This window comes from Jeotgalibacillus aurantiacus (genome assembly GCF_020595125.1).
In the GTDB taxonomy this organism is placed as follows: Bacteria; Bacillota; Bacilli; order Bacillales; family Jeotgalibacillaceae; genus Jeotgalibacillus; species Jeotgalibacillus aurantiacus.
Window position 1 is genome coordinate 1 of record NZ_JACNMS010000005.1, and the last position, 115,343, is coordinate 115,343.

Genomic DNA, 115,343 nt, shown 5'->3' on the forward strand with positions numbered 1-115,343 from the left:
CGGGATAAGTGCTGAAAGCATCTAAGCATGAAGCCCCCCTCAAGATGAGATTTCCCACACGCAAGTGGTAAGATCCCTGAAAGATGATCAGGTAGATAGGTTCGAGGTGGAAGCATGGCGACATGTGCAGCTGACGAATACTAATCGATCGAGGACTTAACCAAATAGGTGATTCTCGAAAAAACCTTGCGGTTGTTTGATGTTGTATCCAGTTTTGAAGGCGCGAGTCTTCAATAAATCAGTCTAGTGATGACAGCGAAGAGGTCACACCCGTTCCCATGCCGAACACGGAAGTTAAGCTCTTCAGCGCCGATGGTAGTTGGGGGTTTCCCCCTGTGAGAGTAGGACGTCGCTAGGCACTTAAAAAGCCTGTAACTCAATGGATGAGTTACAGGCTTTTTTGTGTTGTTTTTGCAGAGGTGTGCAGAATGTGGAGTAAAGTATATCAAATAAATGAAGAAGTGGATCGAATAAGAGCAGAAGTATGAAGAATAAAGGGGTAAAGGTATAGAATTTCGAGCTAGTTTAGAGAAAGGACAAAGACCTTCAGTTGCCTAAAGGCATTCAGTGCCCCCGAGCTTCGCCGGGATGTTTCCGGAGGTATGCAGAATAGAGAATGAAGTGTATCGAATAAACAGGAAAGTATACTGAATAAGAGCAGAAGTGTGTTGAATAAAGAGGGAAGTGTATAGAATCCGGTGCTTCTTTTAATGAAAGGCTGACCACTTCCAGTTAGCCAACTGCATTCAGTGCCCCCGAGCTTCACCGGGATGTTTCCGGAGGTATGCAGAATAGAGAATAAAGTGTATCGAATAAACGGGAAAGTATACTGAATAAGAGCAAAAGTGTGTTGAATAAAGAGGGAAGTGTATAGAATCCGGTGCTTCTTTTAATGAAAGGCTGACCAGCTCCAGTTACTCAACTGCATTCACAGGCCCCGAGCTTCGCCGGGATGTTTCCGGAGGTATGCAGAATAGAGAATAAAGTGTATCGAATAAACGGAAAAGTATACAGAATAAGAGCAAAATTGTGATGAATAAAGAAGAAAGTGTAAAGAATCAGGACCAATTTGTACCGAAGGGTATGGTCCTGAATGACTAAATTTCCAGCATGCCTGATCTTTTAAAAATTGTCCGTTTACCTATATGTCTAACGGGTAACATACTAAGGTGCAACAATTTAATCAAACCATAAAAAAGGTGGTATGCAGGATATGAGTAAACGAGTATTAATGGTATTAACGAATACGAGTGAGATTGATGCGGAACACCCGACTGGTTTGTGGCTTTCGGAATTTGCAGAGCCATATGTTGAATTTAAAAAACATGGTTATGATGTAACGGTAGTAAGTCCGAAGGGTGGAGGCATCCCGCTTGATCCGAACAGTCTGGATGATAATGAGAATCCGGCTGAGTGGAAGGAAGCGGAGGCTGAGCTTCAGAATACGGAGAAGCTTTCGAGTGTTGTATTTGAGAACTTTGATGGTATTTTCCTACCGGGTGGTCACGGTACGATGTTTGACCTTCCAAATGAACCGCAGCTGCAGGATGCGTTAGCGCACTTTGCTGAGAATGATAAGGTGATTGGGGCGGTATGTCATGGACCAGCCGGTTTTGTTGATGTACAGCTGAAGGATGGTTCGTACCTTGTGAAGGGTAAAAAGATGACTGGTTTTACGAACGAAGAGGAAAAAGAGACGGGATTGGATCCGCTGATGCCGTTTATGCTTCAGGCGAAGCTTGAGGAACAGGGTGCTCATTTTGTGGCTAAGGGCAATTGGGCTGAGCATGTTCTGACTGATGGGAAGTTCATTACTGGACAGAATCCTCAGTCAAGCCAGAAGGCTGCTGAGGCGTTTGTGAAGGTATTATAAAATAGAAATGCGTCTGCTTCTAAAAAGAAGCAGACGCATTTTTTATAGGAGCTGTTCGAATACGCGTTGTACATTGAGTCCTTCTTTGAAGGAGACAATATTTCCATCCCCAGTGGTAATAGCCTGATAAAATTCATCTAATATTGATGCAGATGCGGACTGAGCTCTTCTTTGAATAAGAGTCAGAGGTTGTTCAGGGGTTCCGTGTTTTAATTCTGCCCATTGATCAAGAGATAGAACGCCTTTTGTTCCGTAGATCCGGTAGGTGAGGTCATCTTTTAATCCGATCCCACTGTGTCCATTCAGTAAAAATGGGATATCGGTACCGACTGTTCCAAATGCGATGACGCTTGTTTCACTATCAGAATTGTTTGCAGGGTAATTCGTTGCATGGGAATTGATATCGATTTCCCCAAACAGTTCATGTGTGAGCTGAATGAAGTGCGGGGTGATTTCGCGTATGAATCCGCCTTGTTCACGTTTATTGATCCAGTCGTTGTGCTGCCAGAAGCGTGGCCATGTCTCAAAGCGCATCGTTAATTCGATCCGGTTTACTTCACCGATTTCCTTCAGCTTTTCTGTAAGCAGAGATTTTTCCTGGCTGTAGTGCAATGGAAAATGGATCGCGTCAATGACGTTGTACTTTTCTACTGCATCAGTCATTTGTTCTGCTTCTTCTATTGAATTAGCCAGTGGCTTTTCGCATAAAAGAGCCAGACCTTTTTCTGCTGCAGCCAGTGCGTATGCAGCGTGCCATTTTGGAGGGACGGCGATATAGATGGCGTCAAGTCCGTCATGCTGAATTAAATCGAAGCCATCAGCATATTTTACAGCAGATAGGGCGTGCTGTGTTTGTATTTGATCCATCAGCTCAGGATTCACATCGCTGATTGCTGAGATTTCATAATGGTCATGTTCGATAAATGCAGGAATTAAGCGCTGACCGATTGCACCGAGGCCGATGATGCCAATGGATAATGTGTTCATGATGTCACTCCTTCAATATGTATAACCACAGTATAGCACTTCGTTAGGCGAAATAATAAATTGTTCATATTTTAGGAATGAAAGATCTTTACAATTTGTATGGAGGCTAGTAGGATTGCATTTAGGCGTTAGAAATGCCGTAAATGAGGAGGGTGTTCGTTGTTTGAGAGTGGGTTGATGATGGTTGCAATTATTTTTGTGATCAACATCTTTTATGTATCGTTTTTTACAGTCAGAATGATTCTGACGTTAAAAGGATACCGTTATTATGCCGCGGCGGTCAGTATGGTGGAAGTCGTGATTTACGTTGTGGGACTTGGACTGGTACTCGATAATCTGAACGAAATCCAGAATCTGATTGCGTATGCAGTCGGTTATGGGATGGGTGTCATTATCGGGATGAAGATAGAAGAGAAGATGGCATTAGGGTATATTACGGTTAATGTTATTACAACAGATAATGGGCTGGAGCTTCCGAGTAAACTGCGTACTTTAGGATATGGCGTGACGGACTGGGAAGCGAATGGTCTTGAGGGCGGACGCTGGGCGATGCAGATCCTGACGCCGCGTAAATATGAGTTAAAGCTGTATGAGCGGATTAAGGAGATTGATCCGAAGGCATTTATTATATCGTATGAACCTAAAGCGATTCATGGCGGCTTCTGGGTGAAAAGTGTAAGGAGACGAATGACGCGGGAGGAACAGGCTTCATGAGTAAAAAATGGTTTGACGTTGAAGAGCATGAAACAATCGGTGACTGTCTGGACCGTATGGCGGCAGAGGGATATACGCCGGTGAGAAGAATGGAAGAGCCTGTGTTTCAGGAAGTGAAAGAAGGATCTTCTATAAAAAGGGAACCTGTCCGGCAGAAAATCCGGTTTCAAGGTCTTAAAAGCGAACAATGATATTTACAGAATTTTTAATGTTCGTTTATTGAGTTGACGTTCCGGTGTCAGCTTGTTATGATGAGTACGAGATTAATTGAATGAACGACCTCATATAAAGTCGGGAATATGGCCCGAAAGTTTCTACCCTGCACCGTAAATGACAGGACTATGAGGGAAAGCACCTGCAGAGGCAGAACTCTTTCTGCCCGTCTATTCTGCGGGTACAGGTCAGCCACTTTCCTTCATATAATAAAAGGAAAGTGGCTGATTTTTTTATATCAAACCCGGATGGAGTGAGACGATGTCAGCAGTGGTTAGCGTAATTATGGGCAGTACATCAGACTGGCCTACCATGAAGAAAGCTTGTGAACGTCTTGAGGAGCTTGAGATCCCGTTTGAAAAGCAGGTGGTGAGTGCACACCGCACGCCGGATCTGATGTTTTCATTTGCTGAGCAGGCGAGAGATCGCGGCATTAAGGTTATTATTGCCGGAGCTGGCGGAGCAGCGCATCTTCCAGGGATGGTTGCAGCGAAAACGACACTTCCTGTGATTGGGGTTCCGATTCAGTCTAAGGCACTGAAAGGACTCGATTCTTTGCTTTCCATTGTGCAGATGCCTGCCGGTGTTCCAGTCGCAACGGTTGCGATTGGTGAAGCTGGGGCTGCCAATGCCGGACTGCTTGCAGCACAGATTCTGTCCGCATTTGAACCGGACATTGCCAATCGTCTCGCAGACGTACGGAAGAAAAGTGAAGAAAAAGTACTCGAAAGCAGTGGTGACCTCGTATGACGATGATCAAACCTCCAGCGGTGATAGGGATTATAGGTGGTGGACAGCTTGGCCGGATGATGGCACTCGCTGCCAAGGAAGCCGGCTTTAAAATTGCCGTATTAGATCCTGCAGAGGACGGACCATGTGCACAGGTGGCCGATTACCCGATTATTGCAGCCTATGATGACCCTGCAGGCTTAGAAAAGCTTTCAAAATTGAGCGATATTGTTACGTATGAATTCGAAAATATAGATGCTGATTCACTCGATGAACTGCAAAAGCATGTGCCCGTTCCACAGGGTTCTGACCTGATCCGGATTACGCAGAACCGCCAGCTTGAAAAGGAAAATCTCACAGCAGCAGGGGTACCGGTAGCGGACTATAAAATCATTGAACACGAACAAGGATTATATGATATCATAGGAACGTTCGGTTTTCCGTCGATTTTAAAAACGGCAACAGGAGGCTATGACGGCAAGGGGCAGGTCAAGCTGATGAGCAATGATGATTTGGCAGAAGCTGCCGAGCTGATTCATCAGAACGGGACTTGTGTGCTTGAATCATTTGTTGATTTCGATCTTGAAATCTCAGTCATTATTCAGCGCAATGAACGGGGAGAAACGGTGCATCAGCCGGTTGCTGAGAATGTACATGTGAATCAGATCCTTCATGCTTCAATCGTACCTGCTCGCATCAGCCAGGCTGTTCGTGAAAATGCTGTAAAGCTGGCGAATCAGATCGCAGACCACCTTCAGCTCATTGGAACGCTGGCAGTTGAGATGTTTGTCGATAAAAACGGTGAGATTTATGTCAATGAGCTGGCACCGAGACCGCATAATTCGGGTCATTATTCCATTGAAGCGAGTACGTGCTCTCAGTTCCATCAGCATATCCGGTCCGTGTTAAACTGGCCGCTAGCGCCTGCTGAACTCGTAAAGCCGGTTGTGATGGTGAATGTGCTGGGTCAGCATATGGAAGGCACTCTTGACGCCATGGAAAAGTATCCTCACTGGTCGTTTCATTTATACGGAAAACACGAAGCGAAAACAAACCGCAAAATGGGTCATGTCACGATCCTGACGGACGATCTTGAAAATACACTTCAGGAGATTGATGAGTCCGGCATCTGGCAGACGCGTATAAAACAGGAGGCACAATCATGATTGAACGTTATACTCGTCCGGAAATGGGCGCAATATGGACTGAACAAAACCGTTTTGAAGCCTGGCTTGAGGTTGAAATTCTCGCTTGTGAGGCATGGGCAGAGCTTGGGGATATCCCGAAAGAAGACGTCAAAAAAATCCGTGAACATGCATCATTTGATGTGAAACGTATTTTAGAGATCGAACAGGAAACGAGACACGATGTCGTTGCCTTTACACGCGCCGTATCCGAAACGCTTGGAGACGAAAAAAAATGGGTGCACTACGGCTTAACGTCAACAGATGTTGTAGACACAGCCCTTTCTTATCTGCTGCGTCAGGCGAACGATATCCTGCTTGCTGATCTTGAGCGTTTCGTTGAGATTTTAGCGGAAAAGGCGAAGGAGCATAAGGATACAGTCATGATGGGTCGTACGCACGGTGTTCATGCCGAGCCGACGACATTCGGCCTGAAGCTCGCCCTCTGGTACGAAGAAATGAAGCGGAACCTTGAGCGCTTCAAGCAGTCGGCAGACGGAATTGCCTTCGGTAAAATGTCTGGAGCGGTTGGTACATATGCCAATATCGATCCTTTCGTAGAATCATACGTATGTGAAAAACTTGGCCTGAAGCCTGCACCGGTTTCAACGCAGACGCTTCAGCGCGACCGTCACGCTGATTATATGGCAACCCTTGCCTTAATTGCGACATCTATTGAAAAGTTTGCTGTTGAAATTCGCGGATTGCAAAAAAGTGAAACGCGTGAAGTGGAAGAGTTCTTTGCAAAAGGTCAAAAAGGATCTTCAGCGATGCCGCATAAACGCAATCCGATCGGCTCTGAAAATATGACAGGACTTGCCCGCCTGATCCGCGGCTATATGCAGACAGCTTACGAAAACGTGCCATTATGGCATGAGCGCGATATCTCACACTCATCTGCAGAGCGCGTGATCCTGCCGGATGCAACGATTGCCCTGAACTATATGCTGAATCGCTTTGGCAACATCGTTAAAAATCTGACGGTATTCCCTGACAACATGAAGCGCAACATGGACCGCACACTCGGCCTGATCTACTCACAGCGCGTCCTGCTTGCACTTATTGACAAAGGGCTGTCACGCGAAGAAGCATATGACACAGTTCAGCCAAAAGCCATGGAGGCATGGGAAAAGCAGGTGCATTTCCGTGAGCTGGTGGAAGCAGAAGAAAAAATCACATCGAAGCTGTCACCGGCTGAAATCGAAGACTGCTTCGACTACCGCTACCACCTCCAGCACGTAGATACGATTTTTAAGCGTATTGGACTACTTTAAAAACGAAATATGCCTTTATAAACTTCAAGAAACATATAGGACATTTTGAGTTGATTGGAGTGGAAGGCGGCGACTCCAGCGGGATAAAGCGGGACAGGTGAGACCAACGGCGAAGCCGTGGGGCTCACCGGAGCAAAACCCGCTCTCCCGCGGAAAGCGTCCGCCTGCAACGGAAATCAACGGTTCTTGAGATCAATTATTGAACCGTTCGCATAAAACGGAGACATTCACTTTATTGTTAATCAAACACACTTTACCCTGAATAGACCCAATATTCCGACATTCGAAAGAGGAGTGAACCTTGTGAACAAAGAGCAGCTGCTTTATGAAGGAAAGGCCAAAAGACTGTATCAGACCGATCAGGAGGGTGTCCTGTGGATCGAGTATAAGGATTCCGCCACCGCCTTTAACGGGGAGAAGAAGGAAGAGATCGCCGGTAAAGGAGTGCTTAATAACCTGATCACGAGCCTGCTTTTTGACAAGCTGAGAGCAGAAGGGATCGAATCACATTTTATCGAGAAGCTGTCTGATCACGAGCAGCTCGTAAAAGCAGTTGAGATCATTCCGATTGAAGTGGTGGTCAGAAGTACGGCTGCCGGTTCGCTGTCAAAGCGGCTTGGTCTTACTGAAGGGGAAAAGCTCCCGAAAACGATTGTGGAATGGTATTACAAGGATGATGACCTGGGTGATCCGCTCATCAATGAAGATCACATTGAAGTGCTCGGTCTTGCGTCACAGGATGAGCTTACTCTTTTAAAGGAAAAAGCGCTTCAGGTAAATGGCGTGTTAACCGGATTTTTTGAAGAGATCGGACTGGATCTGATCGATTTTAAACTGGAGTTTGGCCGTGACACGAATGGAGCCATTTTGTTAGCGGATGAAATTTCACCGGATACGTGCAGGCTTTGGGATATTAAAACGGGCGAGAAGATGGATAAGGATGTATTCAGAAGAAATCTTGGCAGTCTGACAGAAGCATATGAAAAGGTATTAAACCGACTGGGAGGCGTTCAATCATGATGAAGGTAAAGGTGCATGTAACATTAAGAGAAAGTGTATTAGATCCACAGGGGACAGCGGTGAAGAATTCACTGCATGCGATGAATTATCAGGAAGTGCAGGATGTACGGATCGGTAAATATCTGGAGCTGTTGATTGAGCTTTCTGACCGTCCGGTTGAAGACGTTGTAAAAGAAATGTGCGAGAAGCTGCTCGCTAATACAGTTATTGAGAACTATGAGTTTGAAGTGGAGGAGGCCGTTACACAATGAAGTTTGCGGTCATCGTTTTTCCGGGATCAAACTGTGACATCGACATGTACCATGCGATTAAGGATGAGTTAAAGGAAGAAGTGGAGTATGTCTGGCATGATGCAGACAACCTCGATCAATACGACGGTATTCTTTTACCGGGGGGATTTTCATACGGAGATTACCTGCGTTCAGGCTCGATTGCCCGCTTTTCAAAGGTGATGAATGAGGTTGTGAAAGCAGCTGAGGCAGGCAAGCCGGTGCTTGGTGTATGTAATGGATTCCAGATTCTTTTAGAGTCAGGTCTGTTACCAGGTGCGATGCTCAGAAACCAGGGGCTGAAATTTATCTGCCGCCCGGTCGAACTTGAAGTTGTCAATAACGAAACGATGTTTACAAAAGCCTACCAGCCAAACGAGCGGATTACCGTTCCGGTGGCACATGGTGAAGGCAATTATTTCTGCGATGAACAGACACTGCAGCAGCTTGAGACAAATGGACAGATCGTGTTCCGTTATGCGGGTGAAAACCCGAATGGCAGTCTGTCAGACATTGCAGGCATTACAAATGAACGCGGCAACGTGCTTGGTATGATGCCACACCCTGAACGTGCAGTGGATGAGCTGCTTGGAAGTGCAGATGGACTTAAATTATTTCAATCAATCGTAAAACACTGGAGGGACTCTCATGTCGTTACTGCTTGAACCGGCTGAACAGCAAATCAAGGATGAGAAAATCTACCGCGAAATGGGGCTGACAGATGAGGAGTTTGCCCTTGTCGAGAAGATCTTAGGCAGACTGCCAAATTATACAGAGCTTGGATTGTTTTCAGTTATGTGGTCTGAGCACTGCAGCTATAAAAATTCAAAGCCTCTTTTAAAGAAATTCCCTGTGACTGGTGAGCAGGTACTTCAGGGACCGGGAGAAGGAGCTGGAATTGTTGATATTGGAGACGGCCAGGCAGTGGCATTTAAAATCGAGAGCCATAACCACCCATCTGCGATCGAGCCTTATCAGGGAGCGGCAACGGGCGTGGGCGGCATTATCCGTGATGTATTTTCAATGGGAGCTAGACCCATCGCGATCCTCAACTCCCTACGCTTTGGAGAACTGGATTCTCCTCGTGTTCGGTACTTATTTGAGCAGGTCGTAGCCGGAATTGCAGGCTACGGAAACTGTATCGGTATCCCGACAGTCGGCGGAGAGGTGCAGTTTGACCGTTCCTATGACGGTAATCCGCTTGTCAACGCGATGTGTGTCGGGCTGATTAACCATGATGAGATTCAAAAAGGTCAGGCAAAGGGAGTCGGCAACACGGTAATGTACGTTGGGGCCAAAACGGGGCGTGACGGGATTCACGGCGCAACGTTTGCTTCTGAGGAATTAACAGAGGACTCGGATGAAAAACGTCCTGCGGTTCAGGTAGGCGATCCATTTATGGAGAAACTGCTTCTTGAAGCGTGTCTTGAGCTGATTAAAAGTGACGCACTGATCGGGATTCAGGATATGGGTGCAGCAGGACTGACAAGCTCTTCAGCTGAGATGGCAAGTAAGGCAGGCTCAGGTATTGAGATGAATCTTGATCTTGTACCACAGCGTGAAACAGGTATGTCCGCTTACGAAATGATGCTGTCAGAGTCTCAGGAACGTATGCTGATTGTCATTGAAAAAGGCAGAGAAGAAGAAATTCAAGCGCTATTCCATAAATATGATTTAGATGCAGTAGCGGTCGGTACGGTAACAGATGATAAGCGTCTGCGCCTGCTTCACCAGGGCGAAGTTGTGGCTGATGTACCGGTTGATGCCCTTGCTGAGGATGCACCGGTTTATCATAAGCCATCAGAGGAGCCTGCTTACTTCCGTAAGTTCCAGGCACTTGAGAACACAGAGCCAAAGGTTGAAAACCTCGAGGAAACACTGCACGCATTGTTAAAGCAGCCTACGATTGCGAGTAAAGAGTGGGTGTATGACCAATACGATTATCAGGTACGCACGAATACGGTCGTCACACCTGGATCTGATGCAGCGGTACTGCGTATTCGCGGCACGGAAAAAGCGCTGGCGATGACGACGGATTGTAACTCACGCTATTTGTACCTTGATCCTGAAACAGGCGGAAAGATTGCGGTAGCAGAAGCGGCCCGCAACATTGTCTGCTCAGGTGGACAGCCACTTGCGATTACAGACTGCCTGAACTTTGGCAGCCCGGATAAGCCGGAGATTTTCTGGCAGATGGAAAAAGCGGTGGACGGTATGAGTGAAGCCTGCCGCACACTGAATGCGCCAGTTATCGGCGGAAACGTCTCTTTATACAATGAAACGAATGGAACAGCTGTTTATCCGACACCGGTTGTCGGCATGGTTGGACTCATTGAAAAGCTTGATTACATCACAACACAGTCCTATAAACAGGCTGGAGATGCTGTCTATCTGATTGGTGAAACGAAAACGGAATTTGGCGGCAGTGAGCTTCAGAAGCTGACAGAAGGGAAAATCTCAGGCAAAGCACCTGAGCTTGACCTGAGAGTGGAGCAGGAGCGACAGCAGGCATTGCTGAAGGCGATCCGTGAAGGGCTTGTTCAATCAGCGCATGATCTTGCAGAAGGCGGCCTTGCGGTTGCTCTTGCAGAATCAGCTTTTAAAACAGGTCTTGGTGTGACGGCTGAAACAACAGGTTCTGCTGTAACAGAACTGTTCAGTGAAACACAGTCAAGGTTCCTTGTATCAGTAAAACCTGAGAATGCTGAAGCATTTGAACAATTAACAGGCGGCCGTAAAATCGGTGAAGTGACTGCACAGCCGATCTTCCGCATCGTACACAACGGAGAAAAAGTCATCGACCAGCCAGTGGACAAATTCGAAGAGAGCTGGAGAGGAGCGATCCCATGCTTGCTGAGCTGAAGGGATTAAACGAAGAATGCGGTGTATTTGGTATCTGGGGGCATGAACAGGCAGCACAGCTGACGTATTATGCCCTGCAGAGTCTGCAGCACCGCGGCCAGGAAGGAGCAGGAATCGCTGCTTCAGATGGCAAGGCCGTTACCTTTCATAAAGGAGAAGGTCTTGTAACAGAAGTATTTACCCAGGAAATGCTTGGTGAATTGTCAGGGCACGGCGCGATTGGTCACGTCCGATACGCAACGGCAGGAGGAGGCGGCTATGAAAATGTTCAGCCGCTCGTCTTCCGCTCACAGACGGGCACGCTGTCACTTGCCCATAATGGAAATCTTGTGAATGCAAACTCACTTAAGCACCAGCTTGAGCGTCAGGGCAGTATTCTGCAGACGACTTCTGATACAGAGGTACTGGCTCATTTAATTAAACGCAGTGGCTACGCAACGCTTGAAGAGCGCGTGAAAAATGCACTGACCATGCTGAAAGGTGCGTACGCATTTGTCATGATGACAGAAACCGAGCTGATGGTGGCACTGGACCCGCATGGTCTGCGTCCGCTGACACTCGCAAAAATCGGTGATGCGTATGCTGTTGCCTCTGAAACATGCGCCTTTGATATTATCGGGGCAGAAGTGATCCGGTCAGTTGAACCGGGTGAGCTGCTGATTATTAATGATGAAGGTATTCGTGCAGAGCGCTTTTCATATGCGACAAACCGGGCAATCTGTGCGATGGAATATATTTATTTTTCAAGACCGGACAGTGATATTGACGGCATCAATATTCACTCTGCCAGAAAACGTCTTGGCAAACAGCTTGCGCTTGAATTCCCGATTGAGGCAGACGTTGTAACGGGTGTGCCGGATTCGAGTATTTCCGCTGCCATTGGGTATGCGGAGGAAGCAGGTATCCCATATGAAATGGGACTCATTAAAAACCGCTATATTGGCCGTACCTTTATCCAGCCGTCACAGGAATTGAGGGAGCAGGGTGTCAAAATGAAGCTTTCCCCTGTTCGCGGTGTGGTAGAAGGCAAGCGGGTTGTGATGGTGGATGACTCGATTGTCCGCGGAACGACGAGCCGTCGCATTGTGACGATGCTGAAGGAAGCGGGAGCGAAGGAAGTGCATGTTGTCATCAGCTCACCACCGATTAAAAACCCGTGCTTCTATGGGATTGATACGAGTACACATGAAGAATTAATCGCATCAAGACTGTCAGTTGAAGAGATTCGCAAGCAGATAGGTGCGGATACTTTATCTTTCCTGAGTGTTGAAGGACTCGTTCAGGCGATTGGACGTCAGGATGAAGGTGAAAACAAAGGACACTGTCTTGCGTGTTTCACAGGGAAATATCCGACTGAAATTTATCTGGATACGCTGCATCCATACGAAAAAGAACTGGCTCACTAGGAGGAATCAACATGTCAGATGCATACAGGCAGGCCGGCGTTGATATTGAAGCCGGTTATGAAGCCGTTGAACGAATGAAAAAACACGTGAAGAGAACAGAACGTGCGGGAATCATGGGCGCATTTGGCAGCTTTGGCGGCATGTTTGATCTATCTTCACTGAATTATAAAGAGCCGGTACTGATTTCCGGAACAGACGGCGTCGGCACAAAGCTGAAGCTCGCTTTTGCCCTTGATAAGCACGATACGATCGGCATTGACTGCGTGGCGATGTGCGTCAATGACATTGCCGCACAGGGAGCGGAGCCATTGTACTTCCTTGATTACCTCGCAGTCGGAAAAGCTGACCCTGAAAAAATCGAACAGCTCGTAAAAGGAATAGCGGATGCCTGTGTGGAATCCGGCTGTGCTTTAATCGGCGGTGAAACAGCGGAGATGCCGGGGATGTATGAGGAAGACGAATATGATATGGCCGGCTTTGCGGTTGGTGCTGCTGAAAAGTCATCGATTATTACAGGTGAAGATATCAAGCCTGGTGATGTGCTCATCGGCCTTCCATCAAGCGGTATCCACAGTAACGGGTTTTCGCTCGTTCGAAAAGTGCTGCTTGAGCAGGCTGGTTATTCATTAACTGAAACAGCGGAAGGTTTTGATCAGTCGCTTGGTGAAATCCTGCTGACACCGACACGCCTGTATCCGAAAGCGGTCCTCGCTGCTTTAAAAGCAGGTGGCGTGACAGGGATGGCACACGTAACAGGTGGCGGTTTTTATGAAAACCTGCCCCGTATGCTGCCTGATGGAACGTCAGTTGAGATTCACCTTGGGAGCTGGCCGGTGCTGCCGGTGTTTGATCTGATTCAACGTGCCGGAGGGCTGACACAGGACGAGCTGTTCCATGTATTTAACATGGGCATCGGTTTTGTGTTTGCGGTTGACCAGGAGAAGGCTGCCGATGTTGTAAAAGCTTTGCAGGAAGCCGGAGAAACACCTTACCAGATTGGTTCAGTCACGGCTGAAGAAGGAAAGAAGGTCAGCTTTTATGAGCGCTAAGCCTGTGTTTGCGGTTTTCGCATCAGGGAGCGGTTCAAACTTTCAGGCGATTGCCGAAGCCGTGCAAAATGGGAAGCTGACTGGCAGTCTCGTTCTACTGGTGACGGACAAGCCTGAGGCCTATGCCATTAAAAGGGCTGAATCGCTTGGCATTGAGGTTTGTGCGCATAACCCGAAAACATTTGATTCAAAAGCAGACTATGAATCAGCTATTCTTGAAAGACTGCATGAAAAAGAAGTAGAATGGCTAGTATTAGCAGGGTATATGAGACTCATCGGAGAGGTCCTTCTTAAAGCTTATCCAAATCGCATTGTGAACATTCATCCTTCACTGCTGCCGGCTTTTCCGGGTAAGGATGCCGTCGGTCAGGCGCTTGCCTATGGTGTGAAAGTAACAGGTGTTACGGTTCATTTCGTAGATGAAGGAATGGATACGGGGCCGGTTATTTCACAGCAGGCATTTCATTTAGCAGAAGGAATGGACCGGGCGAAGGTTGAGCAGACGATTCACGACATTGAGCATCAGCTCTACCCTGACACACTAAACCAGCTATTTGCTGAATCATTGGAGGAAATACGATGTCAAAACGCGCGTTAATCAGTGTCTCGGATAAAGCAGGCATTGTTGAATTTGCAGAAGAACTTCAAAAGCTTGGTTATGAAATTCTGTCAACTGGCGGAACGAAGAATTTACTTGCGGATAACGGTGTAAACGTAACCGGAGTAGAGGATGTAACAGGGTTTCCGGAAATTCTGGAAGGGCGTGTTAAAACGCTTCACCCATCTATTCACGGCGGTCTTCTTGCCAAGCAGGATCAGCCTGAGCATCAGCGTCAGCTTGAGGAGCAGGGAATTGAAACGATTGATCTCGTTGTCGTGAATCTGTATCCGTTCCAGCAGACGATTGCGAAGCCGAATGTATCTTTTGATGATGCTGTTGAAAACATTGATATCGGCGGTCCGACGATGCTTCGTGCAGCCGCTAAAAATCATGCTTACGTAACAGTTGTCGTAGATGCGCTTGATTATGAGCGTGTGATTGGTGAATTGAAGGATAATGGTCACGTATCGCAGGATCTGAGATGTCGCCTTGCTGCAAAGGTATTTCGTCACACTGCTGCCTATGATGCTTACATTTCACAATATTTAACGCAGGAATCAGGTGAAGAAAACCCTGAGCGTATCACAATTACGTATGAGCGTAAGCAGGATCTGCGCTACGGGGAAAATCCTCACCAGAAAGCAGCTTTCTACCGCAATCCGCTCGGCTCGGAATTCTCCATCGCCCATGCGCGTCAGCATCATGGTAAGGAGCTTTCCTACAACAACATCAAGGATGCAGATGCAGCACTTCAGATCGTCAAGGATTTTGATGAAGCAGCAGCAGTCGCTGTTAAGCATATGAATCCATGTGGAGTCGGAACAGGCGCAAGCCCTGAAGAAGCATTCCAAAAAGCTTATGAAGCAGATTCAACGTCTATTTTTGGCGGGATCGTTGCGTTTAACCGTGCAGTCAATAAGGCAACAGCTGAGCAGCTGGCTGAGATCTTTCTTGAAATCGTCATTGCACCTGCCTTTTCAGAGGATGCACTTGAGATTTTAACGAAGAAAAAGAATATTCGTCTGCTCACTGTACCATTTGATCGCCATGTGAAGCATGAATACCTTTATACATCCGTTGAAGGCGGTCTCCTTGTACAGGACCAGGATCGCTACACGCTTGACGATGCTGAGCTCCGTGTCGTAACAGAACGCCAGCCTACTGAAGAGGAATGGGCAGCTATGAAGACTGCCTGGAAGGTGGTGAAACACGTTAAGTCGAATGCAATTGTTGTCGCAGATGCACAGATGACACTCGGAATTGGTGCCGGACAAATGAACCGCGTCGGTGCAGCTAACATCGCACTGGAACAGGCAGGAGACCGTGCAAAAGGAGCAAGTCTCGCATCCGATGCCTTCTTCCCAATGGATGACACGGTGGAAGCAGCAGCCAAAGCAGGCATCACAGCGATTATTCAAACAGGCGGATCCATCCGCGATGAGGATTCCATTAAGAAAGCCAACGAACACGGTATCACCATGGTCATGACCGGTGTCCGTCACTTCAAACACTAAGTCTTTCTTAAAAGAGCATAATCAACATTTAACGTATTTCATATTCAAGTTTTTCATCCATGTTTACTCTCATTGTAAGAGGTCCATGTCAAAACCACTTACAGCATATTTTCATACCTTGGCTGACTTCCCGGAAAGGAGTCAGCTCTTTTTTTACAATGCAGACTTAGTAGAGTCAGGGACAGGCTCTGACTCTACGCTGATCAAAAAAGGAGGCGTTTTGAATGAATGTACTCGTTGTAGGGCGCGGGGGAAGAGAGCACGCGATTTGTGATAAGTTCAGTAAGGATCCGTCTGTAGCGCGTGTGTTTTGTGCGCCTGGAAATGCAGGGATTGCAGCTATTGCTGAATGTGTGGATATTTCAGAGGGTGATCAGGAAGCACTTCTGCAGTTTGCGAAAGATCAAGTTGTCAATCTGACGGTGATCGGACCTGAACAGCCACTTTCAGAGGGACTGGCTGACACATTTAACCGCGAGGGCCTGCTTGTGTTTGGTCCATCGCAAAAGGCTTCAGCGATTGAGGGCAGCAAGGCATTTGCAAAAGAACTGATGAAAAAATACAGTATTCCGACAGCTGCTTATGAGACCTTTACAGATTTCAACGAAGCGAAGCGCTACATACATGAGCAAGGTGCCCCGATCGTCATTAAAGCAGACGGTCTGGCTGCCGGTAAAGGTGTGGTCGTGGCTCTGACAGAGGAAGAAGCACTGCAAGCCGCTGAGGACATGCTGGCGGGTGCTAAATTTGGTGCCTCATCTTCTAAAATTGTTGTCGAGGAATTCCTTGATGGAGAAGAATTCTCCTTTATGTGCCTCGTTCACCATGACCGCATTATTCCACTTGAGCTTGCCCAGGACCATAAAAGAGCCTACGATGGCGATGAAGGTCCGAATACAGGAGGAATGGGCGCATATTCACCGGTTGCCCACCTGCCTGAAGGAGTCTCGGATGTGGCGATGGACGCCATCATTAAACCTGTCGTTCAGGCGATGATTGAGGAAGACAGAAGCTTCACAGGCGTTCTATATGCGGGGTTAATTCTGACTGAAGACGGACCGAAAGTAATCGAATTCAATGCGCGCTTCGGTGATCCGGAAACACAGGTTGTCCTTCCAAGACTCAAGTCTGATTTAGCAGAGCTGCTCGTTAACCTTTTGACAGACCAGCCTGTAAATGCGGAATGGATTGAAGAAACCGTACTGGGAGTAGTTGTAGCAGCAGACGGATACCCGGGCAGTTATCAAAAAGAAATTTCTCTTGAAAGTGTGCTTACAGCTGAAGTGACCCTTTATCATGCCGGCACGAAAAAAGAAGGCGGATTGATCGTATCTGACGGAGGAAGAGTCCTGCTCGCTGCAGCGTCCGGTATGACCGCCCAGCAGGCCGGGGAGAAAGTCTATGCAGCATTAGGCGGTACTGACACAACCGGATTGTTTTACAGACGGGATATTGGCTGGAAAGCCGGATATAAAGGGAAATAGTTATATATCGACGATTGGAGGGCTCCAGGTGCAGGAGTCCTCTTTGTTTTTTGTTGTCCCGGGGAGAACGTCATGAAACTGGATGGACTGGATTTCATGTTTCAGGAGAGCTATTCAATCTTTTCGAATTCGGTTCCTTTGCTTTCTTATTTTCATTCGCTTCTATAAAAATATGATTTCTTCAAAAAAACCTATTACCGTGATTTTCTCTTCATGTAGGCCTATACATCACTTCATATACAAGCTTACAAAATCCACACCTTTCAAACTAATTAGAAAATAATAAGAATATGAAGAAAAAAGAGCATAAGAGAGATATGGAGAGTAAATAAGATATTTTATTTAACACAGGACCATATTTGCCTATTGTTGATTGTTCTTTATAGAGTATAATGAAAATATATTAATTCTTTATAAAGAACAAAAAGAAAGAGGGGCTGGCTATGGTAAGAAAGGAATGCACTCGCTGTCAACGCTCATCGTTCAGTTGTATGGAGGAAGGGACATGGCTGTGTCCTGTGTGTGGTGAGGATCTGACCGACAATCCTTTCTATCGGGCCAAGTCGTTTCAGGAAGTAAATCATCAAATTGTGAAGGCAGGAAGACAAGTTTATTTAAAAATCTACAAGAATAGAATTGTAACATAAATTTAATGTTGAAAAAGTCAGAATATTTAGGTCTATGGGACTATTTATCATTCAGGAGGGTAATGGTAATATAAGTTCATAAACTTTGAACTCTTGTACCATCAGAAGCATTATTGACACCTTTGAACACCAAGATGCTGTGATCATCTTTGCGATACAGAAAAAGGCAAACCTGCTGAAAAGCTGGGACGCAAAGCTAACGGGTCTAAGGCAAGTAGAGAGAGAAATTGCTACGACGGCTGAGCCGCCTGAAGTACTGTAATCAAGTATTTTAGGAGGGGAAGAGTATGGGTCAAAAACATGAGGTAGACATGGAATGGGTTGCTCTGATCAAGGAAGCAGTCGAAGCCGGAGTTTCTAAGGAAGAGATCGCACAGTTCTTAAAAAGCCAGGAGTCAGTTGTATGGAGTCAGCAGAACTTATTCGCCGGCTGAATGTGAGCATTTTCTTTAAATAGCCTTAACAGATCAAAGGTGATCTGTTAAGGCTATTTTTGATTAATGCGCCATTTATTAAATTCAATAAACTCTTTAAACTGTTCCTTCGATATGCCGGATTCCATCGCAGTTTTCGCAAGATCCACCCATTCATTATCAACAGGTGCACTATCACTGTCCGGATCCAGCAATGAATTGACGCTGACACCAAGTACAGGAGCGATTTTTTCAAGAAACTGAATAGAAGGGTTTTTTTGAAGATTCCGTTCAAGAGAACTGATATAGGATTTTGCAACGCCTGCCTGATCAGCAAGTTCTGTCAGCGACATTTTTTTCTCTTTTCGCAGCGCTTTTACACGATCACCTATCATTATCCATCACTCACCTTGCTCGAAATTATTCCTTAATTTCAATAGTATCATACTATTCGAAAAAGACTACTATAACGCACGAATTTCGACAGGTTTTTTTCGGGAAATAGAGGGAATGCTTGGTATCAATGGTTTTGTCCGTTCTTCTCAATGAATTATTTGTTGAAATAATGTGTTCATGAGTCAACTGAGTGTTATCTATAGTAAACTTATCTCTTTTAAATATTTTACAACTAAAATGTATTTTTTTACAATAAGAAAAATATAATGTGTTGAAAATTTTATTTCTTTTATGCGGTGACGTGTAAAATATGGTACGATTAAACCACTATTTTTCAAATGGGAAATGATCTGGAGTGATTCATAATGGAACAGCGATTTCCGTGGAAGATCAATCATTTGCGTTCACATACATCTGTCCTTGAAGGTAAAAAAGCGCCGGCCATTCTGATCCGGGATGCGCATTATTTAAATTCTTCTTTGCATCAATGGGTGAAGGGGAACATTTGGATTGATCAGGACCGGATTATCTATACAGGCAGTGCTTTGCCTGAAAATACAGCAGGCACTGAAATGGTTCATGCCGAAGGAAAATATGTGGTGCCCGGTTACATTGAGCCACACGTTCATCCGTTTCAACTATATAATCCGCATAGCTTTGCAGCGTTTGCAGCACAAAGAGGAACGACCTCGTTTATCCAGGATAATTTGATGCTGCTTTTATTAACAGGAAAAAAGAAAGCGCTTCCTTTTATGCAACAGTTTAAAAAATCCCCTCTTTCTTTTTACTGGTGGAGCCGCCTTGATTCGCAGACGGAACTGAACCGGGAAGAGGATTACTTTACTAATGGAGAGATCAGGGCATGGCTGGACGATCCAAGCGTGCTGCTTGCAGGTGAACTGACAGCATGGCCAAAGCTCGTGGAAGGAGATGACCTTCTATTGAGCTGGGTACAGGAGGCAAGACTGCGTTATAAGCGTGTGGAAGGTCATTTACCAGGTGCTTCGGAAAAGACCATTGCAAAAATGACGCTGCTTGGCATAACGGGTGATCATGAGGCGATGACTGGAGATGAAGCCTGGACGAGACTGGAACAGGGCCTTGCTGTTACGCTTAGACATTCCTCTATACGTCCTGATCTGCCGAAACTGATTCGTGAACTGAAGGAAAAAGGATTGCGCTCCTTCGATTCGCTGATGATGACGACCGACGGCTCCACACCTTCCTTTTATGCGGATGGCGTGATGGACAGGCTGATCAGCATCGCCATTGATGAAGGGATCGATCCGATCGAAGCGTATCATATGGCTTCCTATTCGATTGCAAAATATTACCGTCTTGAGTATATGCAGGGGATGATTGCAACGGGACGCCTTGCCACGCTGAATATATTGTCAGATCCGCGTGAGCCGAATCCGGAATCCGTCCTGTCAAAAGGAAAGTGGATCAAGCGTGATGGTGTTAAGGTTGACCAATCGTTTACACCGGACTGGTCGGAAATCGAAGCGCTGGAGCTGGATTGGACGTTAAGTGAGGATGATCTGCAGTTCTCCATGCCGTGTGGGATTGATATGGTCAATAACGTCATTACAAAACCGTATTCCATCACCATGGATGCGAGCGGTGAAGAGCTTCCGAGATCAAAGGATGAATCCTTTCTCATGCTTGTAGATCGTGATGGTAAATGGAAAATCTGTACGCTGATCAAAGGATTTGCAAAAGATCTTGGCGGACTGGCATCATCATTTTCAAGCTCAGGAGATATCCTGCTGATTGGTAAAAGTAAAAAGGGTATGCTACACGCATTCGAAAGGATGAAGGCGTTAAAAGGCGGAATCGTCATCACAAACGGCGGGGAAGTACAGCTTGAAATTCCGTTGTCCTTAGGTGGAGTCATGTCTGAAAAGCCGATGGACGAATTGATTCCTGAGGAAAGAAAGTTAAGGGAAGTGCTAAGGGACGCCGGATACCAATTCGACGATCCGGTTTATACACTGCTATTCCTATGCTCGACTCATTTACCGTACTTAAGGATTACCCAGCGCGGGATCTATGATGTGAAAAAGAAAACGGTACTCTTTCCAACGATAATGCGTTAAAATGTAAAAGAGATCATGATAGTTTGATTCTGCACTTTATAAAAAGGAGCTGTATCTGCCAGATGCAAATCGATAAATTAAGAGGAAAAGAACTGGATCAGCTTTGTGAAGCCGTTCTTTCACTAAAAGATATAGACGAAGCCTATCGTTTCTTTGACGACTTATGCACAATAAATGAAATTCAGTCATTGGCCCAGCGCCTCGAGGTAGCACGCATGCTGCGCGAAGGCAATACGTATCATAAAATAGAAACACAGACAGGTGCAAGTACCGCAACGATTTCCCGTGTGAAGCGCTGTCTTAATTATGGAAATGACACTTACGCCATGGTGCTTGAGCGTGTACACAGCGAGAAAAAAGAAGAAGAGTAAGACATGAGACCGGCTTAGGGCCGGTCTATTTTTATGGGTTTTGGGGATTGGGAAACTAACATTCCTTCATCGTTCCAGTCTGGGTCAAATGATACTGAACTCACAAACTTTCCGCGGACCTGACGAATTGTCTTTCTGACCTCACGAACTCGCGTCATAACCTGACGAACTCCGATGCTAAGCTCACAAACTTCATGGTTAACCTTACGAACCTCAGGTCACGTCAGTTCAGCATCCCAATCTTGGGTCGCGGACTAGTTCTAATTACACTCACCTCACAAACTTTCCGCGGACCTGACGAATTGTCTTTCTGACCTCACGAACTCGCGTCACAACCTGACGAACTCCGATGCTAAGCTCACAAACTTCATGGTTAACCTCACGAACTCCAGGTCACGTCAGTTCAGCCTCTCAATCTCGGGTCGCGGACTGGTTCTAATTACACTCACCTCACAAACTTTCCGCGGACCTGACGAATTGTTGTCGTCAGCTCACGAACTCGCGTCACAACCTGACGAACTCCAAGGCTAACCTCACAAACTCCACCCGCAACCTCACGAACTCGCCTATCCCAACCACATTCCTTCCCGCACTTTAAGACATCCACATTCGGTGCTATAATAGTACGGATAATGAAGGCTCGAATGGAGGATTTGGCATGTACGATGTCCGGGAGTGGAAGCATGTATTCAAACTGGACCCTAATAAAGAAATATCAGATGAGGCATTGGAAGCGATTTGTGAGTCAGGAACGGATGCTGTGATGGTGGGCGGTTCTGATGGTGTCACACTCGATAATGTGCTCGATCTGATGGCAAGAGTTCGCAGATATACAGTTCCTTGTGTGCTGGAGGTTTCAACGCTGGAGTCGATTACACCGGGATATGATTTATATTTTATTCCGACCGTTCTGAACACGCAGGATCCGAAGTGGATTACAGGGCTGCACCATGAGGCGATTAAGGAGCATGGTGACCTGATGAACTGGGAAGAACTTTTAGCTGAAGGATATGTGATTTTGAACCCGGATTGCAAAGCGGCACGCCTGACAAACGCAGAGGTACCGAAAAGTGACGATGATGTCATTGCCTATGCACGCATGGCCGAGCGCTTGTTTTCGCTTCCGGTTTTTTATATGGAATACAGCGGGATGTATGGTGATCCAAAGCTTGTTGAAAAGGTGAGCCGTGAGCTTGAATCTGCCGTGTTATTTTACGGCGGTGGGATCCGTTCGGTAAAAGAGGCAGAGGAAATGGCTGAACATGCTGATGTCATTGTCGTTGGTAACATTATTTATGAGAATCTGAATGAGGCACTGAAAACAGTTTTAAAATAAATGCCGCAAACAGACAAGTTACGATATAATAAGAACAAATGTTCGAGGTGGTGCGATTATGCAATTTTTAACTGACCGGCTTTTAAAGGGAATGAACCCTGAGCAGGCAAGAGCGATTAAGGCAACGGAGGGTCCGCTTTTAATTATGGCAGGTGCCGGATCCGGGAAGACTAGAGTACTGACACACAGGATTGCGTATTTGATGATTGAAAAAGGGGTTGCTCCTTACAATATTCTGGCGATCACTTTTACCAACAAAGCCGCCCGTGAAATGAAAAACCGTGTCGGCAGCATTCTTGGAGGTGCTTCTGAGGATGTCTGGATTTCCACTTTTCACTCCATGTGTGTGAGGATTTTACGAAGAGACATTGACCGAATCGGTTATAACCGCAATTTCACAATTCTCGATTCCACGGATCAGCAATCTGTTATTAAGGCAATCCTGAAGGATAAAAACCTGGATCCGAAAAAATTTGATCCAAGAGGCATTCTGGCTGCGATCAGTTCGGCAAAAAATGAACTCACGACGCCTGAACAGTTTGCCAAGGATGCAGGAAGCTATTATGACCAGACGATCAGCGAGGTGTTCACTGAATATCAGCGGCGTCTGAGAAAAAATTCTGCGCTTGATTTTGACGATCTGATTATGCAGACAATTCATTTATTTGAGCGTGTTCCTGAAGTGCTTGAGAACTATCAGCGGAAATTCCAGTACATTCACGTGGACGAGTATCAGGATACGAACCGCGCGCAGTATTTGCTTGTAAAGCTTTTAGCGTCACGCTTTAAAAATCTTTGTGTCGTAGGGGATTCCGACCAGTCGATCTACCGCTGGCGCGGGGCGGATATTACGAATATCCTTTCATTTGAAAAGGACTATCCGAATGCGACCGTTATTCTTCTTGAGCAGAATTACCGCTCAACTGAAAACATCCTCGATGCGGCAAACGCCGTCATAAAGAACAACCCGAACCGGAAGCCGAAAAATCTGTGGACGGATAAAAAGGGTGGTCAGAAAATCACCTATTACCGTTCCGACAGCGAGCAGGGGGAAGGTCAGTTTGTAGCCGGGAAAATCAATGAGCTCGTACGCTCCGGCGTCCGTAAGCCGTCTGACTTTGCCATTCTGTACCGTACGAACGCCCAGTCCCGTGTGATGGAGGAAGTACTCATGAAATCCAACATTGAGTACACGATCGTCGGCGGCACGAAGTTCTATGACAGAAAAGAAATCAAGGATCTGCTAGCCTACCTTCGTTTAATCGCGAATCCGGACGACGATATCAGTCTGACGCGTGTGATTAACGTACCGAAAAGAGGTGTCGGTTCAACGTCTGTTGATAAAATCGCGAACTATGCGCGTGATAACGATATGTCTATGATTGAGGCGCTTGGTCTCGCTGACTTCGTTGGTCTGAGCGGAAAGGCAGCGAAGGCTGTGCTTGAATTCAGGGAACTGATTCAGAATATGACGCAAATGCAGGAGTATTTGTCTGTCACTGAGCTTGTTGAGGATATTTTAGAGAAGTCAGGTTACCGTGACGCGCTGCAGGCTGAAAAAACAATTGAAGCACAAAGCCGTCTTGAGAACATTGATGAGTTTTTATCTGTTACAAAAGCGTTTGAGGAAGCCAATGATGATAAGAGTCTGATTGCGTTTCTGACGGACCTTGCACTCGTAGCGGACATCGACCAGCTCGACAAAGATGACGCACCACTCGATGCTGTCACGTTAATGACGCTTCACTCAGCCAAGGGACTTGAGTTTCCGGTTGTCTTTTTAATGGGACTTGAGGAAGGGGTTTTCCCTCACAGCCGTTCACTGATGGAGGAAGTGGAGATGGAGGAAGAGCGCCGTCTCGCCTACGTTGGGATTACGCGGGCTGAAGAAGAATTATTTATCACAAATGCCCAGATGAGAACATTGTTTGGACGCACGAATATGAACCCTGTGTCACGCTTCATTGCGGAGATCCCGTCTGAACTTCTTGAGGAACCGATGAAAAAGGAAGCCAACCCTTTTGGTCTCGGAGGATCACCGCGTCCAACCGCACAGCCGCGTAAAGCACCTGTGCGCCGTCCGGTTCAGCGGACAACAGGTGGCAGTGATATCGGCTGGAGCGTCGGAGATAAAGCGCAGCATGGTAAATGGGGAACAGGCACCGTCGTCAGTGTTAAAGGGGAAGGTGACTCCATGGAGCTTGATATTGCATTTCCAAGCCCAACCGGCATTAAACGTCTGCTGGCCAAGTTTGCACCGGTTACGAAGGTAAGCGGCTAATGAAAAGCGCCCGTTTATAACGGGTGTTTTTATTGAAAGCCGGATCATCCTGTCAATACAATGTAAACCATCCAATGAAATGAGAGGAATGACACTATGGACCCATCCATTCAAAAACGCGTTCAGGAACTTCATGACAAGCTGAATCAGTACAATTATGAATATCATGTCCTGGATCAGCCGTCGGTTCCTGATTCCGAGTACGATCAGCTTTTAAACGAGCTGAAGGAGATTGAACAGCAATATCCTGAACTGATCACAGAGGACTCCCCGACCCAGCGTGTTGGCGGAGCCGTACTGGAGCAGTTCTCAAAGGTTGAACACCGCACGCCAATGCTCAGTCTTGGAAATGCATTTAACGAAGCGGACCTGCGGGACTTTGACCGTAAAGTCAGACAGGCTGTAGGTGACAATATTGCTTACAGCTGTGAGTTGAAAATTGATGGTCTTGCGGTTTCACTCCGCTATGAAAATGGTGTGTTTATGCAGGGTGCGACAAGGGGAGACGGATCGGTTGGTGAGGATATTACAGCCAATCTGAAGACAATCAGGTCGATCCCTCTGCGCCTGAAGAATCCGTTATCCATTGAAGTGCGGGGAGAAGCCTTCATGCCGAAATCCTCATTTGTTAAATTGAATGAGGAAAAAGAAAAGCGTGAAGAAGCTGCCTTTGCCAATCCGCGTAATGCAGCAGCAGGCTCACTGCGTCAATTGGATCCGAGAATTGCCGCATCACGTAACCTGGATATTTTCCTTTACGGTATTGGTGATCCGGGTGAAACGGGGATCAATTCGCAAAGTGAAGGCATGCAGTTATTAAATGAAAATGGCCTGAAGACGAATCCTGAACGCAAAACGTGCGGGACGATTGAAGAGGTTATTGACTATGTCAACAGCTGGGTGGAAAAGCGTGCTGAACTGCAGTATGACATTGATGGCATTGTCATCAAGGTAGATTCTCTTTCTCAGCAGGAGGAGCTTGGTTTCACTGCAAAAAGTCCACGCTGGGCGATCGCCTACAAATTCCCGGCAGAAGAAGTCATCACGATTCTTCATGATATTGAGCTGAGTATTGGACGGACCGGTGTACTAACACCGACTGCCATTTTAGAGCCGGTGCGTGTAGCAGGAACAACGGTGCAAAGAGCATCACTTCATAACGAGGACCTGATCCGTGAAAAGGATATCCGTCTCGGTGATCATGTCATTGTGAAAAAAGCAGGCGATATCATTCCTGAGGTAGTCAGTGTGATCACGGATCGCAGAACAGGGGATGAAAAGGAATTTACGATGCCGACACATTGTCCTGCCTGTGACAGCGAGCTTGAGCGGCTGGAAGGGGAAGTAGCACTCCGCTGCCTCAACCCGAAATGTCCGGCACAAATTCAGGAGGGTCTGACTCATTTTGTATCCCGCAATGCTATGAACATAGATGGACTAGGGGAAAAGGTCATTGCCCAGCTATTTAAGGAAAATCTGATTGAAGATGTAGCAGACCTCTATCGTTTAACGAAGGAGCAGCTCATTCAACTAGAACGAATGGGTGAGAAATCTGTTGAGAATCTCCTGACTGCCATTGAGGCATCCAAGAAAAACTCTATGGAGAAGCTGCTGTTTGGACTCGGGATCCGCCATGTAGGAGCCAAAGCAGCCAAAACGATTTCAGAGCATTTCCGCTCTATTGACAAGCTGCGTGAAGCAACTGTGGACGATTTGTTACAAATCGATGAAATCGGAAACAAAATGGCTGATGCAATCGTCACATATTTTGAGAACGAAGAAGTACAGGAATTAATCGAAGAACTCCGTGAAAATGGTGTGAATCTTACTTATACAGGTCCTAAAAAAGAGCGGATGGAATCTGTTGAGTCTGCTTTCACAGGAAAAACGATAGTATTAACTGGGAAGTTAGCTCAATTGACACGTGATGAAGCGAAAGAGAAAATAGAACTGTTAGGTGGAAAAGTGACCGGTAGTGTTAGTAAAAAGACAGATCTTCTTGTTGCAGGAGAAGATGCCGGCTCTAAATTGACGAAAGCACAGGATTTAAATATTACGATCTGGGATGAGCAGCAGCTCATTGACGAAATAACCAAACAAGAGGTGTAGCATTTCATGAAAAAGTGGATAGCCGCAGTAACGGGTGCTTCCTTGCTGCTGGGAGGGTGTATGCCATCTTTTCAGCAGGAAGATGAGGTTATCCAGGAGAACGCGCCGGAAGAATCGGAAGAACAGACTGTCATCATTCCAAACTTCCAGATATCTGACGAATATTACCGGACCTTATTGCCATACGAACCATCCCCTTCACGCGGAATGGTCGTGAATAATCTGCAGACGAATTACGATATTGCAGAATTTGAAAGTGGACTGATGCGTGTTGCGCAGCAGAACTTTGATCCTGAAACGCACTTTTTCCAGGCAGGACAGTTCCTGGACAGTGATACGATAACAAGCTGGTTGAACCGTGAGTTTACCGATGCGCAGCTTCAGGAGTATGACATGGAGCCTGAAGAGAATGTAGGGTTGAACCCGGTTGATGCCGGTGGAGAAAACCGTGAGCAGCGGGCGAAGGAAAGTCCGATTTATTTAGCTCATATTCTTGAACATAACTACTTTGTGAAATCTGAAGAGGATGAATCGAAGGTAAGGCTCGGTGGTGTTGTGCTTGGGCTCGCGATGAATTCTGTTTACTACTATCAGAACGATAATGATCCATTCGGCCCAACATTTGAGGAGCCGATTCCTGATGCTGAGATTGAAGAGCAGGGAAGACAAATGGCGCAGGAAGTACTTCAGCGCCTTCGTCAAATGGCCGCAGATGATCCGGAAAAAGCAGCGCTGGCGGATGTTCCGGTCACCATTGCATTATTTAAGCAGGAGCCGAGAACGACTGTTATTCCTGGTAACTTCATTGGTTACGCGTCAGCGGACGGGGGAAGTAATGAGCTTGGTGATTGGAATGAGATGAATGAGAATTATGTATTATTCCCTTCAGCTGAAGCACAAGAGAATTACAGAGATGATGAAACTGCATTCCTGAATTTCAAACAGGATGTGGAAACGTACTTCCCTAATTTCAATAGTGTGATTGGAACAGGATTATACCGGGGAGATCAGCTGGAGAATCTGAAAATTGACATTCCAATTCAGTTTTATGGGAAATCAGAGATTATCGGATTTACCCAGTATGTAGCCGGACGTCTTGTTGATTTGTTCCCTGAGTATTTTGATATTGAGGTGAGCATTACGTCAATTAATGGTCCTGAGGCACTGATTATTAAGGAACCGAATGACACAGAGCCGTTTGTTCATATTTATGAGCAGTGATGTTTAAGTAGCTCTACAAATCCGGGCCGGTCTCATCCTTCGCTTTCCGTTGTCTAGCTCCGACGGGCAGGGACTAGCAAACTTCCCGTCCTCTCGTTCGATAAGTCAACATCAGCTCACTACGTTCGCTGTGTTTCCTTTATCTTCGTCGAGGCCAGTCCAGTTTGTACGTCCCTAAACGCCCGCCTCCGCTTTTCTAAGGCCGCGCGGTGAGCCAGCTAGTGCTTCGCACATCGGTTTCACCTGACTCTTTCCGCCGTAGGAGTCTACGGATGCCGCCGGACCTTTGTGAAGTATTCTGATCCAATGATTTTTGCGTGAAGGAACAATATTAAAAGACTGTTACTTGAGATCATCAAGTGCCCCTGCGGTTGCAGGGGTTTTTTGATGAGGCTTGTTAAATAAAGGAGATGAGTTGTTTTAAAATGAGGATATTAATGGCCTTGTGATTTCTGTTGTTAGCATAGTCACTTCTGTTGCTAGGAAGTCACTTTATGTCGCTAGGCTGTTGAAGATGACATGATATGTTGATAGCAGGAGAATTTCTGTTGATAGACACTTGAAATCTGTCGATAGACCGATTTGTTTTGTTAATAGGGTAACAATTTCTGTTGATGGCTTTCATAAGAGCATCTAAGATCCTAAAAGCATGCTCCTCCAAAACTAATGGTGTTTCGTTTTAATATCAAAAAGGCTGAGACAGCATCGCTGTCTCAGCCTTTTTAAGTGTTACAGCTTCCAAATATCCTCAGCATACTGCTTGATCGTCCGATCGCTTGAGAAGAAGCCGGAGCGGGCGATGTTGTGAATGCTTGAGGTTAGCCATTCTTTTCGCTTTTGATAGGCAGCGGTGATATCCTGCTGAGCGGTGACGTACGCATCAAAATCCTTTAAGAGGAAGTATTGATCATTTTCCATCAGCAGTGAGTCTGAGATCATATCAAAATCATAGTAGGAATCAGGGAAGAATCCTGATGTCAGCTGGTCAATGACTTTTTTGATGCGCGGATCCCCGTGATAGTAGTCATAGGAGTGATAACCGCCGTGCTTTTCGTAGCGCATGACTTCCTGAGCAGTCAGTCCGAAGATAAAGATATGTTCAGGACCTGTCAGTTCGCCAATTTCGACGTTGGCACCATCAAGCGTACCGAGTGTGAGGGCGCCATTCATCATGAATTTCATATTACCGGTTCCTGATGCTTCTTTACTTGCTGTTGAAATCTGTTCGCTGATATTTGTTGCGGGAATGATTTTTTCAGCGAGTGATACACGGTAGTTTTCAAGGAAGACCACAGTCAGGTAATCCTTTGAAAGCGGGTCGTTGTTCACCAGGTTCGCAACGGAATGAATCAGCTTGATGACCTTCTTGGCGTATTCATACCCAGGTGCTGCCTTTGCTCCGAATATAAACGTTTGCGGATAAGGCTTGAAGGAGGAATCCTCTTTCATCCGGTTATACAGGTGCATCACATGCAGAATGTTCAAAAGCTGTCGCTTGTAGGCGTGCAGACGTTTGATCTGCACATCAAAGATTGAATCAGGGTTTACGGTAATGCCATTGCGATCTTTGATAATGTCAGCGAGTGCCACTTTTTTATCGTATTTAATCTGATCAATTTTTTTCTGGAACGACGCATCCTCTGCAAACGGGATAAGGGCATCGAGCTTTTGTGTATCCTTGATCCAATCCGTTCCGATTGCGTCATTGATGGCAGAAGTCAGCTCAGGGTTCGCCTGAAGCAGCCATCTGCGGTGCGTAATACCATTTGTTTTGTTATTGAAACGGTGAGGATAAAACTCATGGAAGTTTTTCATCTCACGCATTTTCAGGATTTCGGTATGAAGTCTGGCTACGCCATTGACACTGTGACTTCCTACAATCGACAGGTGCGCCATTTTTACGAAGCCGTGTGCGATCACAGCCATTGACTCGATACGGTCCCAGTCACCCGGATAGGCTTCCCACAGCTCTTCACAAAAGCGGCGGTTGATTTCTTCGATGATCTGATAAATTCTCGGGAAGAGAGGACGGAAAAGGTCAACGGACCATTTCTCAAGTGCTTCTGACAAAATTGTGTGGTTAGTGTATGAGATCGTTTCCGTCACGATACTCCACGCTTCTTCCCAGCGCATCCCTTCGTCATCCATCAAAATCCGCATCAGCTCAGGTATGGCAAGAGCAGGATGAGTATCGTTAATGTGAATCGCAATGTGTTCATGCAGTTCGTACAGGTCGCAATGATTTTCCTTGTAATCACGCAGAATACTGGCAAGGCTTGCCCGGACGAGAAAATACTGCTGTTTCAGACGCAGTATTTTTCCTTCATCAGACATGTCATTTGGATAAAGGAATTCAGAAACCTGCTCCGTATCCCGTTTATATTGCATAAAGTCCTTATGTGACGGGAAATTCTTTGAGGGCTCTGCTCCCCAAAGACGTAATGTATTAACCCGGTCCGTATCATATCCGATCACGGGCATATCGAACGGAACAGCCAGAATGGTCTCGGCATTTTCGTGCTTAAAGATCATCCGGCCTTTTTCCTCTGTCCATGAAACGCTGCCCCAGTAAGGAACTTCTACTGCAAGGTCAGGCTTTCGGACTTCCCAGACGTTACCGTTACGTAACCATTGTTCAGGAAGTTCTACCTGATATCCGTCAATAATTTTTTGTTCAAACAGACCATGCTTATACCGGATCCCGTGACCATGACCGGCCATGGAAAGAGAAGCCATAGAATCTAAAAAGCAGGCGGCCAGACGTCCAAGACCGCCGTTACCCAGTCCTGCATCTGCCTCTGCTTCCTCAAGGTCACTCAGGCTGATATCAAGGTCTGCGAGGCCTTCTTCCACAATTTCTTTTACACCCAGGTTAACGAGTGAGCTCACCAGCAGTCTGCCAAGAAGAAACTCAATGGATAAATAGTACACCTCTTTATGGTCCCCTTTGCGGGTATGTTCATTAGAGGCGATCCAGTTGGTACTGACGTATTCCCGTACCATCATGCCAAGCGTCTGGTATTGGTGCTGCTTGGTTGATTGTTCAAATGACAGGCCGGATGATTGCTCCAGCCGCTGCAAGAAGGCGGTTTTGAACGCATTTTTATCACGGAACATTTGTGTTAGTTCCTCCCTTGAAGTCGCTGATATAGCGTCTGATATTCGCCTGCTGAACGTGCCCAGCTGTAATCACCGGACATGGCATTTTCCTGCAGCTTCGGCCAGACGTTCTGATCTTTATAGTAGGAGAGCGCCCGTTTAATCGTGTGCTTCATATCATGTGCATTGTAATTTGTAAATGTGAATCCGTTACCGGTCTCATCTGCTTCATTCCAAGAGTGAACGGTATCATTCAATCCACCCGTTTCGCGGACAATCGGAATGGTTCCATACTGCAGGGAAATGAGCTGACTCAGTCCACACGGTTCAAACAGCGACGGCATCAGGAAGTAATCGGCACCGGCATAAATCCGGTGGGCAAGTGCTTCTGAAAAACCGATATAAACCCCTGTTTTTTCAGGAAAAGCTGTTGCCAAATAATGAAAGTATCCTTCAAATTCAGGATCACCGCTGCCCAAAACTACAAGCTGGAACGCCTCTTCATTAATCAGTTCATGCATGACACGTTTGACGAGAGACAAGCCTTTTTGTTCAGTCAGTCTTGTGACCATGGCGATCACAGGAACAGAATCTGTAACAGGTAAATTAAATTCCTTTTGGAGTGCTTTTTTATTTTCTTTCTTATCAGCCACAGTTTTCAGGGAATAAGGTTTTGTAATATAAGAGTCAAGCTCCGGGTGATAGCTTTCTGTATCAATCCCGTTTAATATCCCTGAAAGCTTAAAGGACTGATCACGTAAAAGTCCGTCCAGCTTTTCACCGAAGAAATGGGTCTGGATTTCGTCTTTATAAGTCGGGCTCACGGTTGTAAGTGCATTAGAACTTAGGATTGCCCCCTTCATAAAACTTACCGCGCCGTTAAACTCAAGTTCACCGGAATGGAAATAGTGATCCTCAAGGTTTAACAGGTCGCCAAGAATACTTTGAGGGAAGAGACCCTGAAATTGCAGGTTATGAATCGTGAAAACGGTTTTCATGGATTTATAAAATGAGTCCTGCTTATATTTCCGGTCAAGCAGAAAAGGTACTATCCCTGTGTGCCAGTCGTGACAATGAATCACATCCGGCTTAAATGGGATAACAGGGAGTGAATCAAGAACTGCACGGCTGAAGAAGGCAAATCGTTCGGCGTCATCATAATGACCATATAGAGAATCCCTTTTGAAGTAGTATTCATTATCGATCAGATAATATGTAATACCTCCATGTTCGAGTGTCTCAATTCCGCAATATTGATTGCGCCAGCCGACCTGGACGGTAATTGACTTGATCTTTTTCGCTTTTGACAGCAGCTCATCTGAGATCAGAGAATACTTTGGGAGCATAACCCGGACATCAGTACCCAGTTTTTTTAATTCTTTAGGAAGGGCCCCGGCAACATCACCGAGGCCTCCTGATTTTACAAATGGCGCACATTCTGATACGGCAAAGAGGACTTTCATTGAGCCACCGCCGCTTCACGGATGCTTCCTTTTCGCAGAACGAGTGGTTTTTCGGCAGTTCCTCTAAGTGTCGTTCCGTCCAGCACCTTCACGTCTTTATCCAAAATCACATATTCAAGCGTACAGCCTTTTCCAATCTGGCTTTTTTGCATCACAATACAATTTTTCACGACAGAGTCTTTTCCGATTTTCACTGCACGTGAGACAATGCTGCTCTCAATTGTCCCTTCAATGCTTGCCCCATTGGCGATCATGGAGTCGGATACGTGTGCATTGGACGCATATTTTGTTGGCGGCTCATCCTTTACCTTCGTGTAGATCGGGCGGTCTGACGAGAATAACTGGCTCCATGCAGCATGTCCGAGGAGATCCATCGAATGTTTAAAATAGGCAGGAATTGAATCAATAATCGCAGTGTAGCTCTTATGTTCATACGACCCGATGTTAAAGCTGTGCAGAGGCTGTTTCACGACATCTGACACGCTGATAAATTGAGAGTTCCGTCGATTTTCAATCAAATCTACTAAAAGAGATTTACTTAATACATACATTTCAAGAGATTCACCGTTATGCTGAATTTCTGTAATATCATAATCATGAATCAAATGTTCAGCCAGCGCTTCTTCAAAATCCACATTGGTAATTACGTAGCTGTTTGCAATGACCACATAATCCTGGTGGCTGCGCTTGAAAAATTCAATGTGCTGCTCCAGGCGGGCAAATGAACCGATACTCGTCGTTTCGTTCGGTTCAAAATAAGGAGGGAAGAAGAACAGACCGTCGCGTTTACGGTCCAGATCCCAGTTCTTTCCTGATCCGATATGGTCCATCAATGAGCGGTACTGGTGCTTAGGGAAAATAGCCACACTGCTCACGCCTGAATTCACCATATTTGATAAAACAAAATCAATAAACCGGTAACGCCCGGCAAAGGGGATGGAAGCAACAGAACGGTTTAAGGTTAAATCCTGAAGTCCCCCCATAACAGTAGCTGCATCAATGACTCCTAATAAACGGCTCATGCTGTCACATCCTTTCGAAGTTTTTCAACCATCTCTTGAGTCACAAGAATAATTTCTCCAGATCCCGCTTCAGGTTCAATCGTTACATCATTTGGAACGGTAATATGCTCCGGTACAATAGCGCATCGGATTGTAGCACCTTTCCCAATCACTGCATCCGGCATAATCACGGAGTCTTCAATGATTGCATCTTCTTTAATCTGAACGCCCTGGAAAATAACAGAGTGGCGGACCGTTCCTTCGATGATACATCCTTCATTGATGAGTGAATCCTTTACATCAGATGTCTGTGATAAGTATTGAGGTGGCTGATTCGGGTTACGGGAATAGATTCTCCAGGAATGATCAAATAGATTCAGGCCCGGATTCTCCTCCAGCAAATCCATATTTGCTTCCCATAAGCTCTTAACCGTACCAACATCCTTCCAATAACCTTCAAACGGATAAGCCATCAGGCGCTTACCTTCATTGAGGAATAAAGGAATCAGATCTTTACCGAAATCATGTGAAGATTCTTCATTCGTATTATCCAGTTCAAGATAATTCTTTAATGACTTCCAGTTGAAAATATAGATCCCCATTGAAGCAAGGTTGCTTTTCGGCTCATCCGGCTTCTCGTCAAATTCTTCGATTTCAAAGTCCGCATTCGTATTCATGATGCCAAATCGGCTCGCTTCTTCCCAAGGCACTTCAATGACTGAAATCGTTGCTTCCGCTTCATTCTGGATATGATAATCAAGCATTTTTGAATAATCCATTTTATAAATGTGGTCACCGGACAGAATCAGGACGTATTCAGGATTATACTGCTCAATGTAATTCAGGTTCTGATAAATGGCATTTGCTGTACCGCTGTACCATTTCACACCGGATGCCTCTGTATAAGGTGGGAGGACGGTTACCCCGCCATTACGACGGTCAAGATCCCAGGCGCTGCCGATTCCGATATAGGAATTCAGAACAAGCGGCTGATACTGGGTTAACACGCCAACCGTATCAATACCTGAGTTTGTGCAGTTACTTAACGTAAAATCAATGATCCGGTACTTTCCGCCGAACGGCACGGCAGGCTTTGCGATATTTGTTGTAAGAGAGTGAAGACGGCTTCCCTGACCACCTGCTAACAACATAGCAACACACTTCTTTTTAACCATTATGTCACGCTCCTTGATTCTGTTATTTTTTTGCAGGTTTCCAAATCGTGATACCGAGTGGAGGTACCTTCATCGTTAAAGACTGCTTACGATGGTGCATAGGTTTTTCTTCTGTTTCAACGGCTTCAGTATTAAGATGATCCGTTCCACCGACATGTTTACTGTCACTCGAAAAAACTTCTTCCCATTTCCCTGAGAATGGAGCACCAAGCTGGAAAGCATCGTAGCTGACATTTGTGAAGTTACAAACGACGATGAGTGTGTCACTTTTCCTTTTTCCTCTGCGGATAAACGAATAAATACTTTGCTCTGCATTATCAGCATCAATCCATTCAAACCCCTGAGGATCGTGATCAAACTCATGAAGCGCTTTGTGGGACAGGTAAAAATCCATCAATTCTTTCGAGAACGTATCTGCCTGACGATGAGATTCATATTCCTTTAAAAACCAGTCCAATCCTTGTATATATTTCCATTCATCGAACTGGGCAAACTCAGAACCCATAAAAAGGAGCTTTTTACCCGGATGGGCCATCATAAAACTAAGCAATAGGCGCCACTGCGCAAACTTTTCCCAGTACTCACCAGGCATCTTATGAAGCAGAGAGCGCTTACCATGCACGACTTCATCATGAGAAAACGGTAAAATATAATTTTCGGAATAAGCATAGACCATAGAAAACGTCAGCTTGTGGTGGTGATGCCTCCGCTCAAATGGATGATAGGACATATAATCCAGTACATCGTTCATCCAGCCCATGTTCCATTTGTAATTAAATCCAAGTCCGCCTTCATGAACAGGCCCTGTAACATTTGGCCAGTCTGTTGAATCCTCAGCCATCATGAGAAAGCGCGGATTTTCCTGAAACACAGCTTTATTTAACTCCTGTAAAAACTCCACAGCATACGGATTTGATGTAAGAGGCTCGCTGTTTGCCCAATGAAGAATATTGGCGACTGCATCCACTCTGAGGCCATCAATCCGGAAGGTTTTCATCCAGTACAGTGCATTAGAGATCAGGAAGCTTCGGACTTCACCTTTCGCAAGATTAAAGTTTGCTGTTCCCCATTCCAGGTTTTCACGGTCGCTGAAGGACTCGTATTCATATAGTGGCTGCCCATCAAACAGATATAGCCCATGAGAATCCTTACAGAAATGACCGGGAACCCAGTCAAGCAGGACGCCAAGATCCTCCTGATGACAGCGGTCAATGAAATACATTAAATCGTGAGGCGTGCCAAAGCGGCTCGTTGGAGAATAATAACCTGTTCCCTGGTAGCCCCATGACGCGTCTAACGGGTGCTCAGTCAATGGAAGCAGCTCGATATGTGTGAAACCGCGTTCTTTTACATAGGGAATCAGCTCATCAGCGTATTCACGATATGTATAGAAAGAACCGTCTTCTTTTTGCTTCCATGAATTTAAGTGAAGCTCATAAATAGCGAGTGGGCGCTCATAAATCGGACGCCTGCGACGAATACGCTGGCGGTATAGCTGATCCCCCCATTTATAGCCTGACAGGTCATATACAATAGAAGCGGTGTTTGGTCTCAGCTCTGAATAAACAGCGTAGGGGTCAGCTTTCATCAACACATCTCCAGATTGTGTCGTGATGGCGTATTTATAAATTTCCCCTTCAAGATTGTCCCCAACCTCTGCCGTCCATATGCCTTCACGGTTGACGCGTTCCATTTTCAAATTCCCGGGCTGCCAGCCATTGAAGTCTCCAACGACTGAAACAGAACGGGCGTGAGGAGCCCAGACGGTAAAGCGCGTTCCAGTAATTTTCTGTTTTTCTTTAATCAGGTGGGCGCCAAATACAGATTGCGCATTCTGCAAGGTTCCCTCGTGGAAAAGGTGGATATCATAATCACTAAGAAGCTGTTCCAAGGGAGCACTCATCCTTTCATACAATTGGTCTATACAATTTCTACAAAGTATAACAATAATCCTCGTGTTTTTTTCGTTTTTTCTGAAATTTTTAACGATTTTTTATGTAAGCGTTTCCTGATATGCTTGTAATGTGTGATTATATGCAGAAATTGTCAGTTCGGTTTGAATGTTTTTGGGAGGATAATATTTATTCGTAAAGTCGGGCAGGAGCCATCCTTTCTAAGGAAGAGAAGGGGGTTCGTAAAATTAATGGGGAGGTTCGCAAGATTTGGCTGGTGTTTCGCATTATTTTGAGTCTGATTCGGAGAATGTTGAGCTTGTTTCGAAAGATATTGCACTTCTTTCTTAAAATCATGAGTTTTGACTCAGGCTGAATGGTTTTCTGTAGCATGAAAAAACCTGCCCGGCTGGTGCCGGACAGGTTGAGTAATAAAAATTATTTATTTGATTCAATCTCGTGTACTTTTTCGAACTCGTCGAATCCGTCACGTACTGGCTGACGAGAGTTTCCAGTTGTTAAGCTTACTACAATGATGGCAAGTAAACTTAGGAAGAATCCTGGAATCATTTCGTATAGGAATCCGCTCAGGTCGAATACGTATACCCATAGGATAACAGTAATCGCACCAACAAGCATACCTGCAAGGGCACCCCAGCGGTTCATGCGTTTCCAGTATAGACTTAACAGGATCGCCGGTCCAAATGCAGAACCGAATCCTGCCCATGCGTTACTTACGATATCAAGGATCGTGCTGTCAGAGTCAAGTGACAGGAAGATCGCAACGATCGCAACAAGAAGAACTGAAATACGTCCGACGAGTACAAGCTCTTTGTCAGATGCACTGCGCTTCAGGAACGTGTTGTAGAAGTCTTCTGTCAGCGCACTTGATGTAACAAGCAGCTGTGAAGATACTGTACTCATAATCGCTGCTAAAATCGCTGCAAGTAAGAAACCTGAAATTAATGGGTGGAACAATACCTGAGAATAGAAAACAAAGATTGTTTCTGGATCTGCAAGCTCTGCTCCTGTATTTGCGATATAAGCAATACCTGTAAGACCGGTGAATAGTGCACCGATAATTGCAACGATCATCCACGTCATCCCGATTCGACGTGCAGATTTTAGAGATTTAACATCTCTGATCGCCATAAAACGTACGATAATATGAGGTTGTCCAAAGTAACCAAGACCCCAGGCCATCAATCCGATAAATCCAAGGAAAGTAGTACCCTGGAAGAAAGATGTCAGTGTTGGATCAATTGCATTAATCGTATCGAATGTCGGGCCGACCCCGCCAAGCTCCATAAATGCCACAATCGGTACAAGAATGAGCGCAACGAACATAATACAACCTTGAACAAAGTCAGTAATACTAACAGCAAGGAATCCTCCGAATAAAGTGTAAGCAAGGACAACACCTGCAGTTACAATTAGTCCTGTTGTATAATCAAGTCCAAATGCACTTTCAAAAAGTACTCCACCTGAAACCATACCTGAAGATGTGTAGACAGTGAAGAAAATAATGATGACAATTGCGGAAACGAAGCGCAAAATTTTTGTGTTATCGACAAAACGATTCTCAAAATAATCAGGAATTGTGATTGAATCATTTGCTACTTCTGTGTAAGTTCTTAAACGAGGTGCAACGAATACATAGTTTAAATATGCTCCAATGGATAAACCAACCGCAATCCACATGCCCGAGATTCCGGATACATAGATCGAGCCTGGTAGACCAAGCAGCATCCATCCACTCATGTCGGATGCGCCGGCAGAAAGTGCGGTTACACCCGGTCCAAGTTGTCTGCCTCCAAGCATATACTCTGATAAGTCGCCGGTTGATTTTTTATAAGCATAATAACCAATACCCAGCATGGCGATGAAATAAATCGCGAGTGAAATATAGACTTCAATTCCAATCTCAACGGCTTCCACCAAATCTCCTCCTTGTAAAATGAATTTTTTGTGTCAATTGTTGCGTGACACTTACAGTTGCTAAACCTAACAAATAAATAACCAGGATTCAAGCAATCTAAACTGGATGCGAATTGGTAAAATAGCCTCAGACCCTATAAAACATAAGGGATACAGCGGATTTTAAAAAAATAAAAGTAAAACTATTCTGAATATTTATAATACCTTTATTTTACTAGGCTTCCGGCGTTTTCTGCAAGCGATTTGTCATCATTGTCACGGGTTTGTAAGGGGGGACGGAGCGGGTGGTCCTTTTCACAGAAAGGCACACCCGCTCCGTCCCCTGGGTCTTCAAGCATGCAAAACAGCGCGATTTTTTATACAATAGAAAAAGGTTAAAGGAAAGGGTGACAGCATGGCGCAAGGTAAACGCAATGTAGATGATTATCTTCAGGAAGGAATCTATGGTGCCAGAGAGACGCTGCCGGATGAACGTAGAATGTACCTGACCTCGATTCGTGAACGGATTGAATACGCTTTGTATCAAAATCAGATTAGAGAATCTGAAGTCTACCCGGAAATTGAAGAAGCGATGAAAAAATATAAAGAACTGAAGCTGTTTTTGAATGGCAATATGAGCTACCGTTTTATCTCGAAATATATTCAGCTCGCTGACAGGCATGGTGTATCGTATCAGGTCGTGACTAATAGAGAACACAACTCTGAATACGGACTGATCCTGTCACATCCCGATGCTGTGGACAAAGAAACCATTACACTTCCAAAAAGGTCTGCAGACAACGGAGCAGCACCAACATTTTGGGAACGATTATTCAAATAATCCTGTTTCTTCTATTTAAAATAGTAACAAGTGGCAAAAAGTCAGGCTGCCTGAGTGAAGTACCCGGGATGATTTTCGGGTGCTTTTCTTTTTGAGGGGGACGGAGCGGCTGTTCCTTTTTCTGAAAAGGAACAGCCGCTCCGTCCCCCGGTTGCCTCTCTGTCACACTTTTTGGTATGATAAACAGTATTGTGAGTGTTCGAACATACACGGAGGTGAGTCACAATGACGAAAATTACGACAGATGAAGTAAAACACGTTGCCCATTTGGCGCGCTTAAGTATCACTGAGGAGGAAGCAGCAAAGTTTGCTGACCAGCTTGGTGCGATTATTACATTTGCTGAGCAGCTGAATGAGCTTGATACAGATCACGTTGAACCGACAACGCATGTTCTTGAAATGAAGAATATTATGCGTGAAGATAAGTCAGTCGATGGACTGCCGCGCGAGAAAGTATTAAAGAATGCACCGGATCACCAGGATGGCCAGGTGAAGGTGCCGACTATTTTGGAATAGGGAGGGCCACTCATGTCTTTATTTGATCACAAGCTTGCTGATCTTCAGGATCTGTTACATAAGAAAGAGATTACCGTTACGGATCTTGTTCGTGAATCGTACAAACGGATTGCGGATGTAGATGGTCAGGTTCAGGCTTTTCTAACACTTGATGAAGAGCGTGCCCTGGCGCGTGCAGAGGAGCTTCAGAAAAAGCTTTCTTCTGATTCAGAAGGATTATTATTCGGAATGCCCATTGGTGTGAAGGATAATATCGTGACGAAAGAGCTTCGCACAACGGCTGCGAGTAAAATTCTTGGAAACTTTGATCCGATCTATAATGCAACAGTGGCTGATAAGCTTCACGCAGCTGATGCGATTACAATCGGTAAATTAAATATGGATGAATTTGCGATGGGATCTTCAACAGAGAACTCTCATTTTACTAAAACGCGTAATCCATGGAACCTGGATGCAGTTCCAGGTGGATCTTCAGGTGGTTCCGCTGCAGCAGTTGCGGCTGGGGAAGTACCATTTTCATTAGGTTCAGATACAGGTGGCTCGATCCGTCAGCCTGCTTCTTTCTGCGGCGTTGTCGGGTTAAAGCCGACATATGGCCGTGTATCCCGTTTCGGTCTAATCGCATTTGCCTCATCACTTGACCAGATCGGTCCGATTACACGAAACGTAGAAGACAATGCTTATCTTTTAGAGGCGATTGCTGGACTGGATCCAAATGATTCAACCTCTGCCAATGTAGATGTGCCAAATTATCGCAGCGCTTTGACTGGCGATATTAAAGGTCTGAAGGTAGCGGTACCGAAAGAATATCTCGGTGAAGGTGTCAGTGAAGAAGTACGCCAAAATGTTCGCGAAGCGCTTAAAGTGCTTGAAGGACTTGGTGCGACGATTGATGAAGTATCACTGCCTCACTCTAAATACGGTGTCGCAACGTATTACCTGCTGTCTTCATCAGAAGCATCCGCAAACCTTGCCCGTTTTGACGGGATCCGTTACGGCTACCGTGCGGACAACGCTGAAAACCTGATTGATCTTTATAAGAAGACGCGCGCAGAAGGCTTCGGTGACGAAGTAAAACGCCGTATCATGCTTGGAACGTATGCGTTAAGCTCAGGCTATTACGATGCTTACTATAAAAAAGCACAGAAAGTCCGCACGTTGATTAAGCAGGACTTCGAAAATATTTTTGAAAACTATGATGTCGTAGTGGGTCCAACAACTCCTACACCGGCCTTTAAGATCGGCGAGCAAATCAATGATCCGCTGACGATGTATGCGAATGATATCCTGACGATTCCTGTCAACCTTGCAGGCGTACCGGGTATTTCTGTTCCGGCTGGTCTTTCTTCTGAGGGACTTCCGCTTGGACTTCAAATCATCGGAAAGCATTTTGATGAGAGCACGGTTTATCGTGTGGCACATGCCTTTGAACAGGCAACAGAGCATCATAAATTAAAGCCGGAGCTGTAGGAGGGAGAAACCATGACAAACTTTGAAACCATCATTGGACTAGAAGTTCACGTTGAATTAAAGACTGATTCTAAAATGTTCTCTCCTGCACCTGCTCATTTTGGTGCGGAGCCGAACACAAATACAAATGTGATTGACCTTGGATACCCGGGCGTTCTACCGGTAATCAACCGACGCGCAGTGGACTGGGGAATGAAAGCAGCAATGGCGCTGAACTGCCAGATTGCTGATCACACAAAGTTTGACCGTAAAAACTATTTCTATCCGGATAACCCAAAGGCCTATCAGATTTCTCAATTTGACCAGCCAATCGGTGAACACGGCTGGATTGAAATTGAAGTAGATGGTTACACGAAAAAAATCGGTATTACACGACTTCACCTTGAGGAAGACGCTGGTAAACTGACACATACAGACAAGGGTTATTCTCTTGTAGACTACAACCGTCAGGGAACACCGCTGATTGAGATCGTATCAGAGCCGGATTTAAGAACACCGGCTGAAGCTTACGCTTACCTTGAAAAAATCAAATCCATCATCCAATATACAGGCGTTTCAGACTGTAAAATGGAAGAAGGATCACTGCGCTGTGACGCGAATATTTCCCTTCGTCCAGTCGGGCAGGAAGAATTCGGTACGAAAACAGAGCTTAAAAACCTGAACTCCTTTAACTTTGTTAAAAAGGGTCTTGAGTTTGAAGAAAAACGTCAGGAAGAAGTGCTTCTATCAGGCGGAGAAATCCGTCAGGAATCACGCCGTTTTGACGAATCAACAGGCAAAACATTACTGATGCGTGTGAAAGAAGGATCTGACGATTACCGTTACTTCCCGGAACCGGACCTTGTCTCTCTTTACATTGATGAAGAGTGGAAGGAAAGCGTCCGCCAGACAATCCCTGAGCTTCCAGACGCACGTAAAAAGCGTTACGTGGAAGAGCTTGGACTCCCTGCGTATGACGCAATGGTACTGACGCTGACAAAAGAAATGTCCGATTTCTTTGAAGCAACACTTCAACAGGGAGCAGATGCAAAGCTATCATCCAACTGGCTGATGGGTGAAGTGTCCGCATACCTGAACGCCGAGCAAAAAGAGCTTAGCGATACAGCTTTAACGCCACAGGGCTTAGCCGGCATGATCAAACTGATTGAAGACGGCACGATTTCATCTAAAATCGCCAAAAAAGTCTTCAAAGAACTGATCGAAAACGGCGGCGATCCAAACAAAATCGTCAAAGAAAAAGGCCTTGTACAAATTTCGGATGAGGGTCAGCTGCTTGGATTCGTCACAGAAGCGCTCGACAACAACCCTCAGTCCATCGAAGACTTCAAAAACGGTAAAGACCGCGCCATCGGTTTCCTCGTGGGTCAAATCATGAAAGCATCAAAAGGCCAGGCCAACCCGCCAATGGTCAACAAGATCCTGATGCAGGAAATCAAAAAGCGCTAATTCCTAAGCTAAATGTGAATACTTCAAAACGACCTGGAGAGTGGGCTCCAGGTCGTTTTTTTGAAGGTGAAATGGGGATGGAGGGATTGGATTATTGTTTATTAAGCAACTTTTATGGATTATTAGTCAACTTTTGCAGTTATTAGACCACTTCTTGAGGTCATTACACAACTCTCTAAGATTATTTAGCAACTCTCGGAATGTTTAGAGGGCTTACCGAGCGGCCATGGAAAGGACGCTTCCAGGCCGTATTGATCTATTTAAACTATTTAAACTATTTAAGAGTATAAATGGAATTAGGGTGGGAGCGATCCGTAGACTCCTGCGGCAGAGGAGGGACAGGTGAAACCGTCTGTGCGGAGCACAGCGGGTTCACCGCCCGGCCGCGGAAAGCGGAGGATCGCTCCCACCCGGTTTTAAAAAGTCACTATTTCTCAAACCCACATCCATCAAACCAATCATTCGACCTCCCATTCAAAATATGCGATTCTTAAAAATGAGGTGATCAACATGACAACATTAAACGAATGGTTCGAAAAAGGGCTGACTTCTGAGCAATACATCGACCAGATGGAATCCCACAAAGACAATATGCAAAAAGTGTACGATGAATTTAAGCTGCCGGAAGATCAGGTGTTTTTTGATCAGTTAAAAGAGAAAAATCTCAAAGCCATTGTTCTGACAGAAGACTGGTGCGGTGATGCGATGATGAACAATCCTGTTTTGCTGAAGCTTGCTGAACAGTCTGAAATGGAGGTCCGCTTCTTACTCCGTGACAGCAACCTTGAGCTGATGGATCAATATTTAACAAACGGTACATCGCGTGCGATTCCGATTTTTATCTTTATAGATGAAAATGGAGAAGAAGTTGCAAAATGGGGACCGCGTGCTGAAAACGTTCAATCATTTGTCGATGAGGCAAGATTCAACCTACCTGCTAAGGAAGATCCGGCATTTAAGGACGGACAAAGCCTGATGATTAAACAATTGACGGCAGCTTATACAGAGCGCGAGGATTTTTGGAAAGAAGTGTATGCAGAGCTTAAACAGAAATTAAGCTAATTGTGGTAAAAAACGTCATTTAACGGTATGATAAGGATAAGTCAGTCAGCTGGCTTATTCTTTTTTGTTTACATATTGATAAAAGAGACTATAATTTTATAAGTATGCTTACACCTGATCAGATGAAAAAAACGCTTGTAACTGATCGATTATGAAAAAGGCAGGCTGAATACCATGAAACGAGCACGAATAATTTATAATCCGACTTCGGGCAGAGAGCTTTTCAGAAAGCATCTGCCGGAGGTTTTAATGAAACTTGAACAGGCTGGATATGAGACGTCCTGCCACGCAACAACCGGTGCAGGTGACGCGACGGACGCTGCCGCCATTGCGGTGGAGCGCGGCTATGATCTGGTCATTGCGGCCGGTGGTGACGGAACGCTGAATGAAGTGATCAATGGCGTTGCAGAAAAGCCAAACCGTCCAAAGATCGGTCTGATTCCAATGGGAACGACCAACGATTTCGCACGCGCTCTTCATATTCCACGCGATATTGAAAAAGCGCTTGATATCATCATAAAGGGTGAAACGATTCCGGTTGATATTGGCCGTATGAATGAAAAGTATTTCATTAACATTGCCGGCGGTGGCCGGATGACAGAGCTCACCTATGAGGTGCCAAGTAAGTTGAAAACCGTTTTGGGACAGCTGGCTTATTACCTGAAAGGGATTGAAATGCTGCCATCCTTCAAGCCGACACATGTGCGTATTGAATACGACGGGAAAGTATTTGAAGGGGAAGTCATGCTGTTTTTAATCGGTCTGACAAACTCGGTTGGCGGCTTTGAGAAGCTTGCGCCGGATTCCTCCATTAACGATGGGCTTTTTACACTGATGTTTTTAAAGAAAACAAATCTCGCAGAAACGATCCGGATCATTTCACTTGCGCTTCGCGGAGAGCATCTGAACGATCCGCACCTGGAGTACATTAAGGCCAACCATATCAAGGTCATGTCACCTGAAATGGTTCAGCTGAATCTCGACGGGGAGTTTGGCGGGCTGCTGCCGGCTGAATTCCAAAACCTTTACCGCCACATAAACGTCTTTGCACCGCTTGATCAGCTTCGTAAAGAGGATCGCGTGGATGAAGATAAAAATGTGGTGCTGAAGAACAGTATTATTGATGAGGAAGACCAGGAAAACCCGGCGTAATGGCCGGGTTTTTGTACGTTTAGTAAGGTGATTGATGGAATTTTAGCTATCAACAGATTAGGTGACGATCTTAACAAATTAAGAGCTGCCACCGACATAAATGAAAGGTCTTTCAACAGAAAATTGAGCCGGATCAACCATTTAAGTAGGCTGAATCAATCTATCGACATAAAGGGAACCTTTAGCGACAGAAGTGATGTAGCTAACGACATAAGATGCGGACCTGATCCATTCACGCACTTCCTGGCAGAAAAAATTAAACCCCCGCCTGATCAAATCAGACGGGGGTTTGTTTTACTGATAAATCCACTCAACCGCATTGTCCATATCCGCTGCGAGCTTAGAGGCTTCGTGGAGAGGGCGCCATTCGAAGTGGAATTTCATACCGCCATCCTCGCCGTCACCGTCTACAACGTAGTCCCACTCATCATCTGCCGGACGGGTGAGGGATAGATGAAAGAAGTTACGCTCGTAGTATTTGGAGCGGTCTTCTGAATAGTACATCTGCTTATGCAGCTTACCCTGCAGCTGAAGCTCATCACGCTTCAGTCCGCTTTCTTCTTCAACCTCGCGATACAGTGCATCAATCAGCAGTTCGTCATCCTCAACGCCTCCGCCTGGCACCTGGAGGCCAGCTGATGGATCCTGTTGAGAAAAGACCAGCAGTTCCGTCTGTCCGTTCCGTTCGCGTGTAATGTAAGCAAGTACCTTTCTTGTTACGATAGGTGATTGTCCCATTCTGCTTCCTCCTTTTGTTAGAATTATTTGAATTAAAAGAATAGTTTCTCCATTCTACAGTCCATGCAGTAAAAAATCAAGGTGAAAATGGTAAATATGTTATTCCCTATTTCCGACAGATTGAAACTAAATCCCTTATATCCGTAAAGTATGCTACAATAATGGGCAGCGATTCTAACATAAAGGACGATGAATCATGACGAAAAAACAGGCTTTACCTGTTCAAAAAAATGAAGAATATATTGTAACAATAGAAGATTTAACACATGAAGGGCACGGTGTCGGAAAAGTGGATGGGTATCCACTCTTTATCCCGCTTGCTTTACCTGGTGAGAAAGTGAAAACAAAGGTCGTCAAAACAACCAAAAATTTCGGATTTGGCCGGCTGATGGAAAACCTCGAACCGAGTGAAGATCGTGTTGAGCCGCCATGTCCTGTTTACTATAAATGTGGAGGCTGTCAGCTTCAGCATCTAAGCTATGAAGGTCAGCTGAAAGCGAAGCAAAAGCAGGTTGAAGATGTGCTTGAGCGGATTGGCAAACTGAAGAATGTAACTGTTCATCCAACGCTCGGAATGGAAGATCCGTGGCGCTACCGCAATAAAAGTCAGGTTCCTGTCGGGATTGAAAATGGCCGTGTAATCGCCGGCTTTTACGCACAGAGAAGTCACGACATTATTGATGTAAATGAATGTATCATTCAGGAGCAAGTCAGCGATCAGGTGATGAATCTGGTGAAAAAAGAGGCGGAGAAATTCGGTATCACGCCATACGATGAGGCTCGTCATAAAGGCATTCTCAGACATGTCGTGATCCGTTATGGCCGCACGTCCGGTGAAGTGATGGTGGTCCTTGTTACGAGAACGAAAAATCTGCCACATGCTGATGAACTGGTGGAAGTACTGCGCGATCAAATCGAGGGACTCACCTCAGTTGTGCACAATATCAACGATCAGAAAACAAACGTCATTTTAGGAAACAAAAACAGAACGCTTTGGGGAAGAGACGTTATTTACGATTCAATCGGAGATGTCCGGTTTGCCATTTCCGCACGCAGCTTTTATCAGATCAATCCTATTCAAACAGAGGTTCTGTATAAAAAAGCACTTGAATATGCCCAGCTCAATGGTGATGAATCTGTCATTGATGCTTATTGTGGAATCGGGACGATCTCACTCTTTCTCGCACAAAAAGCGAAGCATGTTTTTGGCGTAGAGATTGTTGAACAGGCCATTGAGGATGCAAAAGCCAATGCTGAACTGAACGGATTTACGAATACCTCATTCAAAGCGGGGCTGGCGGAGGAAGTGATTCCGGCGTGGCACGATGAAGGCAACAAAGCAGACGTTATTGTTGTAGATCCACCTCGTAAGGGCTGCGACCAGGCACTGCTCGATACGATTCTTGCCATGCAGCCAAAGCGGGTTGTCTACGTCTCCTGTAACCCCGCAACCCTTGCCCGAGACCTGAGAATTCTGGAAGACGGCGGGTATGAGACGAAGGAAGTGCAGCCTGTTGATATGTTTCCGCAGACGAGTCACGTGGAGTGCGTGGCGCAACTCGTTTTAAAAGTGTAACCCATGAATGAGCTTCAAAGAAAAATTACCAAGTTCCATTTCTCTAAAAAGAGCTAAGCAGTGAATTCTTAGTGAAGGTCAAAAAAGGCAACTAACCTCTTTGGGTGTTGTCTTTTTCCATTGGAAAAACGAACATATAAAGTTAATTCGACATCCGCTCTATTTGATAAAAGTAACATCGCTAAGCATCATTTTGAGTTAGAAATGGACTTATCTGTTAATTTACTTGCTATTACAGAACCAGTAGATGTCTAGTATATTGATCGTGTGAACTTTCACAATATATAAACTTTATGGTTTCATATTGTGCAAAAGTTATTCCTCATGTTAAAGTCTCAAAATAAACTTCATATGAATTCCTTATATATCTATGGTGATATGGACCATAAGTCTCTACCTGGCAACCTTAAATTGCCGGACTATAAGGAAAGTCATTCTATGCATGTAAAAGTGTATGGGGCTTTCTTTATATTGAGAGAAGGTCACATACGCTTTTTTCTTTTTTGTAAGTGGTCAGACATCATACGACGAAGTGGATGTATAAGTAATCATTGAGGTGAACATATCACTTGGAGGTATCTTGCTTTGAGTATTATTTATGGCGTTTTTTCATTGATGGGAGTCCTGTTTTTGGCATGGTTGTGGAGCAGCAAGCGTTCTGCGATTAATTGGCGCACGGTCATGATAGGAATTGGTCTTGAATTTTTGCTTGTTTTGTTTGTTTTGAAGGTTCCCTTTGGACAAACCATTTTGAATAAGGCCGCGCTCGGTGTTCAGAGTGTGATCGATTATAGCACAGAAGGAATCATGTTCGTTTTCGGAGGCTTTTTTGAGGAAGGGACGAATATCACTTTCGTTTTTGCCATTAATGTCTTAGGCGCGATCATTTTTATTTCTGCGCTCATTTCTGCTCTCTATTATTTACGCCTCATTCCACTCTTTGTAAAATATATTGGAATTGGGCTCGGCAAAATTTTAGGTACAACAAAGGTGGAATCGTTCAATGCGATCGGCAACTCCTTTTTGGGCCTGGTGGAAGCTCCGCTATTGATCAAGCCTTATTTAAGCAAGCTGACCCGCTCAGAGGTTTTTGCTGTGATGGTTGGAGGAACCGCATCGGCAAGCGGGGCAATATTGATAGGGTATTCCTTAATGGGTATTGATATGAAGCTATTGCTTCTTTCCGTTTTCAGCGTGCCGATTGTTTCTCTTGTCATCGCTAAAATAATGGAGCCTGAAACAGAGGAATCACAGACAAATGGAGATATCTCGCTAGGCAAGACCACCCATACCAACGTATTTGAAGCCATTTCAGATGGTGCACTAAACGGAACAAGGCTGGCCATTAATATTGGAGGGCTGCTGATTGCTTTTATTGGAATCCTTGCGTTGATTAACGGTTTGCTTGGTCTAATCAATACAGAGCTTTCCACTATTTTTGGCTATATCTTTTATCCTTTTGCACTGCTGATTGGTATTCCAGTGGATGAAGCATTTAAGGCAGCCTCAATTATAGGCACCAAGCTTTCTGTTAACGAGTTTGTCGCCTTTAACGAGCTGTCTTCAATCATGAATGACCTTTCACCAAAGACAGTGGCCATTTTAACCGTTGCACTTTGTAATTTCGCCAACCTGTCATCTATTGGACAATTAATTGTTGGATTAGGTTCCCTAGAACCCAGCCAGCAAAAAACTGTATCCAAATTAAGCTTCAAAGCCATTGTGGCAGGAACCCTGGCAAGCTTTATTACAGCCATTATTGTTAGCATCTTCTTATAAAAACTAGTGTAAAGAATGAGCGGTAGATATATGACATGCTGAAAAGTACGCGATCAGATATCAGAAAGGGACCAATCAGAGATATAGGCTGATTGGTTCTTTTTAATTTGAGGGGATCTAACCTTGGATTCCAAATCGGCAATTGAATAAATAGTTGATTTCACGCAATTAGATGATCACATAACCAATCATACTGACATAGAAATCTTGATTGATTAAGCGATTCTCTAGCTTATTCGTCAGGAGTGATTACATTTCTATCTGAAAAATTTTATATGAAAGGCTATTTACAGTGGGTATTATATTTGAAACAATGTTAGATGCACACAAAGTCACATTTTGTTTAATGTGAATAATAGGTAATATAGGTGCCTCTAATTCAGGATGAACATTGGCAGGTCATGTCGAGTGCGTAATCTGGCTTGCAAATAAATAAATTTCCCTGGAGGACACCATGGAAGCAAATAGAAAGTGGCTATCAATACCGGAACAAACGAGAAAAATGCTGATCGGAAAGGTATTCTGCGCTCAATGTCTGGATGCGGTGACGATAAAAGATTTTATCATAAACGGTGATCCTGCTGGGGTTGTCCTAGAAGGTAAGTGTGCCGAGTGTGGGCATCCTGTAGCAAGAGTGGTTAAAATAGATAAGTAAAGAACAGGGAGATTTTATGAACAATTATAAATTAACGATTCAGTATGACGGTGGCCGATATAAGGGCTGGCAGCGGCTCGGAAATAGTGACAATACAATTCAGGGTAAAATTGAAAATGTGTTAACAGAGCTGGCCGGAGAAAAGATTGAAATAATTGGTTCCGGCAGAACAGATGCCGGGGTACATGCGCTTGCTCAAATCGCGAATTTCAGGATGCGTAAACACGCCACTGAACACGAGGTTATGCAGTATTTAAACAGGTATCTTCCTCATGATATCAGCGTGATTGATGTAACGATGGTGCACGACCGTTTTCATTCCCGCTACAATGCAAAGGATAAAACGTATTTATATAAGATTTGGAACGAGCATTATACGCATCCCTTTATGCGGAAGTACAGTATGCATGTAGAAAGCAAGCTTGATATCGATAAAATGAGAAATGCCTCTCAGTATTTCCTTGGAGAGCATGATTTTACTTCCTATTCCAACGCAAAGTCGAAGAAAAAGTCTATGGTACGTGAAATTTACTCACTTGAGATCCATGAACATGACGGCTTTATCGAAATTAAAATAAATGGAAACGGCTTCCTTTATAATATGGTTAGAAAAATCGTCGGGACATTAATTGAGGTTGGATTGGGAGACATGGATGCTGCTGCAATACCTGGCATTCTTGAATCAAAAGAAAGAATTCAAACAGGCCGTATGGCTGATGCAGAGGGATTGTATTTGGAGAAGGTCGGTTTTTAGTCCAGACTTCTTCAAAAGGATATCAACAGTCTGATGAGTTAGAGATAAATATCATCACATGTTAAAGCATTCACTTAAATGTAGTGGATGCTTTTTTGTATTAATTCATATAGTTGAACATAGATGATTGGAAAATCACATAAATGTATGAGTGGGAAGTGGAGTATTGAGAAGGAGGGTGAACCAATGAAAAAGCTCAATCCGGATCAGTTATATGTTGAATTCAAAAACGGTATAACCATGACGGAACCGGTTATAGGCCGTAAGTATACATTAACGCACTCCGACATCACGGCAGACCTTTTTCTAACGATTGATCAGCAGTTTGATTATCAAAAGATCAATGCCATGAGGGACGAAGTGCTTGCAGAATGGAAATTGGCTAATGGATGTCCATTTCTATACGTATCTGTGTATGTTGACGACGCGTTTGACCCGGCAGTTACCGCTTTACGGGATGCCATTTTCAGACGTGAGCTGCCTTTAGCTTTAGAGGCAATAAGGTTTGGTGATAGAAAGTTTTTTGCAGCTCATTCTGCGTTAGACTGTACACCAATATGGATTCATTTTCGTTCAACAAATCCACTGTACAACAAGTTTGAGTACTGGGGGACTCCGGGTGATTATCAGTAATGAGCGTTTGTCCGTATAAAACAAAGATAAATGATAAACAGGTTCTTACTTTCAGTAATCTCCTGCTATTTCCTCTGATTATGTGGTATTATTTTCCTTGAATAAAGGAGGATAAATAAATTGAATTTTGATAAAGGGATAAAGCGTGCAATAGATCTAATTGGTTTTCCGTTCACATTAACCAATATGTACATAAACGAAAAAAGAAAAGTTGAGGGAATGGGCCAGAAGATAAAGATTAGAGATCGATACATTCATACAATCGTTTCAGGTGAGCAGGATGCAGATTATACTGTCATATTTGATTCAGGGTTAAGTTGCTGTTCATTGGATTGGTTTAATGTTCAGCCACAAGTTACAACATTTTCAAGAACGTTATCATTTGATAGACCAGGGTATGGATGGAGTTCAGAAATAAATACATCACACACTAGCGAGAATGTTGTAAATGATTTAGTGAATGTCTTGAATGAGTTACAGATTAAGCCTCCATATGTTTTAGTAGGACACTCTTTTGGCGGATTGAATATGAGGTTATTTGCAAGTAAGCACCCGGAAAAAGTAGCAGCCTTAATTTTGATTGATGCTGTACACGAAAATAGATATCTGAGCCGTAAGTGGGATCATAACCGTAAAAAGACACATCAAAAGAATCTAAATGTATTTAGATTTGGATATTTAACTTCTGGCATTGGTCTTCCTAAGCTGCTTAAGCAGCCGGTGGGGAGGAAGCGCTTTCCGGGGTCTTATCAGAAGTATGCTGACTATATAGGATATCATCAAAAATCTTATGAGGCCGTTTATAAAGAGTTTTTGTACAGTGAGAGATCGGCTTTACAGGTTTCAAACGCCAGTCCGCTGAATCCAGATCTTCCAGTGACTATTTTATCATCTAACAACTCAGATTCTGTTTGGATTGAGCATCAAAAACTGCTGAGTAAGCTGACTAAAAAAACGATACAGATCAAAACGAATTGTCATCATTCCATTCACTTGGAAAACCCGGACTTAGTTGTTAAGGCGATTAAGGATGCCACTTACATAAAAAAAGAAGAGCTTGTTACTCAATAGATCTATGGTTTATTAAGTATTGATTTTTATTATTCTTGGAATAAGTTTAAAAAGGGAATGTTAATTTGCCCTGCAGGTTAATTTTAATGCGGTTAATTATAAAAAATTTACATTTTAATAAGCCCCTGAATCCTTCTATTCAGAACGATCCAGGGGTTTTGGTTTATCTTTTGAATTTTTGAGGAATAAAATAAAAGTCGTTTGCATATTTAAAGTTGTCATTCTTGCAAATTTCGTATGTCGAATTTATCAAATATAAGTTTTTTTCTCTCTGAATAATCATAAAAAATAACATTTACATAAATTTAGTTATCTACTATAATTAGTCGCAGAGTTGATATTTTCATTTTTCACCATTTTTCGACATTTTGTTTATTGCCCATTCATTATCATACCTCTAAGAGTCTTCAACCCTACAAGCAATATACCTTCACCATGATCCGACATTTTAGATTCCTTACAAAAAATCTTAAAGAAACCTACTCTTCAATCATGCTGTTACTTATTTGGCGCCCTGTTGACACGATTAGATAGCCTCGTGTCTGTAACTCACTTTGCAATTGAAGCAGTAGGTTTTGTTGTTCCATAAAATAGTCTGACGTCCCTTGATTAAAATTTTTGCGGAACGAAGCACTATTTCCCTGTTACATAAAACAAGTATCTGCACAAATAGTTTTAAGCAATCGTTTTCATAGATCAGTTTCAGTAGCTTATGGTGTGCACATTTTATTTAAAGGGAGAGTGTTTTGGATGTCGATCGGAAGAAAGATTTTGTTGAGTTTTTTCGCAATTTTTTTGTGTATTGGTGGTATTGTCAGTTTCAGTATAGCCGGCCTGTTTAATATTAAAAATGAGAGTAGCAGTATCGTCAATGATGCGATTCCTATCTCAAATGCAGCGAATAATATTCTGACCGGGCTTGTGAATCAGGAAACCGGGATACGGGGGTACCTCGTCACGGGGGATGAAGCATTTTTAGAACCTTATTATGCCGGAGAAGAACAAATAAACAGCAGTTTAGAGACCATCAATTCCCTTTCTGCAAATCATCCGATAATGGCGGATTTAATCAATCAGGCCGAACCGCAAATAGAAGCGATACAGGCGTACTTTGAATCTGAAATTGCTCTAGTGCAGGCAGGAGAGATAGAGGAAGCCCGTGCAAATGTTGGTGACGGGAAAGCGGCTTTTGACTCCTACCGGGAAACGCATCAGCTGATTTATGAGGATACATTAAAACTGACGAATGATGCGTGGGAAAGAACGGAGAATCAGGTCAGTCAAAGTCTTTGGATTATTGTTGCGATTACGGTATTGGCGTTGCTGATCACGGTAGCCGTATACATGTATTTGACAAGAGGCATTACAAATCCGGTTAAGAGATTTATTAAGACATTGCAGGAAACGTCACAGGAGAATTTTACGATGAGTTCAAAAGACGAGGTTAAGGTGCTGGAGGCATCAGTCACCAACTTAATTTCAAACGTCAAATCTACGATCGAAACAACAAAGGATTCTATTATTCAGGTTGCTTCATCTGCTGAAGAATTGACGGCAAGTGCTGAACAGACTGCAAGTGCCACAGAGCACCTGGCTCAGCTTGCCCAGCATAATTCAGAAGGGGCAGAGGTTCAGCTTAACAAAATAAATGATGTATCAGCTTCTCTGGAAAAAATGGTGCAGGTTGTTGAAGTCATCAATTCAGACAGCATTAAAATGAGTGATTCAACAAAAATGACCAACGAGCAGGCTGATAAAGGGATTCAATCAATTCAGCAGGTCGTCAATCGTATGAATGATGTGAAAACAGCTTTTAGTGATATGAGCACATCTATTAATTCACTGAGTAATCGCTCAAATGAAATAGGCAATATACTCGGACTCATCACTGATATCGCTGATCAGACAAATCTGCTGGCGTTAAATGCTGCGATAGAAGCGGCCAGAGCAGGTGTGCAGGGTCAGGGGTTTGCGGTTGTGGCGGATGAAGTAAGGAAGCTTGCAGAGGAATCGAGAAAGTCAGTCGATCAAATCTCTCAAATGATCCATGATATCCAGATGGATACGAAAAAGACCGTTTCTTTAATTGATGAAGGGAATGTTAAAGTTAATGAAGGTGTAGAAGCAACTGAAGTGGCTGAACAATCTTTTGATGAGATCAGTCAGTCCATTAAAGACGTTTCCAATAAAGCAGAAAACGTGACGTTATCCATCAAGGATATAGAGCAGTTAAGCATTCAGATCTCAACACTGATAGAAAGCATTCAGGATATTGCGGTAAAAAATGTGGGTGCAAATCAGGACAGCTCTGCTGCCACAGAGGAACAACTCGCAACAATGGAGGAAATATCTTCTTCTGCTCAATCATTAACACATTTATCAGAAAGCCTGCAGGAAGCCGTTTCGCAGTTTAAATTATAGAGGTTTTTTAAGACATTGTAGCCTTAGCAGCTCTAATGGAGCGGGCTAAATGAGTGAATGCCCTCTGTTTAAATGTAAACTGAAGATATTGTGGAAATAAAATACATCAAGTCATGTCTATTGACACGAAAAAAAAATTAACGTATTTTATTAGTAATAAAATATCCGAGAGATTACATTTATCTTTGATGATGGATTGGATTTAAGCAGGTCGTTAACCATGTGTTGGCGGGATGAGGAAATCCGGATAGGTTATCAGAGCTGGAATTAGAATACATCGGTTTATTTCCTGGCTAAGGGATTAGTCTGGGAATAAATCGATTTTTTGTTGGAGGGAGCAGGAATGGTGATGAAAGTGACGAAGACAAAAGGCTCGATTGAAGCGGAGATCAGCAAGGCGATCACCCAGTGGGAGAAGGATTTTCTTGGGAGAGGTTCAGTGTCTGTAAAGGCAGATATTTTGAGAAATATGATCATTGTCTGTCTAAATGGCATTTTGACACCTGCAGAATACCGTGTGTGTGAAACGCTTGACGGGATGCTGTCTGTTAAAAAAACGCGCTCGGGCCTTGTGGAGTCGGGTGTTGATACGCTGAAACAAATCATACTGGACATCGCTTCAGTTGAAGTGACAAGCTTTTATACCGACATCAGCTCCGTCACAGGTGAGCGTATTATGGTGTTTAAGCTCAATGAAAATCTTGAAAAAAAGCTTAATGAGAAATAAAGAGGGAGTTCTTTAAAAGACTGTTTGTCAGTTAAAGAAAAACCGGCCTTTCCATGTATACAGTATCAACTGTATGCATGTTGAAAGTGCCGGTTTTTTTATTGGGTTCCTTTTGACTGTTCAGGAGGTAAGTTGATGAATGAAATTGTGATGCAAAATTTGCTGTCACCGGTGGTCTTGTTTTTTGTGCTGGGAATTATCGCAGCATTGGTGAAGTCTGATCTGGCTTTTCCGAAAGCACTGAGTGATGCATTAAGTATTTATCTGCTGATTGCGATTGGGCTAAAAGGTGGGATTGAGCTTGCCAACTATTCGATCGAATCTGTTTTCTCTCCGATTCTAGGAGCATTATTTCTAGGTGCAATCATCCCATTCCTTACGCTTGGTGCAATGAGAATGATGGGGATGGATTTGAAAAATGCAATTGGACTTGCAGCCACTTATGGATCCATCAGTATTGTGACATACGGTGCGGCCATTTCGTTTCTTGATCAGACGGGTACCTCTTATGAAGGATTTATGAATGCACTGGTTGTGTTAATGGAAAGCCCGGCGATTCTGGTCTCACTGCTGCTACTGAAGGTACTTGAGAATAAAAAGGAGCTGTCCGGTTATGCACAGCGAGCAGGATTTGTGGCCTTCCCGTCTGGCCTGATTGATAAAGAGGTGATCAGGGAGAGCCTGTTTGGGAAAAGTGTGTTTTTGCTGATGGGCAGTCTTTTCATCGGATTGGTTCTTGGAGAAAGTGCGATCCCGGCTGTAAAACCTTTATTTATAGATTTATATAGCAGTATTCTCATTTTGTTTTTATTAAATATGGGGCTCATTGCCGGTCAGAGACTCCCAGAGATCAGGCAGTACGGGTTCAAGCTTCTGGCCTTTGGTATGGTTGCGCCGCTTGTGTTTGGTACGATCGGTGTCGTCGTTGGAAGTCTTGTTGGATTGTCACTTGGAGGGACTGCCCTGATGGGGGTTCTGGCAGGAAGTGCATCCTATATTGCTGCTCCTGCTGCCTTGAAAACGTCTGTGCCGGAGGCGAATCCGTCGATTTATCTCGGGCTGTCTCTTGGTGTCACGTTTCCGTTTAATTTGATCATTGGGATTCCGGTTTATTTTGAAATCGCAAAATGGATTCAATAAGGAGGAAAAACAGATGAGAATGATGGATCGTGTTGATACAAAAAAAGTGATGGTGATTACGGATTTCGATCAGAGAGTAGATTCGTCTTTAAAAGAAATTACAAATCGGGGAGCGGAGGAGCTGCTAGTCTTTAACAGCTATGGTGCCCTGATTTCCCAGCCTTACGGATGTCTGATGAGAAACGTGATTCTAGCCCTTTACAATGAAGGTGTTCAGGACATTTATATTGTGGCAGAGAAAGGGCAGCATCAAGACCTGGATGACCTGCTTGAGAAAATGAAGGAAGCAGGAATCACGGATCACACGTTAAATACCTTGAATTATCTGGATGCCGTCCAGCATAATGTACTTGATTGGCTGGCTGGACCGTCTGATGTCCACGATGCGATGAGAAAAAATAAAGAGCTGATCATGAAGCATCCGCTTATTCCGAAAACGGTGACGGTGCGTACATTTATAATCGACCGTGAAACAGGTGGATATGAGGAGGTTTATTGACAGCTGAAGAAGGAGAATTCCATGAACTTTGAGGATTTTGCGAAGGATTATTGGAAAGGGGATCTGTATTCCTTTGTTATAGAAGCACTGACCTTTTATCAGATGGATTCCACGATTGAAACAGAGGAAACGAAAAGTCCTTTACCTTTTGTATACCTCAGTTCGATCGCTGAGGAAAATATGCTGTCGAGACTAATAAGTATTGCCACGGATTATCCTGACATTGAAGCTGCCTTTAACGGCAGGGTGATCAGGGATTACTAGGAATTTGGATACTCGAAAAGACCTGATGCGCTCAGGTCTTTTTTTATTCAATCAGATAAGTCTCACCGCTCATTTCGCTGGCTTGTACTCTGCAGATAAGAAGTGTTGATACATAATAATGTATTAATTTGTGAAATTTCTGAAAAATATATCTTTAATTCAAAAGAAAATAGTAGGATAATAGATTTATTCTTACCGCAGGGTCATTTCATCATAGCAGCATTGGGGGAGACAGAGAGTGGAGTATGCTGTTCAGTTTCAAATTAACATCTTTGCCATTGCCATTATCATTGTATTGTATGCAATTATGAGAATGAGGTCGAGGGTTGAGAGCTACAGTAAGTCGTTGTTGAAGGTCATTATGCTGACAGGTGCGATTGCCATTGTGATGGAGCCGCTGACCTGGATTTTTGACAGTAAGCAGTTTCCGGGTGCGTATTTTCTGGAGTATTCAACAAATTTTTTATTGTTTCTTTTGGGACCGGTTCTTGGAGGGGTAATGCTATCATACGTTGACTATCATCTCTTTAAAGATCCTGCACGCATTAAAAAGAGAATGTATTATCAGGGAGCCAGTATACTTACATTCTTTGTTTTAATCATTAATATTTTTTATCCGGTTTATTTTTATATTGATCCGGTGAGAAACAGCTTCAGCAGTGGTGATTTTAAGGATTTGCATTATGTTGTGCTCGGCAGTTTCTATTTGTATATGCTGTTTTTCGTATTGAAAAACAGACGCAGAACCCACCCTTACGTTGTGCTGTTGTTTATCGGCTTTTTTCTTCTTCCGGTTATTGGCATGATTGTTCAGCTGTTTGATTCCAAGCTTTATTTTTCATGGACGACGGTTGTTCTGAGCGTTCTTGCTTCCTATACTTTTCTGGAATCAACCACCACGGAAGAGGACTTTTTAACGAAGCTTTACAACCGGCAAAGCTATGAATCATATTTGAAATATTTAATAGAAGGAAACCGCCGTTTTTCTGTTATGCTGATGGATTTAAATCATTTTAAAGAGATCAATGATCAATATGGACATCAGCGGGGTGATGAAGTATTGGTCGCATTCGGTCAAATATTGAAAAAAACGTGCCGCAAATCTGCATTTGTGTGCAGGCTTGGTGGCGATGAGTTTGTGATTGTAATCGAAAATGATCAGGCACATTCTGAAAAAATCATTAATGATATCAAACAGACGTTAGGCCGTAGTGAGGATCCACTATTGCAGCAGTTAACCTTCAGTTACGGCTACCATCATTACCAGAACTCGATGACGATGGATGAGCTCTACGCAATCGTTGATCAGAAAATGTATCAATTTAAGCGTGCCATGAAAACAGTCTAATCAGTTGCCTCATTACCTCATAGACAAATGAGGAGATGGGGCAATTCTGATTTCACTCGGGAAATGTGCTGCAGTCATGTTATAATTCATAAAGGGTCAACGAGACCTTTTAAATGAAATGTAAGGAGCTTTTTCACATGACTAATAACGATATACTCGTTCGTTTACGATATGCACTCGATTTAAAAAATCAGGAAGTGGTGGAGATTTTTGCGCTTGGCGGCTATGAAGTTACGATGGATGACGCGCTGAAGATTCTGACCAAAACAGTCTATGATGACTGGGGTGAGCCGATCGAAACGGAAGACCACATGAAGTGTACGAATGCGATGCTGGAGTCATTTTTAAATGGTCTGATTGTGTTTAAACGGGGACCTCAGCAGCCGAAGCCGGGACAGTCTGCGCAGCCGGAGCGGTTAATTAAAAATCAGTCGAGTGTCAACAATGCACTGCTTAAAAAAGTGAAGATTGCACTTGCTTTAAAAAGTGAGGAAATGCTTGAGATTTTTCAATCAGCTGGTGTAAATGTCACAAAAGGTGAATTAAGTGCCCTGTTGCGTAAAGAGGGACACAAAAATTATCAGGAATGCGGAGATAAATACGCGCGTAATTTCCTGAAGGGGTTAGCACTTAAATACCGCTCCTGATTATGGGCTCAATGAGATACTCATTGGGCTTTTTTCTTCTGTTGATACCAGTTTGAACAAAGGTTTGATAAACTGAAAAAGAGATTTTTTCAAAAGGAGGAGGGATTCTGATGGAGAGAAGCTTTGAGGAAATCAAGGAACTGACCCTTCTATTGCTTTATCTGACAGCGTTTCACGATCATGACTTTCCCGATTTTAAGAGAAGTTGGAAGGGCTATGATTTTGGCGTGATGAATAAGCTTGCTGATGAAAAACTGATACGTGATAACCTGAAATCAAAGTCAAGGTCTATTGTTTTTACAGATGAAGGTGAAAAAAGAGCGCAGGAGCTCATTCAAAAATATTTAGAGAAAAATAGCTAATAGACTTGACCTGAAACGCGTTTCATCCTTTACGTTCGATTAAACGGACCAAGAGGGGGAGACGCGTATGTTTTATTTAGCAGGAATGTGTGCAGTAGTTTACTGGGCTTGTGTTTCGGGAAGCCGGGTAATACCCGAAAAGGTGCAACCGATTGAATCGATTGAGGATTATTTTCGTTGAGGTGAGAGGATGGCAAATATTCGTGATGTGGCTAAGAAAGCGGGAGTATCGGTTACAACGGTTTCAAGGGTCATAAATGAGCATCCGTATGTGAAACAGGAAAAACGGCTTGCTGTTCTTGAAGCTATGGAGGAATGCGGATATGTCAAAAACATTAATGCTGTCCATTTGAGTAAAGGAACAACGGGGATGATCGGCATTGTACTTCCCTTTATCGATCACCCGTATTTCTCCTCTTTATTGAACGGTTTGGCACACGAAGCAAGGGTTCACCAGAAGAAGCTTGTTTTATTTCAGACGGATTATGAAATAGATCATGAGCTTGAAGCGCTTGAGCTGTTGAGGCAGAAACAGCTGGATGGGCTCATATTCTGTTCACGGGAGTGCAACTGGAGCGTGATTGAAGCCTATCAGTCTTATGGAACAATTGTGATGTGTGAGAAAATGGATGAAAGAATCTCTTATACATTTGTTGACCATTACCGTATTTTTCAGGAAGCGCTCGGGTATTTAGAAAAGAAGGGGTATGAGCGGATCGGTTATTGTATTGGAAGACGTTCGGGCTCAAACAGTCTCGCCCGGGAGACCGCTTACCGGGATTTTTTAGTAGGAAAAGGTCAGCCTTTTCGTGAAGAATGGATATTTGATGGCTGTTACGATCTTGAGGATGGAGATAGTGTAGTTCAACAGCTTCAAGACCTTGAGAAAAAACCTGATGCGCTGCTTGTAACGAGTGATCACGTTGCGGCAGGTATCATGTCAGCTGCGGGGAAAAGAGGGATTCGTATCCCTGAAGATCTTGCGGTAATCGGTTTTGATAATCATCCAATCGCAAGGATGCTGTCGATTACGACCTTTGACCTTCCTTTAGAGGAGATGGGAAGAAACCTGTTTAGACAGGTGCTTAGCTCTGACGTGTCCAGCACTGAAATTTCTGCTACACTTGTGGAGCGTAAAACTGTTTAAAAAGAAAGTTGGGTTACGATGAAAAAATCAATCATCTTTTTTGATATTGACGGAACACTGCTCGATCATGACAAGAAACTTCCGGCTTCAACAAGGGAGGCGATTTTTGATCTTCAGGATAAGGGACATATTGTCGCAATTGCAACGGGCCGGGCACCATTTATGTTTGAGGATCTGAGAAAGGACCTTGGCATCGAAACATTTGTCAGCTATAACGGACAGTATGTGGTGTATGAGGGCGAGGAGCTCTATACGAATAAACTCAATGCGGAAGCGCTTGATGAATTAACGAAGAAGGCAATTCGCAATGAGCATCCTGTTGTCTATATGGATCATCAGGATATGAAAGCCAACGTACCCGAGCATGAATACATTGAAGAGAGCATCGGTACATTAAAAATTGGACGGGTTCCGCTGCATGATCCTGATTATTACCGCGAACGTGACTTGTACCAGTCGCTTTTATTTTGTGAAAAAGGGGAAGAGGAGCCGTACCGGGAAGCCTTCAGAGAATTTGATTTCATTCGCTGGCACCGCTACTCGGTTGATATTATTCCAAAAGGCGGATCAAAGGCAAAAGGTATTGAAAAAATCATTGAACAGATGGGCTTTACACCAGAGCAGCAATACGCCTTTGGTGACGGACTGAACGATATCGAAATGCTAACCGCTGTTGAAAACAGCTTTGCCATGGGCAATGCGCTTGAAGAAGTGAAGAAGTCGGCTAAGTTTGTCACGAAGGCTGTTGATGAAGATGGAATTGTGCACGGATTGAAGATGGCTGGATTGCTGTGAATCTGGGGAACCTGGGGGACGGAGCGGGTGTTCATTTTTTAAAAAATGAACACCCGCTCCGTCCCTTTTTTTGCAGATACAAGTAAAGCAACCATTCAACCCGTCCCTTTTTTGAATAGGATACATTATTCGGGTTTAAAAGGGGGTGAATGTATTGGGTTCAAGTAAGAATGGATGTGGATGCGGCGGTTCGAATGGGACAGGGTTATCATCTGTTGCCAGGGCTTCTGTTTTGCAGCAGACGCCATCGATCACTGCTTGTACGCAGGAGGTTACGGCTGAGGTATGTGCTCAGGCAACGGTGACGTTAACTCCTAAGGTAGAGGCGTTGACACCGGTTGTGACATGCATTAATGGTCCGTTGATTAACACAAACTGTGAGGACGTTGAGGGTTTTACGCCGTTTAACAATAATGGAAGCTGTCAGTTTACAGTATCGCAAGTGATCTGTGTGACGATTCCGCTTGATTTCTTTGTGGATGTTGATGCTTTTCAGTCTGGTGGTGCGTGTGGTGAGGTCGTCGCGGGTAACGTATGTCCATCAAATTTATAAAATAGGAGGTGATGTAATGGCATGTCCATTATGTGAAGATTTTTTCACTGGGGATTTTTTGTGCGTAAATGTGCCAGATGGCGGAACGCTTCAATATGGTGTTCAGCTTCAAGGTGTTCCACAGGCTGGTCCGGGTCCTGGACAAACAAGTGTGTTCTACAGGATTTGCAACTGTAATGATGTTCCGGGTGTTGGAATCAGTCATGTGAATTTTCAGCTTTGTGAAGGGGGAGCACTGCCTGTTCAAGCGTTGATTGGCGGGACTTCGCTAGTCATTGATCCGGCAGGGGATGCATTTTTTGCAGTGCCGAACTTCAAGGTTGAATTTGGCAATATCGAAGTTGGAGCTGAAACGTGTGTGACTCTCCAGCTTGTCTATAATGTGAGCCCGGAATTATTTGCCTTCTTTTCAGGTAGGTTTGGCGTCAAGGTTGGTGGCGGTGGCGGTGCTGCTAACGAGACAAATGCAGGGTTTGTAGACGGATTGCAAATTCCGTGCGTTGAGATTCCGGCATGTACACAGGACGTGACCGCTGAAATCTGTGCGCAGGCAACGGTTACTTTGACACCAAGGGTACAGGCTCGACAGGCTACAGTGACTTGTATTAATGGTCCGGTTATCGATGTGGCTTGCGCGGATATTAATGATTTTGATCCGCTTCCGAATACCGGATCCTGTACGTTTGATGTGGCTCAGGTCATCTGTGTAACAGTTCCATTGAAATTTTCTGCAGGTGTTAACGCGGTTCCTTCAGGAGGAGCCTGTGGTGATGTAGTGCCTGGCAACGTTTGTCCGTCAAATGATGTAGACGGATAAAAGCGGCTCTATAAGCTGTCAGAAACAAACCTTGAATGGTTGCGAATATGTGCCGTAATTCAGTGAACCATTGGAAGTCTTCAAAGCTAAGAGGGTACACAAAACAATGTACAGATAAGAAGCAGACAAATGTCTGCTTCTTAATCGTCTTTCTCTTCCGTATCACAGATGACTTCCTTGGGGACTACAGTCGTTTCGGCTGAGAAAACAAGGGGGATTTTTATACATAAATCCTGTTTAACAGTAAACTTGCAAGGTTCTTCAGGCTTTTTTTCTTTAGATAAATACTTATTCAAACCGAACCGGGGATACGAAGATTTCTCATCTTCCGAACAAGGATGAATGTCGCAACATTCCACCTTATAACCATCACCAATGATCACTTTTGGCTTAATCGTCACCTGCGCCTCAATCCGCAGATTTTTATGGATAAACGACAAACAAGTCTCAGTTGCATGATGCTCTGTTGTCAAAGATAATCATCCTCTCGAAAAGCAGCTAAGGAGAGTTTATGATGAGGAAATGACAAACATGCCTGGGGACGGAGCGGGTGTTCAATTTTCCAAAAAGGAACACCCGCTCCGTCCCCCTTGTTTGGTTCAATACTCCCGATCCTGAGAAACTCGCAAAAAATCCTGTGAACCAGGCTGAAAATCTTTTGAACGAACAGCAACATTCTGCGAACCTCGTGTATAATGTTTTGAACGAGGGGCGAAATTCTGCGAAACTTTCATTCGCACTCAAAATATTTTGTTATTTCACACCCTTCATCGCTTCATTAAATTTACTCAGCAGTTTCCCGAACTGTTCGCGTTCTTCGTCGGTCCAGTCGTTTAAGAGGTTTGCGACTTTTTCGCGGCGGATGTTCCGGTATTGCTTCATTTCTGTTTCGCCGCTTTGTGTCAACTCAAAGAAGTAGGAGCGTCTGTCTGAAGGGGACTGAATTTTTTTAACGTACCCTTTCTGCTCGAGGGAGGCTGCCTGTCTGCTGACGGTTGAGATGTCGAGCTGAAGTTCCTCAGCGAGATCTTTTACGCCGGCTGGCCCTTTTGTTGAGATTTGATGCAGCAACAGATAAGCCGAGCGCACGAGGCTTTCGTCTTTTCTGTTCAGAGCAATTGTTGTGATTCTCCTTGCCAATATCGCCATTTCTAGCTCAATGGCACGAAGGGATTCTTCTTTCATATTTTAAACCGCCTTTTCCTGAACGTGTTTTTGAAGCTGAATACTTGTATGATACAAGCATATAGTTGTATCATACAAGTAATTGATCAAAAAATAAAGAAAGAAGGATTAATATGGCTTATGCACAGGAAAGGCCAAAGGATACGACTTCCTTTAATAAAGTTCCGCTCCTGATCGTGTTGATTTCAGGAGCTTTTGCCGCCATTTTAAATCAGACGCTCTTGGCTACAGCGTTACCGGTTATCATGGCTGACCTTAATTTACAGGCGAGTACGGCTCAGTGGCTGCAGTCTGTATTTATGCTGGTAAACGGGATTATGATTCCGATTACGGCTTTTTTGATAGAGAGATTTACAACGAGAAGACTATTTTTAACTGCGATGGGCTTATTCGGGCTCGGTACACTTATATGTGCGATCGCACCCGGCTTTGGCTTTCTGATGGTCGGACGTATTTTACAGGCATCAGGTGCGGGTATCATCATGCCATTAATGCAGACCATCCTGTTTTTAATTTATCCGGTTGAAAAGCGCGGGGCTGCGATGGGGATGTTTGGACTTGTGATTGCCTTTGCACCGGCGATTGGTCCTACGTTATCCGGCTGGATGGTGGATCAATTCCCTTGGAGAAGCCTGTTTTATATTATTCTGCCGGTCATTATCATTGATATCATTGTGGCGTATTTTATTTTGAGAAATGTAACGAAGCAAACCTTTCCAAAAGTGGACCCGCTTTCGATTGCGCTGTCTACACTTGGATTCGGTGGACTATTATATGGATTCAGTACAGCAGGAAACACTGGCTGGTTAAGCTGGCAGGTGATTGGATCGCTCGTAGTTGGAACTGTATCACTAACCTGGTTTATCTACAGACAAAATCATCTTGAAAAGCCGATGCTTGAATTCAGGGTATTTAAAAACCCGATATTCACGCTGACAACAGCTATTGGCATGATTGTGTTTATTGCGATGATTGGCGGAGCGGTTATTCTGCCGCTTCTCATGCAGAATATGCTTGGATTCAGCGCACTTGAATCCGGATTGATGCTGCTTCCAGGGGCACTATTAATGGGAGCCATGAGTCCAATAGCAGGAAAACTGTTTGATAAATTCGGAGCGAGATGGCTAGCGATTACTGGGATGTCGATTCTGACCATTACGACATTCATGTTCACAAACCTATCAGCTGAGACTACATTTATGTATTTAGCTGTTGTGAATATGTTCCGTATGTTTGGTTTATCTATGGTCATGATGCCAGTCACCACTGCGGGTCTGAACCAGCTGCCTAACCACCTGATTCCACACGGTACAGCGATGAATAATACGATGCGACAGGTGGCAGGTGCTGTAGGTACTGCCTTGTTAGTCACTGTGATGACCATGACCCAGATTCCTGATGAAGGCGTCAGCGGCATGATAAGAGGCGTCAACATTTCCTTCGTCGTAGCAGGTATCACAGCTGTCATCGGACTCGTTCTCGCCTTTTTTGTGAAAACGAAAAAGCAGACGGATGAGGCTGCTGCGTAGAAAGCGAAGGGATGAACTGGAACGATTTGGAGATTCAGCAACCTGAAAAACCGTAACCCTTATCATAAGAGTTACGGTTTTTTCTATCAGCTGAACCTCTTCTCAATTCTCCGATCCAGCACGAAATTCCCAAACGGTATAAACGCGACAGCAACAGCGCTGAACAGCCACATGAAATGCCACCTGATTTTAAAAGTCGTATAAAGCGCAAGCATAACATAAACAACAAATAGGAAACCGTGAATAGATCCTACGAGTGTAACAGCTTCCGGAATGCCGGCCATATATTTCAATGGCATGGCAATAAATAATAAAATGAGCAGGGATCCGCCTTCAACCAATCCCATCATACGGAATCGTCCGATATGAGTTTTCATCATGATTTTTCCCTCCATGTCTATTAGGCATTATAAAAGATTCAGCTAAATAATGTGTGAACAATTCGTGTTGATTGTGCTGGTTGAAAAAAATAGTTAATTGTTTACATTTTTAGTGTGAGGGTAATGTCTACCATTACATATTTTTGGAGGCGGATTTAAATGGTGAATAAAAGTTCCGGGTTATTGACGAAAGAGGATATGCAGGATCATGAAAGGCTGCCTGATTGGCTCGTGCAGGAGTATAAAACGTTTGAGAAGACTGTGCTTGATCCAACGTTTCCATGCTATTTCGGAATGAAAGGCCAGCGAAAAGGGGAGCTTCGCTATGCCTACATATCGCAAAAAGACTGGTCTAATCTTCCTCAGGCGGTCGGTGAATTTCTCGCACTTTTTAAATCAGAAACAAAAATAAAGCACGGTTTGTTTTTATTTGTGGAACCGTTTGAAGTGGAGCAGGAGCTTGATCATTACCGCGCTCAATTTTGGGAGATTCTTCAGTATCTTCATGAGCAGGATGAGAAAGCCTGGCCTGAAGAACATCCGAGAGACCCTGATCATTTTCTTTGGGATTTTCATTTTGATGGAGAACCGATTTTCGTTTTTGGGAATGCACCAGCCTATAAGCAGCGGAAAACAAGGAATCTTGGCAATGCGATGGTGCTTGGATTTCAGCCCCGTGCGATTTTTCAAGGCCTCGAGGGAACGGAAAAGGGAGGAATCATGTCCCGGGAAAAGGTAAGGGAACGCGTTGAAAAGTGGGATCAGCTGCCAAAGCACCCGGATATCAGTCATTACGGGGATCCGGATCATCATGAATGGAAACAATCCTTTATTGGCGATGACATTAATCCTGTTACGGGTAAATGCCCATTTCAGCATAAAGAGCTGGTGAAACAAAACGGATAAATAAAAGGAGAAGAGACATATGTGGACAGCAGATGATGTAAAGGAGACACTTCCTGTTCGTTTGGCAGATGCACATAAAGGAACATTTGGCACGGCATTGCTCGCGGTCGGCAGTCCGTTTATGCCGGGCGCTGCGATTCTAGCCGGTATGGCATGCCTGCGCAGTGGTGCGGGTAAGCTCGAAATGGGGGCGGATGAATCCGTTTTTCCTCATGTATCTGCTCATTTACAGGAAGCAACGTATGTGCCGGAATTCAGTGAGAAGATAATGAGAGGGGACCTTGATCTCTCTACTTATCGTGTGTTGACATGCGGATCCGGGAGAGAACCGGGTCCTGAGACAGAAAAAATCATTGATCGTTTTCTACGGACGGATCTACCTGTTGTCCTGGATGCAGGAGCGCTTTCAAAAAGAACATACGCAGTCAGGAACGCACCCGTTATCCTGACTCCTCATCCGGGGGAGTTTGAAAGGATTTCGGGAATAGAGCTGGAAGGTTCCAAAGAAGCACGAATTCAGGCTGCTGAAGAAATGGCACAAACATTTGGTGTAACCATTGTGCTAAAAGGAGAAGAAACTGTCATTTCTTTTCCGGATGGAGAGACGAGAATCAACCCGACCGGTAACAGCGCACTTGCCAAAGGTGGAACAGGTGATGTGCTGACAGGCATGATTTCAGGCATGCTGTGCTGTCATGAAAACTGGAAGCATGCTGTTTTAAATGCAGTCTATTTGCATGGAGCCTGCGCAGATGAATGGATCAAAACAAAATCGTCCCACACCATGCTGGCAAGTGAAATCACAGAGCTGCTGCCGGAAGTGTGGAAAGCGCATGAGTGAATGAAATTCAGTACTTCATAACGTGTTGACTTTAAATGGTTAACCTATCCTATTGTTAATTATTTGTTCTGTCTATGAAAACAATACTGTGACATTTCAATGGTCTTAGTTAAATAGATCAGCATTTTATAACAAAGAGGCGTATTCCCCCGGAGACTCCTGCTACAGAAAAGCGAAAGGTTTCCAGTCCCTCCCCATTGCTGCTGAACAAAGGAAAGGGGGATATGCTCCGATATCTAAGAAATATGAGACTCATGACTCACACTTCCTCTTTACATTTACCTAAGTCCCTACTACTATTAAATCATCACTCTGTAATATAAACGGGCTGATATGAGAGGGTGGCAAAGGTGAGTGTGGAAAAATTACTTTTTAGAGCTGTGATGAAAGGCATAAAGGAAATGGTTTTCATCGTCAAGGCAGAGCCTGACGGTGAGTTTACTTATGCTTTTTTGAATGAAGAGGCGAAGATGCGTTCAGGCTTGTCGGATGAGGATCTTGGAAAACCGATCCAGTGTATTCAGCCTGATTTATCTTCCTTTTTATATAGCCAGTATCGTAAGGCTGCGGAAACAAAGGAAGATGTCGTCTATAAAGATTCCTATACAGCTCTATCTGGAGAAACCTATTATTCTAAAACCCGGCTTTCCCCTTTGATGGATGAAAAGGGAGAGTGCACTCATATTACTGCGCTCGTAAATGATATTACAGAATCAACCTGGGCGGAGCTTGACGCAGAGGAGTCAAGAGAACGGGCTCTTGAAAGCCGTGAAAGATTCCGCTCGCTGTTTGATCATAATCTGGACGCTATTTTTTACTTGAATCTCGATGGAATTACAATTAGCGGCAATCGTGCTGCTGGAGCGTATATTGGATGGGAATCAGAGCCGGAGGAAATTCATTTTCGGGAATGGTTCAAGGAGAAGGATTTAACGGAGGTTCATCACGCTTTCCTAAAAGCTAAAACAGGTGAAGCCTCGTCTTTTCGTACAAAGGTATATATGAATGGGAAAAAAATAGACGGACTCTCTATTTTTGTTCCTGTTATGATTCATCATGAAGTCACAGGTATTTACTGGATACTCAAAGATATTTCAACAGAAATGGATGCTATCAAACGCTTCAGGGACAGTGAAAAGAAGCTGAGAATTATTGCAGAGAATGCACAGGACCTGATCACGCTTGTTGATCATAAGGGTACGATTATTTATGCATCTCCATCCTACCGGCAGGTGCTAGGTTATCATGAGAGGGAATATGAAGGGCAATTGTTTTCTCATCGGGTAGAAGAGGAATATCTACCTGAACTGGAAGCTTCTTTCATAGAATCTATCCAGCAGGGCACCCCCTGGAAGCTACAATTGCGCCAGCAGCACCATGATAAAGAGTGGATGTGGACGGAACTCCATGGAACGCCTGTTTTTGATGACCAGGATCAATTTAATTATATGGTGGTTGTTTCTAGGGACATTACGTTTAATAAAAAGCAGGAATCACGTCTTGAATACTTTGCTTATCATGATTCTTTAACAGGCTTACCAAACCGCCGGCTTCTCCAAAAAACAATGGAAGAGGAGCAGCAGTCTGGGCGGCAGCCATTTTCAGTTTTAATGCTGGATATTGATCATTTTAAAACGATTAACGATGAACTGGGACATGATGCAGGAGATGCAGTCATTGAGGAATTTGGTCGGCGGCTTAAGATGAGCACGAGAAGCTCTGATCTTGTTGCAAGATTAGGCGGTGACGAATTTATCGTGTTACTGCGCGGGGTTGAAAATGAAGATAAGCTTTCAAAAGTGGCGGATAAAATGTTGTCTGCGATTCGCGATCCTTTTCACTTTAATGGCATGGAAATGAGTGTGACAACGAGTATAGGAATGACTGTTGTTGAAAACACTTCCTGTTCACCGGCTGAAATTTTAAAAGCTGCTGATAAAGCCCTTTATCAGGCGAAGGCCAGGGGACGCAACACTTTTTCAATCCTGTCCCTGAACTGACGTCATCAGTTGCCTTCTTCTGTTAAAATAAGTATAGTGAATAGGCAGGTATTTTGAACAACTCACGGAAAGAGAGTGACCAATTATGGGACGTAAGTGGAACAATATTAAGGAAAAGAAAGCAGCAAAAGACGCGAATACAAGTCAGGTTTACAATAAATTCGCGCGTGAAATATATGTAACAGCCAAGCAGGGAGAGCCGGATCCGGAAGCCAATACAGCTTTGCGTATGGTACTGGATCGTGCTAAAACATACAATGTGCCAAAAGCCATCATCGAGCGCGCAATTGAAAAAGCAAAAGGCGGCGGTGAAGAAAGCTATGACAGCCTCCGATATGAAGGTTTTGGCCCGGCAGGATCGATGATTATTGTCGATGCGCTCACTAATAACGTAAACCGCACTGCTTCTGAAGTGCGTGCCGCATTTGGTAAAAATGGCGGGAATATGGGTGTCAGCGGATCTGTGTCTTATATGTTTGATTCTACTGCGGTATTTGGCGTGGAAGGAAAAACTGCTGATGAGATACTGGAGCTGTTAATGGAAAAAGATGTGGATGCCCGTGACATTCTTGAAGAAGATGATGCAGTCATTATTTATGCAGAACCTGACCAGTATAACGCGGTTCAACAGGCTTTAAAGGATAGCGGCATTACGGAATTTACTGTAGCCGAGCTGACAATGCTTGCTCAAAATGATGTGTCAGTATCTGAAGAAGATCAGGCACAGATTGAGAAGCTGATCGGTGCACTCGAAGATCTTGAGGATGTACAGCAGGTGTATCACAACGTGGAATTGAATTAAATTTGAGGAAGACCTGTCCTGAGGGCGGGTCTTTTTTGTTTGAAAAGATCTTTTTAGCTGGACTGGGCCTTTTTACACTAAACTGACGAAGTCACAGGCGGAACTCACAAAAGTAAGGTTTAAGCTCACGAATTCAACTCCTAACCTCACAACCCCGCCCCCTGAACTCACGAAAACATCCGCCCACCTCACAAACTCAAAATCACATAGAAAAGACACCGGTCACCCCCGGTGTCTTTTTAACTTAAGCCTCGTACAATACCTGCATTTTGAAAGAACCTGTGTAATTCTGGCCGAATGAGTTGACGGTTACGCGCACGACTTCATCATGGATGAATGTCAGGGAAGAACCAGCCTGTACAGGGATGGTTTCCTGGCTGTTGCGACGGATAATCGTGATGTTCAGTCCGTTGTTGCTGAAGTTTTCAATTGTAGCAGCCAATGTGACGCGAAGGTCATTCGGCTCTACGTCAAAGATGATATTGTTTGGTGTGTTCGGTCCGCCTGCAAATGGTGCACAGTTTTCAAACAGCAGTTTCTCAGGCTTTTCCTTCTTTGGACGCTTAGGGCAGTCACAGTCACACTGACCAATCGTTCCTAAAGGGCGCTTGTAGTGATCTTTACATGTCATTTATTTTCACCTCCTAGAATTAGAATATGAGATTCATAGAATTTTGGTTGGACAAGTGATGAAAATTGGCATTTGTCTTTTATTCTCGTTTATAGCCTATAGGGTAGGTAGGTATTGTGTATCCATCGGACTATATAAGAGAAAAGTAATATGTTAAATGAACTAATCCCATTCGAGAAAAAATAAGGAAATGAACTCAAGGAATACCAGTTAAATTAACAGAATATTAACTATGTTCGTTATTTTATGAAAAAATGAGGAAGGAGCTTTAAATAAAGTAAAACGTTTGATACAAATTTTCTGAGATTGAAGGGAGAAAAAGAATGAAAAAGAATACAAAGAGATCAGTACTTTCGACATCTGCATTATTGCTTGCGTTATCTGCATTCGGCATGGGGGCCGGTGCAAATGCGGGAGTGAACGTGAAGAATGCAGATGAACTGGCTTTGCTGAAAGGAGATTTTAACTTTCAGTCAGGCAAAGAAGCAACCGTGATTGTCGAGCTTGATGCTCCATCTTTAGCGGAAGCAAAGCTGAAAGGTCTTGCGCAGTCTAAAGGAAAACTGAAGCTGGAAAGAGATGAAGTAAAAGTGGCACTGAAAAAAGCAGTATCTAAAGCTGATGTGAATCAGGAATACGATTCAGTATTCTCAGGTTTCTCTGTTGCGCTGCCTGAAAGTGCGATACCTGAACTGCTGGCAATCGAAGGGGTAAAAGCAGTTTATCCAAACGTTACATACACGGCGTCGGTTGTCGGTGAAGCAACGGATCTTTCTTCTGATGAAATCAGTACAGAAATGTTCGACAGTGCTCCATTTATCGGATCTGATGAGGCTTGGGCTGACGGGTTTACAGGTGAAGGAATTACAGTAGCGGTTATTGATACGGGTGTTGATTATACGCACCCTGATTTAGCTCACGCGTTCGGTGATTATAAAGGATATGACTTCGTTGATAACGATGAGGATCCTCAGGAAACGTCAAATGGTGACCCAAGAGGAGAATCGACCATTCATGGCTCGCACGTAGCTGGAACGGTAGCAGCAAATGGAGCGATCAAGGGCGTAGCACCTGATGCTGAGCTGTTGGCTTACCGTGTGCTTGGACCTGGCGGAAGCGGTTCAACTGAAAACGTTGTCGCGGGAATTGAAAAAGCAGTGGAGGATGGAGCGGACGTGATGAACCTGTCACTAGGGAATTCACTGAATGACCCGGACTGGGCAACGTCGATCGCACTTGACTGGGCAATGTCTGAAGGGGTTGTGGCGGTTACTTCTAATGGAAACAGCGGTCCGAATAACTGGACAGTCGGTTCACCAGGTACTTCCCGTGAAGCGATCTCTGTAGGTGCTACTCAGCTTCCATACAATGTTTACACAGCAGCGGTGGAAACGTCTGAAGGCGTCAGCTATCCATCAGCTAACGTAATGGGCTTCCCGAGTGATGAGGAGCTTTTAGCGTTAAATGGACAGGATTTTGAATTTGAATATGTGGGTCTTGGCGGGCCGGAGGATTTCGAAGGGAAAGATCTGACAGGTAAAATCGCTGTGATCCAGCGAGGAAACTTCCCATTTGTTGATAAAGCAGATAATGCAAAAGCGGCAGGAGCCGTTGGCGCGATTATTTTCAACAATGTTCCTGGCGTACAGCCTGATATCCCAGGCATTTCACTTCCTACTATTAAAATGAGTAATGAAGATGGACTAAAGCTTCTGGCTGAGCTTGAAGCTGAAAATAACACAGTGTCATTCAACGTAGCATTCGACCGTGAAGTAGGCGAAACAATGGCTGGATTCTCATCACGCGGTCCGGTTATCGATACTTGGATGGTAAAGCCTGACGTGTCTGCACCTGGTGTGAACATCGTCAGCACAATCCCGACGCATGATGAAAATGTACACGGCTATGCTGCGCTTCAGGGAACAAGTATGGCATCTCCACACGTGGCAGGAGCGGCTGCACTGATCCTTCAGGCTAATCCTGACTGGAGTATTGACGATGTAAAAGCATCATTGATGAATACTGCACAGGATCTGATTGACCCGGCGACAGGAAAATCATATCCGCATAACTCACAGGGAGCGGGAAGTATTCGTGTTCCTGCAGCCATTGAAACAGATATTCTTGTTGGTAATGGCAGCCACTCATTCGGCGTATTTGATAAAACAAAAGGTAAGCAGGTTGAAAAGAATCACTTTGAAGTAAAGAACCTATCTGACGAGCGTAAAACGTATTCATTCGACGTAGACTTCGGTGCAAACAATAGTGCCATTAAAGTCAGTACCAGCAAGAACACAAGCGTCCATGCAGGGGCAACACAAAAGGTGAACATGAACGTTCAGGTTGATGCGTCTAAATTAGCTCCAGGCTATTACGAAGGCAGCATCAAAGTATCTGATGGTGAGAAAACGGTAGATGTACCTACGATCCTGTTCATTCAGGAGCCTGACTACCCACGCGTATCAAGCCTTGGTGTAGAGCAAAATGGTGATGCGTTTACAATCAGCGGATACTTCCCTGGTGGAGCTGAGACAGTTGAACTGTTTGTCTATTCATCCAATGCAGCGGGAGCACCTGTCACGTACCTTGGTGATATCTCAGTTGTTGAAGATGTAGAGTCCGGATTCCAGTCGTTTGCCTGGGACGGCACAATCAATGGAGAAAAGCTGGAGGCTGGCAAATACTATAACGTATATGCTTATGCTACCTACAAAAACAAATCGGATCTTTCAGGTGTAAACTTCCTGATGGAATAAGTGAATCCGTAATATGAAAACCCCCTCGGTTAATTTGACCGAGGGGGTTTTTAATGATTGTGATTTTATAAAATCATAGAGAGAACATCCTTCGCAGACATTTGATGAACCTTCTCAATCTAATTTAAGGGTTTTTAAAAGGGATTTGTCGGATTCATAGATATTTTTCTTGTAATACTAAAAGTGCCGGGTCATTCCGTAGACTCCTGCGGCAGAGAAGCGACAGGTGAGACAGCGTAATGCGGAGCATTAGCTGGCTCACCGCGCGGCCGCGAAGGAATGACCCGGCACGGTTTTAATAATTAACCCAGGCCTTCTCATACATCTGCAGAAGAATCGGGTTGATCAGTGTGTTTGGCTCATACTCAAAAGGTTCACCGTTTTGTGTTTCAATCTCGCGGTCAATGTCTTTACCGAAAACCTGAAGTCCCTGAAGGACGTCCTCATCTAGAAATCTGGTCTCTACGTCAAAACTCAGTTCTTCAAAAACGTCATCCGTCTCTTCACGCTGGGCAAACACAAATCCCCAGTCCCCGAAGCTTGGCACATCAACGTGCAGGTTTTCGGTGGATAGACCGGCTTCCTGAACGGTATGGTCAATGGTCCAGTACACCTCTGTTGCAAAGGTTGGACTCGTTGATTGAATCATGATCGCGCCACCTGGCTCCAGTGCATTTCGAAGGAGCTGATAAAATTGCAACGTGTAAAGCTTGTTCAGTGATTCATTATTTGGGTCAGGCAGGTCGACTATGATCACATCATAGAAGTCATCGACACTTTCCATAAATGAAAAAGCATCTGCATGATGAACGGTTACACGCTCATCCTCAAAAGCATTTTCATTGAGACGGGAAAGGTCATAGTGAGTAGAAGCGAGATCTACAACTGCCGGGTCCAGATCAACGAGATCAACGGACTCTATGTCATCATATTTCCACAGCTCACGTAATACGAGGCCATCTCCGCCACCTAAGACCAGTACTTTTTCAGGAGAATCAGTTGCTGCTATTGTTGGATGTACAAGTGTTTCGTGATAGCGGTATTCATCTGTTGAACTCATCTGAAGCTGTCCATCTAAAAATAGGCGGACATCTCCCTGTTCCTTAGTGAGGATAATCTGCTGATAATCCGTTTGCTCATGATACACGATTGGATCACGATACAGCCGCTGTTCAAAAGAAAACGCCATTTCCTCGCCCCAGAATATACCTGAAAACAAAATAATGAAAAATCCGATTCCTGCTGTCAGATGAAGGCGGAACCTTTTGATCTCTTTTCTGAAATAAAACAGCACCCAAAGCGCAACAGCGACATTGATCAGACCGACAACGAAAGCAGACTTTACAAGACCGAATTCAGGTCTGAGTAAAAAGACAAACAACAGTCCGCCGATCAAACCGCCGGCATAGTCAGAAAATAGAACGCGTGCGGTACTTTTTCTAAGCGTAACGCCAATCTCATTAGCTTTACGAATCAGAATCGGAAGCTCAAGTCCGGTTAAGCCGCCAACGAGCAGCGTAATGGTATAGAGAAAGATCGCATCCGTGCCATCAGGCAGAAAGGCTGTCACACCAAAAAATAAAAAGGTGGACAGTCCGCCAATCAACCCGATCGCATATTCAATCCAGATGAAGGAGGGGATCAGATTTTTTGTCACTCGTTCACTGATCGATGCCCCGATTCCCATTCCGGTTAAAAAAAGTGAGATGGTGAGCGTGTACTGCTTCACACCATCTCCTAAAATGTAAGAGCCTGCAGCTCCAAATAATACTTCAAAGATAATTCCGCAGATGGAGACAATTCCGGACGCCCAGTAGATCGTCTTACTCTGGCGGATACCGAGTTCATTGATTGTCTTCATGGTGAAGCTCCTAACCGCTTTTAATTATGTAATCGACGCACCAATGACAAATGCAAGACCTACAGATACTCCAAAACTGATGATTCCTACTGCGAGATTGCCTTTATGAAGCTGCTCTTCAACAGAGAATTTACGAGTAAACAGTTCGAATAACAGATAAGCAATCAGCTGAAGGGCAACTCCGAGTCCACCCCAGATTAACGTTTCCCATACGGCAAAGCTGTGATAAATGGCAAAAGCTAAAATGATACAGATTCCGATGATTTTACCGCTGATCGAGAGCGCTACCGCTTTATTACCGGCAAGAACCTCATCCCAGTCTTTATATTTTTTTGTTAAAAGTTCAAAAATCACAATTCCAATGAGTACAACAACGACTGCGATAGCAAAATACATAATCGTTAAAAGAAATGCGTTCATTTTTCAGTCTCCTTTCCATATCGAGTTATTATTTTCCTGAGCCGATTCCGCCGCCGCGATTACTCGAACCGCGAATCGTCGGGATTGCATTTTTACCTACGTATGTGCCAGATGAATTGTAGCCTCCATAACAGCGTTCAGGATAAAGATTGCAGTCCTGACTTCTGCTGGTGGACCATCCTGAACCAAAACGGGTATTTAAAAGGGATGCCAGCAGATAACCTTCAAAGAATGAAGGGCGATAATTATCACGGGCAAATTCTTCTTCCGCGACTTCAATCATCGTATCAGACGCATTTTCCTCAGATTCAGTAAGCGTAACAAACAGGTCATCATAAACCAGGATTTGTTTGCCATCCCGGATTTCACTTATTTCTTCGGGAGTTTCGTGATTTTGCAGCTCGTCAGACACAGCAGCGAGATCACGTCCTTCCGCCTGATAAACGCTGGCATACTGGTCCGTGTTAGCGGCACTTGATATCGTATCGTAAAGAGGGTATGTAGTACTGATATAATCGCTGATTCCGTCTTTAAAAATCGATCCGCCGTTTCCGCATGCAGCTAGAAATAGCATAACGGCAACGATTAAGATGGATACCATGGACCGTTTCATATTCTCACCGTCCTTTCTAAGAGAATCATAACCTAAAAGAGGGGATGATGCCAGATGATTCCAAGAATCTTCCGGCATTCATACCCCCTGATGTTGTTTTCTTTGTTAAAACAATTACTCTTTACCCATTTTCTTCTTAAGTGCAGCTAGTTCATCATCTACACTGTTATCGAGTGCATCGAACTCGTCATCAAGGCTGCGGTTTGACTGGCGCATATCTTCACTTGTTTCCGCTTCAGCTTCGAACTGAAGTACTTTTTCTTCCATTCTTTCGAACCCGCCACGGGACTCATCCGAACCGATTCCTGACAGTGTACGATTCATCTTCGTCCGTGTTTTAGCTGATTCAGCACGTGCTTTTAACGAATCCTTTTTAAGCTTCATTTCATTGTATTCTTTTTTCATTTCATCCAGCTTTGATCGAAGAACGGCAACATCTTCTTTTGCACGTGCATACGACTCTTCAAGAGAAGCAGCCTGATCTGCATGGTTTTTCTTATCTTCAAGCGCACGGCGGGCAAGATCTTCATTACCTGCTTCGATCGCCTTCATTGCCTGATCTTCACGCTTTTTCATCATGCTCTGTGCATCTTCCACTTTCTTTTGAAGCAGCTTTTCGTTTGCGATCTGTTTGGCAACAGCTGTTTCCACCTCGCGAATATCCGCTTCCATATCACGCATAAACTGATCCAGCATTTTTACCGGATCTTCAGCTTTATCCAGCATTGAATTTAATTCTGCTCCTACAACGGTTTTTACTCGTTTAAAAAATTGAAACATGTCAATTCCTCCTAAAATTTAATTTGATCCTGCTATAATTTTTATTTCATATTCTTCTATACTGTAACCGGTACTCGCTTCAACATCTCCGCCCCATATTTCAACGGATAGCGCTTTTTCATCTTCTTCATCGTAGTATTCGGCGTACTTACATCTTACACCATCTACGTTCTGACTGCGGCCTTCACCCTTTACGATGGCTTCACCCTTTTCGTCTAAATAATAAATGGTTCCCTCATACTCGATTTCTTTTGGCAGCGGCTCCTGCAGCTTAAGTGTCGCTTTTTTGTAAATGCCAAGCTCAAGCTCATCATCCATTTCCACACTCAGCCAGATCACATCCTGAACACCCTGCAGCTGATACGCTGTCCACTTGAATCCGTGATCATTATACGAAAGCTTTCCAACCACTTCATAATCCTGAAGGTCGTAAGTCACGATGTCTTTCACTTTGAGGTTCATCACTGATCGTTCCTCCACCTCAGGCCGTGCAGGTTCTTTTCCGCCAAACAGGCGTTTAAACAAGCTCATCTGATCATCATCCTTTATCACTGTCTTTCCTGCTACAATACCTTATACGGAGAAAAAAGGGAAAGGTTTCTGTTTTTATGAAAAAAAACAAAACTATTTTTGGAGCAGCTGGGTCTAATGATTAGAAAGAGAGTGAGAGGGGGAGGCGAATGGATTTAGAATCAATGGCCGGGAAAGCAATAAAAGGAGACGACGATGCCTTCATCTCGATCATCAGAGAAGTTAGAACTGATTTATATAAAACGGCATACGCTTATCTGAAAAACGAAGATGATGCAGTGGAGGCGATTCAGGAAGTGACCTACAGGGCATACCGCTCCATCGGAAAGCTGAAGGAGCCGGCTTACTGTAAAACGTGGCTGATACGAATTACGATTAACGTCTGTCAGGATGAACTGAAAAAGAAGAAACGGATCATTCAGACTGAAGTAAATGATCAGCTATTGGCTTCCGAAGAAGATCTTTCGTTTATTAATACAAACGAAGCACTCGAACAGCTTTCTTTTGAAGAACGGGAGCTGCTGCACATGAAGTACATATGTGACTTGACGATCCGAGAGGTAGCTGAGTCTCTGGACGTCTCGGAAGGAACAATCAAAACGCGTTTGTATAAAGCACTTGGACGATTAAGAAATTGGATGGAGAAAGGAGATGACCATCATGTTCCAGGAAGAAGAAAAACGGCTAAACGAATATAAGAACAAAATTCAGCGTCTTGAGATTCCGGAAGAAAAGCTGGAGGGCGCCATATTCGAAGGGATCAGACTGGCGAAGAAGAAAAAGCGCAGTTCTAAATGGATGTTACCGGCTGTGGCGGCAGCGGTTTTTCTGATTACTTTCATCATGACAGTCAGGGTATCTCCTGTCATGGCCGGGCACATTGCCTCTATTCCCGGAATGGAGAGGATTGTTGAACTCATCCGTTATGACCGCGGTCTACAATCCGCTGTTGATAACGAATATATGGAGCCTATTGGCGTTTCAAGATCGATTGACGGTGTAAAGGTGACAATCGATTCAGCGATTTATGATGAGTATGGGCTGGTGTTGTTTTATACGATTGAGCTGGATGAGGCGAAGGAGAATTTTAATGTATGGCCAACAAACATTGCAGGTCCGGATGGACTCAGCATGTTAGCGTCGAGTTCCGGACCAGGTCTTGATGCCAGTAATGACAACAAAACCTATACTGGTATGTGGAACTTGATCTTTGAAGATAAAACCGAATTGAATGACTTTACAATTGAGTTTGAGATTGATGAAGAAACACTATCCATTCCAGTTTCTTTGACAGGTGAACCTCTTGAAACAAAGCAATTTGACCTCAATCAAGTTGTAGTGGTAGAAGAGCAAAAAGTCAATATACAAAACATCAAAATCACGCCAATCAGGGCCATCGTTGAACTTGAGGCTCTCGATGAAAACGATCTGAAGCTGCTGACTTTTGAAAATATGAAAATGGTCAATGAAGATGGAGACGAGTGGGGAAAGGTCTCGAACGGTGTCTATTCAACAGGTGATAATTTGCTGCTTCAGAGCAATTATTTTGAAATGCCGGAGGAACTTTACTTAATGCTGGGAGAAATACAGGTAATTGATAAGGACGAATCAAGTCTCATTATTGACACGGAGCAAAAAAAGATCATAAAGAAGCCTGAAAATTTTCCGTTTGAGATTACTTCAATAGAACGCAAATTAATTGAAATAGAGAAGAGTGGTAAGGAGTTTCCTTATGGTCTATTCAGCCAGGCTATTGATGCAAATGGTAACAAGGTGGACATATCCAGAAGTGGAATCCGTTATTCTGCAGGAGAGGTTTCGATGTTTGATATGAGTTTTGAGACAGTTGATTATGAAAACCCAATTTCACTAGAATTTCAATTTTACCCTCAATGGATCGAATCAAATGAAAAAATAAAAATTTTCGATTAAAAAATGAGAGTCCGCCGGGATGGGGACTCTCATTTTGTATTTATGAAGCTTTCTCATCCTCCAAAGACTCAGTCGATTCAGGTTCTTCTGAAGATCTAAACTCGTCTTCAACATCTGTTTCTTCCAGGTCTTCTTCAAACAAATCATCAGCCTGTGCAGTTTCGTCTGGTAATTCAAATGTGCCAATCAGTGATTGAAGCTCTTCTGCCATCCCTGTCAGTGCTGCAGCGGATGATGTTACTTCTTCCATAGAAGCAAGGGTTTGCTGGGCGGCTGCGCTGACGCTGGCTGAATGGTCGTTTGTTTGTTGTGCGATGCCAGTCATGTTACCGACGATTACAGTCACTTCGTCTGATTTGGAAGCAATCGCCTGAGCGGTTGCGTTCATCTGTTCAATTTGAGAAGTCATTTGTTTGACAGATCCGATAATCAGGCTGAACTTTTCTCTTGTCTCCTGAGCAGAGGTAATACCGCGCTGAACCTCTGATTTTACATGATCCATTGTATCAACTGAATGCTGAGAATCTTTCTGCATTTCTGAGATCAGGTCGTTGATTTTGTGTGTGGATCCTGCTGATTGTTCAGCCAGTTTTCGAACCTCATCCGCTACCACTGCAAAACCTTTACCGTGTTCTCCGGCACGTGCTGCTTCGATTGCTGCATTCAGTGCAAGCAGGTTCGTCTGGTCTGCGATTCCACGGATCACTTCCAGGATTGAACCGATTTCATTAGTACGTGCAGATAATCCCTGAATGGCTTTATCAGATTCTCCGACTGACTGATGAATGGATTCCATATTATGAACCGTTTTTTCTACAAGTGTTCCACCCTCATTTGCGTGACGAAGAGATTCAGCAGAATAATTTTCAATTACTTCTGAGCTTGCGGCAATGGTCTGGATGCCTCCTGTGACGTCTGCCAGCGCATTCACACTCTGATCCGCTGCCTGAACCTGTTCTTCTGATCCGCGTGAAATGCTCTCAATAGATCCTGCCGTCTGTTCAGTAGCACGTGATGTCTGCTCAGCATTGGCTGAAAGCTCCTCGGATGAAGCAGCTACCTGAGAGGCGTTCAGTGAGATATTACGGATCAGCAATTTCAGATTATCCTGCATCGCAATAAATGAATGCTGAAGTTTTGCCATCTCATCTTTTCCTTTTAACGGTGTAGGATTATCTGTAAGATCTCCTTTGGCAACGCGCTCTGCCATTTCAGTCATGGCTTTTAACGGCTTTGTTAATCTTGAAGTCAGGATAAGTCCCAGGACAACCGCTAAAATAAAGGCAAGCCCCATCGTAATAGCTGAAAACAATCGCGATTGTGCCATTGATTCATTTGAAGCCTCAAGTGTTGCGCTGATTTGCTCATCTATGTTGATGATCATTGCATCGACGTCATCGTTTAACTGATTGGCGAGTGGAGTCATAGAACCTGTTGCCTGAACGCGTGCTACTTCCGGACGCGTTTCGAAAGTCTCAAGCATACTTTCCCCAATGCGTAATAGCTCGCTGTTTTTATCAATAATGGAAGTCAGGATTTCCTTTGAGGCAGCATCATCAATCATTCCTGACAGCTCTTCACCAAGCTTTGCTGTCGACTCATTTAATGCGTAAAACCGGTCAAGGTAAATGGATTGTGAAGTTAATAAAAATCCACGGTACTGACTATTTTGTTCCTGGACTCCTGCCTGCATTTCCAGAACGGTTGCCCGGGTTTCGAATAGAGATTCTGTTACTTCTTCAAAAGTAGCACTCATTGAACGCATGTTTATGTAAGAATATACTCCAGAGGCTGCGAAAACCAACGCGACAATTACGAATGCTAATACAAGCTTTTGGCCTACCGATCTCATCATGTTGTCACCCTTCCTTCCAGTTAAATAGGGATAAAGTAATGATATATAACTCCTATTTAGATTAGATGATTAGTTATTTCGAGTCAAGAAGAGATTTTGAAGAAAGGGAATTTTCTGAATTGAAAAGAACCGGGACGGGACCATTCTACGCTTTCCGTGGCCGGGCGGTGAACCCGGCTGTGCTGCGCACAGTCGGTTTCACCTGTCCCTTTCCGCCACAGGAGTCTCCGAATGGTCCCGTCCCTATGTTATCCAAGTAATCTTATAGCATAGTAAATGAAACTTCGCATAAATTGTAAAAAAATAAAATATATGACCCTATTGCTTAGAGCTCAATCAATATCTTTAGTCTGTTGGGTAGTAGGGGAGTGGATGGAATCATTACTGGATTTCTATAGGAGTGGAGAGATGTAAGCTGTTGATAGAGCAGCCCAAGTTGCCGTTAGAAGGAAATTTAATTCCAATTGTCGAAACATCTGATAGGCTAAGGTAATCTATGTTTACTAAATAACGATTTCCTATAAATGAACGATTTTAACAAGGAGGTTTATATGAAAAAGTTATTGATATTGACAATTCCTGTTCTTGTCATAGCGCTAATAGCATTTACTTCAAATAACGACAGATTGGTCCATCAACCAATTTCACTTGATAAGATAGAAGAAATTGTGATGTTCCAAGAATATTATAAGGTTGAAAATGGTGGTGGTGGTGTCTCAATTGAACATCTTAATTCTCATATAGATACTACTGAAAAAGAAGCCAAATTGCTGATAAAATGGTTTAATTCTGTTTCAGAAGAAACTATATTACTTGAAAATGAAATTCCTGAAACTTTGGCTGGTGTATCGTTTGAAATGAAAAACAATAACAACGTAATAGTTTATTATAAAGAAGGTATATTTTATGTTTCTAATGAGAAAAATACATATTCATTTGTTAATAATGATATGAAGGACTATTTTGAAAAAACATTGAAAAAAAGTGAATTTAATCTTGAATAGATATTATTAAATGAAATTTTAATGCAACTATCAAACGGCTCCAATTTATTTGGAAGCAGTTTAACAATAGTTAAAACAACATTAGACTTTAACAAAGCCAATAAATAAAGACCCCTGTTCAAGGGATCTTTACATGATTATTCTTCTTCTGCTTCCTGCCAGTGTTCGCTGCAGAACGTTTGGATGAAGTTGATTTCCTCGTCTTCGAGTTCAAAGTCGAGAACGTTTTCTGTGTTGCGTTCCATGAGGTCGTATTTGAGGAATTTTTCTTCTCCGTCTTCTACTTTATAGAGTGCTTTTACGACAACGCCGTTTTCCATGAAAAGCTCATCATCTTCCTCGACTTCGATTTCGATCATAAATTCGTAACGGTCACCTGTTAAAATGCCGAATGGATCGTTTATCTTCTCCACTGTATAAGCGGTAATGTTCATCATTTGTATTCCTGCCTTTCCTTTACTATAGTTTCAGTATACATGAAACAGGTTATGGATTGTATGTGAGAGAGAAAACAGGAGGGATTTAATGTGAAGCTGAAGGATAAAAAAGTGATTGCGCTTGTCAGTGATGATTTTGAGGATCTGGAGCTGTGGGTTCCGGTTATGCGTCTCAGAGGTGAGGGTGCGGTCGTTCATCTTGTAGGTGAAAAAGCGGGCGAAACGTATAAGGGGAAGTATGGTGTTCCTGCTGAAAGTGATTATGCATTTACAGATATTCATGTGCATGAATATGATGGAATTTTAGTCCCTGGCGGCTGGTCCCCGGATAAGCTGAGAAGATATCCTGAGGTGCTTGAGATGGTCCGTCATATGAATCAGCATAAAAAAGTCATCGGCCAGATTTGCCATGCGGGCTGGGTACTGATTTCGGCTGGTATTCTTGATGGGGTGAATGTGACGAGTACGCCTGGCATTAAGGATGATATGACAAACGCCGGTGCGATCTGGCATGATGAAGCGGTCGTTGTGGACGGTCATATTGTTTCAAGCCGTCGTCCGCCGGATCTGCCTGAATACGGAAATGCGCTGGTTGAAGCATTTGCAGGTGAATAAAGTGATTAAGATGATGCCGGGACTTCTAAGAAGATTCCGGCGTTTTTTATTGCTGATGGTGAGGCAAGGCAGGAAGAAGGTTTATTCTACCGTATGCTTGTGAAATTAAGAATTCATCTCCATCACAAAAAATCGTCAGTCCTGCAAATGAGTCTACCTTATACAATTAGCCACCTGAACAGTCATTCAAAACACACACAATTATTTATAAATACTTTTTCTTCTTGTTACCGGGGACTTGTTAAAAGTATTGTAAATACAACTTTGATATAATAAAGATAAGTAATGGCAAAGGAGTGAGTCTGTGGATTTTACGGTTGATGGTTTGATTTTTCTGATGGCTGTGATGTTAATCATCGGTGTAGTTGCCACTAAATTTTCCTCTCGTTTAGGAATGCCCTCTCTCGTTCTCTTCTTACTTGCAGGTATGCTGCTAAGTGAATTTATTTACTTTGATAATACTGAATTTGTTCAGTTAGTCGGAATTCTTGCTCTTATTATCATTTTATTTGAAGGTGGTACGCAGACTCAGTGGCAAAGTATCCGCCCTGTGATTGGTCCGGCTGCATCCCTTGCGACGCTGGGGGTTGTGATCACTTCCGGGCTGGTTGGTCTAGCTGCCGTTTTAATCCTGGATTTGAGCTGGCTTGAAGGCCTATTGCTTGGAGCTATTGTAGGATCCACTGACGCTGCTGCTGTATTCTCAGTTTTGGGGAGTAAAAACATAAAAGAACGCTTAACATCTACGCTCGAAGCAGAATCCGGGACGAATGATCCGATGGCTGTCTTTTTAACGATTATGTTCATTGAACTTATCCAGTTCCCGGATACCTCTGTTTTATCGTTAATTGGCGGCTTTGTTATGCAGATGTCGATCGGCCTTGTAGCGGGGCTGGTGCTGGGGAGAACCACGGCTGTTGTGATTAATAAGATTAACCTTGATGCTTCTGGTTTGTACCCGGTGCTTGCTCTGTCTTTTGCTATTTTTACTTATGCGGGAACTACTTTTATAAATGGAAGCGGGCTTCTTGCAGTTTATGTTATGGCAGTTATGGTAGGAAATCATGACCTGACGTATCGTCATTCAATTCTCCGTTTCAATGAAGGTTTTGCATGGATGATGCAGATTGTTATGTTTATTATGCTCGGTCTTCTCGTATTTCCTAACCAGCTGCTTGATGTGATCTGGCAGGGCATTCTCTTATCACTAATTCTAATGCTCATTGCCCGTCCGGTTGGTGTCTTTCTTAGTATGATTGGTATGAAATATTCAACGAAAGAAAAAGTGTTCATATCCTGGGCAGGGTTGAAGGGAGCCGTACCGATCGTACTGGCTACCTACCCGATTGTAGCAGGAGTAGAAAATGCTTTGCTGATTTTTAATACAGTTTTTTTCGTTGTATTGACTTCAGCGCTGATTCAGGGTGGAACATTATCGTGGCTTGGAAATAAACTTGGGCTTGCAGGTGAAGAAGTCCCGCCAAGTCCATACAGCCTTGAACTTGTTTCTCTTGGAAAAACTGAATCGGAAATGGTTGAACTGACAATTCCGAAGGATTCTGCTGTAGCAGGATATCAGCTCGTTGATATTACACTACCGAAGCATACGCTGATTACAGCAATTATCCGAAATCAGAAAATCCTGACACCTACTGGGAATACAAGAATTAAAGAGGGGGATACGCTATATGTCCTGACACGCAAAAAGACGAGGGATTTGGTTAAAGTCAGGTTTTATCAAAAAAGAATCCCTGTCGTTAATGCGGAGCAGGATATCAAAAAGTCAGACTCAGGCACATGAGTCTGACTTTTTAATGCTTAATTCTCCGAAATATTCAAAAAATATGGTAAAGTAACGGTATCTATTTCGTGAATCAAATGAGTTTGGAAGGACGTAGCGCTATGACAAAAATCACTTCATTTTTAACACCGTACCGGATTGCCATTATCATTGCGCTTTCCTTAATGCTGACGGAGCTTGCAGTCGAGCTAGTCCAGCCTTTATTAATTTCCTATATTATTGACCAGGGCATTCAGCAGAATGATCTGGGGTCCGTTATGTTCTGGGGAGGCATTCTCGTTGCCTGTTCATTAGCCGCCTTTGCGGCTGGGGTGACAAACTCTTTTTATTCCTCTCATGTCAGTCAGAGCTTTGGGTTTGATATAAGAGAAGCGCTGTATAAAAAAGTGCAGGCTTTCTCGTTTTCAAATTTCAGTGTCTTCCCGACTTCCTCGCTGATTACCAGACTGACAAATGATGTCACGATGCTTCAGAATACAGTGTTTATGAGTTTGCGGATTATGATGAGAGCTCCGCTGCTGGTGATCGGAAGTGTGATTATGGCACTTTTGGTTAATCCATTTTTGGCGCTCGTGCTGGTGATATCCGTTCCGGTCCTTGTCTTATTTTTGATTGTGGTGATGAGTAAGGCAGGGAGCTTGTTTAAATCCGTTCAGGCACGTCTGGATCATGTCAATAATGTCATGCAGGAAAATCTGATCGGAATGCGGCTCATTAAAGCATTTTTACGTGGTAAACATGAGATCAAGCGATTCAGACAGTCCAGCGAACAGCTGATGGAAAAGACGGTTTCAGCTCTGAGGCTGATTGAAGTCACGATGCCGGTTATTTTATTGCTGATGAATTTAAGTATCCTCGTGATTCTGTGGTATGGAAGTATCGAGGTACAGACGAATGGGGCGACAGTAGGAGAAGTCGTCGCAATCGTCAACTATGCGACCCGGATGACAGGGGCACTGTCGATCGTCACGATGATTATTATGGTGTTTTCCCGTGCAAAAGCATCGAGTGAGCGGATTACCGAGGTGCTGAATACCGATATTGATCTGGCAGATCATGAGGCCAGTCATTCTTTTGTAATCAAAAATGGAAAAATTGAATTCCGGAATGTTGATTTTGTCTATCCTGAAACGTCTGTAAAAGTATTGGACCAGCTTTCTTTTAAAGTGAATCCGGGAGAAAGGATATCGGTTTTAGGCGGAACAGGTTCTGGTAAATCAACGATATTCCAGCTGATTCCGAGACTATACGATGTATCCGGCGGGGAAATTAGAATAGATGATCAGCCGATTTATGATATTACGTTAAAGGATTTACGCAGTCAGATTGGTTTCGTTCCACAGGAAGCAATGCTGTTTACAGGGACGATTGCCGAAAATATCCGGTGGGGAAATGAGCACGCAACCCTTGAAGAAGTACAGGAAGCGGCTAAGCGTGCGCAGATTCATGATACGATCATGGGCTTGCCAAAACAGTATGAGACTATTCTTGGACAAAAAGGTGTTAATCTCTCCGGTGGTCAGAAGCAGCGACTTTCCATTGCGCGTGCGCTTGTTAAAAAGCCGGTTATTTTATTACTGGATGACAGTACGAGTGCCCTTGATATGAAAACCGAGGCCAAGCTGCTTGAAGCACTTGAAGAATATAATTGTACGACGATCATGATTACGCAGAAGATCAGTACAACGATCGCTTCAGACCGCATTCTGCTGATTGATGATGGAAAGCTGATTGCAGAGGGTTCACATCAGGAGCTGTTAAAAACATCTGAACTTTATCAGAAAATCGTTCAATCTCAGACTGGAACGGAGGTGGGCTCAGTTGCTAAAGGAAATCGTTAGACCTTTTCAATATAAACGTCGCCGTTTGAGTGAAATTGATACAGCAGGTTCATCTGGTCAAAAGAAAAAAGCCGATGATTTCGGCGGAACACTAAAGAAAATCTGGCACTACCTTGCGATGAGTAAAGGGAAGCTCAGTCTTGTTATGCTCATGGTTTTAATCAGTTCAGCCATGTCACTGCTTGGCCCTTATCTTGTCGGGATGGGGATTGATGATTTTATCGTAACAGGTGACTCGGGGGGATTAGTTCAACTGATCATTGTTTTGGCAGTTGTTTATGTCGTTTACTCGCTAAGTATGTGGTTCCAGGCCATGTGGATGGTAAGGATCGCACAGCAGACTGTATTTACGATGAGAACACAGCTTTTTGAGCACCTGCAGAAGCTGCCGATCCCGTTTTTCGATAAGCGCCAGCACGGGGAACTGATGAGCCGTGTGACGAATGATATGGAAAATGTGAGCTCAACGTTAAACAGCTCTGTGATTCAGATTGTATCGAGCGTGCTTACACTCGTCGGCACAATCGGCGTAATGCTTTATTTAAGTCCGCTGCTGACCCTGATTACAGTACTTGTCATTCCGGCTATGTTTCTAGGGCTTAAATGGATTACAAATCGGACAGGCCGTCTGTTTAAAGAACAGCAGCGAAACCTGGGAGACATGAACGGTTATATTCAGGAGACATTATCGGGACAGAAAATCATTAAAACTTTTTCACAGGAAGACTGCGTGATCGAACAGTTTGAAGAAAAAAATGAAAAACTCAGACTTGCGGGCTTCTGGGCGCAGACATTCTCAGGATTTATTCCGAAGCTGATGAACTTTTTAAACAACCTGAGCTTTGCTGTGATTGCGCTCGTCGGGGGCCTGCTTGCGCTGAGAGGGGATATTTCCATCGGAGTGATTGTCATCTTTGTAGAGTATTCAAGACAATTTACCCGTCCGCTGAATGATCTGGCTAACCAGTTTAATACGCTGCTGTCTGCCGTAGCAGGGGCTGAGCGGGTGTTTGACATTATGAATGAAGATGAAGAGCGTAAGGATGAGAAGGACGCAGTGGAGATTGATAAAATTTCAGGAAATGTGTCTTTCGAGGATGTTATGTTCTCTTATGAAGCGGATGAGCTCATTTTAAATCATGTGTCGTTTCGAGCTAAGCCAGGTGAAACGATTGCACTTGTCGGACCGACCGGAGCAGGGAAAACGACCATTATTAATCTTCTTTCGCGTTTTTACAATCCGACCGGAGGAGAGATTCGCATCGATGGAAAAGACATTTCTATGATCAAACGATCCAGTCTGAGAAGTCATATGGCATTTGTGCTTCAGGATTCCATTCTTTTTCAGGGGACCATTCGCGAAAATATCCGCTATGGCCGTTTGACTGCATCGGATGAGGAAGTGGAAAAAGCAGCCCTGCTTGCGAATGCTGACAGCTTTATCCGCAAAATGCCTGAGGGATACGATACGGTGTTGAAGGCAGATGGAGAAGGTATCAGTCAGGGACAGAGACAGCTTCTTGCCATTGCCCGTGCGATGCTTGCGGACCCCGACCTGCTCATATTAGATGAAGCGACCAGCAGCATTGATACGGTGACTGAGATTAAGATTCAGGAAGCGCTTGAGACACTGATGAAAGGCAGAACGAGCTTTGTCATTGCGCACCGGTTAAATACAATTCAGAATGCGGATCAGATTCTGGTGCTGAATAACGGCCAACTGATTGAGCGCGGTAATCATGATGAATTGATGAAGCGTAATGGTTTTTATGCGGATCTTCAGAAGAATCAGTTGAAGGAACAGCTTGCTCTTTGATTTGAAAAGAACTAATTTGAAAACCGTGCCGGGTCATTCCTTCGCTTTCTTTTGTGTCCAGCTACGACGGGCAGGGACTAGCAAACTTCCCGTCCTCTCGTACGATAAGTCAACATCAGCTCACTTCGTTCGCTGTGTTTCCTTTATCTTCGTCGAGGACAGTCCAGTTTGTACGTCCCTAAACGCCCGCCTACGCTTTTCTGTGGCCGCGCGGTGAGCCAGCTGTGCTGCGCACATCTGTCTCACCTGTCGCTTCACTGCCGCAGGAGTCTACGGAATGACCCGGCACTTTTTTATTCTTTCTAAAATGCATAGCATCTTTTAATCAGAATCGTGCCGGGAACATCCTCCGCTTTACGTGACCGCATGGTGAGCCACAGGGAGTCTGAGGATGTCCCCGGCACGGTTTTGTAGGAAAGTCAATCATATAAACTGATATTGATCAGACTGTGCGTAATTTCTCCAGGAATGATACAATTAATCGTATCGAAATGAACGGAGAGTGGAAAGAGATGTTAGAGTTAACGCAAAAGAAATGGGAAGAGGCCGGGTTTACTGAAATGACGGCTGTCCAAAAGCAGGTTATCCCATTATTAAAAGAAGGAAAAGATGTCATTGCAGAATCACCGACTGGAACAGGAAAGACACTTGCTTATGTTCTTCCTTTAATAGAAAATCTGAACGCTTCACAAAAGCTTCCGCAGGCAATTATTTTGGCGCCATCGAAGGAGTTATCCATGCAGATTCTTGATGTTCTTCAGCAGTGGGGAAAGGATGCAGGCTTGAAAGCTGCTTCGATCATTGGTGGAGCGAATCCGAAAAGACAGCTTGAGAAATTGAAGAAGCAGCCTCATGTGATTGTAGGCACGCCGGGTCGAATTCACGAATTGATTAAGCAAAAAAAGCTGAAAATGCATGAGGTGAAGACGATCATCCTTGATGAGGCGGATCAGCTGTTTTTACCTGAGCATCAGGATGAAATCGGACAGATTGTGAAAAGCACACTAGCAGATCAAAGGCAGCTTGCCATGTTTTCAGCGACCTTGTCTGAAGATGTTGTGAAGCACGGACAAGAGATTATGAATGAACCTGAAGTGGTTCGCGTGGGAAGAGAAGAAGTGAAACAGGGCAAAGTACGCCATCAGTTTATGGTGTGTGAGGCCCGTGAAAAAGTGGATATGATCCGGCGTATGGTCCGGATGGACGCGATGAAAAAAGAAAAATCACTTGCCTTTATGCAGGAAGTGCTTGATGTGATGACAGCTGCTGAAAAGCTCAACTATAAGAACCTTGAAATTGCTGTGCTGCATAGTGATTTATCAAAAGAAGAGCGTGCTGCATCTATGAGAAAGTTCAGAAAGGGCGAGCTTCCATTGCTGTTAGCTACTGATGTAGCTACACGCGGACTTGATATCCAGGATGTCACGTATGTGATCCACATGGATGCTGCTGAGAATCTTGACCAATATATTCACCGCTCAGGTCGGACAGGCAGAGCTGGCGCAGAGGGAACAGTCCTTAGCTTTGTGACGCCTGGTGAAATTAAAAAGCTCCGCAAGTTTGCAAAGGAATTGAATGTTGAACTTGAGGAAGTCACGATGTACCGTGGGAAGTGGGTATACCAGGATCATCAGTGATGTTGGACTGGAAGGCGTTCAGTCTGTTTGAATGAAACCGGCAACGAAGAGTGAATAAATAATCAGGCTGCGCGCTCCTTATGTGAGCATGCAGCTTTTTTATTGCCTTTTAATAATTATCACGATCATTTTGATGAATATCATGCGTTTTTAATAAAATACATCAATTCCTTTTATTTGTAGCCAGTATGATTTGACTTTTACCGATTAAAAGTTGACAATTTGAGAAGAAGCTAGAGATAAAGAATCGATGATAAAGAGATCGGAAGGCGTGAATTAAATGGAGTTGTCTACAGCAAAATTTACTGAAGCACTGTTGAATGGGGATCAGGATGCCTGCTGGTCCATGGTGCAGGAATGTGTGAATGCAGGTCAGACTACAGAACAAATCTATTATCACGTTATGACTCCTGCGATGGTTGAAATTGGGAGGCTCTGGCAGGAGAATGAGATCTCAGTAGCTGATGAACATCTGGCTACAACGACGTGTGATTTTACGATGTCGCGTTATAAGCATGAAGTCTTATTGCCGAGAATACAAGGCCAGCCTCAGGATCAGGGGCGAGCGCTTTTCTTTTGTGTAGAACAGGAAGAACATGATCTTGGTATCCGGATGATTGCGCAGATTTTTGAGGAAAAAGGATATCTTGTGCGCATGATGGGTGCAAATCTTCCAGTTGAGTATGCATTGTCTATGGCTGTGAACTGGGAACCGGATGTTATGGGGGTATCAGCCAGTATGATCAAACAGGGAGAGAAGGTACCTTCCTATATCCAGCGATTAATGGAGCGTTTTCCTTCAGTTGAGTTGCTGATTGGCGGCCGTTTTCTAACCTATCCCGAGCAGTCGCTGCAAAATGTACCTGAAGAAAGAGTAACCCTTATTAAGGATGGCAATGGACTGACGTCCTGGTTTGCCGGCCGGAACAGAAAGGAAGAGTAACTTGATCACACTTGATACGATGCCTCTTCCCGCTTTTAAAATGTCTCAGGATTTAACCATTTTAGAAGCTTCAGAGGATGCCAGACAATTATTTGGCCATGCTCCCTCTTTTTTAGATTGGGTTGACGTGGAAAGTCGCGAGAAGGCACAGAAATTTATGTCAACTCAGTACGATGAAAAGGTCGAGTTGAACCTTGTCACTACAGAAGGGATTATCTCATCTTATATCCTTCATATTAAGTGGGATGGTCAGGAAGGTACCGTGCTGATGCAGCAGCAGGATCAAATGATGCTAAAGCTGATGCATTCTGTTAATGAACACAGGCGCAGGTTGGAAGAAAGCGATATGGAGCTGATTCTGAAAAAGAATGAGCTTGAAAAGTCTCTGATCAGAATTCAGGAGCTATCGACGGCAGTCATTCATTTAACACCAAATGTTGTGCTGATACCGATATTTGGAGATTTAAATATTGAGCTGATTTTATCAAATAAAGACCGGATTTTAAAACAGCTTTATGACGAGCAGATTGATGAATTGATCATTGATCTTCAGGCTGTCGGTAAAATAACAGATGATGGTGTGGAGGAATTCAGTCTTCTGTTGAAAAACTGCTCATTACTGGGGGCAACCTGCAGTATTACCGGAATTAGACCAGAGCATGTACCCCAGTTACACCAAAAAGAAATTGCAGGAAAGGTTATGTTTATTAACAGCCTTAAAGATACTTTAACAAGAATTGTTTCATGAAAAATATTTCAAGACCGGTGCCTTTGCTTGGCCCGGTCTTTCCTGTGATTTCAGAGCTAAGCATATCAGATTGATCAAGGCTTGGATCGTAAAGAAATAAAAAATTTCATTTCCCCTCTTTACTCCTGAGATTAAGGGGAGTAAACTATCTCTCAGAATACATGAAAACCGCTTAATCCTGAAAAGCAGGAGCGGGGGAACCGGCGTGCCTTGCGCACATGGGGTGAAGTCTAATCAGACAGGGAACTCTTAATCCCTAACCCGTCAGCTAACCTCGCAGGCGATTAAGAGAACTGACTTGTGTGAAAGCAGCCAACCACAGGAATGTCCTCCTTGTGGTTTTTTGTATGCCAACATACGGGAGAAAGAAGGATCTGAATGAAAAAACAATTTGCAGTGCTTGGCCTCGGGAGTTTTGGAGGTCATCTTGTAGAGGAATTCCATGAAATAGGTGCGGAAGTGTTCGCAATGGATCGTGATGAAGAGCTGGTTGATAAATACGTGAATCTTGCTACTCATGTGGTTCACGGGGATGCACAGGATGAGCAGCTGCTTCTTCGCGCAGGAATCCGGAATTTTGATCTGGTTGTCGTGTCGTTCGGAGAAAACATTGAAGCAAGTATTTTAACGACGATTATTCTTAGCGACCTTGGTGTCAAAGAAATCTGGGTCAAGGCTTCAAGCATTTATCATCAGAAGGTACTTGAGAAGATCGGTGCCACAAGGGTCATTCGTCCTGAAAAGGATATGGCACGCAGGATTGCCCACCGTCTGACTTCCAATCATTTTATTGACTATGTGGAGCTTTCCGAAGAGCATTCCATGGTAGAAATAAAAGCAACCAAAAAAATTGTGGGGAAAACGATCGCGCAGCTTAATATCCGGAATCGTTTTGGCTGCAATATAGTAGGGATTTACCGGTCTCACGATATGCTTGTTTCTCCAAGCGGGGATGACCGTATAGAAGAAGGAGACGTTTTAATTGTGATCGGTGAGAACAGAAAGCTACACCGGTTTGAAAAGCAGGGGGTGTAGGGATGAAGAAAAAACTTTTTCAGAACCCTCCTCTTTTTTTGATTGTCCTGTTTTTAACCGGAATCCTGCTTGGAGGCGCTGCACTTAAAATTCCTGCAGCAACCGTTACGCCGATCGGCTGGCAGGATGCTTTTTTTACAGCTGTTTCTGCCATGACAGTAACAGGTCTGGCGGTCGTTGATACGGGAACGGTATATACGACGTTCGGTCAGACGATTATTATGATCCTGATTCAAGTTGGTGGCCTTGGGATTATGACGTTTGCAGTAGTGGTTTTTCTAATGCTTGGCAGAAAGATTGGATTCAAGGAAAGACTGATCATTCAGCAGGCATTAAACCAAAATGCTGTAGGTGGTATTATCCGCCTTGCTATTCAGCTGATGATCTATTCAATATTAATAGAATTATTTGCGGTCATGCTTTTATCTACTGTATGGGTGCCTGAAATGGGATGGAAAGATGGATTATTCTTTAGTCTTTTCCATGCGGTATCAGCCTTTAATAACGCAGGATTTGGGCTGTTGAGTGATAGTCTGATGTCCTATGTGGGAAATCCTATGGTTAACCTTGTGATTTCTGCATTATTTATTTTAGGTGGAATCGGATTCACTGTCCTGGTAGATTTGTTCCGTTCGACATCCATTCGCAGATGGAGCCTTCACACCAAGCTGATGGTATCAGGTACACTGATCATCAACATTTTTGCCATGATCTATTTATTCTTTAATGAATTTGCTAACCCGGCCACACTTGGTGGGCTGACACTGGATGAGAAAATATGGGCAGCTTATTTTCAGGCGGTCAGTCCGAGAACCGCAGGCTTTAATTCTATTGATATTGCTTCTATGGATGATTCAAGCCTGCTTTTTATCATTATCCTTATGTTTATAGGAGCAGGCAGTGCATCAACTGGTGGCGGGATCAAGCTCACGACATTTATCGTGATTTTGCTCGCTACTGTCGCGTTCTTCAGACGAAATACAGAGATTCATATGTTTGATCGCGAAATTCGTCAGGAAATTATTTTTAAATCGCTTGCTATTGCCATGAGCAGTGTATTATTTATCATTGCAGCGTTGAGTATTATGACGCATACAGAGGATGGTGCCGGTTTCCTGCCGATTGTATTTGAAACGGTTTCTGCCTTTGGAACGGTTGGATTATCAATGGGGCTTACACCTGACTTATCAGATATGGGTAAATATGTAATAATGCTGGTGATGTTTATCGGAAAAGTTGGTCCGTTAACCTTATTCTTTTCAATCGCTAAACCGGATTATCGTAAAATTAAGTATCCGAAAGCAGATGTACTTGCTGGGTAATGGTTTATTTTCAGCAAGTGAATGTCATAACGAAAAAGCTGAAAAACGCAATGTGCGTCTTTCAGCTTTTTATTTTCGTTTAAACCGTTCTCCTGAAATTTTGCTGATTTTCAGCTCTCCTGTAAAAGGACTCAATAAATAGTTTAACTCTTCCACATCTCCATCATGGTTCAGCCATCGGTCGAATTGGTCAGGTGAAAGAATGACAGGCATGCGGTCGTGAATTTGGCTCATTGCGCTATTCGGCTCAGTTGTAATAATGGTGCAGCTTCTGATCAGGTCATTCTGTTCGTTTCGCCATGATTCCCAAAGTCCAGCAAACGTTAATGGATCCCCGCTGACAAGTTTTATTTCATAAGGCTGTTTGTTCCCTTCCTCTGTTTTCTTCCATTCGTAAAAGGAGCTCGCGGGAATTAAGCACCGTTTAGATCGGAAGGCTCTGCGGAAGCTCGGCTTTTCAGAAACGGTTTCTGCCCGGGCGTTAAAGGTTTTGTATCCGATTTTTTCATCTTTAGCAAAAGGCGGAATGAGCCCCCAGCGAAAATAAGCGGGGTATCGCTTCCCTTCAACACTGACAATAGCGGCTACCTGATTGCTGGGTGCAAGGTTAATGTGTGGGTAGACATCAAAGTCATCCCGCATATTGAATTGGTAATATTCCTTTAAATCCTCAAGCGCTTCGGTTAAAGAAAATCGTCCACACAAGTAAATTCCCCTCCTTATTTACTAACACTATCGTAACAAATAATAAAAACATTGCGAAGATAGAGAAGATTTAATCTTATTTCCTTTTACAGGAAAATGGTTGATTTATTTCGCATTGCGAATAATAATGAGGAAGTGTCATTTTTACATATCTAGGAGGGTGTTCAATTATGAAGAAATTTTGGTTAGTATCTGCGCTTGCTGCATCACTTATGCTTGCAGCATGTTCAGAGGAAACAGACGAATCAGCTGGTAACGCTGAATCAGCACAAGAGACAACAGAAGAAACGGAAGCGCCTGAAGAAACGTCAGAGCCGGCTTTATATGTTGTAGAGGATGAGGTTCAGACGGGTGATCTGACGATGACAGCTGTCAGTGCAGGTGTGACAGAGCAAATCGACGAAACAAATCGTGTTTATGAAGTCAGTTTCAGTATTACGAACAATGGTGAGGAAGAAGCTGTGATTACAGGTGATCAGTTCCGTTTAACAGATCTGGCTGATGAGGAAAAATCTGCCTATGGTGATCCGGTTGAATGGACAGTGCCTGCCGGTGAAACAGTTGAAGGATCACTTCAATTTGAGGCATCTGCTACTACAGCCTTTAAGCTGTTCGGTACTTTTGGCGAAGAGGAAATTGAATGGAGACTGCCAGGCATTACTTCACTGGATTAATGCATCAACCATTACAATTTGCTGAACAGTCTGTTTAATCGCGGTTCTGCTGTTGACAGAAGGGGCTTTAGTCTAGTAGAGTTATCATAATTAACTAAATAGTGTGGATTCTTATCAAGAGAGGTGGAGGGACAAGGCCCTGCGAAACCTCAGCAACCATCACACAAGTGAAAAGGTGCTAAATCCATCCCGTATTTTTACGGGGAAGATAAGGAGAGTTGTTCCGTTTTCTAACACAGGTCTTCTTATTCAAGCGATAAGAAGGCCTTTTTGTATAGACAACCTTGATAAGATCCACGAATACGGAAGGGGAAGTAACATGACTTTATTAGACGAAATGAAAAATCGCATCCTGATCGGTGACGGTGCAATGGGAACCCTCCTGTATTCGTATGGAACGGATCAGTGCTATGAGGAATTAAATCTTTCGCAGGCTGAGCATATCCAGAAAATCCATCGTGCTTATATTGAAGCGGGCGCGGACATTATTCAGACGAATACGTACGGCGCAAACTACCACAAGCTTGAGCGATACGGACTTGAGGAACAGGTAAGGGAAATCAATACTGCAGCGGTCAGAAATGCCAAAAAGGCTGCAGGTAAAGATACATTTGTTCTCGGGACTTCAGGAGGGATTCGCAGCTTTCGTCCTCAGTCCATTGAACTGAATGAAATTAAGCGAACCTTCAGAGAACAGCTTTACTGTTTGCTTTTAGAAGGAGTGGACGGGCTGTTATTTGAAACGTATTACGACCTTGAGGAACTGTCAGCCGTGCTTGAAATTGCCCGTAAAGAAACGGATCTTCCGCTTATTACCCAGATCTCGGTTCAGGAGCCTGGCGTCATGCAAAATGGAACGTCAGTGGCGGAAGCACTGCTGCGTCTCGAACAGGCAGGAGCTGATGTAGTCGGATTGAACTGCAGACAGGGGCCTTTTCACATGTTGAAATCACTTGAGCAGGTTCCGCTGCCTGAGCGAGCTTATTTATCATGTTATCCGAATGCAAGCCTGCCATCTTATACAGATGGTGCACTTCAATACAGTAATAATGCTGCCTATTTTAAGGAGATTGCCCCATCTTTCAGGGAGCAGGGGGTACGTTTATTAGGCGGGTGCTGTGGTACGACACCTGAGCATATCCGCTCCTTCAGTGAGGCGTTAAGTGGATTAGAGCCTGTCAGTGAGAAAGTGATTACACAGCCGATTGAACCAATCATCGTGAGAGACCGGGCAAAAGAGCTGCCTGAACCATTAACGGAAATCGTTAACCGGAGAAAGTCCGTGATCGTAGAGCTTGATCCTCCAAAGAAGCTGTCCACAGATTCATTTATGGAAGGAGCGAAAGCACTGAGTGAGGCCGGTGCAGATGCGGTGACACTTGCGGATAATTCACTGGCAAGCCCTCGGGTGTCCAACGAATCACTCGGCTATCTGATCAAGCAGCAGGGTGTCCGGCCACTTGTCCATTTAACGTGCCGTGACCGTAATCTGATTGGCCTTCAATCTCACCTTATGGGACTTCATACACTCGGGTTACATGATATTCTGGCCGTTACGGGTGATCCGACAAAGGTAGGTGATTTTCCGGGGGCCGCTTCTGTCTATGATGTGTCATCATTTGAACTGATTGAAATGATTGCCCAGCTGAATAAGGGAATGTCGATGTCCGGTAAGGATCTCGGTGAAAAAGCATCCTTTACAATCGGTGCCGCCTTTAATCCGAATGTCCGGAGTGTGGAACGTGCTGTACAACGTCTGGAAAAGAAAATTGATGCTGGAGCAGACTACTTTATGAGTCAGCCGGTCTTTTCGGAAGAGAAGCTGATTGAAACATCGGAAGCCGTAAAGGATCTTGGAAAACCTGTGTATATCGGGCTGATGCCTTTAACAAGCAGCAAAAATGCAGACTTCCTGCATAATGAAGTACCTGGGATTAAATTGACGGATCAGGTCAGGGAACGGATGGCTGCTGTATCAGGAGATCGTGAAAAATCGCACCGCGAAGGGATTGCGATGACGAAATCTCTGATTGACACAGCGCTTGATTTATTTAACGGAATTTATTTAATCACGCCGTTTATGCGATATGAAATGACGGCTGAATTAACGAGATATGCCAATGAACAGGCAGCAAAACGCGCCGGGGGGAATCAGTATGTCACGAACAAACTTCACTAAACAGCTTGAAAAACGCATTCTCATTATGGACGGTGCAATGGGAACGATGCTTCAGGAAGCGAATCTGACTGCGGAGGATTTTGGAGGAGAAGCACTGGAAGGGTGTAATGAAAACCTGAACAGAACCCGTCCTGATGTTATTGAAAACATTCACGACGCTTATTTTGAAGCAGGTGCGGATATTGTTGAAACGAATACTTTCGGAAGTATGAGCGTCGTGCTTGAAGAATATGACATCCAGGCTGACGCCTATGAATTGAGCCGTCTTGGTGCTGAATTAGCCCGGAAATCCGCAGATAAATGGTCGACTGAAGAACGTCCCCGTTTTGTAGCAGGTGCAATGGGTCCAACAACAAAAACATTAAGTGTTACCGGTGGAACAACGTTTGAAAACCTTCAGGCGTCGTATGCAGAGCAGGCACGCGGACTGATTGATGGAGGCGCAGATCTTTTACTGATCGAGACAAGTCAGGACCTGTTAAACGTAAAAAGTGCTTACCTCGGTATTCAGCAGGCATTTGAAGAAACCGGAAAAGAATTACCACTGATGATTTCCGGAACCATTGAACCGATGGGGACAACACTTGCCGGACAGACGATTGATTCTTTTTATATCAGTGTTGAGCATATGAACCCGGTATCTGTCGGACTGAATTGTGCGACCGGACCGGAATTTATGCAGGACCATATCCGCTCGTTATCTGAAATCAATCAGTCTTATGTCAGCTGTTATCCAAATGCCGGACTGCCGGATGAGGAGGGTGTATATCATGAAACACCTGAAACGCTTGCACGAAAGCTGAAAGGATTTGCTGAAAAGGGCTGGCTGAATATTGTCGGCGGCTGTTGCGGGACGACACCTGCACATATTAAAGCGATTGCGGACGTCATGAAGGATTATGAACCGCGTAAGCAGAGACCTGAAAAGCATCACACCGTGTCAGGAATCGAGCCGCTTGTCTATGATGATCCATCCATGAGACCACTGATGATCGGAGAACGGACAAATGTCATTGGCTCAAGAAAGTTCAAACGCCTCATTGCGGAAAAGAAAATAGAGGAAGCATCGGAAATCGCCCGTGCCCAGGTGAAAAAAGGCGCACACGTCATCGATATCTGTCTGGCCGACCCGGATCGCGATGAAGAAGAAGATATGGAAGCCTTCATGCAGGAGGTTGTCAAAAAAGTGAAGGTACCTTTAGTCATTGATTCTACAGACGAAAAGGTAATTGAAAAAGCACTTCGGTATTCTCAAGGTAAATCGATAATTAACTCGATTAATTTAGAGGATGGGCTTGAACGTTTTGATGCAGTTGTACCACTTGCGAAAAAATATGGTGCTGCACTTGTTGTCGGAACAATTGATGAAAAAGGAATGGGTGTATCAGCGGAACGCAAGCTTGAAATCGCTAAGCGTTCATACGACATTCTGACAAAGGATTACGGTGTTCACCCGACTGATATCATTTTTGACCCGCTCGTTTTCCCGGTTGGAACAGGGGATGAACAGTATATTGGTTCAGCCAATGCAACAGTGGAAGGAATCCGTCACATAAAAGAGGCCTTCCCGCAGGTGCAAACCGTGCTCGGCATCAGTAACGTATCCTTTGGTCTACCTCCGGTTGGCCGAGAGGTGCTGAATGCCGTGTATCTGTACCACTGTACACTTGCAGGTCTGGATTATGCGATTGTCAATACAGAGAAACTGGAGCGTTTCGCTTCTATTGATCCCGCTGAGGTCAAAATGGCTGAAGAACTGTTATTCAATACGACTGATGAATCACTCGCTGAATTTACCGCCTTTTACCGTGGTAAAAAGAAAGAAACGGCTTCAGGACTTCCGGATATGCCGCTTGCGGAGAGGCTTGCCTATTATGTCGTAGAAGGTACAAAAGAAGGTTTGCTGCCGGATCTGGAGCAGGCGCTCACTGAGTACGATGAGCCGCTATCCATCATTAACGGCCCTTTGATGACAGGCATGAAAGAGGTTGGACGCTTGTTTAATGACAATCAGCTGATTGTAGCTGAGGTGTTACAGAGTGCTGAAGTCATGAAAGCAGCTGTTGCTTATCTTGAACCGCACATGGAAGCGTCTGATGATTCTTCCTCTAAAGGTAAGGTACTCCTCGCTACGGTAAAAGGGGACGTACACGACATCGGTAAAAACCTTGTAGAAATTATTTTAAGTAACAACGGTTTTGAAGTGGTTGACCTTGGCATTAAAGTAACCCCGCCGGAGCTGATCGAAGCCATCCGTCGTGAAAAGCCGGACATTGTCGGTCTGTCAGGTCTGCTCGTTAAATCAGCCCAGCAGATGGTCATTACGGCAGGAGATATGAAGCAGGAAGGCATGGAGATTCCAATTCTGGTTGGCGGAGCGGCACTCTCGCGTAAATTTGTGGATACAAAAATTTCACAAAACTATGACGGTCTTGTTTTATATGCAAAGGATGCGATGAACGGTTTGAGCCTTGCGAACCAGCTTCAGGACGAATTGGAGCGTGCCAAGCTTGTAGAAGAGCGGGAGGCGAAAAAGGGAGCCATTGCATCAGCAGCTCCTGCCCCTAAACGTGAAAGCAATGTCGGTGTACTCGAAAAGCCGGCTGTTGCCCCTGCCCCTGTTTTTGTGCCGAATGATGTGCAGCGTCATGTGATCAGCTCGTACTCTGTTTCACATGTTGAGGCTTATATCAATATGCAAATGCTGATCGGACATCATCTCGGCGTCAAAGGTAAAGTATCACGCCTTTTAGCTGAAGGAGATGAAAAAACCATCAAGGTAAAAGAAACCGTTGATCAGCTGATTCAGGAAGTGAAAAAAGAAGGATTGATTACACCGGCTGCTGTGTATCAGTTCTTTCCTGCCCAGAGTGAGGGTGATGATGTGATTATTTATCATCCAGAAGAGGGACACGAGATTGAACGTTTTACTTTCCCAAGACAGCCTAGAGCGCCATATTTATGTCTTGCTGATTATCTCCGCTCAAAAGAAAGCGGCGAGATGGATTATGTAGGATTTTTTACCGTCACAGCCGGCCGGGGAATCAGGGAGAAGGCTCAGGAGTATAAGGAGCAGGGAAGATTTCTTGAAAGTCATGCGCTTCAGGCGCTGGCTCTTGAAACAGCAGAAGGCTTTGCGGAGCTGCTTCATCAGCAGATGCGCGACCGCTGGGGCTTCCCGGATTCAGTTGATTTCACGATGCAGGAGCGCTTCAGCGCCAAGTATCAGGGACAGCGTTTCTCCTTTGGATACCCTGCCTGTCCGGAGCTTGAGGATCAGGAAAAGCTGTTTAAGCTGATCCAGCCGGAAGAGATTGGTGTCCAGCTGACTGACGGCTTCATGATGGAACCGGAGGCCAGCGTATCAGCCATTGTGTTTGCTCATCCGGATGCACGATATTTTAACGTATTATAAAAATTACGGCTGCTCTCTCAGCGGTTTCATAGACCGGGGAGCAGCTTCTAATACATTCTTTCACTATCAAATTACGGGAGGTTGACTGGATGGATCGTGATTTCCCCCGGAACTCTTTGGAAAAAAAGGGGTTCCGTTTGGTTTTTAATGATGATTTTGATCAGGTGAGTCTTGACCTGTCAAAGTGGCTGCCATTTTATTTGCCTCAATGGAGCAGCCGTGAAAACGCCAAAGCGAATTATCGTATAGAAAATAGTGAACTGAAGTTAATGATTTCAGCTAATCAGCAGCCATGGTGTCCGGAACTGGACGGCAATATTAAAGTGAGTAATCTTCAGACAGGAGTTTATTCAGGTTCACTTGGAAGTAAATTTGGACAGCATCGCTTTTCTGAACATTGCATCGTTAAAGAGGAGCAGACACCTGAGCGGTTATTCACACCACAGTATGGCTATTTTGAGATTCGGGTAAAGGGGCTAGCAACTCCTGAAAATGTCTGTGCTTTCTGGATGATTGGGTTTGAGGATCAACCTGAACGGTCTGCGGAAATCTGTCCATTTGAACTGAAAGGGTGGAATGTTAAAGAAGATACCTGCACATTGGGGTATGGAATACGTGCTTTCAGCGATCCATCGATACAGGACGAATTTTTTGAACGGGAATTTAAATATGATCCTACTAACTATCATATATACGGTTTTGACTGGTCAAAAGATGGCGTATCATTCTTTCTTGATCATCAGCTGATTCATCAATCAAAGCAATCACCGTCCTATCCGATGCAAATGATGCTGAACATATATGAAATACCACGAGAAAATTCTGATGAAACAACTGTAAAACAATACCCGTATGAATTCTCTATTGATTACATACGGGCTTATGAACGGATAAAATGAAGATTTTAATAGACCGCTCACGCAAAGGACGTGAACGGTTTTTTATATGCGGAACCCTTATGTAAGCGGTATGGTGGATTAACATTCATTTTAAAGCTCCCCAGGTTTTACACTCGGAACAGCCACAAATGATTTCCTTTTTCTCAGAAGAGCGTGGATCGATAACAGCTCAAAATAAATATAGCTCTTTGCAGGAAGCTCATCTTCATCCGTTTCACCTTTTAATGCACTTCTAAGCATAGCAAGTGCGGCAGGGTCAACTGGCTCCTGTTCATCAGAACGGATAATACGGTTGTTGAGCTGGCTGATCAATGTTCTGACGGCTTTTTTCTCCTCAATTGACCATTCCGGAATTTCATCAGTTGGAAGTGTCACGAGATTGGAAAGATGGTAGGAAAGCTGTCTTAACAAGTAAATCTTTTTTTGATACATCTGCACTTCATTCATTTCCTCACGTTTATAAGAATGATAGTGCCATTCCTGAAGCTGATAGCGGCAAAATGTCTCAGCACGGTCAAGCTGGCTTCTGAGCTGGTTCGATGCCGATTCCAGATTAAGTGCTGAAGGCTTCTGATCAAGCAGCTCATTCATGCGCTCTGTCAGGATTTTGGTTACATCTGACTGCGCGAGATATAAAAATTCAATGATCTGACTCTTATATTTAGGAGGCATTAATACGAAATTCACCAGTGTGGAGGTTAAAATACCGATCCCCGTAGTGCCAAGCCGTTTGATGAATTCTAGAAGAAAATGATCGTCTGCTCCGGGAATCATGGCAACGGCCGTTAAGGTAGCGACAAGCATACCAGCCTCAAGCTTCAGCTTATAGCAGATCCAAATTGTCAGTACGGCGGAAATGGTGTATGTAATAGCGTGGTCACAGAGTAAAAAAGTGGCAAGCATCGCAATAGATGCCCCGATGGCTGACGCCGGAAAACGGATCAGCCCTTTGCGGATCGAATCTGCGGCAGTCGGTTCAATCGTGACGATCGCTGTGATCACGGCAAAAACGACCGGAAGATTAAATAGCTGACAAATGAGTGCTGTTAAAAAAACCGCGACCCCCGTCTTGACGATTCTTCCGCCAATAAATCTTTGTTTAAGCCACTTCATGCCTCATTCACCCCTTTTTCTGCCACTTAAAGACGTGTCATAGTATAGCATAAAACTTTACATTGTGACCTTCATTTACATGACTTTTATCACGAAGTGCGATATACTGATCGCAGATGCAATTTCCACAAGGGGAGCCCTTTCGGCTGAGAGTGAACAATCTGTTCAGACCCTTCGAACCTGTAAGTTAATGCTTACGCAGGAATGTGGATGGAAACGGACCTGAGTATGGTCCCGGGTTTCTATCCCCGGGACCATACTCTTTTTATTTTACGATGAAAGTGTCTGTTGAATTCCCCTCTGTGCGAGCTGCATCGATTTCGCAAAGGAGGAAATAGGAATGGAAAGAACAAAGCTTGTGTTTTTAATGGAAGTCGCAATTTTTTCAGGAATCGCTTTGATTCTTGACCGCTTTTCTTTCTCAATCTGGCCGCAGGGAGGTTCTATCAGCTTTGTGATGGTCCCGATTATCCTGATGGCATTCAGATGGGGATTGAAAGGAGGTCTGCTTTCAGGACTGCTTGTCGGGCTGCTGCAGACATTATTCGGCGCATATATTGTGGATCCGGTCCAGTATGTGCTGGATTATCCGTTGGCATTTACCGTCATTGGACTGGCCGGTCTGTTTGCAGGAGCGATTAAACGCTCACTCGATGAAGGACAGATGAGAAAAGCGATCGTCTATATTACACTTGGCGTTTTTACTGGAGCGCTACTGCGGTTCATGTGTCACTTTTTTGCAGGATGGGTGTTCTTCGGATCAGGTGCAGAAGGCGTGCCGGCATGGCAATTTTCACTCGCATACAACGGATCCTATATGGGACCTGCTTTCATCCTGACCACTATTATTCTGGCTACACTGCTTGTCAGCGTACCAAGGGTGGCGACACAGTCACGTATGCGAAGTGCATAACATAAGATCAGAACAAGAGGGTGGACTTAGTCACACCCTCTTAGTTTTTATCTAAACTAATAGAGGAAGCAAAATATGTTCATAAAATTATCCCGATCCATCTGTTTTATCAGTGTCTGAAAGAGGAAAGGTATGATATAGTGAACCATTATAGCGCAAGGAGAGAATCGAATGATTGTTAAAAATAATCAGGAGCTTGAAGCTCTTAAAAAGATCGGTTCAATTGTCGCTGAAATCCGGGATGAAATGCGTGCAGCAACCAAACCCGGCGTGACGACAGAAGAGCTTGATCAAATAGGAAAAAACAAATTTGAACAGTACGGTGCAATCTCCGGTCCAAAAGGGGAATATAATTTTCCAGGTTACACATGCATCAGCGTAAATGATGAAGTGGCACACGGGATCCCGGGCAAACGTGTCATTCAGGACGGGGACCTTGTCAACATTGATGTATCAGGGTCACTCGACGGCTATTTCGCTGATACAGGTATCTCTTTTGTTGTTGGGGAAAACAAGGAGCTTGAAAAACTTTGTCAGACAGCAGAAGATGCTTTTACGCTTGCATTGAAAAAAGCAAAAGCAGGTTCAAAAAAGAGCCAGCTTGGCAAAACCGTTTCACGCGTAGCCCGTCAAAATGGCTACACTGTCATTACAAACCTGACAGGACACGGTGTAGGACGCTCACTGCATGAAGCGCCGGACCATATCCTGAACTACCATGATCCATGGGATAATGAGCTGCTTAAAGAAGGTACGGTACTCGCTTTTGAACCGTTTATCTCATCAGGTGCCGATTATGTCGAGGAACAGGCAGACGGCTGGACTTACAAAACACCCGACGGCAGCCTCGTTGCACAAATCGAGCACACGATTGTGATTACAAAGGATGAGCCGATTATTATTACAAAAACTGATAACTAAAAAAACAGCGGACCTTGTTGAGGTTCGCTGTTTTTCTTACTTCTTCATTTGTTCCTTCATATTGCGCCGCTGCTCCATAAAAATGGCTGCAGCCAGGATGAAAAACGATAAGGCAGTCGGCACGGAGATCCATGATGAGATGATCAGCATCACGAGTATGCCTGCACCACCCGGCGTTGGATTATTGGCAGCAATCGTATCCAGCTGTACCAAATAAAACCCTGCGATTCCAATCGCGAATAATAAAAATACCACATTTGTGATCCAGACCCACTTTAGTCCCCGCTTGCGTCCAAAGATGATGGAAATAATCATCAGAACCGGACCTACTAAAAGTGTAGCCAGAAACATGGCAAATACAAACTGTCCATCTTCCAAAACAATACCCTCATTTCATTTTCGATAAGGTTATCGTATCAGATTTGAAGGCTGTCATCCAATCTATTTAAAGCTCAGCTTACGAGTACTGTAGCCTTTGTCCTTTTTCTTTCTAAATATAAAGAGTCCAATGAAGATGACTGCTGCGAGTACATAAGCGGTAAAAACAACGACAGATGATTCGCCTTCATTTTGCACGCCAATGCCGATAAAGGCCCAGATAAAGACGAGCGGATAAATCCAGTCGCGCTCTTTATAACGGATACCGAGTGCAATCAAGGTCGCTACAATCAGCAGCAGAACGGTCCAGAAAACGGATCCGATTCCAAGTCCGCCATACCCTGCTTCATTAATCGTGTAAGCAATATTCGCCACGGTTGCCACACTGACCCATCCCATATAAACAGAGAAGGGCAGACGGTCTAGAAATGTCGGATTACTGCGCTTGATCTGTCCGTAAATCAGAATGATGGAAACGAGTAAACTGATAATTACAAGGACAGAAAGTGGAAAAAATTCATAGTGCCAAAGCAGAATCCAGGTAATATTAAACACACAGGATAAGACAAACAGTGTGCTCGTGTTTGTGTAAATGTCGCGATTGCGCTGTGATTTCAATGCGCCACGGAGCACCCAGATCGTTAACAGCGTATAAATCAGCCCCCAGATGGAGAACACATAGCCTGCTGGCGTGAAAAGTACATTCAGCCTGTTCGAAATTTCACCGGTTGTCTGGCCGTTGATTGGAATAATGTTGGCCAGCGCATTAATCGTGATGACTGCGGCAAGCGCAATCAGGTTGATCCAGAATCGTTTCATTTGATGACCTCCTCATCTGTTCCTTTATTCCCTTTTTCAATGAGGTTACCCTTCTTTCAGCAGATTGAATCGGTCGACAAAAAGATCTTGTGCAAATGGGGAAAAGGTTGTGTGGCGGGATTGTATCGTTATGGAGAGTTTATGAATCGAATGGGAATTTTATTGTACTGTTTGAACGTTTAAATGTATTGATTCAAAAGTTAATTGTATTGTTCTGCGTTGAAGGTGTGGTTTTTGTTATGTTCATAATCATAATTGTCCTTTTTCAAACTTTATATGTACTGTTTCAAAAAAGAATTGTACTGTTCACGCAACGGTCGGGCCTTCATGGAGACATACAATAAAAAACCGGCACCCCCTCATTTATCAATCGGGAATACCGGTTTAAACGATCTACACGAGCTGATTCTTCACCAGCACCATCTTGATCTGTGTATACGTCACTTCCTCAGGCAGTGACTCCTTTAACGGCTTGAGGCGGGGTTCCTCTAGCTCGCCACGTTTGGTCAGAATGAGTGATTCGAGTTCTTCATCAAACCAATCGTCAAAACGGAGTGTATGTCCTTCTTCGTATGCTTTTTGCAGATGTTTTTCAATCGTCTGACTCGTCATACCACGCATGTCAGCAATTTCTGTGATGGATTTGCCTTCTTCATACAGCTCATAGCTCAGCAGGTGACTTGGCTGATCGCTTTCCGGCAGTACTTGCGGCTCCTTGCGTTTCGCAGCAGGCACTGATGCAGGAAGGGGCGTCATTTTGTTGTTTTTCCCATTTACCTCCGTATAGCTCTTGATTGCCGAGATAAATGGTTCACCGTAAGCGTCCCGTTTCCGTTCACCGACACCTTTAATCGAGGAAAGCTCGTCCATCGTTTCAGGATAATACTGCGCCATTTCACGCAGTGTGGCATCGGAAAAGACGACGTATGGCGGAACACCGTGCTCCTTGGCCAGAGCGGAACGGACTTTACGGAGCTCTTCGAATAAGGATTCGTCGTAGTCCGCTTTTTGCTGGTGTAATTCAAAGCCAGACTTCAGCCAGACTTCCTGCTGACCTTTCAGAACGGGAACGGCTTCCTGTGTCAGCTTCAGGACAGGAAACTGACCTCCATCAAGGGTTAAATACCCTTCGGCAATCAGGAGCTGAATCAAGTCAGAGATTTCCCTTTCCTTCATGCGGGACATTAATCCGTAAGTCGTAATTTTATCGAGCCTGAAATCGAGCAGCTTTTTGTTACGCGAACCTTTCAGCACTTTTGCTGTCATCCCAGTGCCGAAACGCTCGCCCATTCGTTTTACCGTTGAGAGAATCATCTGAACCTCGCGTGTTCGGTCGGATTTTTCACGGCTGTCGAGACAGCTGCTGCAGTGTCCGCAGTCTGACGTCATCTGATGGTCCTCAAAGTAGGTAAGAATATAACGCGGCAGGCAGCTGTTGCTGTGACAGTAGTTAATCATCTGCTGCAGCTTCCCGTATTCCTCAGCTCTCTTTTCCTCACTGTGAATGGATTGTTCAATCAGAAAGCGCTGGAGCATCGTGTCCTGAGGGCTGTAAAGGAGATAACAGTCTGAAGGTTCCCCGTCACGTCCTGCACGCCCGGCCTCCTGATAATACGATTCCATATTCATCGGCAGCTGGTAATGAAGAACGTAGCGTACGTTTGATTTATCAATCCCCATACCAAATGCATTCGTTGCGACAATGATGTTTTTCTCGTCATAAATAAACTGCCGCTGTGATTCATTACGCTCCTCTTCAGACAGTCCTGCATGGTAGCAGACTGCTTCAAATCCGGTTTCATTCAGCCAGTCGGTCAGCTGATCAGCATCTTTCCGGGTAGCCGTGTAAATGATGCCGGTCTGATCCTGCTTTTCTTTTAGAAAACGGGAAATAAAGGTGCGTTTATCGCCGGTCTTCACGACATGAAAAGATAAATTATCACGCGCAAAACCGGTGTTGACAATATGGTCAGCATCAATGGATAGCAAACTTGTAATGTCCTGAATGACGCGGTCTGTTGCAGTAGCTGTAAGAGCCGTCAAAACAGGGAGATTCGGCAGCTGTTTGATCGTTTCAACAATGGTCCGGTAGCTCGGTCTGAAATCATGTCCCCACTGGGAGATACAGTGTGCCTCATCAAAAGCGATCAGGGAGAGTGGGATTTGTGAAATCGTATTGAAAAAGGCGCTCGAGTCAAAACGCTCCGGTGCTGCATACATAAATTGATAGCGGCCTTCCCGCAATCCCTGCAGCCGTTCACGCGTTTCAGCAGCGGATAATGTACTGTTTATATAGGTGGCAGAAATGCCGTTTTCATTTAACGCATCAACCTGATCACGCATCAGTGAGATCAGGGGAGAGATGACAAGGGCAGTGCCTTCCATCATTAACCCGGGAATCTGGTAGCAGATCGATTTCCCGCCGCCAGTCGGCATGATGCCGAGCGCGTTTTGGCGGTCTAAAACCGATTCAATGATCCGGTCCTGTCCCGGCCTGAATGCTTCATAGCCGAAATAGGTTTGCAGGACTTGCTGAGCCTGCTTATTCATGAAAATCATCCCTTCTTCAAGCAATCTCTTATTATTTTAACATGAGAAATGAAGCAGTACGATAAGCTTGTGTTTCGAAAGTCGAAGTATTATGGTAAGATAAAACATGTAGTCAGAAAATTGAAACAGGAGGAATCGTCATGTCAACAGCGGTATACCCGGAAACATGGGATTTAGATGTCTTTTTTAAAGGCGGAAGTCAGTCAGAGGAATTAGCACAGCACCTAGATACATATGAAAATAAAACATCCCTTTTTGCTGATCGTGTAAAGGCGTTCAACACACCTTCATCTGCAGATCAGGGAGATGAAGTATATGCACTGATTCAGGAAGCAAAAGAAGCAATGATGGGGCTTCGCCAGGCTGGCGCATTTGCAAGCTGTCTTGAAGCAGCCGATACATCAGATACAGGCGCAGGTGTACTGAGAGGAAAAGTTGTTTCTCTTTTTGCAGATTTCGGTACAGCGTATCAGGCATTTCAGCAGAAGCTTGCAGCAGCAGACGATCAGGTATGGGATCAGCTGGTCGCACATGAGAAGCTGAACGAGTACGCATTTATTCTTGGTGAGTGGCGCGAGAGTGCAAAAGAAAGATTATCAGAGGCAGAAGAAGGTCTGATCAGCGCTTTAGGCGTAGATGGATATCATGGCTGGGGACAGATGTACAATGCGCTTGTCGGTGAGATGTCCATTGAAATGGAAGTAGACGGTGAAAAGAAGACACTGTCAGTCGGACAAGCAAATAATTTGAAGTCACATGAAGATGCAGCGGTTCGTGAAGAAGTGAAACAAAAACTTGATGAAGCGTGGCAGAAGCAGGAGAACCTGTTTGCACAGACCCTGAACCATCTTGGCGGTTTCCGTCTGGCTCTTTACAAAAAGCGCGGCTGGGATGACTTTATGAAGGAGCCGCTTGATTACAACCGCATGAAGCCTGAAACATTGGATGCCATGTGGGGCGCGATCAGCAAGAGCAAGGAGCCTTTTGTGAAATTCCTGGATCATAAAGCGAAGCTTCTTGGACTGGAGAAAATGAAGTGGGCTCATCTGGATGCACCGATCTCATCGAGTGTGAAGAAACTTCCATACAGCGAAGGGGCTGCTTTTATTTTAAAGCATTTTAAGAAATTTGGCCCGGAAATGGCTGCATTTGCTGAAAAAGCTTTTGAAGAAGGCTGGATTGAAGCAGAGGACCGTGCCGGTAAACGTCCGGGTGGATTCTGCACAGGCTTCCCTCAAAGTGAGCAATCCCGTATTTTCATGACATACAGCGGCACGATGTCAAATGTGGCGACACTTGCCCATGAGCTTGGCCACGCCTTCCATTCGTATGCGCTTCGACCTATGGACCAACTGAACAGAATGTATGCGATGAACGTGGCAGAAACGGCGTCAACGTTTGCTGAAATGATCGTGTCTGATGCGGCGGTTAAAGAAGCGGAAACAAAAGAAGAGCAGGCAGCTTTGCTTGAGGATAAAGTATCAAGAAGCATCGCCTTCTTCATGAACATTCACTCACGCTTTATTTTTGAAAAGAATTTCTATGAAGAGCGCAAGCAGGGCTTCGTAACTGCCGAGCGTCTGAATCAGCTGACGGTTGAAGCGCAAAATGAAGCGTATTGTGGTGCCGTGGAAGATAACGAGCCGCGTTTCTGGGCTTCAAAGCTTCATTTCCATATTACAGGCGTACCATTTTACAACTTCCCGTATACGTTTGGTTACCTGTTCTCATTAAGCATTTACGCTCGTGCACTGGAAGAGGGAACCGATTACGAGGAGAAATATATGGCACTGCTTCGTGATACAGCCGTGATGACAACGGAAGAACTTGCGATGAAGCATCTAGGTGAAGACATCACAACAGAAGCCTTCTGGATGAAAGGCATTGAGTTGTGTGTGAAGGATGCGGAAGATTTTATTGCGCTAACTTCCTGATGAGAGAGGAGCTGCCTTTAGGGGTGGCTTCTTTTCAAGTTAACGAAGGCATGTTTTGACAAAAGGTGCGTGTGGGGCAGTTTGATTGAATTCAATTTAGAAATGAAGGAATCGTGCTGTCGTAGTGATGGAATCATGAGAGTCAATGAAGGGAAAATGAAGGCTTGAGGACGTAGTGAGGGAATTATATTTTCAAACGAAGGAATCATTTTTTAGAAAGAAGGAATAAAAATCTGATTCGATTGAAAAATTTTCCTTAAAGAAGGAATACCGTCGGGCTCCGATTATGACTTTCTATGATCAAAGAAAATTCACATTCCACAGTCGACCATCAGACAGGTTTTGGTTTACACTAAAAGAAACAACTAGACATTGGAGAGAGTGCTTATGGTGCTACTAAAAAGTGAACGTCTGTATTTCAGACCTCTGGCGGAAGAGGACATTGATGAGTTTGTCGAGCTTTTAATCCGCAATCGCAGGTTTTGGACCATTTATGAACCGAAGCATCCTGACCCTTTTTATACGAGGGAAACCCAGCTTGAAAAACTGGCTGAAGCGAAACAGCAGCAAAAGCTTGGGAAAGAATACAGCTGGGGAATCTATCATTCGGAAACGAATCGTTTAATCGGGAGCGTATCAATTTACTCCATTCGGCGCCTGCCATTTGCCTCTGCCTACATCGGTTATTCCCTTGATGAGGAGCACACGAAGCAGGGTTATGGAACGGAGGCCGTTCAGGCTGCACTGCGCTTTGCCTTTCGCGACTTTGGTCTGCACCGGATCGAAGCGCTTGTCTCACCTAAAAACGAAGCCTCACAAAAGGTGCTCGAAAAAGTCGGCATGCAGCAGGAGGGCCTTCTCCGCAAAAACCTGTTTATCAACGGTGTTTGGGAGGATCATTATTTGTACAGCATGCTTGAGGATGATTTCTGAAAGGGTAAGACCTTTTGGGAACGCTATGTCGTACGTTTATTAAACCGGTTTATACAATAGAGAAGCTGGAACACTCTTGAGGGAGCTGTTCCGGCTTTTTTGATGTGCGTTTTTAAGGAGAGTCGTTAAATGAATGCAAAGAGTGGTTAAATAACCTGATAGAGTGGTTGAATACTCCGATAGAGTGGTTAAATAACCCGAAAGAGTGGTCGAATAACCCAAAAGAGTGGTCGAATCCATCCCGAACAGCCACTTAATCACTTCAAAGAGTTCTCAAATGGCTTACAGCCTACTACGCCTCAGGTCCTACTCCAAAATCAAGCTCCGGCTCCTGTCGGGGTTTTTTGCTGTGCTCTAAACTAAGGTTACAAAGAAAAAAGGAGGAAACAACATGAACAAATTCTGGTTAACCCTGATTGGTGTGACCGCAGCGATTGTCTTGCTTTCAAATCTTGGATCGATAGCGGGTCTGGTTGTCAGCCTTGTGATTACTTATTTCGCTGCAAAATGGTATGTGTCATCTGACAAGCTGTGGGTGAAGATTACGACAGGAATTGTCGGAGCGATTGCCGCACTGTCTGCTATTTTTAATGTCCCAGCCATTCTCGGTGTCCTTGCTATTTACGTCCTGTACTTTGTTGTGAAAAAGTGGAATCGTGAGCCTGTGACCAATGAGCCGTTTTCATACTTTGAAAAACAGTGGCATGATCTTAAGAAAAAATCATACTAAACATAAAAAGGAGACGATCATATGAATCACGTACTATCAAAAATAGCAGAAGTCATCAAACAGGATTTTAAAGATGCGAAGTGGAAGAAAGAGATGTCGAATCCTCTCACAGCTTTGTCAAAGGAGATCAAGGATTGTGAGGGTGCAGTGAAGCGTGCACAACAGCTGACAGATCGCCAGAAGCTCCTTAAAAAGGAATTTGAAAAGGAATTCCGCGAAGCAAAATCAATGGCTGAAAAACGCAAAGAGCATGTTAAGCTGGCGGAAGAAGCAGGGAAAGAGGAGCTTGCAGCAGCGGCATTAAGAGAATACACCTATTACAGCGGCCGCACAGAGCGCCTGGAGATCACGATTCGTGAAGCGGAGGCCCAGCTGAAGGATCTTGAGCATCAGCAGGAACAGATCACATTTAAGCTGAAAGACCTTCAGTTGAAGCGACTTGAGTATATGGCAAAGGAAAATGCCGTAAAGGGTGAAAAACAGGCGTCATTTATGCTGAATCCGGAGCAGGTAACGGATGAGGATCGCCGTTTTATGCAGATTGATCAGTACTTAAAGTCCGAAGAAAAGAAAAAAGAAGTGCTGACGATTGATGAACAAATTGAAGAGTTGAAACACGAAAATTGATGAATTCGGGAGAAAGGGGAGACCCTTCCTCCCGAATTTGGGGTTCCGGTAAACAGAATGAAAGGCTAAAATAAGGAAGCAGGATGATCAACAAGGGGGTGGGCAGAATGAAATGGCTAAAAGAAATGTCCTTATCAAACTGGGTAACTGCCTGTCTGGTACTCGTATTCATTGAAATTATTTTATTTAACAGCGGGATGATCTTTTCGTTTGCGGTAGCAGGTGCATTTATTTACTTTGGAAAACGCCGCTGGGACCGGCTGTATGGGAAGATCCTGTTAGGTGTTGGAGCGCTTTCTTTATTAACGGCTGTTTTGTCGATGGTCACATTGAGAATTCTCGCAGTCGTGCTGATTGTTTATTTGATTATGAAATATACAGAGTCTAAGAAAGACCCTGTTACGTATAGAGCGAAAATGGAAAGTAAGTTCAAGGAAGATAAAGAAAGACTTCTTTTATCTAAAAAACCTTTTTTCCTGAATAAATGGGTGGGATCTCATTCTACACCTGATCACTCATTTGAATGGGAAGATATTCATCTGCAAAACGGAATCGGTGATGTACTCATTGATTTGAGTAATACAGTGTTACCGGACCGGGAAGTATTTATTTCGATGAGAAATCTGGCCGGGAACATTACGATTCTTGTCCCTTATGAACTGGATATCTCTATTCAACATGCTGCTGTTGCCGGGGAAGCTTCGATTTTTAAGAAGCATTCCTCCCGTCTGTGGAATGAAAATCTTGTATATGAAACAGAGCATTACCGGTCCGCTTCTCAGAAAGTAACGATTTTCACATCAGTGCTTGTCGGGGATATCGAGGTGAAGCGCGTATGATGGCGAAAAATACGTTTCAGGCGGTGGGGCTGAGTGTCCTGACAGTATTGCTGACTTTTGGCGTCTACCTTTTAATGTTTCCACCCGAACAGTGGGGAAGCCTTTGGCAGGAGACGATCCTGGATATTCCGATCGTTCTGTTTCTTGTCCTGCAGCTGCTGCTTGTGTCCATGATCTGGGGACTGATTCAGGGGCATGGTTATAAAAGACAGGTGATGATGGTGCAGCGTCAGCTTGATGATCTGCTTTTAGGACGTGCAACATCAGAGGGAAGCCTGCCCAAAACGGCGGAGCTTTCCAAGCTGTCAGAAAAAGCATCAGAGCTGCAGACGTTATGGACAGAACAGGTGCTGACGAGTCAGAAGCTTGCAAGTGAGAAGGTTGAACAGCAGGAGCAGAAGATTCAGGAGATGGTCTCTCAGGAACGGCAGCGGCTGGCACGTGAGCTGCACGATTCAGTCAGCCAGCAGCTGTTTGCCGC

101 protein-coding genes, 2 rRNA genes and 6 riboswitches (1 of these 109 running past the window's edge) are annotated in these 115,343 nt (G+C 44.3%); of the genes, 78 read left to right on the forward strand and 25 right to left on the reverse strand.

The window, feature by feature from the left end; translation table 11 throughout:
* The 3 genes from H7968_RS14540 to H7968_RS14550 form a co-directional block, all read left to right on the forward strand.
* Positions 1-164, forward strand: a 23S ribosomal RNA gene (locus tag H7968_RS14540); the annotation flags it as partial.
* 78 nt (positions 165-242) lie between these two features.
* Positions 243-358 (forward strand): 5S ribosomal RNA (rrf, locus tag H7968_RS14545).
* Positions 359-1,213: 855 nt separating this feature from the next.
* Positions 1,214-1,873, forward strand: a complete 660-nt coding sequence (locus tag H7968_RS14550) for a type 1 glutamine amidotransferase domain-containing protein (RefSeq protein WP_227396829.1) — start codon at positions 1,214-1,216, stop codon at positions 1,871-1,873.
* A gap of 42 nt (positions 1,874-1,915) precedes the next feature.
* Here the strand turns inward: H7968_RS14550 and H7968_RS14555 are convergent, their stop codons facing one another.
* Positions 1,916-2,860 carry a Gfo/Idh/MocA family protein gene (locus tag H7968_RS14555; RefSeq protein ID WP_227396830.1) on the reverse strand — a complete coding sequence of 315 codons (945 nt, stop codon included), beginning with the start codon at positions 2,858-2,860 and terminating at the stop codon, positions 1,916-1,918.
* A gap of 180 nt (positions 2,861-3,040) precedes the next feature.
* Here H7968_RS14555 and H7968_RS14560 point away from each other — a divergent pair, with 180 nt between their 5' ends.
* From H7968_RS14560 to H7968_RS14630, 15 genes are all read left to right on the forward strand, one after another.
* Positions 3,041-3,574 (forward strand): DUF2179 domain-containing protein, encoded by a 534-nt coding sequence (locus H7968_RS14560; protein ID WP_406566420.1) that lies wholly within the window; start codon positions 3,041-3,043, stop codon positions 3,572-3,574.
* Entirely contained in the window at positions 3,571-3,765 is a 195-nt protein-coding gene (locus tag H7968_RS14565; protein WP_227396832.1) for an NETI motif-containing protein, read from the forward strand. Before H7968_RS14560 ends, H7968_RS14565 begins: the two co-directional genes overlap by 4 nt.
* Positions 3,766-3,835: 70 nt before the next feature.
* A riboswitch (purine riboswitch) is annotated at positions 3,836-3,936 on the forward strand.
* A 112-nt stretch (positions 3,937-4,048) separates the two neighbouring features.
* Positions 4,049-4,537, forward strand: coding sequence for a 5-(carboxyamino)imidazole ribonucleotide mutase (gene purE / locus H7968_RS14570; protein WP_227396833.1), 489 nt, complete (start codon positions 4,049-4,051; stop codon positions 4,535-4,537).
* The gene (gene purK / locus H7968_RS14575; RefSeq protein WP_227396834.1) at positions 4,534-5,682 is read left to right on the forward strand and encodes a 5-(carboxyamino)imidazole ribonucleotide synthase; all 1,149 of its coding nucleotides are present in this window, start codon (positions 4,534-4,536) and stop codon (positions 5,680-5,682) included. Before purE ends, purK begins: the two co-directional genes overlap by 4 nt.
* Positions 5,679-6,974 carry an adenylosuccinate lyase gene (gene purB, locus H7968_RS14580; RefSeq protein WP_227396835.1) on the forward strand — a complete coding sequence of 432 codons (1,296 nt, stop codon included), beginning with the start codon at positions 5,679-5,681 and terminating at the stop codon, positions 6,972-6,974. Before purK ends, purB begins: the two co-directional genes overlap by 4 nt.
* Before the next feature lie 303 nt (positions 6,975-7,277).
* Positions 7,278-7,994: a phosphoribosylaminoimidazolesuccinocarboxamide synthase gene (purC, locus tag H7968_RS14585; protein ID WP_227396836.1), complete on the forward strand. Its 717-nt coding sequence runs from the start codon at positions 7,278-7,280 to the stop codon at positions 7,992-7,994.
* Positions 7,991-8,245: a phosphoribosylformylglycinamidine synthase subunit PurS gene (purS, locus tag H7968_RS14590; RefSeq protein ID WP_227396837.1), complete on the forward strand. Its 255-nt coding sequence runs from the start codon at positions 7,991-7,993 to the stop codon at positions 8,243-8,245. Before purC ends, purS begins: the two co-directional genes overlap by 4 nt.
* Complete coding sequence (gene purQ / locus H7968_RS14595) at positions 8,242-8,928, forward strand: phosphoribosylformylglycinamidine synthase subunit PurQ (protein ID WP_227396838.1); 687 nt, start codon at positions 8,242-8,244, stop codon at positions 8,926-8,928. Before purS ends, purQ begins: the two co-directional genes overlap by 4 nt.
* Positions 8,912-11,125 carry a phosphoribosylformylglycinamidine synthase subunit PurL gene (gene purL, locus H7968_RS14600; protein WP_227396839.1) on the forward strand — a complete coding sequence of 738 codons (2,214 nt, stop codon included), beginning with the start codon at positions 8,912-8,914 and terminating at the stop codon, positions 11,123-11,125. Before purQ ends, purL begins: the two co-directional genes overlap by 17 nt.
* A complete protein-coding gene (gene purF, locus H7968_RS14605; RefSeq protein WP_227396840.1) occupies positions 11,110-12,531 on the forward strand; it encodes an amidophosphoribosyltransferase in 1,422 nt (473 codons plus the stop codon). Before purL ends, purF begins: the two co-directional genes overlap by 16 nt.
* An 11-nt stretch (positions 12,532-12,542) precedes the next feature.
* Positions 12,543-13,580: a phosphoribosylformylglycinamidine cyclo-ligase gene (purM, locus tag H7968_RS14610; RefSeq protein ID WP_227396841.1), complete on the forward strand. Its 1,038-nt coding sequence runs from the start codon at positions 12,543-12,545 to the stop codon at positions 13,578-13,580.
* On the forward strand, positions 13,570-14,178 hold the full coding sequence (gene purN, locus H7968_RS14615; RefSeq protein WP_227396842.1) for a phosphoribosylglycinamide formyltransferase: 609 nt from the start codon (positions 13,570-13,572) through the stop codon (positions 14,176-14,178). Before purM ends, purN begins: the two co-directional genes overlap by 11 nt.
* Positions 14,160-15,695: a bifunctional phosphoribosylaminoimidazolecarboxamide formyltransferase/IMP cyclohydrolase gene (purH, locus tag H7968_RS14620; RefSeq protein ID WP_227396843.1), complete on the forward strand. Its 1,536-nt coding sequence runs from the start codon at positions 14,160-14,162 to the stop codon at positions 15,693-15,695. The genes purN and purH overlap by 19 nt, the downstream gene beginning before the upstream one ends.
* 224 nt (positions 15,696-15,919) lie before the next feature.
* A complete protein-coding gene (gene purD / locus H7968_RS14625; RefSeq protein ID WP_227396844.1) occupies positions 15,920-17,179 on the forward strand; it encodes a phosphoribosylamine--glycine ligase in 1,260 nt (419 codons plus the stop codon).
* An 802-nt stretch (positions 17,180-17,981) separates the two neighbouring features.
* A riboswitch (cyclic di-GMP riboswitch) is annotated at positions 17,982-18,078 on the forward strand.
* A gap of 35 nt (positions 18,079-18,113) precedes the next feature.
* Complete coding sequence (locus H7968_RS14630; protein ID WP_227396845.1) at positions 18,114-18,260, forward strand: anti-repressor SinI family protein; 147 nt, start codon at positions 18,114-18,116, stop codon at positions 18,258-18,260.
* A gap of 53 nt (positions 18,261-18,313) precedes the next feature.
* On the opposite strand, the gene H7968_RS14635 is transcribed toward H7968_RS14630, so the two are convergent.
* Positions 18,314-18,634 carry a helix-turn-helix domain-containing protein gene (locus H7968_RS14635; RefSeq protein WP_134372845.1) on the reverse strand — a complete coding sequence of 107 codons (321 nt, stop codon included), beginning with the start codon at positions 18,632-18,634 and terminating at the stop codon, positions 18,314-18,316.
* 366 nt (positions 18,635-19,000) lie between these two features.
* Between H7968_RS14635 and H7968_RS14640 the strand changes: the two genes are divergently transcribed.
* The 6 genes from H7968_RS14640 (at position 19,001) to H7968_RS14665 (ending at position 28,052) form a co-directional block, all read left to right on the forward strand.
* Positions 19,001-20,734, forward strand: a complete 1,734-nt coding sequence (locus tag H7968_RS14640) for an adenine deaminase C-terminal domain-containing protein (protein WP_227396846.1) — start codon at positions 19,001-19,003, stop codon at positions 20,732-20,734.
* Positions 20,735-20,796: 62 nt separating this feature from the next.
* Positions 20,797-21,105 carry a YerC/YecD family TrpR-related protein gene (locus H7968_RS14645; protein WP_227396847.1) on the forward strand — a complete coding sequence of 103 codons (309 nt, stop codon included), beginning with the start codon at positions 20,797-20,799 and terminating at the stop codon, positions 21,103-21,105.
* 658 nt (positions 21,106-21,763) lie between these two features.
* Positions 21,764-22,441 (forward strand): heptaprenylglyceryl phosphate synthase, encoded by a 678-nt coding sequence (locus H7968_RS14650; RefSeq protein WP_227396848.1) that lies wholly within the window; start codon positions 21,764-21,766, stop codon positions 22,439-22,441.
* Positions 22,442-22,499: 58 nt separating this feature from the next.
* Entirely contained in the window at positions 22,500-24,722 is a 2,223-nt protein-coding gene (gene pcrA / locus H7968_RS14655) for a DNA helicase PcrA (RefSeq protein WP_227396849.1), read from the forward strand.
* A gap of 96 nt (positions 24,723-24,818) precedes the next feature.
* Positions 24,819-26,831, forward strand: coding sequence for an NAD-dependent DNA ligase LigA (gene ligA / locus H7968_RS14660; RefSeq protein WP_227396850.1), 2,013 nt, complete (start codon positions 24,819-24,821; stop codon positions 26,829-26,831).
* 6 nt (positions 26,832-26,837) lie between these two features.
* Complete coding sequence (locus H7968_RS14665) at positions 26,838-28,052, forward strand: CamS family sex pheromone protein (RefSeq protein ID WP_227396851.1); 1,215 nt, start codon at positions 26,838-26,840, stop codon at positions 28,050-28,052.
* Positions 28,053-28,781: 729 nt separating this feature from the next.
* Here the strand turns inward: H7968_RS14665 and H7968_RS14670 are convergent.
* The 6 genes from H7968_RS14670 to putP form a co-directional block, all read right to left on the reverse strand.
* Entirely contained in the window at positions 28,782-31,169 is a 2,388-nt protein-coding gene (locus tag H7968_RS14670) for a glycogen/starch/alpha-glucan phosphorylase (RefSeq protein ID WP_227396852.1), read from the reverse strand.
* Positions 31,170-31,174: 5 nt separating this feature from the next.
* Positions 31,175-32,614, reverse strand: a complete 1,440-nt coding sequence (glgA, locus tag H7968_RS14675; RefSeq protein WP_227396853.1) for a glycogen synthase GlgA — start codon at positions 32,612-32,614, stop codon at positions 31,175-31,177.
* On the reverse strand, positions 32,611-33,636 hold the full coding sequence (locus H7968_RS14680) for a GlgC family sugar phosphate nucleotidyltransferase (protein WP_227396854.1): 1,026 nt from the start codon (positions 33,634-33,636) through the stop codon (positions 32,611-32,613). Before H7968_RS14680 ends, glgA begins: the two co-directional genes overlap by 4 nt.
* Positions 33,633-34,790 carry a glucose-1-phosphate adenylyltransferase gene (locus tag H7968_RS14685; protein ID WP_264476759.1) on the reverse strand — a complete coding sequence of 386 codons (1,158 nt, stop codon included), beginning with the start codon at positions 34,788-34,790 and terminating at the stop codon, positions 33,633-33,635. Before H7968_RS14685 ends, H7968_RS14680 begins: the two co-directional genes overlap by 4 nt.
* Positions 34,791-34,812: 22 nt before the next feature.
* Positions 34,813-36,681 (reverse strand): 1,4-alpha-glucan branching enzyme, encoded by a 1,869-nt coding sequence (glgB, locus tag H7968_RS14690; protein ID WP_319799505.1) that lies wholly within the window; start codon positions 36,679-36,681, stop codon positions 34,813-34,815.
* Between the two features lie 439 nt (positions 36,682-37,120).
* Positions 37,121-38,605 carry a sodium/proline symporter PutP gene (putP, locus tag H7968_RS14695; RefSeq protein ID WP_227396970.1) on the reverse strand — a complete coding sequence of 495 codons (1,485 nt, stop codon included), beginning with the start codon at positions 38,603-38,605 and terminating at the stop codon, positions 37,121-37,123.
* Between the two features lie 409 nt (positions 38,606-39,014).
* Between putP and H7968_RS14700 the strand changes: the two genes are divergently transcribed.
* The 6 genes from H7968_RS14700 (at position 39,015) to H7968_RS14725 (ending at position 45,086) form a co-directional block, all read left to right on the forward strand.
* Positions 39,015-39,440, forward strand: a complete 426-nt coding sequence (locus tag H7968_RS14700; RefSeq protein ID WP_227396855.1) for a YueI family protein — start codon at positions 39,015-39,017, stop codon at positions 39,438-39,440.
* Between the two features lie 225 nt (positions 39,441-39,665).
* Complete coding sequence (gatC, locus tag H7968_RS14705) at positions 39,666-39,956, forward strand: Asp-tRNA(Asn)/Glu-tRNA(Gln) amidotransferase subunit GatC (protein ID WP_227396856.1); 291 nt, start codon at positions 39,666-39,668, stop codon at positions 39,954-39,956.
* Positions 39,957-39,968: 12 nt separating this feature from the next.
* Entirely contained in the window at positions 39,969-41,426 is a 1,458-nt protein-coding gene (gatA, locus tag H7968_RS14710) for an Asp-tRNA(Asn)/Glu-tRNA(Gln) amidotransferase subunit GatA (RefSeq protein ID WP_227396857.1), read from the forward strand.
* Between the two features lie 12 nt (positions 41,427-41,438).
* Positions 41,439-42,872 carry an Asp-tRNA(Asn)/Glu-tRNA(Gln) amidotransferase subunit GatB gene (gene gatB, locus H7968_RS14715; RefSeq protein WP_227396858.1) on the forward strand — a complete coding sequence of 478 codons (1,434 nt, stop codon included), beginning with the start codon at positions 41,439-41,441 and terminating at the stop codon, positions 42,870-42,872.
* A gap of 510 nt (positions 42,873-43,382) precedes the next feature.
* On the forward strand, positions 43,383-43,934 hold the full coding sequence (locus H7968_RS14720; RefSeq protein WP_227396859.1) for a thioredoxin family protein: 552 nt from the start codon (positions 43,383-43,385) through the stop codon (positions 43,932-43,934).
* Positions 43,935-44,108: 174 nt separating this feature from the next.
* Positions 44,109-45,086: a diacylglycerol kinase gene (locus H7968_RS14725; RefSeq protein WP_227396860.1), complete on the forward strand. Its 978-nt coding sequence runs from the start codon at positions 44,109-44,111 to the stop codon at positions 45,084-45,086.
* 294 nt (positions 45,087-45,380) lie between these two features.
* Here the strand turns inward: H7968_RS14725 and H7968_RS14730 are convergent, their stop codons facing one another.
* On the reverse strand, positions 45,381-45,824 hold the full coding sequence (locus tag H7968_RS14730; protein WP_134372896.1) for an NUDIX hydrolase: 444 nt from the start codon (positions 45,822-45,824) through the stop codon (positions 45,381-45,383).
* A 196-nt stretch (positions 45,825-46,020) separates the two neighbouring features.
* Here H7968_RS14730 and rlmD point away from each other — a divergent pair, with 196 nt between their 5' ends.
* The 18 genes from rlmD (at position 46,021) to H7968_RS14820 (ending at position 63,012) form a co-directional block, all read left to right on the forward strand.
* The gene (gene rlmD / locus H7968_RS14735; RefSeq protein ID WP_227396861.1) at positions 46,021-47,400 is read left to right on the forward strand and encodes a 23S rRNA (uracil(1939)-C(5))-methyltransferase RlmD; all 1,380 of its coding nucleotides are present in this window, start codon (positions 46,021-46,023) and stop codon (positions 47,398-47,400) included.
* A gap of 340 nt (positions 47,401-47,740) precedes the next feature.
* Positions 47,741-47,842, forward strand: a riboswitch (purine riboswitch).
* Between the two features lie 188 nt (positions 47,843-48,030).
* Positions 48,031-49,179 (forward strand): NupC/NupG family nucleoside CNT transporter, encoded by a 1,149-nt coding sequence (locus H7968_RS14740; RefSeq protein WP_264476760.1) that lies wholly within the window; start codon positions 48,031-48,033, stop codon positions 49,177-49,179.
* A 454-nt stretch (positions 49,180-49,633) separates the two neighbouring features.
* Complete coding sequence (locus H7968_RS14745) at positions 49,634-49,834, forward strand: hypothetical protein (protein WP_227396862.1); 201 nt, start codon at positions 49,634-49,636, stop codon at positions 49,832-49,834.
* Between the two features lie 16 nt (positions 49,835-49,850).
* Positions 49,851-50,588 carry a tRNA pseudouridine(38-40) synthase TruA gene (gene truA, locus H7968_RS14750; protein WP_227396863.1) on the forward strand — a complete coding sequence of 246 codons (738 nt, stop codon included), beginning with the start codon at positions 49,851-49,853 and terminating at the stop codon, positions 50,586-50,588.
* 186 nt (positions 50,589-50,774) lie between these two features.
* The gene (locus H7968_RS14755) at positions 50,775-51,221 is read left to right on the forward strand and encodes a staygreen family protein (RefSeq protein WP_227396864.1); all 447 of its coding nucleotides are present in this window, start codon (positions 50,775-50,777) and stop codon (positions 51,219-51,221) included.
* A gap of 120 nt (positions 51,222-51,341) precedes the next feature.
* Positions 51,342-52,292 (forward strand): alpha/beta hydrolase, encoded by a 951-nt coding sequence (locus H7968_RS14760; protein WP_227396865.1) that lies wholly within the window; start codon positions 51,342-51,344, stop codon positions 52,290-52,292.
* 750 nt (positions 52,293-53,042) lie between these two features.
* Positions 53,043-54,713 carry a methyl-accepting chemotaxis protein gene (locus H7968_RS14765; protein ID WP_227396866.1) on the forward strand — a complete coding sequence of 557 codons (1,671 nt, stop codon included), beginning with the start codon at positions 53,043-53,045 and terminating at the stop codon, positions 54,711-54,713.
* Between the two features lie 355 nt (positions 54,714-55,068).
* The gene (locus tag H7968_RS14770; RefSeq protein ID WP_227396972.1) at positions 55,069-55,440 is read left to right on the forward strand and encodes a DUF2294 domain-containing protein; all 372 of its coding nucleotides are present in this window, start codon (positions 55,069-55,071) and stop codon (positions 55,438-55,440) included.
* 135 nt (positions 55,441-55,575) lie between these two features.
* A complete protein-coding gene (locus H7968_RS14775) occupies positions 55,576-56,580 on the forward strand; it encodes a sodium-dependent bicarbonate transport family permease (RefSeq protein ID WP_227396867.1) in 1,005 nt (334 codons plus the stop codon).
* Between the two features lie 13 nt (positions 56,581-56,593).
* On the forward strand, positions 56,594-57,079 hold the full coding sequence (locus H7968_RS14780; RefSeq protein WP_227396868.1) for a carbonic anhydrase: 486 nt from the start codon (positions 56,594-56,596) through the stop codon (positions 57,077-57,079).
* A 21-nt stretch (positions 57,080-57,100) separates the two neighbouring features.
* Positions 57,101-57,343, forward strand: a complete 243-nt coding sequence (locus H7968_RS14785) for a DUF6407 family protein (RefSeq protein WP_227396869.1) — start codon at positions 57,101-57,103, stop codon at positions 57,341-57,343.
* A gap of 238 nt (positions 57,344-57,581) precedes the next feature.
* Positions 57,582-58,691, forward strand: coding sequence for a GGDEF domain-containing protein (locus H7968_RS14790; RefSeq protein WP_227396870.1), 1,110 nt, complete (start codon positions 57,582-57,584; stop codon positions 58,689-58,691).
* Between the two features lie 137 nt (positions 58,692-58,828).
* Positions 58,829-59,338 carry a YehS family protein gene (locus H7968_RS14795; protein WP_227396871.1) on the forward strand — a complete coding sequence of 170 codons (510 nt, stop codon included), beginning with the start codon at positions 58,829-58,831 and terminating at the stop codon, positions 59,336-59,338.
* A gap of 110 nt (positions 59,339-59,448) precedes the next feature.
* Positions 59,449-59,700 (forward strand): DUF6429 family protein, encoded by a 252-nt coding sequence (locus H7968_RS14800; RefSeq protein WP_227396872.1) that lies wholly within the window; start codon positions 59,449-59,451, stop codon positions 59,698-59,700.
* 190 nt (positions 59,701-59,890) lie between these two features.
* Positions 59,891-60,847, forward strand: a complete 957-nt coding sequence (locus tag H7968_RS14805) for a LacI family DNA-binding transcriptional regulator (protein WP_227396873.1) — start codon at positions 59,891-59,893, stop codon at positions 60,845-60,847.
* 18 nt (positions 60,848-60,865) lie between these two features.
* On the forward strand, positions 60,866-61,642 hold the full coding sequence (locus tag H7968_RS14810) for a Cof-type HAD-IIB family hydrolase (RefSeq protein ID WP_227396874.1): 777 nt from the start codon (positions 60,866-60,868) through the stop codon (positions 61,640-61,642).
* A 154-nt stretch (positions 61,643-61,796) separates the two neighbouring features.
* A complete protein-coding gene (locus tag H7968_RS14815; protein ID WP_227396875.1) occupies positions 61,797-62,195 on the forward strand; it encodes a hypothetical protein in 399 nt (132 codons plus the stop codon).
* A gap of 16 nt (positions 62,196-62,211) precedes the next feature.
* Complete coding sequence (locus H7968_RS14820; RefSeq protein WP_227396876.1) at positions 62,212-63,012, forward strand: hypothetical protein; 801 nt, start codon at positions 62,212-62,214, stop codon at positions 63,010-63,012.
* Positions 63,013-63,152: 140 nt separating this feature from the next.
* Here H7968_RS14820 and H7968_RS14825 read toward each other — a convergent pair whose 3' ends face one another.
* On the reverse strand, positions 63,153-63,485 hold the full coding sequence (locus H7968_RS14825; protein WP_227396877.1) for a hypothetical protein: 333 nt from the start codon (positions 63,483-63,485) through the stop codon (positions 63,153-63,155).
* 280 nt (positions 63,486-63,765) lie between these two features.
* On the reverse strand, positions 63,766-64,197 hold the full coding sequence (locus H7968_RS14830) for a MarR family winged helix-turn-helix transcriptional regulator (protein ID WP_227396878.1): 432 nt from the start codon (positions 64,195-64,197) through the stop codon (positions 63,766-63,768).
* A gap of 113 nt (positions 64,198-64,310) precedes the next feature.
* Between H7968_RS14830 and H7968_RS14835 the strand changes: the two genes are divergently transcribed.
* On the forward strand, positions 64,311-65,726 hold the full coding sequence (locus H7968_RS14835) for an MDR family MFS transporter (RefSeq protein ID WP_227396879.1): 1,416 nt from the start codon (positions 64,311-64,313) through the stop codon (positions 65,724-65,726).
* Positions 65,727-65,812: 86 nt separating this feature from the next.
* Here the strand turns inward: H7968_RS14835 and H7968_RS14840 are convergent, their stop codons facing one another.
* Positions 65,813-66,106: a DUF3817 domain-containing protein gene (locus H7968_RS14840; RefSeq protein ID WP_227396880.1), complete on the reverse strand. Its 294-nt coding sequence runs from the start codon at positions 66,104-66,106 to the stop codon at positions 65,813-65,815.
* A gap of 159 nt (positions 66,107-66,265) precedes the next feature.
* Here H7968_RS14840 and H7968_RS14845 point away from each other — a divergent pair, with 159 nt between their 5' ends.
* The 4 genes from H7968_RS14845 to H7968_RS14860 all read left to right on the forward strand — a co-directional run bounded on the left by H7968_RS14845 (position 66,266) and on the right by H7968_RS14860 (position 70,655).
* Complete coding sequence (locus tag H7968_RS14845) at positions 66,266-67,012, forward strand: YqcI/YcgG family protein (RefSeq protein ID WP_227396881.1); 747 nt, start codon at positions 66,266-66,268, stop codon at positions 67,010-67,012.
* A gap of 19 nt (positions 67,013-67,031) precedes the next feature.
* Positions 67,032-67,853 (forward strand): NAD(P)H-hydrate dehydratase, encoded by an 822-nt coding sequence (locus tag H7968_RS14850; RefSeq protein ID WP_227396882.1) that lies wholly within the window; start codon positions 67,032-67,034, stop codon positions 67,851-67,853.
* 356 nt (positions 67,854-68,209) lie between these two features.
* Positions 68,210-69,853 carry a sensor domain-containing protein gene (locus H7968_RS14855; RefSeq protein WP_227396883.1) on the forward strand — a complete coding sequence of 548 codons (1,644 nt, stop codon included), beginning with the start codon at positions 68,210-68,212 and terminating at the stop codon, positions 69,851-69,853.
* An 85-nt stretch (positions 69,854-69,938) separates the two neighbouring features.
* A complete protein-coding gene (locus tag H7968_RS14860) occupies positions 69,939-70,655 on the forward strand; it encodes a YebC/PmpR family DNA-binding transcriptional regulator (RefSeq protein WP_134372969.1) in 717 nt (238 codons plus the stop codon).
* Positions 70,656-70,899: 244 nt separating this feature from the next.
* Here the strand turns inward: H7968_RS14860 and H7968_RS14865 are convergent, their stop codons facing one another.
* Positions 70,900-71,286, reverse strand: coding sequence for a hypothetical protein (locus H7968_RS14865; RefSeq protein WP_227396884.1), 387 nt, complete (start codon positions 71,284-71,286; stop codon positions 70,900-70,902).
* Positions 71,287-71,609: 323 nt separating this feature from the next.
* Between H7968_RS14865 and H7968_RS14875 the strand changes: the two genes are divergently transcribed.
* Complete coding sequence (locus H7968_RS14875) at positions 71,610-74,042, forward strand: S8 family serine peptidase (protein ID WP_319799506.1); 2,433 nt, start codon at positions 71,610-71,612, stop codon at positions 74,040-74,042.
* A 295-nt stretch (positions 74,043-74,337) separates the two neighbouring features.
* Here the strand turns inward: H7968_RS14875 and H7968_RS14880 are convergent, their stop codons facing one another.
* Genes H7968_RS14880 through H7968_RS14900 form a run of 5 tightly spaced genes read right to left on the reverse strand, consistent with a single transcriptional unit; the run spans position 74,338 to position 78,247 of the window.
* Complete coding sequence (locus tag H7968_RS14880) at positions 74,338-75,903, reverse strand: polyamine aminopropyltransferase (protein WP_227396885.1); 1,566 nt, start codon at positions 75,901-75,903, stop codon at positions 74,338-74,340.
* A gap of 24 nt (positions 75,904-75,927) precedes the next feature.
* Positions 75,928-76,323 carry a DUF350 domain-containing protein gene (locus tag H7968_RS14885; RefSeq protein ID WP_227396886.1) on the reverse strand — a complete coding sequence of 132 codons (396 nt, stop codon included), beginning with the start codon at positions 76,321-76,323 and terminating at the stop codon, positions 75,928-75,930.
* 28 nt (positions 76,324-76,351) lie between these two features.
* On the reverse strand, positions 76,352-77,014 hold the full coding sequence (locus H7968_RS14890) for a DUF4247 domain-containing protein (protein ID WP_227396887.1): 663 nt from the start codon (positions 77,012-77,014) through the stop codon (positions 76,352-76,354).
* Positions 77,015-77,050: 36 nt separating this feature from the next.
* The gene (locus tag H7968_RS14895; protein ID WP_227396888.1) at positions 77,051-77,716 is read right to left on the reverse strand and encodes a PspA/IM30 family protein; all 666 of its coding nucleotides are present in this window, start codon (positions 77,714-77,716) and stop codon (positions 77,051-77,053) included.
* An 18-nt stretch (positions 77,717-77,734) separates the two neighbouring features.
* Entirely contained in the window at positions 77,735-78,247 is a 513-nt protein-coding gene (locus tag H7968_RS14900; protein WP_227396974.1) for a DUF4178 domain-containing protein, read from the reverse strand.
* 149 nt (positions 78,248-78,396) lie between these two features.
* Here H7968_RS14900 and H7968_RS14905 point away from each other — a divergent pair, with 149 nt between their 5' ends.
* Together H7968_RS14905 and H7968_RS14910 are read left to right on the forward strand one after the other, a co-directional pair.
* Positions 78,397-78,945, forward strand: coding sequence for a sigma-70 family RNA polymerase sigma factor (locus H7968_RS14905; RefSeq protein WP_227396889.1), 549 nt, complete (start codon positions 78,397-78,399; stop codon positions 78,943-78,945).
* Positions 78,908-80,179: a DUF4179 domain-containing protein gene (locus tag H7968_RS14910; protein WP_227396890.1), complete on the forward strand. Its 1,272-nt coding sequence runs from the start codon at positions 78,908-78,910 to the stop codon at positions 80,177-80,179. The genes H7968_RS14905 and H7968_RS14910 overlap by 38 nt, the downstream gene beginning before the upstream one ends.
* Before the next feature lie 40 nt (positions 80,180-80,219).
* Here the strand turns inward: H7968_RS14910 and H7968_RS14915 are convergent, their stop codons facing one another.
* Positions 80,220-82,034 (reverse strand): methyl-accepting chemotaxis protein, encoded by a 1,815-nt coding sequence (locus H7968_RS14915; protein WP_227396891.1) that lies wholly within the window; start codon positions 82,032-82,034, stop codon positions 80,220-80,222.
* 551 nt (positions 82,035-82,585) lie between these two features.
* Between H7968_RS14915 and H7968_RS14920 the strand changes: the two genes are divergently transcribed.
* Complete coding sequence (locus H7968_RS14920) at positions 82,586-83,038, forward strand: hypothetical protein (RefSeq protein WP_227396892.1); 453 nt, start codon at positions 82,586-82,588, stop codon at positions 83,036-83,038.
* A gap of 137 nt (positions 83,039-83,175) precedes the next feature.
* Here H7968_RS14920 and H7968_RS14925 read toward each other — a convergent pair whose 3' ends face one another.
* Positions 83,176-83,475, reverse strand: a complete 300-nt coding sequence (locus H7968_RS14925) for a DUF6509 family protein (RefSeq protein ID WP_227396893.1) — start codon at positions 83,473-83,475, stop codon at positions 83,176-83,178.
* A 90-nt stretch (positions 83,476-83,565) separates the two neighbouring features.
* Between H7968_RS14925 and H7968_RS14930 the strand changes: the two genes are divergently transcribed.
* The 9 genes from H7968_RS14930 (at position 83,566) to H7968_RS14970 (ending at position 95,233) form a co-directional block, all read left to right on the forward strand.
* Complete coding sequence (locus H7968_RS14930) at positions 83,566-84,090, forward strand: type 1 glutamine amidotransferase domain-containing protein (RefSeq protein ID WP_227396894.1); 525 nt, start codon at positions 83,566-83,568, stop codon at positions 84,088-84,090.
* A gap of 304 nt (positions 84,091-84,394) precedes the next feature.
* The gene (locus tag H7968_RS14935; protein WP_227396895.1) at positions 84,395-85,891 is read left to right on the forward strand and encodes a potassium/proton antiporter; all 1,497 of its coding nucleotides are present in this window, start codon (positions 84,395-84,397) and stop codon (positions 85,889-85,891) included.
* A gap of 101 nt (positions 85,892-85,992) precedes the next feature.
* Positions 85,993-87,732, forward strand: a complete 1,740-nt coding sequence (locus H7968_RS14940; RefSeq protein ID WP_227396896.1) for an ABC transporter ATP-binding protein — start codon at positions 85,993-85,995, stop codon at positions 87,730-87,732.
* On the forward strand, positions 87,713-89,548 hold the full coding sequence (locus tag H7968_RS14945; RefSeq protein WP_227396897.1) for an ABC transporter ATP-binding protein: 1,836 nt from the start codon (positions 87,713-87,715) through the stop codon (positions 89,546-89,548). Before H7968_RS14940 ends, H7968_RS14945 begins: the two co-directional genes overlap by 20 nt.
* 512 nt (positions 89,549-90,060) lie before the next feature.
* On the forward strand, positions 90,061-91,185 hold the full coding sequence (locus H7968_RS14950) for a DEAD/DEAH box helicase (protein WP_227396898.1): 1,125 nt from the start codon (positions 90,061-90,063) through the stop codon (positions 91,183-91,185).
* 280 nt (positions 91,186-91,465) lie between these two features.
* Positions 91,466-92,128: a cobalamin B12-binding domain-containing protein gene (locus H7968_RS14955; protein WP_227396899.1), complete on the forward strand. Its 663-nt coding sequence runs from the start codon at positions 91,466-91,468 to the stop codon at positions 92,126-92,128.
* Between the two features lies 1 nt (position 92,129).
* Positions 92,130-92,876: an STAS domain-containing protein gene (locus tag H7968_RS14960; RefSeq protein ID WP_227396900.1), complete on the forward strand. Its 747-nt coding sequence runs from the start codon at positions 92,130-92,132 to the stop codon at positions 92,874-92,876.
* 159 nt (positions 92,877-93,035) lie between these two features.
* Positions 93,036-93,174: riboswitch (cyclic di-AMP (ydaO/yuaA leader) on the forward strand.
* An 80-nt stretch (positions 93,175-93,254) separates the two neighbouring features.
* Complete coding sequence (locus H7968_RS14965) at positions 93,255-93,911, forward strand: potassium channel family protein (RefSeq protein WP_227396901.1); 657 nt, start codon at positions 93,255-93,257, stop codon at positions 93,909-93,911.
* 2 nt (positions 93,912-93,913) lie between these two features.
* Complete coding sequence (locus H7968_RS14970; protein ID WP_227396902.1) at positions 93,914-95,233, forward strand: TrkH family potassium uptake protein; 1,320 nt, start codon at positions 93,914-93,916, stop codon at positions 95,231-95,233.
* 69 nt (positions 95,234-95,302) lie between these two features.
* On the opposite strand, the gene H7968_RS14975 is transcribed toward H7968_RS14970, so the two are convergent.
* Positions 95,303-95,938, reverse strand: coding sequence for an SOS response-associated peptidase (locus H7968_RS14975; protein WP_227396903.1), 636 nt, complete (start codon positions 95,936-95,938; stop codon positions 95,303-95,305).
* Positions 95,939-96,108: 170 nt separating this feature from the next.
* Here H7968_RS14975 and H7968_RS14980 point away from each other — a divergent pair, with 170 nt between their 5' ends.
* The 4 genes from H7968_RS14980 (at position 96,109) to H7968_RS14995 (ending at position 103,105) form a co-directional block, all read left to right on the forward strand.
* Positions 96,109-96,612, forward strand: a complete 504-nt coding sequence (locus H7968_RS14980; RefSeq protein ID WP_227396904.1) for a DUF4352 domain-containing protein — start codon at positions 96,109-96,111, stop codon at positions 96,610-96,612.
* 108 nt (positions 96,613-96,720) lie between these two features.
* Positions 96,721-96,827: riboswitch (SAM riboswitch) on the forward strand.
* Between the two features lie 104 nt (positions 96,828-96,931).
* Positions 96,932-98,791, forward strand: a complete 1,860-nt coding sequence (locus H7968_RS14985; protein WP_227396905.1) for a bifunctional homocysteine S-methyltransferase/methylenetetrahydrofolate reductase — start codon at positions 96,932-96,934, stop codon at positions 98,789-98,791.
* The gene (metH, locus tag H7968_RS14990; RefSeq protein ID WP_227396906.1) at positions 98,769-102,206 is read left to right on the forward strand and encodes a methionine synthase; all 3,438 of its coding nucleotides are present in this window, start codon (positions 98,769-98,771) and stop codon (positions 102,204-102,206) included. Before H7968_RS14985 ends, metH begins: the two co-directional genes overlap by 23 nt.
* Before the next feature lie 89 nt (positions 102,207-102,295).
* Positions 102,296-103,105 (forward strand): glycoside hydrolase family 16 protein, encoded by an 810-nt coding sequence (locus H7968_RS14995; protein ID WP_227396907.1) that lies wholly within the window; start codon positions 102,296-102,298, stop codon positions 103,103-103,105.
* Between the two features lie 90 nt (positions 103,106-103,195).
* Here H7968_RS14995 and H7968_RS15000 read toward each other — a convergent pair whose 3' ends face one another.
* On the reverse strand, positions 103,196-104,218 hold the full coding sequence (locus tag H7968_RS15000) for an aromatic acid exporter family protein (RefSeq protein WP_227396908.1): 1,023 nt from the start codon (positions 104,216-104,218) through the stop codon (positions 103,196-103,198).
* A gap of 120 nt (positions 104,219-104,338) precedes the next feature.
* A riboswitch (TPP riboswitch) is annotated at positions 104,339-104,440 on the forward strand.
* A 118-nt stretch (positions 104,441-104,558) separates the two neighbouring features.
* Between H7968_RS15000 and thiT the strand changes: the two genes are divergently transcribed.
* Both thiT and map read left to right on the forward strand, forming a co-directional pair.
* The gene (gene thiT / locus H7968_RS15005) at positions 104,559-105,131 is read left to right on the forward strand and encodes an energy-coupled thiamine transporter ThiT (RefSeq protein ID WP_227396909.1); all 573 of its coding nucleotides are present in this window, start codon (positions 104,559-104,561) and stop codon (positions 105,129-105,131) included.
* A gap of 171 nt (positions 105,132-105,302) precedes the next feature.
* On the forward strand, positions 105,303-106,052 hold the full coding sequence (gene map / locus H7968_RS15010) for a type I methionyl aminopeptidase (protein WP_227396910.1): 750 nt from the start codon (positions 105,303-105,305) through the stop codon (positions 106,050-106,052).
* Positions 106,053-106,088: 36 nt separating this feature from the next.
* Here map and H7968_RS15015 read toward each other — a convergent pair whose 3' ends face one another.
* The 3 genes from H7968_RS15015 to recQ form a co-directional block, all read right to left on the reverse strand.
* Positions 106,089-106,430, reverse strand: coding sequence for a hypothetical protein (locus H7968_RS15015; protein ID WP_227396911.1), 342 nt, complete (start codon positions 106,428-106,430; stop codon positions 106,089-106,091).
* 63 nt (positions 106,431-106,493) lie between these two features.
* Positions 106,494-107,249 carry a TspO/MBR family protein gene (locus tag H7968_RS15020; protein ID WP_227396912.1) on the reverse strand — a complete coding sequence of 252 codons (756 nt, stop codon included), beginning with the start codon at positions 107,247-107,249 and terminating at the stop codon, positions 106,494-106,496.
* A 393-nt stretch (positions 107,250-107,642) separates the two neighbouring features.
* Complete coding sequence (gene recQ, locus H7968_RS15025; protein ID WP_227396913.1) at positions 107,643-109,799, reverse strand: DNA helicase RecQ; 2,157 nt, start codon at positions 109,797-109,799, stop codon at positions 107,643-107,645.
* Positions 109,800-109,939: 140 nt separating this feature from the next.
* Here recQ and H7968_RS15030 point away from each other — a divergent pair, with 140 nt between their 5' ends.
* The 6 genes from H7968_RS15030 to H7968_RS15055 form a co-directional block, all read left to right on the forward strand.
* Complete coding sequence (locus H7968_RS15030; RefSeq protein WP_227396914.1) at positions 109,940-111,733, forward strand: M3 family oligoendopeptidase; 1,794 nt, start codon at positions 109,940-109,942, stop codon at positions 111,731-111,733.
* Between the two features lie 387 nt (positions 111,734-112,120).
* Entirely contained in the window at positions 112,121-112,666 is a 546-nt protein-coding gene (locus tag H7968_RS15035; RefSeq protein ID WP_227396915.1) for a GNAT family N-acetyltransferase, read from the forward strand.
* Positions 112,667-113,057: 391 nt separating this feature from the next.
* Positions 113,058-113,396 (forward strand): lmo0954 family membrane protein, encoded by a 339-nt coding sequence (locus H7968_RS15040; RefSeq protein WP_227396916.1) that lies wholly within the window; start codon positions 113,058-113,060, stop codon positions 113,394-113,396.
* 21 nt (positions 113,397-113,417) lie between these two features.
* Positions 113,418-114,023, forward strand: a complete 606-nt coding sequence (locus H7968_RS15045; RefSeq protein WP_227396917.1) for a PspA/IM30 family protein — start codon at positions 113,418-113,420, stop codon at positions 114,021-114,023.
* Between the two features lie 107 nt (positions 114,024-114,130).
* On the forward strand, positions 114,131-114,862 hold the full coding sequence (liaF, locus tag H7968_RS15050) for a cell wall-active antibiotics response protein LiaF (RefSeq protein ID WP_166805781.1): 732 nt from the start codon (positions 114,131-114,133) through the stop codon (positions 114,860-114,862).
* Positions 114,859-115,343, forward strand: the start of a protein-coding gene (locus tag H7968_RS15055; RefSeq protein WP_227396918.1) for a sensor histidine kinase. The gene runs 541 nt beyond the window's last position; 485 of the gene's 1,026 nt are visible here — the first part of the coding sequence; the start codon lies at positions 114,859-114,861; its stop codon lies off the right edge, out of view. The genes liaF and H7968_RS15055 overlap by 4 nt, the downstream gene beginning before the upstream one ends.

What these genes read in the sequence shown, in the direction of transcription:
- H7968_RS14800 (WP_227396872.1), top strand. Translation starts at nt 59,449, where the DNA reads ATGGAGAGAAGCTTTGAGGAAATCAAGGAACTGACCCTTCTATTGCTT.
- H7968_RS14885 (WP_227396886.1), bottom strand. Translation starts at nt 76,323, where the DNA reads ATGAACGCATTTCTTTTAACGATTATGTATTTTGCTATCGCAGTCGTT.
- purN (WP_227396842.1), top strand. Translation starts at nt 13,570, where the DNA reads ATGAGCGCTAAGCCTGTGTTTGCGGTTTTCGCATCAGGGAGCGGTTCA.
- H7968_RS14630 (WP_227396845.1), top strand. Translation starts at nt 18,114, where the DNA reads ATGGGTCAAAAACATGAGGTAGACATGGAATGGGTTGCTCTGATCAAG.
- rlmD (WP_227396861.1), top strand. Translation starts at nt 46,021, where the DNA reads ATGACGAAAAAACAGGCTTTACCTGTTCAAAAAAATGAAGAATATATT.
- H7968_RS14955 (WP_227396899.1), top strand. Translation starts at nt 91,466, where the DNA reads ATGGAGTTGTCTACAGCAAAATTTACTGAAGCACTGTTGAATGGGGAT.
- liaF (WP_166805781.1), top strand. Translation starts at nt 114,131, where the DNA reads ATGAAATGGCTAAAAGAAATGTCCTTATCAAACTGGGTAACTGCCTGT.
- H7968_RS14730 (WP_134372896.1), bottom strand. Translation starts at nt 45,824, where the DNA reads ATGGGACAATCACCTATCGTAACAAGAAAGGTACTTGCTTACATTACA.
- H7968_RS14745 (WP_227396862.1), top strand. Translation starts at nt 49,634, where the DNA reads ATGGAAGCAAATAGAAAGTGGCTATCAATACCGGAACAAACGAGAAAA.
- H7968_RS14780 (WP_227396868.1), top strand. Translation starts at nt 56,594, where the DNA reads ATGAGAATGATGGATCGTGTTGATACAAAAAAAGTGATGGTGATTACG.
- H7968_RS14865 (WP_227396884.1), bottom strand. Translation starts at nt 71,286, where the DNA reads ATGACATGTAAAGATCACTACAAGCGCCCTTTAGGAACGATTGGTCAG.
- purL (WP_227396839.1), top strand. Translation starts at nt 8,912, where the DNA reads ATGTCGTTACTGCTTGAACCGGCTGAACAGCAAATCAAGGATGAGAAA.
- H7968_RS14840 (WP_227396880.1), bottom strand. Translation starts at nt 66,106, where the DNA reads ATGATGAAAACTCATATCGGACGATTCCGTATGATGGGATTGGTTGAA.
- H7968_RS14900 (WP_227396974.1), bottom strand. Translation starts at nt 78,247, where the DNA reads ATGAGCTTGTTTAAACGCCTGTTTGGCGGAAAAGAACCTGCACGGCCT.
- H7968_RS14565 (WP_227396832.1), top strand. Translation starts at nt 3,571, where the DNA reads ATGAGTAAAAAATGGTTTGACGTTGAAGAGCATGAAACAATCGGTGAC.
- H7968_RS14830 (WP_227396878.1), bottom strand. Translation starts at nt 64,197, where the DNA reads ATGAAAGAAGAATCCCTTCGTGCCATTGAGCTAGAAATGGCGATATTG.
- H7968_RS14950 (WP_227396898.1), top strand. Translation starts at nt 90,061, where the DNA reads ATGTTAGAGTTAACGCAAAAGAAATGGGAAGAGGCCGGGTTTACTGAA.
- map (WP_227396910.1), top strand. Translation starts at nt 105,303, where the DNA reads ATGATTGTTAAAAATAATCAGGAGCTTGAAGCTCTTAAAAAGATCGGT.
- gatC (WP_227396856.1), top strand. Translation starts at nt 39,666, where the DNA reads ATGACGAAAATTACGACAGATGAAGTAAAACACGTTGCCCATTTGGCG.
- H7968_RS15035 (WP_227396915.1), top strand. Translation starts at nt 112,121, where the DNA reads ATGGTGCTACTAAAAAGTGAACGTCTGTATTTCAGACCTCTGGCGGAA.
- H7968_RS14895 (WP_227396888.1), bottom strand. Translation starts at nt 77,716, where the DNA reads ATGTTTCAATTTTTTAAACGAGTAAAAACCGTTGTAGGAGCAGAATTA.
- H7968_RS14850 (WP_227396882.1), top strand. Translation starts at nt 67,032, where the DNA reads ATGTGGACAGCAGATGATGTAAAGGAGACACTTCCTGTTCGTTTGGCA.
- purK (WP_227396834.1), top strand. Translation starts at nt 4,534, where the DNA reads ATGACGATGATCAAACCTCCAGCGGTGATAGGGATTATAGGTGGTGGA.
- H7968_RS14910 (WP_227396890.1), top strand. Translation starts at nt 78,908, where the DNA reads ATGTTCCAGGAAGAAGAAAAACGGCTAAACGAATATAAGAACAAAATT.
- purQ (WP_227396838.1), top strand. Translation starts at nt 8,242, where the DNA reads ATGAAGTTTGCGGTCATCGTTTTTCCGGGATCAAACTGTGACATCGAC.
- H7968_RS14875 (WP_319799506.1), top strand. Translation starts at nt 71,610, where the DNA reads ATGAAAAAGAATACAAAGAGATCAGTACTTTCGACATCTGCATTATTG.
- H7968_RS14555 (WP_227396830.1), bottom strand. Translation starts at nt 2,860, where the DNA reads ATGAACACATTATCCATTGGCATCATCGGCCTCGGTGCAATCGGTCAG.
- H7968_RS14995 (WP_227396907.1), top strand. Translation starts at nt 102,296, where the DNA reads ATGGATCGTGATTTCCCCCGGAACTCTTTGGAAAAAAAGGGGTTCCGT.
- H7968_RS14670 (WP_227396852.1), bottom strand. Translation starts at nt 31,169, where the DNA reads ATGTTCCGTGATAAAAATGCGTTCAAAACCGCCTTCTTGCAGCGGCTG.
- ligA (WP_227396850.1), top strand. Translation starts at nt 24,819, where the DNA reads ATGGACCCATCCATTCAAAAACGCGTTCAGGAACTTCATGACAAGCTG.
- purD (WP_227396844.1), top strand. Translation starts at nt 15,920, where the DNA reads ATGAATGTACTCGTTGTAGGGCGCGGGGGAAGAGAGCACGCGATTTGT.
- gatA (WP_227396857.1), top strand. Translation starts at nt 39,969, where the DNA reads ATGTCTTTATTTGATCACAAGCTTGCTGATCTTCAGGATCTGTTACAT.
- H7968_RS14785 (WP_227396869.1), top strand. Translation starts at nt 57,101, where the DNA reads ATGAACTTTGAGGATTTTGCGAAGGATTATTGGAAAGGGGATCTGTAT.
- H7968_RS14845 (WP_227396881.1), top strand. Translation starts at nt 66,266, where the DNA reads ATGGTGAATAAAAGTTCCGGGTTATTGACGAAAGAGGATATGCAGGAT.
- H7968_RS15040 (WP_227396916.1), top strand. Translation starts at nt 113,058, where the DNA reads ATGAACAAATTCTGGTTAACCCTGATTGGTGTGACCGCAGCGATTGTC.
- H7968_RS14820 (WP_227396876.1), top strand. Translation starts at nt 62,212, where the DNA reads ATGGCATGTCCATTATGTGAAGATTTTTTCACTGGGGATTTTTTGTGC.
- H7968_RS14645 (WP_227396847.1), top strand. Translation starts at nt 20,797, where the DNA reads ATGCAAATCGATAAATTAAGAGGAAAAGAACTGGATCAGCTTTGTGAA.
- H7968_RS15030 (WP_227396914.1), top strand. Translation starts at nt 109,940, where the DNA reads ATGTCAACAGCGGTATACCCGGAAACATGGGATTTAGATGTCTTTTTT.
- glgA (WP_227396853.1), bottom strand. Translation starts at nt 32,614, where the DNA reads ATGAAAGTCCTCTTTGCCGTATCAGAATGTGCGCCATTTGTAAAATCA.
- H7968_RS14560 (WP_406566420.1), top strand. Translation starts at nt 3,041, where the DNA reads ATGGTTGCAATTATTTTTGTGATCAACATCTTTTATGTATCGTTTTTT.
- H7968_RS14665 (WP_227396851.1), top strand. Translation starts at nt 26,838, where the DNA reads ATGAAAAAGTGGATAGCCGCAGTAACGGGTGCTTCCTTGCTGCTGGGA.
- H7968_RS14925 (WP_227396893.1), bottom strand. Translation starts at nt 83,475, where the DNA reads ATGATGAACATTACCGCTTATACAGTGGAGAAGATAAACGATCCATTC.
- H7968_RS14985 (WP_227396905.1), top strand. Translation starts at nt 96,932, where the DNA reads ATGACTTTATTAGACGAAATGAAAAATCGCATCCTGATCGGTGACGGT.
- H7968_RS14685 (WP_264476759.1), bottom strand. Translation starts at nt 34,790, where the DNA reads ATGGTTAAAAAGAAGTGTGTTGCTATGTTGTTAGCAGGTGGTCAGGGA.
- purS (WP_227396837.1), top strand. Translation starts at nt 7,991, where the DNA reads ATGATGAAGGTAAAGGTGCATGTAACATTAAGAGAAAGTGTATTAGAT.
- H7968_RS14795 (WP_227396871.1), top strand. Translation starts at nt 58,829, where the DNA reads ATGACTAATAACGATATACTCGTTCGTTTACGATATGCACTCGATTTA.
- H7968_RS14680 (WP_227396854.1), bottom strand. Translation starts at nt 33,636, where the DNA reads ATGAGCCGTTTATTAGGAGTCATTGATGCAGCTACTGTTATGGGGGGA.
- purH (WP_227396843.1), top strand. Translation starts at nt 14,160, where the DNA reads ATGTCAAAACGCGCGTTAATCAGTGTCTCGGATAAAGCAGGCATTGTT.
- H7968_RS14805 (WP_227396873.1), top strand. Translation starts at nt 59,891, where the DNA reads ATGGCAAATATTCGTGATGTGGCTAAGAAAGCGGGAGTATCGGTTACA.
- H7968_RS14835 (WP_227396879.1), top strand. Translation starts at nt 64,311, where the DNA reads ATGGCTTATGCACAGGAAAGGCCAAAGGATACGACTTCCTTTAATAAA.
- H7968_RS14775 (WP_227396867.1), top strand. Translation starts at nt 55,576, where the DNA reads ATGAATGAAATTGTGATGCAAAATTTGCTGTCACCGGTGGTCTTGTTT.
- H7968_RS14635 (WP_134372845.1), bottom strand. Translation starts at nt 18,634, where the DNA reads ATGATAGGTGATCGTGTAAAAGCGCTGCGAAAAGAGAAAAAAATGTCG.
- H7968_RS14810 (WP_227396874.1), top strand. Translation starts at nt 60,866, where the DNA reads ATGAAAAAATCAATCATCTTTTTTGATATTGACGGAACACTGCTCGAT.
- H7968_RS14890 (WP_227396887.1), bottom strand. Translation starts at nt 77,014, where the DNA reads ATGCCGGAAGATTCTTGGAATCATCTGGCATCATCCCCTCTTTTAGGT.
- H7968_RS14915 (WP_227396891.1), bottom strand. Translation starts at nt 82,034, where the DNA reads ATGATGAGATCGGTAGGCCAAAAGCTTGTATTAGCATTCGTAATTGTC.
- thiT (WP_227396909.1), top strand. Translation starts at nt 104,559, where the DNA reads ATGGAAAGAACAAAGCTTGTGTTTTTAATGGAAGTCGCAATTTTTTCA.
- H7968_RS14970 (WP_227396902.1), top strand. Translation starts at nt 93,914, where the DNA reads ATGAAGAAAAAACTTTTTCAGAACCCTCCTCTTTTTTTGATTGTCCTG.
- pcrA (WP_227396849.1), top strand. Translation starts at nt 22,500, where the DNA reads ATGCAATTTTTAACTGACCGGCTTTTAAAGGGAATGAACCCTGAGCAG.
- H7968_RS14980 (WP_227396904.1), top strand. Translation starts at nt 96,109, where the DNA reads ATGAAGAAATTTTGGTTAGTATCTGCGCTTGCTGCATCACTTATGCTT.
- purE (WP_227396833.1), top strand. Translation starts at nt 4,049, where the DNA reads ATGTCAGCAGTGGTTAGCGTAATTATGGGCAGTACATCAGACTGGCCT.
- H7968_RS14965 (WP_227396901.1), top strand. Translation starts at nt 93,255, where the DNA reads ATGAAAAAACAATTTGCAGTGCTTGGCCTCGGGAGTTTTGGAGGTCAT.
- purB (WP_227396835.1), top strand. Translation starts at nt 5,679, where the DNA reads ATGATTGAACGTTATACTCGTCCGGAAATGGGCGCAATATGGACTGAA.
- gatB (WP_227396858.1), top strand. Translation starts at nt 41,439, where the DNA reads ATGACAAACTTTGAAACCATCATTGGACTAGAAGTTCACGTTGAATTA.
- H7968_RS14720 (WP_227396859.1), top strand. Translation starts at nt 43,383, where the DNA reads ATGACAACATTAAACGAATGGTTCGAAAAAGGGCTGACTTCTGAGCAA.
- H7968_RS15020 (WP_227396912.1), bottom strand. Translation starts at nt 107,249, where the DNA reads ATGAAACGATTCTGGATCAACCTGATTGCGCTTGCCGCAGTCATCACG.
- truA (WP_227396863.1), top strand. Translation starts at nt 49,851, where the DNA reads ATGAACAATTATAAATTAACGATTCAGTATGACGGTGGCCGATATAAG.
- H7968_RS15000 (WP_227396908.1), bottom strand. Translation starts at nt 104,218, where the DNA reads ATGAAGTGGCTTAAACAAAGATTTATTGGCGGAAGAATCGTCAAGACG.
- H7968_RS15045 (WP_227396917.1), top strand. Translation starts at nt 113,418, where the DNA reads ATGAATCACGTACTATCAAAAATAGCAGAAGTCATCAAACAGGATTTT.
- metH (WP_227396906.1), top strand. Translation starts at nt 98,769, where the DNA reads ATGTCACGAACAAACTTCACTAAACAGCTTGAAAAACGCATTCTCATT.
- recQ (WP_227396913.1), bottom strand. Translation starts at nt 109,799, where the DNA reads ATGAATAAGCAGGCTCAGCAAGTCCTGCAAACCTATTTCGGCTATGAA.
- H7968_RS14700 (WP_227396855.1), top strand. Translation starts at nt 39,015, where the DNA reads ATGGCGCAAGGTAAACGCAATGTAGATGATTATCTTCAGGAAGGAATC.
- H7968_RS14755 (WP_227396864.1), top strand. Translation starts at nt 50,775, where the DNA reads ATGAAAAAGCTCAATCCGGATCAGTTATATGTTGAATTCAAAAACGGT.
- H7968_RS14725 (WP_227396860.1), top strand. Translation starts at nt 44,109, where the DNA reads ATGAAACGAGCACGAATAATTTATAATCCGACTTCGGGCAGAGAGCTT.
- H7968_RS14920 (WP_227396892.1), top strand. Translation starts at nt 82,586, where the DNA reads ATGAAAAAGTTATTGATATTGACAATTCCTGTTCTTGTCATAGCGCTA.
- H7968_RS14640 (WP_227396846.1), top strand. Translation starts at nt 19,001, where the DNA reads ATGGAACAGCGATTTCCGTGGAAGATCAATCATTTGCGTTCACATACA.
- H7968_RS14860 (WP_134372969.1), top strand. Translation starts at nt 69,939, where the DNA reads ATGGGACGTAAGTGGAACAATATTAAGGAAAAGAAAGCAGCAAAAGAC.
- H7968_RS14940 (WP_227396896.1), top strand. Translation starts at nt 85,993, where the DNA reads ATGACAAAAATCACTTCATTTTTAACACCGTACCGGATTGCCATTATC.
- H7968_RS14550 (WP_227396829.1), top strand. Translation starts at nt 1,214, where the DNA reads ATGAGTAAACGAGTATTAATGGTATTAACGAATACGAGTGAGATTGAT.
- purF (WP_227396840.1), top strand. Translation starts at nt 11,110, where the DNA reads ATGCTTGCTGAGCTGAAGGGATTAAACGAAGAATGCGGTGTATTTGGT.
- H7968_RS14905 (WP_227396889.1), top strand. Translation starts at nt 78,397, where the DNA reads ATGGATTTAGAATCAATGGCCGGGAAAGCAATAAAAGGAGACGACGAT.
- H7968_RS14650 (WP_227396848.1), top strand. Translation starts at nt 21,764, where the DNA reads ATGTACGATGTCCGGGAGTGGAAGCATGTATTCAAACTGGACCCTAAT.
- purM (WP_227396841.1), top strand. Translation starts at nt 12,543, where the DNA reads ATGTCAGATGCATACAGGCAGGCCGGCGTTGATATTGAAGCCGGTTAT.
- H7968_RS14880 (WP_227396885.1), bottom strand. Translation starts at nt 75,903, where the DNA reads ATGAAGACAATCAATGAACTCGGTATCCGCCAGAGTAAGACGATCTAC.
- H7968_RS14765 (WP_227396866.1), top strand. Translation starts at nt 53,043, where the DNA reads ATGTCGATCGGAAGAAAGATTTTGTTGAGTTTTTTCGCAATTTTTTTG.